Consider the following 85,006-nt stretch of genomic DNA (forward strand, 5'->3'; position numbering starts at 1 on the left):
GGCGGCGGGGCGCGGCGGGGCGGCGGCGCGGGCGCCGCGGGGTGGCCGCGCTCGATGCCTCAGTGGGTTGTGGACTGCTCGACTGTGGAGATGACGCCGTGGGCGTGGGCGGGGGTCAGGCCGAGGTTGCTGGCGATCCAGCGGACGCATTCGAGCTCGGCGGGCGACAGCGGGCCGTCGGCGAGACCGACCCGGACGGCTTCGGCCAGGTAGCGCTCGCAGGCGTCCAGGGTGAGGTTCGCGGCCAGGGTCCGCAGCAGGTCGGCTGCGGCCGGGGCGGGCAGGTTGAGATCCGCCTGGAGCCGTGTGACGTCGTAGTCGGGCGCGCCCGCTGAGCGCACCGCGTCGACGGCGGCGCGGAGGGAGGGCTCGGAGTTGCCGCCGGCGCGCACGACGGCTGCCACGGCGGCGCGCATCCCGGCCGGAAGAGCGCTGGCCAGGTGCGCGCTGGTGGGCCGCTGCAGCACCGCCGGGTCGAAGCGCACCTTGCAGGTCTGGCACTGGACGACCTCGCCGACCTTGTCCAGGGGGATCACTGGCAGGAAGAAGAGCGTGAAGAATCGGCGGGCGGTCCGGTGCTGGTACTCACGGTCGCCGCCACAGTTCGGGCAGGCGAACTGGCCGGAGCCGATGAGACCAAAGATGTAGAAGACCGAGAAGCCGAAAATAATCACCGCCGAACCGTACCAGCGGGACGTTTTGCCGGGCTGGAGCGGTCAGCGGCCGCCGGAGATGTAGTTGGTCAATGCCGTGCGCTCGGTCTCCAGCTCGTCGATGCGGTTCTTGACAACGTCGCCGATGCTGACCAGCCCGCAGAGCACACCGTCGGCGACCACCGGCACGTGCCGGATGCGGTGGTCGGTCATGAGCCGCATCATCTCCTCGACGTGGCTGTCTGGCCCGACGACGTGCACCTCGGCGGTGTGGATCACGGTGACCGGCTCGGCCAGCACCCCGGCACCCCGCTCGGACAGCGCCCGCACGATGTCGCGCTCGCTGACGATTCCGTCGACCGTGCGGCCGTCGCCCGACACCACGACAGCGCCGATCTTGTGCTCGGCCAGCACCGCCACCAGGTGCCTCACGTCCGTGTCGGGACCGACCGTGATCACTCGGTTGCCCTTGACCCGCAGCACGTCGCTGATCCGCATCTGGACCTCCCGGGGGTACCTTGATGTGGTCCAGCCTAGTCATCTGGGCGCTTTGCGGCAGCCCGTAACACTCAGCCAGCCCACGCGCCGCGGGCCGCCGCCTCGGTGGCGTAGGTGGTGAAGTCTTTCGGTGGACGCCCGGCCACCTGCTCGACGGCGTCGCTCGGCTGCTGGTCGCCGAGCAGGCGCAGCGCGGTGAACGCGGCGATCTCCGCGTCGGTCTGCTCGGCGGGCGCGCCGAGCGCCGCCTGCTGCGCCCGGTAGTCGTCGTCGGTGCCGCCGAACCGGACCGGCCGGCCGCTGGCCTCCGCCACCGCCCGAACCGCCTCCGCGAACGTCAACGCTCGCGGGCCGGTCACCTCGTAGGTGCGCCCGGCGTGCCCGTCGCCGGTGAGCACCGCGGCTGCGACCGCCGCGATGTCGTCGGCGTCAACGAACGCCTGCCGGGCGTCGCCGACCGGCAGCGCCAGCCCGCCGGCCACGATCGCCGGCTGGAAGAAGCCCTCGTCGAAGTTCTGGTTGAACCAGTCCGGCCGCAGGATGGTCCAGTCGGCGCCGCACTCGCGCACGGTGTGCTCGGCGGCCAGCAGCCGCTCGTCGCCCATGGCCTCGATGCCGCGGCTGGACAGCAGCACCAGGTGCCGCACCCCCTGCCCGACCGCGAGCTGGACGAACGCCGGGTCGATCGGCTGTTCGTGCGGCGCCATCAGGTACATGCCGGAGGCGCCGGCCACCGCCGGCTGCCAGGTCTCGGGGTCTGACCAGTCGAAACGGACCTCGCCGTGGCGGGATGCGGCCCGCACCTCGGCCCCGGCCGCGCGCAGCCGCCGGGTCAACCGCCGGCCGGTGGTGCCAGTGGCACCCAGCACAACAATCATGTCCTCAGTCGAACACCGGGGTACGACAAGTCACCGCCGGGCGCGTCGCTTCGTGGTGTCGATGTAGGCGTGGAGGGCCTGGCGGGATCGGGTGAGCGCGTCGATGCGCTCGTCGAGCCCCTTCAGTCGTGCGCGCAGGCCGTCCAGCGCCTCGGGGCAGGGTTCGATGTCCGCTTCGGTGCCGGTCACGCACGGCAACAGGTAGGCGATGTCCTGGGTCGACAGCCCAGCGCCGAGCAGCTTTCGGATCTGTGTGACGGTCACCACGGCGTCGTCGGTGTACTCGCGGTAGCCGCTGGCACCACGGTCGGGTTCGAGCAGGCCCTGGGTCTCGTAGTAGCGCAGCTGGTGCGGGTTGACCCCGGTGCGCCGACTCAACTCTCCGATCAGCATGCGCGTTTCCCCTTGACCTTCATACCGGTATCAACCCTCACGATCTTGCCAGCACCATCGACACATGTGAGGGGAAAAACTGATGGGAAACAGCGACGCTGGCCACACTCCGGTGACCGTCCTCGGCCTTGGCCTGATGGGTCAGGCGCTGGCCCGGGCGTTCCTGCGGGACGGGCACCCGACGACCGTGTGGAATCGCACATCGGAGAAGGCCGAACGCCTCGTCGCGGAGGGCGCGACGCTCGCCGGCTCGGTCGGCGACGCCGTCGCGGCGAGCCCGCTCGTGGTCGTCTGCGTCTCGGACTACGACACGGTCCGCGGCCTGCTCGAACCGCTGGGCGAGGCCCTGCGCGGCCGGGTGGTGGTGAACCTGACCTCGGGTACGTCGGCGCAGGCACGGGAAACCGCTGAGTGGCTCGGTGACGGGTACCTCGACGGCGCGATCATGGCCATCCCGCCGGCGATCGGCGCGGCGGACACGACGATCCTGTACAGCGGGCCGCGGACCGCCTTCGAGGAGCACAAGGCGACGCTGCGCAGCCTCGGCGGCGATCCGACGTACCTGGGCGGCGACCACGGCCTGTCGTCGCTGTACGACGTGGCCATGCTCGGGCTGATGTGGGGCATCGGTGACGCGTTCCTACACGGGGTGGCGCTGCTCGGTGCGGCCGGTGTGGACGCCACGACCTTCGTACCGTTCGCCCGCAAGGTGATCGGGACGGTGACCGACTGGCTGCCCGGGTATGCGCGGCAGGTCGACGAGGGCAGCTATCCGGCCGACGACGCCAGCATCGATACCCACCTGGCCGCAATGGATCACCTCATCCACGAGAGCGAGGCCGCCGGGGTCAACGCCGAACTGCCGCAGTTCTTCAAGGCTCTGACCGAACGGGCGGTCGCCGACGGGCGCGGCGGCGACAGCTACACGGCGATGATCGAGCAGTTCCGCAAGGCGTCCTAGGCTCCGGCCGGGCGGACCACGCCCGTCTCGTAGGCGAAGACGGCCGCCTGGGTGCGGTCGCGCAGGCCGAGCTTCGTCAGGATCCGGCTCACGTGGGTCTTGACGGTCTGCTCGGCCAGCACGAGGTGCTCGGCGATTTCGGCGTTGGACAGGCCCTGCGCGATGAGGGCGAGCACCTCGGTCTCGCGCTCGGTCAGCTCGCCGACCCGCTCCCGCAGCGGGGCGCGCGGGGCACTGCCCAGCCGGGAGAACTCCTCGATCAGCCGCTTGGTGACGTTCGGCGCCAGCAGGGCGTCGCCGGCGGCCACGACGCGTACCGCGTGCGCTAGCTCGGCCGCCGAGGCGTCCTTGAGCAGGAACCCGGACGCCCCGGCCCGCAGCGCCTCGTACACGTACTCGTCCAGGTCGAAGGTGGTCAGGATCAGTACCTTCACGGCGGCGCCGGCGGGCTCGGTGATCTGGCGCGTGGCGTCGATCCCGTCGACGACGGGCATCCGGATGTCCATCAGCACCACGTCGGGCACCAGCTCGGCGACCTTGGCCACGGCGTCCTGGCCGTCGACCGCCTGGCCGACCACCTCGATGCCGGGTTCGGCGTTGAGTAGCACCGTGAAGCCCTGCCGAACCAGCATCTGGTCGTCGGCGATCAGTACCCGGATCGTCATGCGCCACCGCCCGCAACCGACACCACGTGCGGCGACCGAAGCGACCGGCGGCTGCAGGGGGGCCTGGTGGCGCATGACCCGCGCGAGCGGAGGTGAGCGGCGGCTAATTGGGTCATGGCGTGGTCCTCGTCGTCATCGCGGGCAGGTTGGCGGTCACCTCGAAGCCACCGTCCACTGTGGGCCCGGTGGCCAGCTTGCCGCCGAGCATGGCGACTCGTTCGCGCATGCCCAGCAGGCCGTGCCCTTCTTCCGAGGCAGGGGCCGAAGTGGCGGGTGCCGGCCCGGTCGGGGCGGTGTTGACGATCCGGATGACCAGATCGGCGGGGTGGTACGCGATCTCGACGCGCACGCTGGCGCCGGGCGCGTGCCGGATCGCGTTGCTGAGCGCCTCCTGCACGATCCGGTACGCGGACAGCTCGACGCCCGGCGGCAGCGGGCGCGGCTCTCCGGTGGTCTGGCTGGTGACGGTGAGCCCGGCGTCGCGCACGTTGCCGATCAGCTCGTCCAAGCGTTCCAGGGTGGGCTGCGGCGTGTGCCCGGCGTTCGGCGGCGCGTTGCTCTCCACGCGCAGCACGCCCAGCACCCGCCGCAGCTCCGTGAGGGCCTCCAGGGCGTTGCCGCGGATGCCGGCGAGGTTCTGCTTCAGCTCCTCGGGCGGGTCGGCGACGAGGTGCGGCGCGACCTGTGCCTGGATGGAGATGACCGACAGGTGGTGTGCGACGACGTCGTGCAGTTCGCGGGCGATGCGGGTGCGCTCCTCCAGCAGGGTGCGCCGGGCCCGCTCTTCGGCCGAGATCTGCGCCTGCGCCGCCAGTTGGCTGCGGGCGACCCGCCGGGCGCGCCGGAACCCGCCCAGCAGCGCGGCGAGGCCGCAGATCGACGTGGCCTGACCGACGTCGGTGTAGAAGAACGCCACCATCCACGTGCCGTTGGGATTGTTCGTGTGGGCGTCGAACCCGGTGCACGCCAGGCCGACGAGCACGCTGACGGCCAGCGCCGCGAACGCGGTTCGAGGGCGGGCGCGCAGCGCGAGCAGGAACATCACACCCGCGAGGGTGGCGATCGTGCCGTGGCTCCACGGGTACGGGTCGCCGGCCACCGCGGTGCCGGGAATCATGGCGAGCGTGACCACCCACCAGGCGGGTACCGGGCGGAACAGCGCCATGACGACGGCCGCCGCCTGCACCCCGGTCAGCACGGCCGATATCTGGGTCACACCCTCGTACGCCCAGAACACCAGCACCGCGTAGAGCGCGACGAGCACGTGCGGCAGCCGGGCGAGCCAGCGCGGCCACGCCATCGGCGGCATCGGGTCGGCCGCTACCGTCCAGAGGTCGCCGCGCACCGCCCGGACGGCGGCCACCAGACGCCGCCCGGCACCCTTGTCACCGCCCGTGGTCATTGGGTCCATCCTAGGCACTCCCGGTAGTCGTGACCTTGAGCCTCGTGGGCCTGACCCGCTCATAGCCGTGGAACGCCGCGCAGCACACCAGCATGGCGAGCGCGAACACCGGCAGCCACCCGAACCGGGCCATCACCCAGGCGGGCCCGTCCGGCACCGTGTGCAGCCCGGGCAGCCGCTGGCCGGTGAGCAAACCCAGCGCGGTGACCGCGATCATCGCGGTCTGGTGCCACAGGAAGATCGTCATCGCGGCCAGGTTGACCAGCGCCACCGCCGCCCAGGCGGCCGGGCGCCGCATCAGCCGGCGCAGCGGTCCGAGCAGCAGGCCGGCAGCGCCGCACTGCGCCAGGCCGAACGTGACGGCGGCGAGGCTCGGCGGGTTCAGGTTGGAGAAGCCGTCGCCTGGTACGCCGACCATCGACGCCGGGTAACCCGCCCAGCGGACCAGCGCGGCCGTCGCCAGGGCGCCGCCGAGCAGGAGCACCCACAATGTGGTGCGGTCGCGCAGCCGCCCGCGCGCCCAGGCGGCGCCGATCGTGTACGGGACCAGCCAGCCCGCCGCCAGGTTGGCCCAGCCCAGCCAGGCCGGAGCGGAAAGGCCGAGCCGCAGCACGTCGACGAGCGCCACGACGGCCAGCGGCCATGCCGGGTGCACTTTGGACATCAGCGGCGTCGCCGCCGTCAACACCGCGAACACCAGCAGGAACCACAGCGGTGACAGCACCAGGCGTAGCGGCGTGCGCACGGTCTGCGGGTCCACACCGGACGCCAGCAGCACCCCGGCCACCAGGACCCAAACCACCAGCACGGCGGCCACCGGGCGGAACAGTCGCGCCATCCGCGTCGCGACCCACGCCCGGTAGGGCACACCGCGGGCGTACCCGCGGGTCGAGACCAGCCCGCCGACGAGGAAGAACACGGCGAGCGTCTGGAACACCCAGGACACCGGGACGAGCAGCGGCAGGTGCCGCAGCGGGCTCGATCCGCCTACCGTGCCGCTGTCTACGACCAGCGCGGTGACCAGCCAGTGTCCAAGTACGACACCGGCGACGGCGAACGCGCGCAGCGCATCGACGGACCGGTCGCGATCCGGCGGCGTGGCGGCCTCGATCCGCCGGATGAGGTCACGCACGGCTGTCTCCGGCGACGATCGCGGCGATGCTGTCCAGCGACACCGAGCCGGGCCTCAGGTAGTCGCTGTGTGCGCTGTCGCCCGCCGCGAAGAGGCGCGCGCCGAACCCGGGCGAGGTGGGATCGGTGCCGAACCCGACCGTGACGAAGGGCAGCCGCAGCCGCACGTGTGGCACCCGGCCGATCAGGTCTTCGGCGCCCCGGCCGGCCCACACCGCGGCAGTGGTGCGCAGCGCGGCGACCTCGTCGACGCCGGTGCCGGGGCTTCCATAGAGGACGATGTCGGAGGCGGGCAGCCCTTCGGCGGCACTGGCACAGACCACCGACCCGTACGAGTGGCACAGCACCGACAGCCTGGCCGCCGGCCTGGCAGCGGCCACCTCGTCGACGAAGGCGCGCAGGGTTGGGGCGGCGGCTTCGGCCCGTCGCGGTGTCAACACCGAGAAGCTGAGCATGCTCGGCGTGGGGTAGCCGAGCCAGGCGACCACCGCTGACCGGTCACCCAGCCGCTGGAGCAGCGCCTGCGCACCGTCCCGCAGCCGCCCGTACTGCTCGAAGCTGGTGTCGGAGCCCGGCACCAGCACGGCGATCCGCTCCGCCCGGCACAGGTCGCCGAACACCTCGGCGCTGCGACCGCCGTCGCGGCCGTCGAACGACAGCAGACCTCGCGCCGGGTCGGCCAGCGCGCGCAGCGCGGCGGCCCGCCGCCGGTCGCCGTGCCCGGCCGCCGTCCGCTCGGCGGCCAGGACGCCGTCGCGGTTCGCGGCGAATCGGGCGGCCACGTCGGTGGTGCAGGTCGCGGCCCGCAACGGCCCGAGCGACACCGGCGGCGGCGCCGGTACAGCCGCCGGCCGCGCCGCACCTGCCATGGGTACCACGACTGCGGTGCCGACGAGCGCGGCCAGCACAGCGCGGCGCAACCTGCCGATTGGGGTACGCGATGCCACGTTCGATCCGCCCTTCGCACCGGGATTCGTTCTTCCGGCACTGAAGCTACGGATCACCCGCCGTAACCCGCGTCCCCCCGTAGAGCCGACTCCCGGCGTAGTCCCGAGGTACTACACGGCCCGTGCCCTACCCCCGCGGTGCCCGTGCCGCGCCGGCACGCTCCGTTGATCGGCGCGAGGGCCGGGTCCAAAACAGGTTGCCGGGTCTCGGCCAGGACGGCAGACTCCTTGAGTGGATGATTCGACCGAATCCGGCATTTCGGCGTCGCCTGGTGCCGCCCGTCCCGGCCGCCGGATGTCGTTCAACTCCGCCGCGAGCACCTACCACCGCGGCCGGCCACCGTACCCGGACGCGGTATTCGACCTGCTGGCCAGCCGCTGCGGGCTACGGCCCGGCGCCCGGGTACTCGAGATCGGCGCCGGAAACGGCCTGGCGACCGGGCCGCTCCTGGCCGCCGGCGCGCACGTGGTCGCGGTCGAACCCGGCGCGGACCTCGCCGCGATCCTCACCGCCACCCATGAGTGTGACCGGCTCGACGTCACGATCGCCGACTTCGAGACCGCCGACCTTCCCGGCGGGTTCGACCTGGCGGTCGCGGCGACGTCGCTGCACTGGCTCGACCCGGTCACCGCGATCGAGAAGATCGCCGGCCTGGTCCGGCCCGGTGGCTGGCTGGCCGCCTGGTGGAACGAGTTCGGCGACACCAACCGGCCGACACCGTTTCGCGACCGGCTCGACGAGGTGTATCACGACCTGCTGCCCGCCGAACCCGGCTATCGAAGCAGCCGCTCGCACGTGCTCGACACCGATCGGTGGCGGCAGCGCTTGACCGCTGGCGGCTGGTTCGACGACATCGACGTCGACATCGTCGAATGGCAACAGGCCCTGACCGCCGACACCGCACGTGACCTGTGGTCGACGTTTCCGAACATCGCGGAGCTCGCCCCGCCCGACCGCGAGCAGTTCCTGACCCGGCTCGGCGCGATCATCGACGACGAGCACGGCGGTATCGTCGAGGACCCCCGCCTGACGGTCGTCTACACCGCCGCCCGCACGGGGCGTCGAGGCTAGAGCGCCGGCTCGGCCTGCCGGGCGCGGCGGCTTACCCAGCGTTCGAAGAGCGCCAATGCCGCGGCGGCGCCTCCATCGCGCGCCGCCGCGACACCGGGGGTCAGGCGACCGCGCAGGCGGCGTTGTTGAGGGTGAACGCGGCCGGTTTGGCGTTCGCGCCCGTCCAAGTGGCGGTGAATCCGAAGCTGGCGGTGCCGCTGGGAGCGATGGCGCCGTTCCAGGACGCGTTGGTGGCGGTCACCTGGGTACCGGACTGGGTGTGGCCGGCGTTCCAGGCCTGGGTGATCTGCTGTCCATTGGGGAACGCCCAGCGCAGCGTCCAGCCGTTGACGGCCGTCGCGCCCGTGTTGGTGATGGTGACATCGCCTTGGAAGCCGCCGGACCACTGGCTGGTGATGGCGTAGCTGATCCGGCAGGCGGCGGTCCCCGGGCTGGTTCCGGGCGTCGTCGGGGTGGCGTTGGTCGGCGACGTGCCGGGGGTGGTCGGGTTCGCGGAGGTGGGACCGGTGGTCACGGTGGTGCCGCTGGCGGTCGCGGTGCCGACCTGGGTGGCGCCGGTGAGGCTTCCGCTGGGGTACAGGCCGCCGACAGGGGTGCCGGAGACGCTGCCGCCGGTGTGGATGGTGTAGCTGCGGCCGCCGATGACCTGGTTGGAGGAGAGGGCGACCTGTTGGAACGCCTTCGGCGCGCGGTAGGCGGCGATGACCGTGGTGCCGGAGGCGACCTGGACGATGGTGCCGGCGGCCTGGCGGGCGGCGAACCGGTAGGTGATCCACCGTTGCGGCGAGGTGTTCGCGATCGTCCCGGTGACGGCTGTCAGGCCGGTGGCGAAGATGGTGCCACCGGAGAAGGTGATCGGGCCGTTGGAGTCGAGGCCGCCTTCTCCGCCGGCGCGGGTGTCCGAGCCGTGCGCGGCGACGGTGCCGCCGGTGATGGAGAGTGTCCCGTTGGTGTCGATGGCGTCAGTGCCGCCGCTGGTCGAGACGGAGCCGCCGGTGATCCGGATGAACGCGTTGGGTGCAACGGCGAACTCGTTGATGCCCTCCTCGGCGGAGTTGAGGCCGTCGTCGGTGGAGACGACGTTGACGACGCCCCCGCTGATGGTGAGCTTGAGCGCCTCCAGCCCTTCGTACGAGTTGGTCACGTTGACCGTGCCGGCGGTGACGTCCAGGGTGGTTTCGCCGTGTACGGCGTCGTCGGCGGTGGCGAGGTTCAGGGTGCCGCCGTCGATGGCGACCGCGATGTCGGAGTTGACGGCGTCGTCGGCGGCGTCCACTGTGATCTGTCCGCCGCCGGTCACGATGAGGACCCCGGCCTTGAGGCCCTTCGCGGACGCGTCCGCGGGCAGCGTGGCGGTGCGGCCGCCGCCGGCCCGCACGGTCAGCGCGCCGCCGGTGGTGATGACGTCGGTCTCGCCATGTACGCCGTCGCCGGCCGCGGTGACGTCGACGGTGCCGCCGGTGAGGAGGACGTATCCGAGGGTGGCGTCACCGTCCTCATCGGCCTTCAGACCGTCGCCGGCGCGGGTGGTGACCGTGGCGGTGCCGCCGTTGACCACCAGGTAGTCCTTGCCCCGGATGCCCTCGTCGACCGCTGTCACGGTGATCGTGCCCGCGGCGATGACCAGACCGTCCTTGCTGGCGATGCCGTCGTACGCGTTGCCGGTCACCACCAGCGAGCCGGTGCCGGCGATGGTGAGGTCGGCCGCGCTGAACAGCGCGGCGTTGGGCTCGTCGACGCTCGGGTCGGGATAGACGTAGCTGGTGGCGTCGGACAGCCGGTTGGTGGTGCCGGCGTTCAGGAACACCATCACCTCGTCGGCGTCGACGACGTTGATCGCCGAGCTGGTCGAGTTGCCGATGGTCACGCCGTTCAGGATCAGCCGGACGATCCCGGACTCGGTGGTGTTGACGACCACCTGGCCGTTGGTGAGCGAGCCGCTCAGCTGGTATGTACCGGCCCCGGTGATCGTCACGACGCCGCCGTTGACCGCGACGTCAGGGCTGGTACTCGTGGCGCTCGCACCGGTCAGCGTGATGGCGGCGACGTCGGCTGAGTTCCACGAGTGGTCCGCGGGATCGTCATGGTCGGCCGCGTTGGCCGCGATCGCGGCCGCTGCCGCGTCGCCCGCCGCGAGCAGCCCAATGTCGTCCGCCTGGGCCCCGGCGACAGCGACCACACCCAACCAGGCGGTGGCCGACAGCGCCGCGGCGGCGACGAGGATGGCGAGCTTTCGGGTACGTGGCATCGTCCGTCCTGTCCTTTCCTGGCTGACCGCTGGCCAGTCCGGTGAACATCCGCTAACCACACGGTTAGAGATTTACAAACATGGATGGACATTACCGGTGTCAGAGGCATCTGTGGTAATCGATGGAGCTCAAATTTCGCTGGGAGTTCGCCGAACGATCCGATCAACCCGCGTAGTCAGCCTCGTAGCTGCCGCGCACACCAGCAACGCCCCGCCAGCTGCCGCGCACAGCGCCGAGGAAAACTTCACCCATCGATGTCTCAGTCAGCGTCAGGCGCCCTACGGGGTGATTTCGTTCCTGGGCAGGAGTCGCCGCCGGTCCAATGCCGGCATGCTCGTCGATGTCATGGTGTCGAAGGGCGATTTGGGGGAAGCCACGATGGCGACGCGTAGAACCATGCTGAGGTCCGGTGCCGCCGCTGCGGTCGCGCTGACCGCTGGAACGGCCACCGCCGCACCGGCGGCGGCCGCACCGCCGGCCGCGAAACCACCCAACGCCGCCGCACTCCAGGCCGCGCTGGACGCGATGGCCGCGGGCGGGGCTTCGGGGGTACTGGCCGAAGTGCGCGACCGGCACTGGGTGTGGCGGGGGAGCGCCGGGGTGGCCGAGCTGGGCACCTCGCGACCGGTGCCGCCCCACGGCAGGTTCCGGGTCGGCAGCGTCACCAAGTCGTTCGTGGCGACGGTCGTGTTGCAACTGGTCGGCGAGCGGCGGCTGGCGTTGACCGATACCGTCGAGCGGTGGCTGCCCGGGGTCGTGCCCGGCGGCGACCGGATCACGCTGCACCACCTGCTTCAGCACACCAGCGGCGTGTTCAACTACACCGACCGGCTGGACGAGCTGTACCCGACGGTGGCCGACCTTGTTCGCGCGCGCTACCGCAAGTGGACGCCGCAGGAGTTGCTGGTGCTGGCGGCCGGGCAGCCGCCGCTGTTCGAGCCCGGCACCTCCTGGTCGTACTCAAACACCAACTATGTCCTGCTCGGCCTGGTGGTGCAGCGGGCGACCGGCCGGCGGTACGCGGCCGAGGTCGAGCGCCGGATCCTGCGGCCGCTGCGGATGCGCGACACCGAGCTGCCCGGCACGTCGCCGTTCCTGACCGGCCCGCACTCGCACGGATACCTGCCGCTGGAGCGCGATGGCGGGTACGTGCCGGTCGACATCACGGTCTTCAACCCGTCGATCGCTTGGGCCGCCGGTGAGATGGTGTCCACCGCGGCCGACCTCAACCGGTTCTACGGCGCGCTCAACGGCGGCCGCCTGCTCGGCCCGGCGTTGCTCTCCCAGATGCGCACCTCGTACCCCGAGGCGGACTACGGCCTTGGGCTCCAGAGCCTCGTCCTGCCCTGCGGGGGGACGCTGTGGGGGCACACGGGCGGCATCTTCGGGTACGTCACGGTGGCGATGAGCACCTCCGACGGTGGCCGGCAACTGGCCCTGTCGGTCAACCCGTGGGGCGACGGCGACCTCGATGGGCCGCTCGTCGACCTGGTGCTGGCGGCGTTCTGCGACCCGGGCGCGGCGTCGGCCCGGTCCGCGGCGCCGATGCGGATCGCCATGCCCAGCGGGTCGTGGGCGTAGGAGCGGGGGGCCACCCCTCCCGTCAGTCCGCGTGAGATGAGGTGAGCACCTTGCCGTAGACGTCCCACAGGGTGCCGAGGAAGAACCGGGCGAACCTCTCGAACGCCTCTCGGGAGCGCGGCTCGGTGCGGAAGGTGGTGAGCTGCCGCAGGAAGTCCGGGACGTGGATGGTGATGACGCCGCTGGCCACCGCCGGCGCGGCGCTGTCGTCGCCCGGCCACAGGTGGCCGCTGTAGATGGTCAGGTAGAGCGTGGAGGTGTCGCGCCACACGTCGAAGCCGGGGTCGTCCTGGACGTCCTTGCGGCCGACGAGGGTCAGCGGGTTGCCGTCGCCGTCGTTGAAGTGCAGGCGATACCACATCCGTCGCCGCGCGCTGTCGCCGTCGCGGACGAAGAGGTTGAACCAGCCGCGGATCACGGGGAGCCGGCCGCCGAGCAGGTCGCACTCGACGTACCCGGTCGTGCTGGCCTCGTGTGCGGGGTCGCCGACGAACCGGTCGACGTCGTCGACGGTGATCGTCAGGCGGAACATGAGTTTCTGGTCCTTGGATCGACCCAGCTCGCCACCGCGGATCGGATCGACGGGCTCCTTGGCGACGAAGCCTTTCATCTCCTCGGTGAAGCTCAGACTGGTCGGCACGGCGTCTCCCGTTCGGTTGGTGCCCGCGGCGGCGGCGAGCGGGGTGCTGATGATCCGGTCACACGCGCGGTCGGCGACCGCGGCGATGGTCAGCGACGGGTTCGCGCCGACCGGGCCCGGCAGCAGGGCGCCGTCGAGGACGTACAGGCCGGGGAAGCCGAAGACCTCACCGTACGCGTCGCAGGTGCCCTCCTTCGGGTGGCGGCCCATCGGCGCGCCACCGAGCGGGTGGACGGTGATGGACCGCTTGGCCCACGCGGTCGGTAGGTCGGTGAAGCGGGCGCCGAGCTCGGCGGCGATGGCGCGCATGGTCCCGCGCAGTCGATCGAAGTACTCGCGGGACGTCTCGGCGGTCAGCTGGACGTCCAGGTATTCGCCGCGTAGCCGCAGGACGCCGTCCGGGACGTCCCGGCCCATGCCGAGCAGGGGGAGCGATCCGTCACCGAGCCGGCCGGGGCCGATGAGGGCGCCGACGAGACCGGAGATGTTCGAGGCCGGCGTGCGACTGAACTGGGCCCGCAGGCGGGCCAGGGCGAACCGGGCGGCGCGCCGCAGCGTGCCGGGCATCTGGGAGGCCTCGACCAGCCATTCGGCGAAGACCGGGTATCCGCCGTCCTGGACGTAGTACCCGCGGCCGGTCGCGCCGCCGCCGTCGAGGGCGTCGTCGATCCGGATCGCGCTCGTGATCACCGGCCCTCGGCTGCCCTCGATCCGCCGCAGTCCATTGTGGGCGGTGGGGTCCTTGGCGTCGAGCAGGAAGGCCAGCACGTCACCGTTTCCGCTGAAGCGGCTGCCGAGGGCGGTGCTCAGGCCCGGCAGCGCGGCCCTGTTGCGCAGCAGCAGGTACGTGGTGCCAAACGAGCCAGCGGCCAGGATCAGGCGGTCACAGGTGATCCGATGTAGCGGCAGGTCGCCGGTGGCCGTCTTGTGCCCCTCGGCCTTGGGGTCGTGTATCACGTACGACACCTCGTATCCGCCGCCCGAAAGGGGCGCGAACGTGCGGACCTCGCAGCGGGTGCGCAGGTCGGCGCCGTGGCGCTTGGCGGCGGACAGGTAGGTGTGGTCGAGGCTGTTCTTGGCGCCGTCGTTGCAGCCGATGTCGCATTCACCGCACAGCCGGCAGGTGCGGCGGGGCAGGCCGTGCAGGTTGCCGTACGGCTGGTCGGCGACCGGCGCGCCGGCGACGGGCGCGTCCTGCGGCCGGGACGCGAACGTCACGGCGAGCGGCGGCCGTTGCCACGACAGGCCGAGTCGCTCGGCGCCGTGCCGCATCGCCTCGGTCTTGCGGGTGCTCTCGTACGGGTACGGCGTGACGCCCATCATCCGCTCGACGGCGTTGTAGTGCTTTTCGAGGTCGGCGCGGCTGACCGGCCAGTGCTCGTATCCGCCTCCCGGCAGGGGTGACTCGTCGACGAACCAGCGCTCGTCCTTGCGCAGCAGCACGTTGGCGTAGATGAGCGAGCCGCCGCCGAGGCCGCTGGAGACCACGCCGTCGAGCGTGCGGAAAGACCATATGTCGAACAGCCCGTGCAGGCCCTCGCTCGGATCCCACAGGTTGCGGCCCATCTCGGCGGGCGTGCGGGCGAAACTGCCCGGCGGGTACGCCTTGCCGCGCTCCAGCAGCACCACCGAGCGGCCGGCCTCGGCCAGCCGGTACGCCGCGACCGAGCCGCCAAAGCCGGAACCCACCACGACAGCGTGGACGTGCTCACTCATCAGTGCCCCCTCTCATCCTTGGATAGAGGCATGTGGCCGTCGACGAATACACTCAGCAACCGCCCAGGTGCATAATGACCAGCCATGGCTGTTGCGTTTGTGACCGGTGGTTCGGGGTTCGTCGGCGGTGCGCTGATCCGTCGCCTGGTCGCCGACGGCTGGCAGGTGCGGGCGCTGGCCCGCAGCGAGCGGTCGGCGCGGGCGGTGACCGTGGCCGGCGCCGAGCCGGCGGCGGGGGACCTCGACCAGGTCGACGCTCTTGCCACGGGCGCCGGCAGCGCCGACGTCGTGTTCCACTGCGCCGCGTTCGTCAAGCAGTGGGGGCGGCGCGAGGAGTACCTGCGCGGCAACGTGACCGGCACGCGCAACGTCATCGAGGCGTGCCGGCGGGCGGGCGTGCCGCGCATGGTGCACGTGGGCACCGAGGCGGCCATGCTCGCCGGTGAGCCGCTGATCGACATCAACGAAGACACGCCGCTGCGGCCCGACTCGAAGTCGCTGTACTGCTCCACCAAGGCGATGGCCGAGCTGGCGGTCCGCGAGGCCAACGGCGGCGGCTTGCGCACCGTGGTGGTGCGGCCGCGGCTGGTGTGGGGTCCGGGTGACGCGACGATCCTGCCGGCGTTGGTCGAGGCGGTCCGCGAGGGACGGTTCCGATGGATCGGCGGCGGGCGGCACCTGACGTCGACGACGTACATCGACAACGCGGTACACGGGCTGGTCCTGGCCGCCACGGCGCGCGATCCCGGGCCGTCGTACTTCGTGACCGACGGCCCGCCGGTGGTGTTTCGCGACTTCATCGGCGAGCTGGTCGGCACCCAGGGCGTGACGATCCCAGACCGCGGCCTTCCGCCGGCCGTCGCCCGCTTCGTCGCCGTGGCCGCGGAAGGCGCGTGGCGGGTGCTGCGGCTGCCGGGTGAGCCGCCGATCACGCGTACGGCGGTGTGGCTGTCGGCGCTGGAGTGCACCGTCGACATCAGCCGGGCCACAAACGAGCTCGGCTACCGCCCGCCGGTGACCCGGGAGCAGGGTATGGCGGCGCTCAGCTCGCCGCCGTGACCTGCCCCTGCCGGCTGCGGTGCTTTTCCAGGAACCGGAGGAAGTGGGGAAACACGTCCTGGGCGACGGCCGCGCCCATGAACGGGTCCTGGTGCCCGTACCCCGGCAGGATCCGCAGTTCGTGCCGGCCCGGGACGATCTTCTCCAGCTCGTGGTGACACACGATGTTGGAGTCGGTGAAGACCCTGTTCTGGTCGCCGGTGACGAACATGAAAGGCGTGTCGATCTCGGCGGCGTGCTGGAAGTAGTCGTCGGGCAGCCGGTCGTATGTCGGGTTGCCCGGCTCCATCTTCACCGCGTGGCCCGCCTTGACCATCTTGCGGACGTGCCGGTAGTAGTGCACGCTCGTCGCCCCGTACAGGTCGCCGCCCCGGCGATGCGTGATGTCGGCGAGCTTGTCGTGGCTGTACAGGGCCGGCCAGCCGGTGCCCCACATGAGGCTGAGCATGTGGCAGGCGGGCACGTCACACTCGCGGTGGAAGGCCGACACCATCTTGGAGAACAGCTTTCCGCGCGACAACCCCGGATCCTCGCTCCACAGCGGATTGAGGTACGTCAGGCCGAGCACGGTCTCGACGCCGAACGGGGCGAGCTGCAGCTTGACCTTCGACCACCCGGGCACCCGCGGTGTCAGGGCGGCGCTGTTGGCGATGACGCTGCTGATGCCGCTGACGGCCTTGCCGAACACGCTCATCGTGAACGAGATGGCGCCGAGGCAGTGGCTGATCACGTGGATCGGCTTGTCGCCGATCTGCTGGCGCATGACCTCGATGGCCGGCGGATAGTCGAACAGTGCGATGTCGTCCATGTTGTAGCGGGTCTTGAACAGGTTGTACGAGTGCCGGTTGCTCATCCGGTAGTCCAGGCACCAGACGTCGCTGAACCCGTTGTCGAGCAGGTAGGTCACCAGATTGTAGTGCTCCGGCATGATGAACATGTCGGTTGACGTGGTGAGCCCGTGGATGATCAGCACGGCCTCGCCAGCGGTGCCGCGGCTGAAGCGAAACATGCTCAGCCCGATCTTGTCCTCGGTGTGGAAGTAGTACGGCGTGACGGTCGCGTCCGGCACGCCGGCGAGGGTGTACAGCGGTATCTCACGTGACATGAATTTCTCCGTATGCCGGTTGGGGTCCACTTTGGCCTCCCGGGCCGGGTCCCTTGAGGTTCTGGTGTGCCCTCGCGGCTCATCCGCGACGCTCAGCCGCCGGTAGCCGTCCAGGATGTGTCGCATCTACAGAGGCATGAGCGGCGGCGCTAATACACCGCTGCCGGTTTCCGACCGTGTGAACCGGCACCCGGAGTGGTCGAGCGGCTCCGCCCAAACTTTCTTGGGCGGGGTCCCGATTTCGATCTCTGTCCGGAGCTCTTTCATGATGTGGACACGCTAGAGACGCGGCCAGCGGTACCCAACCCAGCTGCCGGAAAATCGACTCTCACCCGGCTGGGCGCGGTGCGCTGGCTCTCGCCCACCGAACTGGTTCGCACCGGCCTCAAGGCCGTCCTCGCCGGCGTCTTCGGCCAGTACGCCGACCGGCGCGAGATGCAGCAGGGGCCGATGTTCGAGCAATCCACCTTCCCGCATACTGGCGATGGCGAATTCTGGTTCGACTACGTCAGCGACATCGGCGACGGCTTCGACGCGACCTACTCGGTGGCCAGCCTGCTCGCCAGCGACCTCGACCTGCCGGAGGCCGGCGGCGTCCTGCCGCGCGGCAGCGTGCTGGTCATGGGCGGTGACCAGGTCTATCCGTTCGGCGACGTGGAGGCGTACGAGCAGCGCACGACCAAGGTGTACGCGGCCGCGTTCCCGGAGGCGGCCGGCGGCAACGCCACAGCCGACAGCCCGGTCCTGTACGCGGTACCGGGCAACCACGACTGGTACGACGGGCTGACCGCGTTCCTGCGCGTGTTCGGCCAGCAGGAGAACATCGGCGGCTGGTGCACCCGCCAGAAGCGCTCCTACTTCGCGCTCGACCTGCCGCACGGCTGGTGGCTGATGGCGATCGACATCCAGCTCGACACGTACATCGACAAGCCCCAGCTGGAGTACTTCAAGAAGGTCGCGGAGAAGATCGGCGACAACGATTCGGTGATCGTCTGCACCGCGGTGCCAAGCTGGTACGAACCGACCGAGTCCTCGATCGACCGGCTGGCGTACTTCCTGCGGTACAGCCTGGGGGAGCGCGCGCGGCAGGTGCGGGTCGTGCTGACCGGCGACGTGCATCACTACGCGCGCTACCAGAGCGACCAGCCCGATACGCCGATCCTGGTCACCGCCGGGACGGGCGGGGCGTACACGTCCGCGACGCACCTGCTGCCGGAAGAGCTTCCGGTCTCGGCCAAGCTGTCCGACACCCGCGCCGAAGCGGCCGCCAAGCTGACGTACAAGCGCCGTGGCGAGACGTGGCCGCCGCGGCCGGAGTCCAGTCGCGTGTCCTGGACGGTCCTGTGGCGGCTCGCCGCCCGCAACTGGACGCTGCTCCTGGTCTTCGCCGGGCTCTACGGGCTGCTCGCTGCCGGGGCGCTGTTGGGGTCGTGGCTGTGGGTCGTCGCGCTGCTGGCACTGGCGGGCGGGGGAGCGGTCGCGTTCACCAAGCCCCGGACCGGCAGCCGAGGGCGCCGGTGGCGCTACGGGGTCGGGTTGGCACTGGTCCAACTCGCACCCGCCATCGCGATGGTCTGGTGGATCCCGCGGATCGCCGGCGAGTGGGGGTGGCTGGAGCGGGCCGGTGTCGTGGCCGGCGCGGCCGTCGCCGGGGGCGTCCTGGTCGCGGAGCTGCTGGCGGCGTGGCTGCTGGTGGTGTCGCGGCGGGAGGTCAACGTCAACGAGCTGTTCGCGGCGCTGTCCATCGAGGACTACAAGGGCTTCCTGCGCTGCCGGATCGAGCGTGACGGCACCCTGAGCATCTTCCCGATCGGCCTGCGGAAGTCGGTGCGCGACTGGGAGCCCGCGACAGGCGATAAGGGCCCGCGCCTGGTCCCGAAGCCGCCCGAGAAGCTCGACGTCCGCCTCATCGAGCCCCCCGTGCGCGTGCGCTCCTAGGGCGTCGACACGAGGAAATGCTCGCCGAGATCCGCACACGCGCTGGGGATCTCGACGTCCGGCGCCCGGCCGCTGTAGCCGCCGCCGAAGCTGACCCTGTCGCCGACGCGATACTCGGAGGAGCCGATGGTGAGCCGCTCGGCACCGCCGTCCCACGTCGTCGCCGACGCGGGCAGGACGGGCACCACGACCGATCCGTCGTCCGTCTCGACGACCAGGCACTCGCCGCGCGTCGCGAGAGTGCCGTCGAGTGCGGCGCCGTCGCCTTCGCCAAGCGCGGTGGTGGCCTGATAGGTGGCGTAGCGCACTGAATCGTCACCAGCCGAATCGTCTTCGGATGTGCACGCGACAAGGAGCAGCGTCAACGCGATCCCGGCGCGCGGGAACGCACCCGCGCGCCGGGAGGCTGAGCTAACCGAATAGGAGTGTCGCACCGATGGCGGAAATGTAGTCGATGGGCATGTAGAACATCTCCGAACAGTCTCCGACGGCGGTGCCCGACGAGGCTTGGCCCTTGTAGAGACCATATGCGCTATAGGCGTTGAAAACCACGCCGCCGCTGTCGCCGGGGTAGCACAGAAGACTTTCGCCGGTCAGGCGTACCCAGGTCGCGTTGCAGGTGGTGCCAGGGCAGGCGTTGGCGTATGTGAGCCGGTAGGCGTTGCTCTGGACGGTGCCGCAGGAGTAGCCGGTGGTCTTGCCGCGGTGGCAGACGTAGTGGCCCTGCTGGCCGGTGCGCAGCACGCTGCCGGTCAGGGTGCGGTACGAGGTCTCGCTGCTCGCGGTGAAGCGCGGGTACACGCCGATGTTGGTGGTGTGCCACTGCACGTCGGCAGAGGCGGTGCGCGCCTCGGACTGGAAGTAGATCGGCCACCAGTTGGTGCAGCAGTAGTTCTTGTAGCTCTGGGTGTCACCGCAGTGGCCGGCGGTCGTGATTCCCTGCGTGCCGCCAACGGATACCGCGAACCCGGTGGTGCACGTGGTCAGATGCAGGCCGCCGCTGTGGCCGTCGGACACCCGGGTGGCTTTGCTGTTGACGGCGATCCGTGGTGCTGGGACGGCCAGGCTACGCGCGGTCGCCGTGACCGCCGTTTCGAGCATTGGCGCGGTCTGGGTCGCCCTGGCACTCGTCGGCGCGACATCCAGGGTGATCGTGTTGGTGGTCACGTCGTAGGCGAGCCCATCCACGGACCCGACGAGTTCCGCGGGAACCTTCACGGCCTCGACGAGCGCGACGCTCTGGGCGGCGTTCAGCTTCGCTGACCTGTCGACGCGAACGCTTGGGCGGGACAGCTTGGTCGACGCGACGGTACGCTCGACGGCGCCGGCGGGCGCGGCGCTCGTAAAGTACAGCCGGAGCCCGAAATCCTTGCCGTGGTCGATGGTCGAGCCGGCGAACGAGTCGGGGTGGGCCTTAGCGACCCGCTCGACCAGTTGGCCGTACTCCTTCTGCGCGACGAGGCGCGCCATCGCCTCGCTGGCGCCGACACCGTAGTCCGCGGCATAGTTGGCGGCGTCAATCCTCAGCCCGTCTTCCTCGGCGACCGGCTTCTGCGCCTGTGCGCTTTCCGTGACGGGCGAACCTTTGCCCTTTTCCCCCTCTGGCGCCGCCATCGCGGCCGGATTGCCCGCCAGCAGCGCGGCCAGTACCACGCCGCAGGCGAGAACCACCCTGTGAGCCTTCATGCGCATCCCTCCGATTGATGAGCCGCCCAGCGCAAGCATTGAAGCATCGGAGTAGATGACTGGCTGTCTGGTGGCCGACACGCGGAGTAAGTTACTTACCGAAGCCGAGCGTCAGTCCACTGAGGAGCTGGCGGCGGCCCAGCGCGTAGAGCACGAGGATGGGAAGCGTCGCCAGGACGACGGACGCGAGCACGGCGGGCACGTTGACGCCGTACTCGCCCTGAAAGGTCCACAGGGCGAGCGGTAGGGTGCGCTGCTCGGGGCTCTGGGTGAGGATCAGCGGCAGCAGGAAACCGTTCCAGATAGACAGTCCATTATAGATGGATACGGTGACCAGGGCGGGTCGGGTCAGCGGAAACGCCAGGTGCCATAGAGTGCGCCACTCGGTGGCGCCGTCCATCCGCATCGACTCGAACAGCTCCTTCGGCACGTCGCGGACGAAGTTGGCCAGTACCAGCACCGACAGCGGCACCGCGAAGGCGATGGAAGGCAGGATGATGGCGAGCAGGGTGTCGTACAGGCGTAGCCGGATGATGATGAGGTAGACCGGGATGATGGTGGCCTGCAGGGGAATGGCCAACCCCATCAGGAACAGCACGTTGGCCCAGCGCAGGAACCGGCTGCCGGCCGCGCCGCGGATGATCGCGTAGGCGGCCATGAACGAGACCAGCACCGCCGGCACGACGGCACCGGCGGTCACCACCACGCTGTTGAAGAAGTACCGGGCGAAGTCCGACTCGATGACCGACCGGTAGTTCTCCAGTGTCGGGTCCGACGGCGGCGCGAGGGGGTTCTGGGCGTAGTAGCTGGCTCGCGCCTTGAGACTGGTGATGACGATCCAGTAGAGCGGCACCACCACGATCACCAGCCACACCCAGCCGGCCAGCCCGCCCAGCCAGTTGAAGCGGCCGACAGCGGCGCGCCGGGCACGGCCCCGTGGCCCCTGCCCGGGTGGCGCCTCGGCGGCCCTGTCGGCCCCGGTCGTCAGCGTGGCCATGTCACATTCCTTCCTGCTGGCTCGCACTGGCGTCGCGGCCGCCGAGCCGGCGCAGCAGCAGCGCCAGCGCCAGGCCGACGAGGACGAGGATGACCGCGATGGCGCTGGCCGGACCCATCAGGTTGGCCTGGAAGCCCCGCTTGTACATGTCGAGGGCGAGCACGCGGGTCGCGTCGCCGGGTCCGCCCTCGGTGAGCACGAAGATCAGATCGAAGAACGTCAGCGATCCGACGACCATCAGCGTCGACGAGGTGATGATCGTGTACTTGAGCTGGGGCAGTGTGATGCTGAAGAACTGCCGGACCCGGCCGGCTCCGTCGATCTGCGCCGCCTCGTACAGGGTTACCGGGATCTGCCGCACCCCGCCCTGGTAGATCAGCGCGTGGAACGGGATGAACTGCCAGGACACCACGAAGACGACGACGCCGAGCGCGAGGGTGCCGCGGCCCAGCCAGTCCTGTACCAGAAACGAGAAGCCCAGGCCGACGCCGAGGCCGAAGTTGGGGTCCAGCAACGCTTTGTACGTGATGGCGAGCGCGGCCGAGCTCAGCAGCAGCGGCACGACGTAGATCACCGCCAGGATCTCGCGGTATCGCTGGTGCCCGGCCAGGAAGACGCCCATGAGCAGGCTCATCGGCGTCTGGAACGCCCACGACAGCGCCATCACCAGGAACGTCACCCACAACGCGTGCGGCAGGGCGGGGTCGGCCAGTACGGTCCGCCAGCTGTCGAGGCCCGCCGGATGGATCGCGCCGATACCGTCCCAGCGGGTGAAGCTGAGCACCAGCACACCGACCAGAGGCACGACCCCGAAGGCGACGAAGATCGCCAGCGCGGGCAGGGCCATCCACCCGAGGGACCCGCTGCGCCCGCCGGCTGAGCCGGCCGCTGGCCGGACCCGGACGGCGGGCGGAGCGAGGCCCGTCATTGGCCGATGACCTGGTTCATGTTGTCGGCGTACTGCTGCGGTGTGATCGAGAGTTGGAAGAGCTTGGCGATGTTGTCCAGCAGCTTCTCCGCGGCGGTCGGGCTCAGCGCCTGGTCCCAGGACTGCGCGAAGACCTTCGCCTTGCTGGCGGTCTCGTTGACGAACGTGAGGAACTCCGGCGCCTTGGAGCTGGAGATCTTGCTCTCGCTGCCCTTGACGATGGGCACGCCGCCGGTGTCGAGCCACTCGGTGATCTCGGTGTCGTCGAGCACCGCGGTGCTGAAGAACTTCTTGGCGGTCTCCTTCTGCTCGGCCGTCGCCTTCGAGGAGATGGCCAGGTATTGACCGGGGTTGCCGACCGTGTTGCTGGGGTCGCCCTTGCCGCCCTCGACCGGCGGGAAGTTCATGAAACCGAGGTTGCCGCCGGAGACGAAGTCGCCGCCTTCCTCGGCCATGGATCCGTACGTCCACGTGCCGTGCAGCATCATCGCGGCCTTGCCGGTGTAGAGCAGGGCCTGGTCGGCGTTGGCGTCGGCGACGACGGAGGAGAAGCCCTTGACGAAGCCGTTGGCCTTGATCAGATCCTGGACCTTGGTGAGCGCGTCGAGGGCCGCTGGGTTGGACCAGGCACCCTTCTCGCCGTCGAAGACCGCCTGGAACACCTCGGGGCCACCGATGCGGTCAAAGAGGAACTCCAGCCACATCATGTTGGTCCAGCGGGACTGCCCGGCGAGCGAGAACGGCGCGATGCCGGCGGCGTTGAACTTCGGCACCAGGGCCATGATCTCGCCCCACGACTGCGGCGGCACGGCCTTGATCTTGTCGAACGCGCGCTTGTCGTAGAACAGCACGATCGGCTCGACCGTCTCGCAGGGCATCGCGTAGATCTTGCCATTGACCGTCGCTGCGCCGAACGACGACGGGAACAGCCGGTCCTTGACCGCGGCGTTCTGAGCGAACCAGTCCGTCAGGTCGTCGACCTGGCCGGCGTCCACCCAACTCTTCAGGCCGCCGCCACCCCAGCCCCAGATGATGGTCGGCGCCTGGCCGGCGCCGATCGCAGTCCTGATCTTCGTCTTGTACGCGTCGTTCTCGAACGCGGTCGGCTTGATTTGGCTGTCGGAGTTCGCCTTGTTGAAGCGGTTGACGGTGTTGGTACGGATTTGCTCGCCCGGTGCACCGGTCAGGTACCAGTAGGTGGCTTCGCCGCCACCCCCGCCCTGGCCCGGTCCCGAGCTGCCACAGGCGGCGAGCGCCACCCCCGCACCGGTGCCGGCCGCGAGGTTGAGGAAGCTCCGCCTGGACATCGCACTGTGTGCCACGCTGACCTCCGGATACCGGAAAGTTTACGGAGAGATTCAGGTCAACGTATGTATGTAAGGGAGGTGTGTCAATATCCGTTCAAGCTGGCAGGACGCTAGATCGGCGCGTCGATCGCCGAAACTTTCGGGGAAAGCGCATGCCCGCGCTTGTCCCCCGTCGATCAAGGTCAACCGCGCGTGGTTCGATCTCTTTTCCACGTGCGGTTGACCTTGATCGATGCGATGTTCCTTGATGGTGTCGCGCTAGTACGCGCGCGCCTCGATCTCTTCACACAGCGAGAAGTCGCCAGGGGCGTCGACACCGGCCCGCTGCTGGGCCTCCTTCAACTCGGTGCTCTGGACGAACCGTCGCGCATCGTCGGCGTCCCGGTACTCGGTGACGACGATGACCTTGTTGGGGTCGTCCAGGCCGCGGTGGAGCCGGTGCCCGATTGCGCCATGCTCCTGCCGTGCCGTTTGCAGTTCGTCGAAGACGGACTTGAAGGTGTCGTAGTCCCGGACATGGAGATTGGCGATGAGCTTCGCGGTCATAGTGGCCCTCCATGGGGATTTGCCGTACTTAGCCGCTTTCACGCTACGCCTGGGCAGCCCACCAGCGCTGGAGGATCGTGATGAGAGCGGCCATCCGAGCGACACACGTCTGCGGCGCCGCGGTGGCTCCCGTCAGGATCGGAACTGCTTGCCGACGATGGTGAGCAGGATGTCGTGCGTGGGTTGGTCTGCTGACACGAGCAGCCCGCCGGCGCCGGCGTCGAGGGGCCGCCCTCGCAGGTCGGTGACGACGCATCCGGCGGCCTGACACACGGCGATGGCGCTGGCGAAGTGCACGTTGTCGCGCATGGTGCCGTCGGTTACGTACGCCGCCCGTCGACCGGCGGCGACCCAGGCCAGGGCCAGGGTCGTTGAGGTGACCCGGCCGCCGAAGCGTTGCGTGAACGCCACGTCGTTGAGGAGCCGGACGGCTCGGAAGCCGGGTCCGTTGTGGAACGGCGGGTCGATGTTGACGTCGACGAGGCGTGCGTCGGGTGTCGGTGTGAGTGGCTGGTCAGTTCCGGCGTGGCGTACGTGCGCCCCTTTGCCGTCGGTCCAGAACACCTCTTCGGTGAAGGGGTCGGCGACCGCCGCGACGGTGATCCCGTCGCCGGTGCGGAGGGCGACGTTGACGGCGACCAGCGGGGTCTGAGCGGCGAAGTTCAGCGTGCCGCACAGCGGGTCGACCAGCCACAGGCGGTCGGCTTCGGTGTCGCCGGTGCGGCCGGTTTCCTCGCCGAGCGCGGGGTCGTCAGGCCGGGCCGTTCGCAGTGTGTCGAGAATGGCGCTCTCGGCCTCGATGTCCGCGGCCGTGGCGAAGTCGCCGCCAGTCTTGGCGTACCGTTTCACCGGCTGGCCGTACCGGGAACGCACCACGGCAGCGCCCGCCTGCGCCGCGGTGACGGCGACCTCCGCGTCAGACATCCCTAGATCATATGGCGGGGCGTACTACAGCGATGGAGTGGGCTCTTCGGTCCGCCTAGCCGGCAGACCCGCCGTGTACGCGGCGGCGGGGACTGGCTCGGCCCGCACGCCCAGCGCGTGCGGTAGGCGGCGGCGTAGCCAGCCCGGTAGCCACCAGTTGGCGGGGCCGAGCAGCGTCATGGCGGCGGGCAGGAGGAACAACCGGACGACGGTGGCGTCGAGCAGGACCGCGGTGGCCAGACCGAGACCGATCATCCGGGCGAACGGCGACGGGTTGGCGACGAAGGACAGGAACACCGCGGTCATGATGAGGGCGGCGGAGGTGATGACGCGGCCGGTGCTGGACAGGCCCCGGGCGATCGATTCGGTGGTGTCGCCGCTGGCGTTGTATTCCTCGCGGATGCGCGAGAGCAGAAACACCTCGTAGTCCATGGACAGCCCGAAGAGGACGGCGAAGAAGATGGCCAGGCCGGCCTGGCCGCGGCGATCGCCGTGCTCACCATCGACAACCTCATCGCCTCTGCCCCGTGGTCGCCCACCAGGTGAGCATGATGACGGTACAGGCCGGAGCGGCACAGGCCGTCGTGGCAGCGGATCCGGAGGGCGCCCGCCAGGCGATGGCCGCGGTCGAGCTGGCCGGCCGCCAAGCGCTCGACGAGCTGCGGCACCTGCTGGGCGTGCTGCGCCCCGAGAACGAACGCGACGGCCTCGGCCCCCAGCCCGGGCTCGCCGAGCTTCCCCGGCTCATCGCGCGGGTGCGCACGGCGGGGCTGGACGTCCAGATCACCGACGACCTGCGGACGCCGTTGCCTACCCGGGTGCAGCTGTCGGCGTTCCGGATCATCCAGGAAGCGCTCACCAACGTCCTCAAGCACGGCGGACCGGGCACCCGCGCCGAAGTACACCTACGCGAGGACGGAACGGCCATCACCATCGAGATCCTCGACCACGCCCAAACCGGAATCGCCCGCCCGCAGCGGGCCGGCCACGGCATCGTCGGCATGCGGGAGCGGGCGACACTGCTCGGCGGCAGCCTCGATGCCGGCCCGCGCCCCGAAGGCGGCTTCCGGGTCCTCGCCCGCCTCCCACTGACAGGGGAGGCAGGCGTATGAGCATCAGCGTCGTTGTCGTCGACGACCAGGCGCTGGTCCGCGGCGGCTTCACCATGATCCTGCGGACCCATCCCGACATCGAGGTGGTGGCCGAGGCCGGCACCGGACTCGAAGCGATCGAGGCCGCCCACCGGCACCGTCCTGACGTGATCCTCATGGACATTCGCATGCCTGAACTCGACGGCCTCGAAGCGACGTCGCGGATCCTGGGGGACGCCGACTGGCCCGTCCGGATCCTGATCCTCACCACGTTCGACCCCGACGAGTACGTCTACCGAGCGCTCCGCGCCGGTGCCAGCGGCTTTGTCCTCAAGGACATCCCACCCAGCGAACTGGCTACGGCTGTGCGCACGATCGCCGACGGCGGCGCGCTCATCGCGCCCTCGATCACCCGCCGCCTCATCAGCCGCTTCGCCGAGGGGCCGGCGGTCAACTCCGCTGTCGCCGAACGCCTGCACCGCCTCACCGACCGGGAACGCGACATCGTCGTCGCCGTCGCGCGCGGCGACACCAACACCGAGATCGCCCAGCAGCTCTACATCGGACCCGCCACCGTCAAGTCACACGTCTCCAGGATCCTGACCAAACTCGGCCTGCGTGACCGCACCCAGATAGTCGTCTTCGCGTACGAGAGCAGCCTGGTCAAACCCGGTACCCAGGACATCGGCACGTAGCGCGCCCCGCGGGTCTACGACCGGGTGCCGATCAGCAACCCGAGGCACATCTCGTCGCTGGTGCCGTCGCCCCAGACGGCGTAGCGCGGTGGAAGCTTCTGGAGCTGGGGAAGCATCTTGCGCAGGCCGGCGTCGTGGGTGCAGGTCACCCGGATGACGTCACCCTTCTTGATCTTCACGGGCCTGTCCAGCGGCCGGATGGCTTGATCGTCAAAGTTGTACCGCGGCACATCCAGGAGCGTGCTGGCGCCGGCCGTATCCGGATTGAGCTCGATCTTGATCGCTCGGCCCAGCAGGTGCATGTGCCCTGCTGTGGCGTAGATCGTGGCCGCGTCCCGCGCCGGCAGGTCACAATGCTGGGTGGTCCCCGGCACCGGTTTTCCGTTGCCGCACATCCGCACCAGCTCCGCGGCCGCGGAGCCGACGTCCTCGCCGAAGCGGTGGCTCACGTCCTTGATCGCGGCATCCCGGTCGCAGAGTGGGCCGCTCTCCTGGGCGGTGCAGGGCAGCTCGACCGGCGCGGGCGCCAGGAGCGTGTGCAACGGGGTCATGGCGCTGCTGTCGTCGGCGAGGCGCAACCTGATGCTCGACTGGTCGGCGCTGCCCGCCTTTCCGGCCGTCGCCAGCAGGTTGTAGTGCACCTGCATGACCAACTGCGAGCCGGGCGGCATCTCGTATCCGAGGCCCTCGCCCAAAAGCACCTCGTTGGCGCCCGGTGCCCAGTGGGCCACCCACGCGCCGTCACCGTCGACGCCCGAGTCGCCGAAGCACTGCCAGCCTTCGCCGGAGGTGCGCTCGTCAAGCTGCCGGGCCTGCCGCACGCCCGCCGGTGAGATCCGGAAGAAGATCGCGTGATGCACGATGTCCGCGTTCTGCGGCAGGAACTGGCTGCCCGTCAGGAACGCCTTCGCGGACAGACCCGGATCGACCAGGAAGCAGCGGTACTCGTCGGTGCCCCCGTTCGGCGCGACCGGCGTGTACGGCTGCGGCATCTCCAGCGTGACGAACCGTTCACCGGCTCGCAGCGGCTGCTCCGACGGCGGCGAGAAGGAACCATGGCCGCCGTGCGGCGAGCCGCTCGACTCGGCTGGCCCGGCGGGATCGGCCTCGTCGCCACCGCACGCCGCGCTCGCCCCGACCATGGCCAGGATCGCCACTCCCACCACGAGCCGCTTGCCAACCCCCGTTGTGCGTCGCACGGTTGCCTCCCCTGTCCTCGGCCGCTTCACCTTCGATGATTGACCCGTCGATGGGTACCTGGATATCCGGGTTCGCCCCGGATCAACCCCGAAAGTACGATCAGGGGGCCTCAGGCGCCACTCGCAGCCCGCACCGCGCCCGGGCTCAGTGCGCCGATGGCGGCGATCACGGTCGTCGCGCGGGCGCGGGCGTCATCGTCCAGCGGGTACTGCTGGTGCGGTACCGCGATCACCCGCATGCCCGCGGCGGCCGCCGACCGTATCCCGTTGGAGGAATCCTCCACCGCGACGCTGGCGCTCGGGTCGACGCCCAGCCGTTCGGCCACGGCGAGGTACACGTCTGGTGCGGGCTTGCCGTGCGGCACGTTCTCGGTGGACAGCGTCACGGCGAACGTGTCGGTGAGCCCCGCGGCGTCCAACGCGGCCTGGATCAGTCGCGGAGGCGACGAGCTGGCCAGGCCGAGCGGCCAGTGCTCGGCCAGCTCACGCACCACGGCGTCCGCGCCAGGCACCAGTGGCACCTGGCTCGCGTACCGGTCGACCATCTGCTCGACGACGTCCGCGGCGACCTGCTCGGCAGTCCGACGCACGCCGAGTTCGCCGCTGAGGTAGCGAGCCCACTCGCCGGTACTCATGCCCATGAGGCGGCGCTGAGTGTCCGGCTGCCACCGCCCGCCGTTGTCGGCGACGTACCGTCGCCGGACCTGCTCCCACACAGGCTCGGAATCGACGAGCACACCGTCAAGGTCGAAGACCACCGCATCCACCACAAGACCATCATGCCCGTCCCGCTCGCGGGACCGGGCAGGGGTGGCTGGTTGTGGCGCGCCTTAGCGACGGCCCCCGCCCGGGAGCCGTGCGAGGTCCGATGTGGACAGCCTGCGGTGTGGCCAGTCGGCGAGCGGGAGCGTATTTTCCCGTACCGGAGGGCATCTGTCCCGGCTTCTCATGTTCTGATATTGCCCCGGCGCGGCGTACTCAGACTGGGGAACGTGTCTGGACAACACCGGTCCTATGGCCGGTCAGGGCGCCGCTATCAGGCCTTGCTGGGCGCACTGCGTGCGACTCTCCTCGTCGTGCTGGTGTCTGTGGGGCCCGCCATGGGACGGACGATGGAGGAGGGGGCGCGGCAACCGCGATTCGCCTCTGGCGGCGCTCCGCTGTACGACGACGGGTACGACGGGCTGTCGCCGGGGGCGCCCCTCTACGTGCCACCCGAGATCGCCCACGGGGGAGGGCCGGCGCAGGGCTGGACCCAGCCGCTGTACGCGCCCGTCGTGTCCGGATTCCGCACCAGCGAACGCCCCAGCCACGATGGCGTCGACCTCGCCGCGTCCCGGTACGCGCCCATCGTCGCCGCCGCCTCCGGCACCGTCATCAGCGCGTACTGCGACGCGATCGACGTCCGCGACGGCAGCCATCGGGGTTGCGACCGTGACGGCGACCCCAACCTCACGAGCGGCTGCGGCTGGCACGTCGACATCATCCATAGTGGACAAGAGATCACCCGGTACTGCCACATGGTCAGCCAACCACTCGTGGCGGTCGGCGACTTCGTGCCAGCCGGGCAGGAGTTGGGCCAGGTCGGTTCCTCGGGCAACTCCAGCGGCCCTCACCTCCACTTCGAGGTGCACGTCAACGGAGACCCCGGGCCGAGCGGGGCAGTCGACCCCGTACCCTGGATGAGCGACCGAGGAGCGCCGCTCGGTCGAACGAGCTTGTAGGTTCCCGGAATCACCTGACCCCGCGATGAGCTGCGGCGATCGCCAAGGCCACGACGGGTCGGTACGCCGAGTTCGGTTCGCGGGCCTGCGCGTTGGGCCCGAACGCGGCATCACGGGTGGCGATCCGATAGATGAGGGCACGCACCAACATCTGGCCCCACTCCGGCAGATGCGACCAGCGATCTAACACCTGCGGTCCGGCGCCATACCAGCACAACGCGTCTGCTACCGCGACCGCCAGCGCCCACGAGACGGGCCGCCAATACGGCGACCAGTCGATGATCGCCGGCGCGACCCCATCGGCGAACAACACGTTGCCCGGCAGATCTCCATGCACGATCTGGTCCGGCAGATGCACCGGCCGGCGCGCCTGAGCGAGCGGCTCCAGCAACTCCAGGCCGGCTGAACTCCCGGAGATCGGGGCCTCCTCCCATGCCACACGATCGCCATACGACCACGGGTCTTCGCGCGCATCAAGAAAAGCCGGACGCGGCAGATGAGCGACGGCGGCGTGAAACGCTGATCCCGCCCGGATCACCTCGTCGATCCGCGTCGTGTCGGGCCGGCCAGCGACGGCTCGCCATGCCTCCCAGCCATCGATCAACCAGCTCCCATCAGCGGCCGGCACCGGGCGCGGCACCCGGAACTCCGGCGACACCTGCACCACTGCAAGTGTTTCCGCCCGCCACCGCGACTCCTCGGCACCCTCGGATGGCTTGAGCACCACATCGCCAACCCGCCATGTTCCGCCCTTGCCGCCGGGTAGCACCTGCGGCACGCCCGAAAGGCCGAACGCGCGCAGGACTTCCAGCGGCGGGCCACTCGTCACGGACGTCACGATCAAGATCTTAGGTTCGCCCGTCCTCGACGCCACCTGGATTTCCAACCGGCCAACCGAGCAGGCTGCCGACAAGCTCGCCGAGGACCTACAGAGCTAATCGGCACCAGGCAAGGGGCGTCGAAGGTGGCCCGCTCGGCCGCGGTCAGGATGCCCATCTCCAAACGCTGCTGCCGATCCGCTACCAAACCGTCGGCGGATGATTAGGTATTGGCTCTAGTCAATGCGCAAGATCGATGCTATGAATTGGTGGGTCGCTCGCGACCCGCCAGGGCAATGCCGCCCGCGCCCCTGTTTTTGCATCGACGTCGGTTGGAGCGAACGATACATGAGCGAACATCAGGACGGCCGGCTGCGGGCTCGGTGGCGGCGTTCGGCGAGGACCATCGTCGCCGCCGCGGTGACATCCACCGGAATCGCCGTGCTCGCCATTGGAGTCACGGTGGGTGCGGCCGCCGCGGGCGCAAGTCCCGCTGAGCGGGGCTCGCGGAACGCCTCGTTCGCCGTCCCGGCGATTTCGAGCGCCGCCGCGGGTTACGGCCACACCTGTGCGATCGGCGTCGACGGCACGCTCTGGTGCTGGGGCAACAACTACAGCGGCGAGGTTGGTGATGGCACGACCACGCGCCGGAGCGCCCCGGTGCGTGTCGGCGACGCCACCACCTGGGCACGTATCGAAGCTGGCACCAGCTACAACTGTGCGATACAGGCCGACGGGACACTGTGGTGCTGGGGCAACAACCGCAGGGGCCAGCTTGGTGATGGTACCACCACCAACCGGAGCGCCCCGGTGCGTGTCGGCGACGCCGCCACCTGGGCGAGTGTCAGTGCCGGCGACGGTCACACCTGCGCCATCCGGACCGACGGCACCCTGTGGTGCTGGGGCACCAACCGTAATGCGCAGCTAGGTGTCGGCTCGCCCGACCAGGACGCGGCCACGCCGGTACAGGTTGGCACGGCGACCAACTGGGCGAGCGTCACGACCGGCTTCGCGCACACCTGTGCAGTTCGCACCGACGGCAGCCTGTGGTGCTGGGGTGACAGTTCGATGGGGCAGCTGGGCGTCGGCATCCTGAGCTACAAGGCAACTCCGACGCAGGTCGGCACCGCGACCACGTGGACCGGTGTAACAGCCGGGTACGCCTTCACCTGCGCGGTCCGCACCGACGGGACCCTGTGGTGCTGGGGCGAAAACGGGTACGGACAGCTCGGTGTCAGCGGCACCTCCCAGACCACACCGATCCGGGTTGGCGACGCCACCACCTGGACCAGCATCAACGCGGGCACCGACTCCTCGTGCGCGCTCCGCACCGACGGCAGCCTGTGGTGTTGGGGTAACAACATGGCAGGACAGCTGGGCGACGGCACGACAACCCACCGGTACGCCCCCACCAGGGTTGGCGACGCCACTAACTGGACCAACGGCTTCGCTCTCAGCTATCACAGCTGCGCGGTCCGCACCGACGGCAGCCTGTGGTGTTGGGGTAACAACCTGGCAGGACAGCTGGGTGATGGCACCACCACCGACCGAGCGACCCCGGCGCAGGTCGCCCTTCCGAGCTGACCATCAACATTCTCAACATTCGGGGTAGGACCAGGGCGTTCCCCGATAGGTCTCGTCGTCCTTGCTCCGTCAGGCTCGATCTTGACGAACTGCTGACGGGGGTCGGGATGAAGCGAGTGTGTCGAGTGCTGGTGACCGCGATGACAGCGTTGGCGGTGATCGCGGCGCCGGCCACGGCTACCGCGGCGCCGATGGGGGTCGATCGCGCCGGGCTGCAGAGAGGGCTGGACGGCCTCGTGGCCGCGGGCGCGGTGGGCGTGCTGGCGGAGGTGCGTGACCAGGACGGCGTGTGGCGGGGCGCCAGCGGCGTCGCCGAACTGCGTACGACGCGGCCGGTCCCGGTCCACGGCCGGTTCCGGGCGGGCAGCATCACGAAGACGTTCGTCGCTACCGTCGTCCTGCAGCTGGTCAGCGAGGGTCGGCTGCGGCTGGACGACACGGTCGAGGCCTGGCTGCCCGGAGTCGTTCCGGACGGTCACCGGATCACCGTGCGGCACCTGCTCAACCACACCAGTGGGTTGTACGACGTCGTGCGCACCCTGCCGATGCCGCCGAAGCAGGAGTTCCTGGACAACCGGTGGCGGACCTGGACCGCTGCCGAGTTGGTAGCGCGGGCGGTGGCCAACCCCGCGACGTTCGAACCGCCGGGTTCGGCCTACGCGTACTCGAACACCGGCTACCTGCTGCTCGGCCAGATCGTCGAGGAGGCGACCGGCCGGTCGTACAAGGAGGAGATCAACAGCCGGCTCATTCGACCGTTGTGGTTGTCCGGCACCTCGCTGCCGGGGACGTCAACGCGGATTCGTGGGCCACATCCGCACGGCTACGTGCCGATATCGCAGGACGGCGAGCTGCTCGACTACACGCGGATGAATCCGTCGGTGTTCGGCGCGGGTGGCGAGATGATCTCTACGGCGAGGGATCTCAACCGGTTCTTCGCCGCACTGCTCGGTGGGCGCCTGCTGCCGGGGCAGCTGCTCGACGAAATGATGACACCGGGCATTGATGGCGGGCTGATGTATGGGCTCGGGCTGGCCTGGTGGGACACGTCGTGCGGGATCCGCGTGTACGGCAACGACGGCGATGCCGTGGCGTACCAGTCCTGGTCGTTCTCCACACAGGACCGGCGCCACCAGGTCACGGTCGCGCTCACGCCGAACTTCCGCGCGGACCTCGACGACGCCGTCGACGCGTTCCTCGACGAGGCCGTCTGCACCTGACCAGTCGCCGACACCACCGCGATCCGCGTCTCGGTTTGTGCCTGCTCGTCGATTCGGCGAACATCAACTCGCGGCAGTCTGTCGTTGGTACCTGTGTGCGCTGGTCAGGAACGGGAACGAGGGTGGGACATGGATTCGGCGAGCTTCGCTGATTTGGGGCTGCGTACCGAGCTGCTTCAGGCGCTGTCGAGCCTGGGGTACGAGGAGCCGACGCCGATCCAGGGGGAGGCGATCCCGCCGCTTCTACAGGGGCGTGACCTGCTCGGACAGGCGGCGACTGGCACGGGAAAGACGGCCGCGTTCGCGTTGCCGGTGCTTCAGCGGTTGGCCGTCGGCGAGCGGGGGAGCGGTCCGGTGGGGCTGGTCCTGGTGCCCACTCGTGAACTGGCCGTGCAGGTGTCGCAGGCGTTCCACCGGTACGGCCGAGACCTGGGCGTGAGGGTGCTGCCGATCTACGGCGGGCAGCCGATCGGTCGGCAGTTGCAGGCGCTCGAGCGCGGTGTCGACGTGGTGGTGGCCACACCGGGTCGGGCGCTGGACCACATCGGGCGTGGCACGCTCAGCCTGCGCGCGGTGGCGACGGTGGTGCTCGACGAGGCGGACGAGATGCTCGACATGGGATTCGCCGAGGACATCGAGACGATCCTGGACGAGACGTCGCAGAGCCGGCAGACCGTGCTGTTCTCGGCGACGATGCCGGCGCGGATCGACGCGATCGCCCGGCGGCACCTGCGCGACCCGGTCCGGATCGAGATGGGCCGCGAGCCGGTGGCCCAGGGTGAGGCGCCGCTGGTGCGGCAGAGCGCCTACGTGGTCGCCCGCGCCCACAAGCCGGCCGCCCTGGGGCGGATCCTGGACGTCGAGGCGCCGTCGGCGGCGATCGTGTTCTGCCGCACCAGGGAAGAGGTCGACCAGCTCACCGAGACGATGAACGGGCGCGGCTACCGCGCCGAGGCGTTGCACGGCGGGATGGGTCAGGAGCAGCGCGACCGCGTGATGGGGCGGGTGCGCGCAGGCACCGCCGACCTGCTCATCGCCACCGACGTGGCCGCCCGCGGGCTGGACGTCGAGCACCTCACCCACGTCGTCAACTACAACGTCCCGTCGGCGCCGGAAGCGTACGTGCACCGCATCGGACGGGTCGGCCGCGCGGGGCGCGAGGGCGTGGCGATCACCATGTCCGAGCCGCGGGAGCACCGGATGCTGAAGGCGATCGAGCGGGCGACCGGCCAGCGGATCGTCGTCGACAAGATTCCCACGGTCGCTGACCTGCGGGCGCGGCGCCTGGAGCTGACCCGGGCCGCCCTGCGGGAGACCCTGCTCGGCGAGGACCTGGAGCGCTTCCGGGTTGTGATCGACACACTCACGGACGAGTTCGACATCGTCGACGTGGCCCTTGCCGCGGTGAAGCTGGCCCATGAGGCGGAGGGTGGCACCGACGTCGACGAGGTGGAGATCCCCCACGTTTCCCAGCGCGCCTTCGAGGGACGGCCGGAGCGCAAGGACGGTGATCGCCGCGCCGGCCGTGGCCGCACCGCGGATCGCCCGATGGCGCGGGTGTTCTTCGGCCTGGGGCGCAGTGCCGGCGTACGCCCCCAGGACCTGGTGGGCGCCATCACCGGCGAATCGAGCCTGAGCGGTCGCGACATCGGCGCGATCGAGATCGCCGACCGTTTCTCCCTGGTGGAGGTGCCGGACTCCGCCGTGCGGGAGGTGGTCGCGGCGCTGCGGCACAGCTCCATCAGGGGCAGGAAGGCGACGGTACGACCCGAACGCGAACCGGCGAAGAGGCGCACCCGCTGACCGAGCCCGGCTATGCGCTCCGGTACGGACTATTCGTGCTTGCGTTCGATCGTTTGATGGCCGGTCAGCGCGATCTCGCCGTCGCTCCACTCGCCGCAGGCGCCGCCGCCAGGACTGATCTCAAGCCGTAGCGGTGTGCCGTCCATGCGCAGGGCGGGGTGGTAGTAGGTGGCGACCTGTTCGGCGTCGCCCTCGATGTAGTGGCCGATCAGGGCGCGCCGGAACCGGTCGGTGGTGGTGTTCGGTGCGCTGCCGTGCACCAGCGAGCCGTTGAAGAACAGCACGTCACCCGGGTCCATCACCACGGGTTCGATGCGCTGACCTGGTGGCAGCGGCACGGTCACGTCGGTGAAGCTGACCGTGGTGTCGGCCTTCTCGATGCACAGGATCGGCCAGCGGTGGCTGCCCGGCGCGACGAGTATGCAGCCGTTGGCCTCGTCGGCGCGGTCGAGCGCCATCCAGGCGGCGACGCAGGTGCCGGGCTCCGCGCGTAGGTAGTAGTTGTCCTGGTGCAGCGCCTGGCCGCGGGAGCCGGCCGGTTTGAAGTACAGCATGGTCTGGACCGCGTACGGGTCCGAGCCCACCAGAGCGACCAGCAGGTCACGCAGCCGGGCATCGAGCAGCCAGCGCAGCGAGGTCTCGTCCCAGCGGTGCATCTGCGTCATCCGTGGATAGCGCCGCAGCGGGTCCCGGCTGCTCGGTTCGACACCGACGAGGTCCCTGCCGTACGAGCCGCGCTTACGCAGCGTCATGTAGTGGTCCCGTAGCCGGTCCACCTCCGCCGTGTCGAACAGGCCACGGGCCACCACGTACCCGTCCCGGTCAAAGGAGCCCTTGAAAGAATCGCTCATGAACGACAGCATCGGAGCTGTACGGCCTTTCTGGCTGGTGCATTGGCACGCAAGGAGTTGCACTTTTGACGCAGCTGCGCTTCAACTCGTCACCCACGTACTGGCGTTGCGAGCCCGGCTGGTTCTGGCACTCCCGTCCGCTGGGCGACCATCTACTGTGGTGCGTGCTGGATGGCGTCGGTGAGCTGACCCTCGAGGGCCAGACCGAGCCGCTCGGGCCTGGCAGCTGCGCGGTGTTTCGCCCCGGGGACGCCCCGATGGCCAGGCACGATCCGCACCGGCGCCTGCTCGTGTTCGGAATGCACTTCGACATCGACGCACCCGACGAGGCGCCGCACCGAGGCCTGGTACAGGTGCAGGACCGGACGCTGCTCGGCGCGCTCGCCCGCCGGTGCGACCGCAGCTTCCGGCGCGGCGGGCCGCTGGGCGCCCGGCACAGCCTGCTCTGCCTGGAACAGTTGCTGTGCCTGCTGGGCGAGGAGGCCACGTACGACGCGCTCGGCCCGGTCGACGCCGAGCTGGACAGGATCACCGAGGCGATGCGGCAGGATCCGAGCAGGCGCTGGACCGTCACGGAGCTGGCCCGGCAGGCGGCACTGTCTCGGGCACAGTTCACCCGCCGGTTCATCGCGTACACCGGGCTGACGCCGGCCAGGTATCTGATCAATGTCCGGCTCGTACGGGCTCACGAACTGCTGACCCAGACCAACATGACGGTCACGCAGATCGCCGCGGCACTCGGTTACATCGACGTCGCCTACTTCAGTCGCCAGTACAAGCGGCACACCGGGCGGTCGCCCAGCGTCGCGCGATAAATGCGGTGGTGCCCGAGAAGATCGTCCGTTACCGTTCACGTGAACGGTAACGGAGGCTCATATGGAGGCCATGCCGCACCAGCTCCGCCGCAGTGCCACCGGCACCGCCGGCGGCCTGCGGGACATCCGCGAGACCCACCGCTTGGCCGTCCTACGCGAGATCTACGCGGCCAGGACGGTCACCCGGCGAGACCTCGCCGCCCGCGCCGGCGTCAGCGTCGCCACCGCGTCCAACATCGTCGCGGAGCTGCTGCGTGCGGGAGTTGCGCGGGAGACCTCGTACGAGGACTCCGAGGGCGGCCGCCCGCGCGGCCGCATCACCGTGAACGCACGGCGCGGCGCGCTCGTCGGGGTGGAGGTCCGCGCGGCGAGTATCCACATCGACGTGTACGACCTGGCGCTGGAACCGCGTACCCATTGGATCGTTCCTGCGACGGCCCGGCGTGACGTCGAGCGGGCGGTGTCCGCAGCGGTGGCCCACGCCGGATTCGATGCCGACCGCGTCATCGGGGTTGGCGTCGCCGCCCCGGCCACGCACCGCGGCGTACGGCTGGACCCGGCGGTCCTGCGGGCGCCGGTATACGTGGCCGAGCCGGCGACAGCGGCGGCCGTGGCCGAGCTGTGGCTCGGACCCAGCCGCCACGCGGGCAACCTGGTCAGCGTCACACTGGCCGACAGCGCCGGCGCCGCCATCGTGGTCGGTGGTGCGCCGCTGGCCGCGGCAGGTGGCTGGGGGCACACGACCGTGGTGCTCGACGGCCGGCTCTGCTGGTGTGGCCGGAGTGGCTGTGCGGAGGCGTACCTCGGTGCGCCGGGGATCCTGCGGACCGTCCACGAGCTGGCCCCCGACAGCCGGCTCGTGCGCGACACTCCAGATGCGACGGTCCGGGTCCTCGGCCGCGCCATGCGCGACCGCGATCCAGCGGCCGCCGCGGTGATCGGCGCGACCGCGCGCCATCTGGGCGTCGGCGTCGCGAGGCTGGTGAATCTCATCGACCCGGATGTCGTCACGCTCAACGGCTGGGTGGTTGGGGTACTGGGCCGCTGGCTGCTGCCAGCCGCCCGAGAGGTGGTGACGGGCCGCCGCTGGCCTTCGACCGTACGCATCGAGGCGAGCCCGGTGCCCCGAAACGCGGTCACCGCCGGCGTCGCGGCCGCCGCCCTACAGGCGTCATCCTACCTGGCGACGGCGTGGGCGGGCGGTGTGGTGAGGTGACGACCGGCCGCCGCCGGATGTGGCACCATCTCGCAGGTGAGCAGCAGACCAGCCGCCGTACGCGATCCCGCGGGCAACCTGATCCGTATCCAAGAGCAGCGCTGACCTGTACGGATAGATGGAGAGACGATGCCGCACCTTGCCGACAGCCACGACCTGATCCGCGTGCAGGGCGCACGGGTCAACAACCTCAAGGACGTCAGCGTCGAGATCCCGAAGCGCCGGCTGACGGTGTTCACGGGCGTGTCCGGCTCGGGCAAGAGCTCGCTGGTGTTCGGCACGATCGCCGCCGAGTCGCAGCGGATGATCAACGAGACCTACAGCGCCTTCGTGCAGGGCTTCATGCCGACGCTCGCGCGGCCCGAGGTCGACGTGCTCGAAGGGCTGACCACCGCGATCATCGTCGACCAGGAGCGGCTGGGTGCCAACGCGCGCTCCACCGTCGGCACCGTCACCGACGCCAACGCGATGTTGCGCATCCTCTTCAGCCGGCTGGGAAAGCCGCACATCGGCTCGCCCAACGCGTACTCGTTCAACGTCCCCTCGGTGAAGGCAAGCGGTGCGATCACCGTCGAGCGCGGCGGAAAGACGAAGGCCGAGAAGGCGACCTTCAGCCGCCTTGGCGGCATGTGCCCGCGCTGCGAGGGCATGGGCTCAGTCACCGACTTCGACCTGTCCGCGCTGTACGACGACAGCAAGTCGCTCAACGAAGGCGCGCTCACGATCCCGGGCTACAGCATGGAGGGCTGGTACGGCCGCATCTACCGCGGCTGCGGCTTCTTCGACCCGGACAAGCCGATCCGCAAGTACAACAAGAGGGAGCTGCACGACCTGCTCTACAAGGAGCCGACCAAGATCAAGGTCGAGGGCATCAACCTGACGTACTCCGGCCTGATCCCGCAGATCCAGAAGTCGTACCTGTCCAAGGACGTCGACGCGCTCCAGCCACACATCCGCGCGTTCGTGGAGCGGGCGGTGACGTTCACGTCCTGCCCCGAGTGCGAGGGCACCCGGCTCAGCGCTGAGGCCCGGTCGTCGAAGATCAAGGGAAAGAACATCGCCGACGTCTGCGTGATGCAGATCAGCGATCTGGCCGAGTGGGTCCGCGACCTCGATGAGCCGTCCGTGGCGCCGCTGCTCGCCAAGCTGCTGCACACGCTGGAGTCCTTCGCCGAAATCGGGCTGGGCTACCTCAGCCTCGACCGGCCGTCGGGCACGCTGTCGGGCGGCGAGGCGCAGCGCACCAAGATGATCCGCCACCTCGGTTCGTCGCTCACCGACGTCACCTACGTCTTCGACGAGCCCACCATCGGGCTGCACCCCCACGACATCCAGCGGATGAACGAACTGCTGCTCCAACTGCGTGACAAGGGCAACACGGTGCTCGTCGTGGAGCACAAGCCGGAGGCGATCGCGATCGCCGACCACGTCGTCGACCTCGGCCCCGGCGCCGGCACGGCGGGCGGCACCGTCTGCTACGAGGGCACCGTGAAGGGGCTGCGGCGCAGCGACACCACCACCGGCCGCCACCTCGACGATCGGGCGAGCCTCAAGAAGTCGGTGCGTTCGTCCTCCGGCGCGCTGGAGGTCCGCGGCGCCTCGACGCACAACCTCCAGAACGTCGACGTCGACATCCCTCTCGGCGTGCTCTGCGTGGTCACGGGCGTAGCCGGCTCTGGCAAGAGCTCGCTGATCCACGGCTTGGTCGCCGGCCGCGAGGGTGTGGTCGTTATCGACCAGGCTGCGATCCGCGGCTCGCGGCGCAGCAACCCGGCGACGTACACGAGCCTGCTCGACCCGATCCGCAAGGCGTTCGCGAAGGCAAACGGCGTGAAGCCGGCGCTGTTCAGCGCCAACTCCGAGGGCGCCTGCCCCACCTGCAACGGCGCTGGCGTCATCTACACCGACCTGGGCGTCATGGCCACCGTCGAGACCATCTGTGAAGACTGCGAGGGGAAGCGGTTCCAGGCGGCGGTGCTGGAGTACACGCTGGGCGGGCGGAACATCGCCGAGGTGCTCGCGATGCCGGTGACCGAGGCCGAGGAGTTCTTCGGCGACGGCGAGGCGCGCACGCCGGCCGCGCACGCCATCCTCGACCGGCTCGCCGACGTCGGGCTCGGCTATCTGAGCCTCGGCCAGCCGCTCACCACGCTGTCCGGCGGCGAGCGCCAGCGGCTCAAGCTGGCCACGCACATGGCCGAGAAGGGCGGCGTCTACGTCCTCGACGAGCCAACCACCGGCCTGCACCTCGCCGACGTCGAGCAGCTGCTCGGGCTGCTCGACCGGCTCGTGGACTCCGGCAAGTCGGTCATCGTCATCGAGCACCACCAGGCGGTCATGGCGCACGCCGACTGGATCATCGACCTCGGCCCGGGCGCCGGCCACGACGGCGGCCGGATCGTCTTCGAGGGCACCCCGGCAGACCTCGTCGCCGACCGCTCGACCCTCACCGGCAAGCACCTCGCGGCGTACGTCGGCGCCTGACCGCTACCGTAGGGCTATGGCGGTTGTGAAGATCAACGCGATCGAGGTACCCGAGGGCGCCGGCCCGGAGCTGGAGCGGCGGTTCGCCGCGCGGTTGCACGCGGTGGAGCACCAGCCCGGGTTCGTCAGCTTCGAGCTGCTGCGCCCGGTCGCGGGGGAGAGCCGCTACTTCGTCTACACGAAGTGGGAGAGCGAGGAGGCGTTCCAGGCGTGGGCCAACGGCCCGGCCAAGGAGGCGCACGCGGGCGCCCGCGCGAAGCCGGTCGCGTCCGGCTCGTCCCTGCTGGAGTTCGAGGTCGTCCAGAACGCCTAGCGTTCGCGCTGGCGGCCTCGCCCTGCGGTAGCTCGAAGTCTATGAATCTTGATGAGATCTGGTTGTGGTCTATGTGGACGGACCGACCACAACTCAGCTGGCGCATACCGGTAGGTGCGCGTAGCCGCGCAGCACGAGGCGGTCGCGGCGCACCGGGAGGCCGTCAGGGCGGAGCCGAGGAAACCGGTTCAGCAGCAGCGGAAACGCGATCCGCGCTTCGAGCCGGGCCAGGGCGGCGCCGAGGCAGAAGTGCGCGCCCGCGCCGAACGACAGCGGCGCGTTGTCGGGGCGCGCCGGGTCGAACGTGTCGGCCGCCGCGAACCTGTCGGGGTCGTGGTTGGCCGCGCCGAGCAGCACGGTGACCTCGACGCGTCCATCGACCTCGGTGTCGCCCACGGTCATGGGCTCCGCCGGCAGCCGGCTGGTCACCTGCACCGGGGCGTCGAAGCGCAGGAACTCTTCCACATAGGCCGGTGCCAGGTCGGGCGCCGCGCGCAGCCGGGCCATCGCGGCGGGATGATCGAAGAGTACGGCCATGCCGTTGCCGATGAGGTTGGTCGTGGTCTCGTGCCCGGCGAGCAGCAGCAGCGCCAGGTTGCCCAGCAGCTCGGCGCCGGACAGGGCCGAGCCGGCCGCCGCTGCGGCGAGCTGGCTGGTCAGGTCGTCGGTGGGTGCGCGCCGGCGGTCCGCGACCAGCCCGATCAGATAGTCGCGCAGCTCGGAGGCGGCCCGGTCGGCGCGCGTGGCGGTCTCGGCCGTGGCGGCGTACTCGACGGCCCCGGCGAAGTCGACGGCCACCGGCCGGAACCAGCCGCGGTCCGACTCCGGCACGCCGAGCAGCTCGCAGATGACGGCGAGGGGCAGCGGTACGGCGAACTCCTCCATCAGGTCGACCGGTCCACCGCTGTCGAGCCTGTCTGCCAGGCGCGCTGCCTGCGCCTCGATCGCGGCGCGCAGCCCGGCCACCCGCCGGGGCGTGAACGCGCCGCTGACCAGCTGCCGCATGCGCCGGTGGTCGGGCGGGTTGGTGTTGAGCACCGAGTCGGTGAGCAGGGCCTGCGACGGCCGGGCCGTGTATGCCGGGCCGAGCTGGCGCCGCAGCATGTCGCGGTCGGCGACCAGCATCCGCGGGTCTCGCAGCACCGCGCTGGCCTGCTCGTAGGAGGTGACGATCAGCTGGCTGCCCAAGCGCAGGACGGGGCCGTGCGCGCGCAGCGCCGCGTAGAGGGGATACGGGTCCTGGCGGCCCTGCGCGGTCATGAGGTGGCTCGCGGCAGACACGGGATCCATGCCCCGATCCTGCCAGCGCCCGGCAACCGTCAGCGCGGGCGCAGGATCGCCCGCACCGGCTCGGCGGGGCGCAGGGTGATCATCGGAGCGAGGGGCAGTCGACCGTCGAGCGCCTCGACGCGGTAGCGCGCCAGCAGCGTGCGTAGCAGCACGGTCGCCTCCAGCAGAGCGAAGTGCTCACCGATGCAGCTGCGCGGTCCGCCGCCGAACGGGAAGTACGCGTAGCGCGGCCGGTCGTGCTGGCCGGTGAACCGGTTGGGGTCGAAGCGGTCCGGGTCGGGCCAGAACTCCGGGTGCCGGTGGGTGACGTACGAGGAGAGCATCACCCTGGTGCCGGCCGGCACGTGGTGGCCGGAGATGGTGGTGTCGACGTCGGCGAGCCGTTCGGTGCTGTATGCCGGCGGGTAGAGGCGCATGCCCTCCATCAGCGCCGCGCGCACCAGATCCGCGTCGCCGCTGGGGCCGCTCGCCGCGACGCGCTCCTGCGCCGCCGGATACCTGCCCAGCAGGTACAGGGTGAAGGTGAGCGCCCCCGCGGTGGTCTCGTGCCCGGCGAGCAGGAACACCAGCACCTGGTCGCGGATCTCCTCCGCGGACAGGGGTTGTCCGGTTTCGGGGTCGCGGGCGGCGTGGAGCCGGCTGAGCATGTCGTCGCGGTCTTCGCCGGTGCCGCGGCTGGCGTGCTTGGCGATGATCCGGTCGACGATCGCGTACTGCGCCGCGCGCTCCCGTGTGATCCGGCGGGCCCGGGGCGTCGGCCAGCGCAGCGGTGTCCGGACCATCTGGAGGGCGCGCGCGAGCGCGAGGTCGCCGAGCACCGGCATGAGGCGTTGCAGCTCCGGTACCGCCTCGTCGACGTCGTCGCCGAACAGTGCCCGGCCGACCACCCGCAGCGCGTAACGCTGCATGAGATGGTGCAGGTCCACGGTCGAGCCGGCGGCGGCCGCGGGCTCGGCCGCGATGCGTGCGGCCTCGGCGGTCATCAGCTCCGTATAACCGGCCACCCGGCGCGGCGTGAACAGTGGCTGCAGGGTCCGCCGCTGGCGCAGCCACACGTCGCCGTCACTGGTCAGCAGGCCGGTGCCGATGAACTCGGTGAGCACCTGGAAGCCGGTCGTGCGGCGGCTGAAGACACGCCCGGTGGTGAGCACCTCGTGAACGGCCTCGGGGTGGTGTGCCATGACGACATGTTGGCTCAGCGGGTGCGGCCCCCAACGCGGCCCGAAGCGGTACGAGACGGTGTCGCCGTAGTCGCGGAAGCCGGCGAGCAGGGTGCCGAGCATGTCGCGACGGAATGCGGGCGCCATGCCTAACATCGGATGGCCGGCCGGACCGGGAGCGGAAGCCTTCACTGTCGTGTGCGCCGTCACATCGACAAGCTTCCCATGTTCCTCCGACACCTTGGGGTTATTCTGGAGTGAATCCAGAAGATTTTCTTGACTGATTCCAGAAAAGTGATCCATACTCGCCTGGTGCGATCTACGCTCGATGCTGAGCCCATGCTGCGTGATGCTGCTCTGCGCGTGACCCGACCCCGGGTCGCGGTGCTGGCGGCGGTGCACGAGCGCCCCCACGCGGACACGGACTCCATCGTCGGCATGGTTCGTGAGGATCTTGGTGAGGTGTCCACGCAGGCGATCTATGACGTCCTGCGGGCGTTGACCGCCGCGGGTCTGGTGCGGCGCATCCAGCCGGCCGGCTCCGTGGCCCGCTACGAGTTGCGGGTCGGTGACAACCATCACCACGTCGTGTGCCGGTCCTGCGGTGCGATCGGCGACGTCGACTGCGCCGTCGGCGAGCCGCCCTGCCTGACCCCGTCCGACGATCACGGATACGTGATCGACGAGGCCGAGGTCGTGTACTGGGGCCTGTGCCCGGCCTGTTCCAGCTCAGCAAACATCTGATAACCGCCCAAGGAGAGCAACGTGGCAAGTGAGAACAATGGCCTCATTTCGGGCGAGGCCCCCGTGCGCCCGCCGAAGGCGAGGTCCAACCGTGACTGGTGGCCGAACCAACTAGACGTGAGCGTCCTGCACCAGAACCCGCCCGCGGGCGACCCGATGGGCGGGGATTTCGACTACGCCGCCGAGTTCAAGACCCTTGACCTCGACGCGCTGAAGGCGGACATCCACGAGGTGATGACCACCTCGCAGGACTGGTGGCCGGCTGACTACGGCCACTACGGCCCGCTGTTCATCCGGATGGCCTGGCACAGCGCGGGCACCTACCGCACCAGCGACGGCCGTGGCGGTGGTGGCTCGGGCGACCAGCGCTTCGCGCCGCTGAACAGCTGGCCGGACAACGCGAGCCTGGACAAGGCCCGGCGGCTGCTGTGGCCGGTCAAGAAGAAGTACGGCAAGAAGATCTCGTGGGCCGACCTGATGATCCTCGCCGGCAACGTCGCCCTGGAGTCGATGGGCTTCAAGACCTTCGGCTACGCCGGCGGCCGCGCGGACGTCTGGGAGCCCGAGGAGGTCAACTGGGGCACCGAGGACACCTGGCTCGGCGACCAGCGCTACAGCGGCGAACGCCAGCTCGCCAAGCCGTACGGCGCGGTGCAGATGGGCCTGATCTACGTCAACCCGGAGGGCCCGAACGGCAACCCGGACGCCCTCGCCGCCGCCCGTGACATCCGGGAGACGTTCGGCCGGATGGCGATGAACGACGAGGAGACGGTCGCGCTCATCGCTGGCGGGCACACGTTCGGCAAGGCGCACGGCGCCGCCAACCCCGACCGGAACGTCGGTCCGGAGCCGGAGGCCGCTCCCATCCAGGAGATGGGCCTCGGCTGGAGGAACGCCCACGGCTCCGGCAAGGGCGGCGACACCATCACCAGCGGCCTCGAAGGCGCGTGGACGCCCACCCCGACCGCGTGGGACAACAGCTTCTTCGAGACCCTGTTCAGCTTCGAGTGGCAGCAGACCACCAGCCCGGCCGGCGCGAAGCAGTGGGAGCCGACCGACCCGGCCGCGGCTGGCCTGGTGCCGGACGCCCACGATCCGTCGAAGCGCCACGCGCCGATGATGCTCACGACCGACCTCGCACTGCGCGTGGACCCGATCTACGAGCCGATCGCGCGCCGCTTCTACGAGAACCCGCAGGAGTTCGCGGACGCCTTCGCCAAGGCGTGGTTCAAGCTCACCCACCGCGACATGGGACCGATCGCCCGGTACCTGGGCCCGCTGGTGCCTGCCGAGCCGCAGATCTGGCAGGACCCGGTGCCGCCGGTCACGCACGAGCTGATCGGCGCGGACGACATCGCCGCGCTCAAGGACACCATCCTCGGCGCGGGCCTGTCCGTCTCCGAGCTGGTCGCGACCGCGTGGGCCTCGGCGTCGACGTTCCGCGGCACCGACAAGCGCGGTGGGGCCAACGGCGCCCGCATCCGCCTTGCCCCGCAGAACGAGTGGGAGGTCAACGACCCCGCCCAGCTGGCGAAGGTCCTGCGGACCCTGGAGGGCATCCAGCAGCAGTTCAACGCGGCGCAGGCCGGCGGCAAGCAGGTCTCGCTCGCCGACCTGATCGTGCTCGGCGGCGCCGCCGCCGTGGAGCGGGCCGCGAAGAACGCCGGTTTCGACGTCGAGGTTCCCTTCACGCCGGGGCGCACCGACGCCTCGCAGGAGCAGACCGACGTGGAGTCGTTCGCGGTGCTGGAGCCGACCGCCGATGGATTCCGCAACTACCGCGCCAAGGGGCAGGTACGCCCGACCGAGCAGCTGCTCGTCGACCGGGCCCAGCTGCTGACGCTGAGCGCCCCCGAGATGACCGTGCTGGTCGGCGGCCTGCGGGTGCTGAACGCGAACACCCAGCAGTCCTCCCAGGGCGTGTTCACGGAGCGGCTGGAGACGTTGAGCAACGACTTCTTCGTGAACCTGCTCGACTTCGGCACCGCGTGGGAGCCGACCTCGGACGAGGAGGAGACGTTCGAGGGCCGCGACATCGCCACGGGTGAGGTGAAGTGGACCGCCAGCCGCGTCGACCTGGTCTTCGGCTCGAACTCGATCCTCCGGGCGCTCGCTGAGGTCTACGCGAGCGACGACGCGAAGGAGAAGTTCGTGCGCGACTTCGTCGCCGCCTGGGTCAAGGTTTCGAACCTCGACCGGTTCGAGCTCGCCTGACCCGCCTTACCGACCGACCGCGAAGGCACCGTGCGATCCCGCACGGTGCCTTCGTTCGATCAACTGCTGTGCCATCCGCGCGACGGCGGGCGACTTGTCGGCGGAGCGCGTCGTCACGTGGATGTTCCTTGCCAGCCGCGGCGGCTGGGCGATCGCCAGCATGGTGACCCCGGCGCGGGGCGCCACGGCCAGCTCGGGCACGAGGGCGACGCCGAGGCCGGCCGCGACCAGGTCCAGGATGACGCTGTAGTCGTCGGCCCGGCAGGTCACCTTCGGCTCGAACCCGGCCGCCCGGCCCACCATCTCGGCGATCGCCTGGAAGCCCTCGGTGGGGGAGGTCGCGATCCACTCGGCGTCGGCGAACGCGCGCAGCGACACCGGCGCGGCGTCCGCGGGGCGCAGCCGGGCGGGCACCGCGAGTAGCAGCGGGTCGGTAAGCAAATGGACCTGCGCCAGGCCGCGCAGGTCGGGCTCCGGAAACCTCGCGTACTGGTGGGTGATCGCGAGGTCGATCTCGCCGGCTCGCACAGCGGGGATGGACTGCTCGGGCTCCACCTCGTGAAAAGTAAGCGCGACCTTCGGGTAGCGGCGGGCGAACGCGGCCAGCGCCGGCATGCACAGCCGGGCCGCCGCCGTGCCGAACGAGGCCACCCGGAGCCGACCACCCAGCAGCGTGCCGGTGGCCACCACGGCCTGTTCGGCGGCCTCCAGGTCGGCCAGGATCCGCGTCGCGTGCTCGACGAGCAGCTCGCCAGCGGCGGTCAGCCGCACGCTGCGGGCCGAGCGCTCGAGCAACTGGGCACCGGTCTGGCGCTCCAGAGCCGACAGCTGCTGCGAGGCCGCCGCGGCGCTGCAACCGGCGGAGGCGGCGGCGCCGGCGATCGACCCGCTGGCGGCGACCGCGACAAGGATTCGCAGCTTGCGTGGATCGAGCATAAGGCAAGCTTACGCTCAGGGCAGCAAGCGACAGCTTCTTCGAGGCTCTCCGCACTGCCAGGCTCTGGGAATGACCACGACCATCCGTGCCGTACGCACGCCCACCCTCGACGACGTCGACCGCGCCGCCCGCGTCGTCGCCCGGTACCTGGATCCGACACCGGTCGCCTCTGGCTCGCCGGGGCCGGCTCTGAAGCTCGAAGGCGTGCAACCGACCGGCTCGTTCAAGGTGCGCGGTGCCCTCGCCGCACTGGCCACTGTGGACGCCGATGTGCCGGTGGTGACGTCCTCCGCCGGCAACCACGCGCTGGGCATCGCCTTCGCCGCCCACACGCTCGGCCGCCGCGCCACCGTCGTGACCCCGGCGACCGCCTCGCCGGTCAAGGTCGCCGCCCTCCGGCGCTTCGACGTCGACCTCGTCCAGGTCGGCACCTGCTACGACGACGCCGAACGCCACGCCCTGGAGCTGGCCGCCCAAGGCGCCCACTACGTCTCCCCGTACAACGACCCGCATGTGATCGCCGGGCAGGCGACGATCGGCGTCGAACTCGCCGACCAGCTGCCGGGCCCGCTGACCGTGGTCTGTGGAGTCGGTGGCGGCGGGCTGTCCGCCGGGCTCGGCCTGTGGGCCTCGACCCGGCCGGACGTCCGGGTGGTAGGCGTCGAGCCGGCGGCCTCGGCGGCAATGGGCGCGGCGGTCGCGGCGGGACAGCAGGTGCCGATCGACGTCGGCGCCACCCTCGCGGACGGTACGGCCGGCAACATCGAACCCGGCTCGGTCACCATCGACCTCGTCTCCCGGTACGTCGACGAGCTGCTCACCGTGACCGAGGACCAGATCCGCGACGCGGTGCGCTTCCTCGCGCTGCGGCGCGGCGTCATCGCCGAAGGCGCCGCCGCGGCACCTGTCGCCGCCGTCCTCGCCGGGCAGCTGGCAGGGTGGGCCTCGGGGCGCGGACGCACCGTCGCCGTCGTGTCCGGCCGCAACATCGCGCCCGCGGTCCTCGCCGACATCCTGGCGGGTTAGCCACCGTCTGCTGTGGGCGCCCACTCGCACGCGTCCACCGCGGCCCACAGGATGGCTGTTTCGGTTGCCGTGAGGGAATACGGGTCCACCCTGCCGGGAGACGGGCTCAAATGTGAACGGACGCGCGCGGCGTCAGTGGCCAGTCCCAGCGACCGCCCGGGAGTCACAGCGGCGGGTACGCGTTCTGCATGAGCTGCTGGAACTGGGCCGGGAACCACGCTCCGGCCGCCGGCGCGCCGGCCAGGGCGCCGGTGTAGATACCGCTGCCGCGCGGCGGCCCGGTGTATGTGGGATCGCACATGCGGTCGAAGGGCGTGTCGAGGATGTTGGTGCTGGCGCCGTCGGACTCGCCCGGCGGCTTGATCCACGCGTAGGCGTGGATGCCGTCGGCCGGTGCGGTCACTGGGCGCTCGCCGAGGCCGGCGCCGGCCTGGTTGCAGTAGTTGGACTTGATGAAGCGCCGGTCGATCCGGGACTGGTCGACGAAGATGTTGACGTCCAGCGACGTGCCGGGCCCGGTCGGACGGGCGGGCCCGCCCCACCCGTTGCGGGAGGTGTCGACCAGGAAGCCGATGTCTTGCGCGAAGCCGGCCGTGACGAGCTCGCCCCGCAGCGCCTGGGCGAAGGTCAGCTCGTCGTTGAAGTGGTTCCAGTCCACCCAGCGCGAGGTCCGGGTCCGGTCGTTCACGGTGACGAACGGCTCGCGCAGCGCCGAGTAGTTCGCCGTGTTGGTGACGAAGCCGCGCACGGTGGCGGGCGTGCTGCCGGACGCGCTCGCGGCCTGTGCCAGCAGGGCGACGGTGGGTGCCCGGTTGTCGATCCAGCCGATCACGCCGTGGTGCGTCACATCGACATAGTTGTACACATTGGACAGCGCGCCGAGCTTGGCGAGCGCGTATCCGATGCCCTGCACGTAGCCGCCGTTGGCCGCCATGGTGTTACACAGCACGGTCGCGCCCCACCGCGTGCCGGCGTTGGCGACCAGGTTCGGCAGCGAGTCGGGCTCGATGACGGTGACGATCCGCAGGTGGGCGTAGGCGGGCCGGGCGACGATATCGGCGATCTGGTCGACGAACTCCGCCTTGTAGCGGGGCAGGTCGCCCGGAGCGAGCTCGCCGCCGGACGCCATCCGGGCGCAGTTTCGCCCGGGCAGGTTGTACAGCACGAGCTGGACGACCATCGGGTCCCCGGCTGCCTGGACGACCGCCCGGTCGAGGTGTGCGGCCAGGCCCTGGATCGCGGCGATGCTGTCCAGCCACACCGCCGTCGGCTGGTGGGAGACCCGGTCGCCACCGGGCTCGGCGAGCGCCTTGGCGCTCCACTCTGGATTGACGTACACCCGGGCGCCTACATACGGGTTGGCGACGGCCGGCCGCGCCGCCAGTGGCTTGTCGCGCCCGCTGGCGGCGTGCACGCCACCGGTGGCCAACAGGACGAAACCGGTCACCAGAGCCGCGATCATGGCAACGGTGAAGCGCCTCATGACTCGCCAGTGTCGCATAGACATCTGTCGATTACAACCGGTTCGTATAGCGTGTACGGATGGTTACGAGTCCGCTGGTCGGCGACGTGTTCGGCGCCGTGGTGCGCGATGCCCTCGCGGTGTCGAGGGGCGTGGGCGCTCGCCCGCTGGCCGGTGGCAGGCTGCCGCGACCGGTCATCGAGATCGTCGAGCGCGACGACGGGTTGATCAGCGCGGTGATGGCGGACGGCTACCTGGCCGAGCCGGACCAGTGGCCGGCACACGACCGGCGGGCGCTGGACCTGGTACGCGGACGGGTTTTGGACATCGGCGTGGGTGCCGGGCGGGCGGCGCTGGCGTTGCAGGAGCGCGGCCTGCGCGTGACGGGCCTGGACATCTCAGCCGGCGCGATCGCCGTGAGCCGTGCCCGCGGGGTGCGCGACCTGGCGCACGCCAGCGTCGAGCAGCACGCCGCGGCCGGTCGCCGGTACGACACGTTTCTGCTGCTGGGCAACAACCTCGGTCTGCTGCAAGGGCGCGAGCGGGCACCGGAGTTCCTGGCCGCGCTCGCCCGGATGGCCAGCCCGGGGGCGCGGGTGGTCGCGCAGGGCACCGACCCGTACGGCACCACCGATCCGGTGCAGGTCCGGTATCACGCGCGCAACCGCGAGCATGGGCGGCTCGGCGGGCAGTTGCGGCTGCGACTGCGCTACCGCGAATTGGCCACCGACTGGTTCGACTACCTGGTCTGCTCGGTCGACGAGCTGTCCGAGCTGCTCTCCGGCACCGGCTGGGATCTGGCCGACGTCGACGACGCCGACGCCCCGTACTACCTGGCCACCCTCGTACGCGCGGGGGGCCGCCGGGTCTGACGACCCGGCGGCCCCACTGGTGGTCGCGGTTCAGGCGGCCGTGGCGAGCCGTCGCTTGCGGTTGATCAGCGGTACGACGTTGAGCAGCAGGCCAGCCAGCGCGACGCCCGTGACCAGGTTGATCCCCGGGTGGTACTGGCTGAAGTCGGCCGTCGCCTCGGCCGGCCCGGTCACCGTGACCAGCGCGGTGACCACGGCGAGCACCAGCGCGGCGCCGACCTGGCCGGAGGTCTGCACGAGGCCGGCGGCCAGGCCCTGCTCCGAGTCGTCGATGCCCTCGGTGGCCTGCGACATGATCGAGCTGAAGCCGAACGCGAACCCGCCGCCGAGCAACAGCATGGTCGGCAGGACGGTGACGAGGTAGTTCGGCACCGTACCCGAGGTCAGCAGGAACCACGCGTAGCCGAGGGTCAGCGACGCCATCGCGCTGTTGATCAGCCGCTGCGTCCCGTACCGGTTGATGAGCCCGCCGACGAACGGCGAGGTGAACGCGACCAGGAGCCCGGCGGGCAGCAGGGCCAGCGCCACCTTCAGCGGCGACCATCCCTGGGTGTCCTGCAGGTAGAGGGTCATCATGAACTGGAAGCTCAGGTACGAGCCGAACAGCGCGATCACGCTCAGGTTGGCCCGGACGATCGAGCCCACCCGCAGGATGCCCAGGCGGATCAGCGGGTGCGCGATCCGGTTCTCGGTGACCACGAAGGCGACCAGCAGTGCCGCCGCGACCAGCGCCGATCCGAGCGTGACCGGGTCGAGCCAGCCGCGGTCGGGCGCGGAGACCACCGTGTACACGGCCAGCAGCATGCCGCCTGTCAGGGTCGCCGCGCCGAGCAGGTCATGGCCGCCGTCGGCGGCCGGCCGGTCACGCGGGATCAGCGCGAGGCCGGCGACCAGGGCCATCAGCGCCAGCGGTACGGGGATGAGGAAGGTCCACCGCCATCCCAGGCTGGTGAGCAGGCCACCGAGGATGAGACCGGAGGAGTAGCCGCTGGCGCCGAAGACCGTGAAGATCGACAGCGCGCGGTTCCGGGCCGGGCCCTCCGGGAACGTCGTGGTCAGGATCGACATGGCCGTCGGCGCCGTGAACGCCGCGGCGAGACCCTTGATGAAGCGCGTGATGATGAGCAGCGTGCCGTCGTCGACCAGCCCGCCGACGAGCGATGCGACGGCGAAGACGGCAAGGGCGATCAGGAATATCCGCCGCCGGCCGAGCAGGTCCGCGGTGCGGCCCCCGAGTAGCAGCAGGCCCCCGTAGCCCAGCACGTAGCCGTTGACGATCCACTGCAGCGAGGTGGTCGACATGCCCAGGTCGGCGCCGATGGACGGCAGCGCCACCCCGACCATGGAGACGTCGAGACCATCGAGGAACAGCACGGTGCACAGCACCGCGAGCACACCCCAGAGTCGAGGCGTCCAGCGCTGTTCGGCTGGTTCGGGCGCGGTCGACGGGATGGTCGCGGTCGCGGTGTGCGCCGGACCGGTGGAGGCTTCGGTGATAGACACGTCGGGAACATTAAATGCACGTGCATCAGATGTCCATGCACAAGATGTCCGGGCAAGTAATGCGAGTGCATCTACGCGGCCGGCCGGGTACGATGCCCGACAAGATCCGCCGCACCGTTCTTGACGTGCGGAAATCCGCCCACGATCAGCCTACTGCGATCGCCGCCCGTGGCCCGAAAGCCCGCGAACCGCCCACTGTGACAAGCGCCGCACCCCTACATCCAGCCCGCGCCGCCGCCCCGCGCGCTCTCCGCCGCGCGCTTCCCCGCCGCGCTTCCCCGCCGCGCGCTCTCCCCGCCGATCAAGGGCAAACGCACGTGGTTCGATCTCTTTTCCACGTGCGTTTGCCCTTGATCGATGCGACCTTCCTTGATCGAGGGAAGAGGGCCTCTCTAGCGGGCCGTGCAGGTGGGGGTCATGCCCGTACCGGTGCCGGCGCCCTGGAAGCCGAACTCGGTCGACTGGCCGGCGGCGATGCTGCCGTTGTAGCCGACGTTGGTGAACTGGACCGCACCGGTGTTGCCGCTGCGGTTGACGTTCCAGGCGTTGGTGACGCTGGCGCCCGACGGCAGGGTCAGTGCCACCGTCCAGCCGTCGACCGGCGCGGAGCCGGCGGTGACCCGCACCGTCGCGACGAAGCCACCGGTCCACTGGTTGAGCGACACCGACGCCGTGCAGTCGCTACCGGTCGGCGGGCTCGTCGGCGGCGTGGTTGGCGGCGTGGTTGGCGGCGTGGTCGGCGGCGTGGTCGGCGGCGTGGTCGGGGGAGTGGCGGGTGGCGTGCTCGGCGGCGTTGTCGGCGGTGTGGTGAGCGGTGGCGTCGTCGGGCCGTCGGTCAGCATCGGCGTCTGCCAGTCTCGCCACTCGGCCAGGTTGCCGGGCTTCCGGCTGGAGATCCGGATCGTGCCGGGGGCATTGCCCGTCTTCAGCAGGAACTTCTGGATGGTCTGCTGTAGCGGCGTACGCCATTCCGTCCGGTTGGCGCAGTGGGTACCGTCCGTGACGTCAGACCAGTAGGTGATGTTGTCACCCGCGCCGAGTGCCTTGTAGACCTCGGCGCCGCCGAGCGCCGCGACGCTGCCGGACCTGGCGGCCAGCCAGTCGATGTGCGGGTTCTCCATGATGAACAGCCCGCGCGGCGCCACCATGGCCACCGCCGAGTGCGTGTCGACCGGCAGCGTGTTCGGGTTGCCGGTGAAGGCGCTGAACGCGTCGCCGAGCCACGGCTGCTCGCCGTAGGCGCTGCTCAGCGGCTGGGCGCCCGACTCACCGGGAATGCCGCGGAAGATGGGTGCGCCGCCGCTGCCCGACTCGATGGGCATGGTCAGCGCGATGCGCTGGTCGAACACGCCGGCTACGAAGGCACCCTTGCCGTACCGGGAGCACCCGGTGACGCCGGTCGCGTCGGCGCGCAGGATGTTGCCGCCGGACTGCTCGATGACGTCGATGATCCGGCTCACGCCCCATGCCCAGGCCATCAGCAGGCCGGTGCCGCTGGTGTTGCCGTAGATGCTGTAGAACGCGCCCTGTTTGTTGTTGCGCGCCGTGCCCTCTCGCCCGACCGTGAAGGGGTCGTAGCTGATCACCGCGGCGCCGGAGGCGCGAATGGTGGCGGTGTCGGCGCCGAAACCGCCGTAGACCACGACGGCTGGGAAGGGGCCGGTGCCACTCGGCAGCTGCACGCCGGCCGAGAAGCTGGAGCTCCGCCCGTTGTGCGACACGTTCACCGTGACGGTCGAGCTCGACACCGTTCCGGTGACGGTAGCGGGCTTGGCGGGCTTGTCGCCGTAGACGTACCTCTCCGACAGCTCCCTGATCTCCGCCCGCCGGCACCGCCAGTCGGACTTGGAGGAGATGCGCGTGCCGTCCACCTTCCGGAACGGATCGGGAAGCCTGGAGTTCGAGGTCAACGAGACGTTGCCGGGCACTGGACAGTCGGCGCCCTCGTCTTCGACGAGCGCGGCGGCCATGGCGTTCGTGGCTTTAAATACCACGGTTACCGCGCCGGCGGCCGCGAGTGCCGTCACGGCCAGCGCGATGATTGTCTTACGGATCCTAGGGCGGCCCGAGCCGATGATCACTAGGGCTCTCCTTCCCGGGTGGAAGCCGCAACGTGATCGATGATCACGAATGTCGAGTACGTCAAGTGTCGACCACCGTCTTCCGGGGTGTCAACGACATCTCCCGGAAGTTTTCCGAGAACGAGATCGACTTCAGACGGTGAAGCGCAGCGTCGAAGGCTCACCGCGTGCCAGCCGTTCGGTGTGCGCGGCCAGGTCGACGCAGTCGCTGAGCGCGGCGCCCTGTGCCAATCGGTCGGCGACCCGGGCCTCGGTCGCCATGAGCTCGACGGCGGCGGTGAGTGACCCGATGGCGGTTGCCGGGTCGAGCACCACGATGCCGTCGTGGTCAGCGACGACGATGTCACCGGCACCGACCCGGACACCGCCGCAGCTGACGGTCTCACCGACGGTGGCAAGGCGAGTGGTCGACCCGGCCATCGGCGTGACGTGGCGGCTGTAGACCGGAAGGTCGCACGAGGCGACGAACCGCAGGTCGCGGTAGCCGCCGTCGACGATGATGCCGGCCAGGCCCTTGGCGAGCGCGGCGCGGGCGAACAGCTCGCCGGCCAGGGCGGTCTCAAGGCCGCCGCCGTCGACCACCACGACGTCGCCGGGCCCGGCGTGCTCGATGGCCTGGAGGACGCCGAGAAAGTCGTGGCGGCAGCGCACCGTCACTGCCGGTCCACACAGGACCCGGTTGCTCGACCGGCACCGCAGGGCCGGCGACATCACCCGGGTGTCCTTGGCGACGTCACACAGGGCGGTGGTGTCGACCCTCGCGGCGAGCGCGCGGATGGTCGCCAGGTCGTCGGGTGTTGGCTGCGGCACGACGCGACGTTACCTGTCGTGAGGCTCAGCAGGGCCTCTGAGGGGCATCTTGATCATGTGGAGACTGACTAACGTGGCGTGAAGTCGATCTGAAACCGGCCTCTGTTTCGATCGGCGCGCGGGCGCGTGTGGATGTCACGAAGGGCGGTGTCGGATGAAGAGCGCGGATGTCACGGCCTTACGACGTGATCTGGCTGGCCAGGTGCTGCTACCGGACGATGCCGGCTACGACGGGCTCCGGACGGTGTGGAACGCGATGGTCGACCGGCGACCGGCGGTCATCGTCCGGTGCGCGAGCGCCTCCGCCGTCGCCACGGCCATCCGGTTCGCGCGTGCGCACGGTCTGGAGATCGGCGTACGCTGCGGCGGCCACAGCGTGGCCGGGATGTCGGTGCCCGACGGCGGGTTGATGCTCGACCTGACCCCAATGGCCGCGGTCCGGGTGGATCCGGAGCGGCGCCGGGCGTGGGCGCAAGGCGGCGCGCTGCTAGGCGCGGTGGATCGGGCCACCCAGCCGTTCGGTCTGGCCACGACGGCGGGAAACGTCTCGCATACCGGAGTCGGTGGGCTGACCCTCGGCGGCGGCATGGGCTGGCTCGCCCGCCGGCACGGTCTCACCTGCGACAACGTCGTGAGCTTCGAGTTGGTGACCGCCGACGGCGAGCGGGTGCGGGCCACCGACTCGGACAACTCCGACCTGTTCTGGGGCTTGCGAGGTGGGGGTGGCAACTTCGGGGTGGTCACCGACTTCGAGTTCCGCCTGCACCATGTCGGCACGGCGGCGCTGGTCGCCGACCTGTACTACCCGGCGCAGGATGCGGCGACGGCGATGCGAGCCTGGCGCGACCTGATCCCGTACGCGCCGCGCCGCGCGACGCTTACGGCCTGGGCAGGCACGGCCGGCCCGTGGCCCTTCCTTCCGTCCGAGCTCCACCATCGTTCCGTGGTCAGCGTGGGACTGGTCTGGGTGGGCGACCCCGACGAAGGGCGCGAACAGGTCACCGCGCTACGGGCGGCCACGCCCGCGGCGGCCGAGTGGATCCGGGAGCTGAGCTACCTGGAGCTGCAGACCATGGACGACGACCGGGAGGGGCACCACCAGCGGCGGTACTGGAAGGGGCACTACCTGCGCGCGCTGGACGACGCCGCGATCGACGCCTTCGTCGCCCGCGGCGCGCCCGCCGGCACCGACGAACCCGCACTGCTGCCGGCGGCCAGCCTCCAGGCGTACGGCGGCGCGATCGCCGACGTCGCCGACGACGACACGGCCTTCGCCCATCGCGGCGCGCTCGTGGAGTTCGTGGCCAGCGCCGCCTGGACCGATCCCGCTGAAGACGAGATCCGGATGGCCAACGCCCGGTCGTTCGGCGCCGCCATCGAGCCGTTCGCGAGTGGCGCCTACGTCAACGCGCTGGCCGACGAAGGGGAGCAAGGTGTTCGCCGTGCCTACGGCGCCGCCAAGCTCGCCCGGCTGGGTGTGATCAAGCACCGGTACGACCCGAACAATGTGTTCCATCTCAACCACAACATCCCACCGATCACCGGGGGATGAGCGCGAGCAGCTGGATCGCGGCGAGGCCGTACTGGGCGGCGTCGTTGGTGCTCACGAACGCCGCCTCGTCGACGGGCACGAGCACGCGCGCGCCGCCGACCCGGGTGAGTGTCCACTGTGGTTCGCGCTGCAACGGGTTGCGGTTGAGCTGGTCACCCTCGTCGAGGCGGAACTTGCGCCACGCGAGTTCGGCCAGCTCCGCGTCGCCGCTGCGGGCGGCGGCGTACGCGGCGAGACGGCTGTGGGCCTGTACGAGCGAGATGCCCCGCAGCGGCTGGCCGACCTCGGACTCCTGCTGCTGTGGCGAGGCGAGGTAGAGCCGGCAGTACTCCAGCCAGGCCTGTTCGAAATCGGGCAGGCCGAGGTCGAGATCGAGGAGCTCGGCGACGACCTCCGGCAGGCCGAAGACGGCGGACAGGTGGGAGACGCTGATGTCGTCGAGTGAGGTGTCGAAGCGGCCGGTACTCAGGTCGAGCCGGGCCTGGCCGGTGAGGAAGCCGTGCGGCAGCGCTCCGATGTCCGCCATCGTGCCGAGCAGGCGGTCGCGGGCGCGCTCGTCACCGTGTCGTTCCCAGCGGGTCAGCCAGGCGGCGGCCAGCGAACCCCAGTCGGTGCCGAGGCTTACCCAGAGGGCGTGCGGGTCGGGCACGTACGGGTCTGTGCGGATCTTGCGGTGCGGGTCGATGACGGTGAGGGTCTTCTCGGGTTCGTCGAGCTCGTCGAGCAGGTCACCGGTGCGCTCGTCGGCCGTCAGGTAGTAGTGGATCCGCCGGTACGCCGCGTTGGAGATGCGCAGCTGCTTGCAGCTGCATCCCCAGTGCTGCACGTTGTGGCGGGTGCCGAGGCCCTTCCACCGGCCGAGGTGGTAGACGTCGACCTCGCCGGTGTGCCGGGTCATCGCCTCGGCGAGCCGGAAGACCTCGGCCCGGCCGGTGCGCAGGTACTGGTACCAGAGCCACAGGTCGGGCGAGAGCTCCGAGTTGTCCCAGGCGTACCCGCCGACGTCGTAGCGCCAGGTGTGGCGGTCCGGGTCGTACGTGTGCATGACGTCGCCGTAGTCCCAGAAGCCGTACCAGCGGCGCTGTTCCCGTTGGCGCAGATAGTGGTCGACGAGGAAGTCGAGGCGGTCTTCGATGTCCTGGTGCCGCGGGTCGGGCAGGCTCCAGGTGCCGAACACCTTCGCCGCCAGCAGCGTTTCCGGTGAGGCGGCGAGCAGCCCGGGGGAGTCCAGCAGCCGCGCGTGCTCGGCGAGCGCGTCGTGCGACGGCGTGGCGTCGTGTACGCGCAGGGTGAGCTCGTGGGTGCGGGCGATCCCGTGCGGCGTGCCGAAGCCGGGTTCGTAGTCCTCGTAGGTGATTTCGAGGCCTTCGAGCTGCTCGGCGAACGTGTCCTGGCCCATGCCGTCGTGCCAGAACCGCAGGTCCATCGCCGGGGCGCTCGGCGACCACATCCACACCGTCGCCGTCGCCACGTCGGTTGCCGCGCTGCGGATGTCGAGCCGCGTCGGATGCAGCTTCCAGAAGTCGCGCAGGCCGAACCCGAGGCCGCCGCCGGTCGCGCCGCCGACATACCCGTATCCCGGCGACCGCGTGCCGGAGGGGATGGTGACCCAGGCGTGGCCGGGCGCTGTGCGCTTGCGCAGTAGGAACCCGTCGGCGCTGTTCTGGTCCAGTGTGTAGTCGTTCCACTGTGGAATCAGGTGGAGCCGGTCGGACACTTCGGGATTCGGGATGTCGCCGATGGGGCGGCCGGCGACCTGGTCGGCGCGGGCCCGCTCGCCCGGGTCGCGGCGCAGGCCGGTCAGGCCGCGTACCGCTTCGGTGAGGAAGCCTTCCGGGCCGGCGAGCCGCACGTGCCGGTCGTGCGGTGCGTCGCGCATGACGACGTCGGCGCGCAGGCCCAGGCCGGCCAGGAAGTCCCGGTCGGGATCGCCGTCCCAGACGAACGTGTGGGTGACGCGCACGTCCGTGGCGCCGGCGTAGAAGTACAGCCGGACGCTGAACGGCAGCCAGTCGCCGTGCCGGCCGTCGAGGCGTACGACGGCGCGCACCGGCCCGTCCTGCTCGACGGTGATCAGCTCGACCTCGGCGGTGGTGTGCCGCCGGTCGCGTGAACCGTCTTCGTCAGGACCGTCCTGGCGAAGGCTCACCAGTCGCACGTCGCGCACGATCTGCCGGCCGGCGTACTCGATCGACGAAACGAGGTGCGGACGCCGCAGCGTCCACGTCACCGGCCCGGTGCGGACCTGGAAGCCGTCGCCGGATGGCGTGACCGTGACCGGCGTGGCGGGCGTGGCGGGCGCGCGCCCGGTGACCACCTGGTACGCGCCGGACGGGTCCTGCTGCGGGCCGATCGCGTGCGCCGACCACTTGACCGAGCCGTCCGGCCAGGTGGCGGTGACCCAGCTCTGCAAGGGCGTGCCGTCGGCCAGCGCGAATGACGTATCCGCGCCGACCGCGCCGCGGGGCCACGGCTGACCCCAGGTGGTGCCTTGCCGTCGCGGCCCTTCCAGCCAGCGAACCGTCACTCCTTGACCGACCCGATCAGGACACCCTTCGCGAAGTGCTTCTGCAGGAACGGGTACACCAGCAGGATCGGAAGCGTCGCGAGCACGATGACCGCGAACTTCAGGCCCTGTAGCGGGAAGGCCGCGCTCTCCAACTGGTTCAACACGTTCTCGGTGTCCGAGTTCGGCGCGGTGAGCTGGCGGACAAACACCTGCAGTGTCCACTTGCTCTCGTCGTTGATGTAGAGCAGGGGTGACATGTAGTCATTCCAGATGGCGACCGCGTAGAACAGAGAGAACGTCGCGATGACGGGTTTGGACAGCGGCAGGACGATCCGCCAGAAGACGCCGAGCTCGTTGCAGCCATCGATCCGTGCCGCCTCTTCGAGGGCCTCCGGGAGCTCCTGGAAGAACGCCTTGACGATGAGCAGGTAGAAGGGGTTGATAGCCAGCGGCAGGATCAGCGCCCAGTAGCTGTCGAGCAGCCCCAGCTCGCGTACCACCAGGTAGGTCGGGATCATGCCGCCGCTGAAGACCAGCGTGAAGAGGACCAGGTTGATGAACAGGGTGCGGCCCGGCAGGTGCCGCTTCGACAGCGGGTACGCCATCGTGAGCGTGAGCCCCACCTGGATCAGCGTGCCGACGAGGGTTACCCCGATGGTGATCAGCAGCGCCCGGATGAACACGTCGGTGCCGAACATGTAGTCGTATGCGTCCGTGACGAACTTCTCCGGCCACAGGAAGAACGGCCGCGAGTCGATCTCGTTCTCGGTGGCGAACGAGCCCGCGAGGACGTAGAGCAGCGGTAGCACGGTGGTCGCCCCGAGCAACAGCAGGACGAGGGCGTTCACGACGTCGAAGACCCGGCTGCCGACCGAATCGTAGTGCTGGACCGAGCGGCCGCGGCGCCCTGGGGTGGCCTTCATGAGTGCCATTTCCGGCGCCTCCTCAGTACAGTCCACGCTGGCCGAGGCGCTTGGCCAGCCAGTTGGAGCCGACGATCAGGAATACACCGACCAGGCCCTTGAAGAGGCCGACCGCGGTGGAGTAGCTGAAGGCACCCTGGGTGATGCCGACGTAGTACACGTACGTGTCGAAGACGTCGGCCGTTGTACGGTTCAGCGACGTCGTCATCAGCCAGATCTGCTCGAAGCCGGAGTCCATCAGGTTGCCGGACGTCAGGATGGCCATCACCACGATCGCCGGCCGGAGTGCCGGCAGCGTGATGTGCCAAAGCTGGCGCCATCGCCCGGCACCGTCGACCCGCGCCGCCTCGTACAGCTGGGTGTCCACACTGGCCAGCGCGGCGAGATAGATGATGGTCCCCCAGCCGGTCTGCTTCCACAGCAGCTGCAGGATGATGATCGGCCGGAACCACTCCGACTGGGCCACATAGTCCTCGCGCTCCCCGCCGACGACGTCGTGGATGAGGCCGGCAAGCACGCCGAAGTCCGCCGAGAACAGCAGGTACGTCAGCGATGCCACGATGGTCCAGGACAGGAAGTGCGGGATGTAGATCAGCGACTGGACCGAGCGCTTCACGATCCGGACGCGCATCTCGTTCAGCAGCAGCGCCACCACGATCGGCGCTGGGAAGACGAACACCACGATGAGCAGCGCCAGGATCAGCGTATTGCTCATCAGGCGGCCGAAGTCGGGGCCGGTGAACAGCGCCTCGAAGTGCCGGAGGCCCACCCACGGGCTGCCCGAGTACCCGAGGAAGGGTACGTAGTCCTTGAAGGCGATGTGCAGGCCGTACATCGGCCAGTACTTGAAGACCAGGAAGTAGATCAGGCCTGGCAGCAGCATCAGGTACAGCCAGCGGTTTCGCAGCGCCATCGCGAGGCGGCGTCCGGGCGTCCTACGGATTCGGGCGCGCTGGGCCGGTGGCCGGGTCGCCTTCGGCGTTTCCGGCGCCACGCCGGGGACCAGGTCGGTGGCCACAGCGGCCTCCCATCAGGGCGGGAGGGGGCCCGGCCGCCAGGCCGGGCCCCCTCGAGATCGTTACTTGGGCAGCTTGGAAACCAGGTCGTTGATCTCTTGTGCGACCTGGGTGCCGCCGCTGTCGTACCAGCGCTTGACCTCAGCGCGTAGCTGCTCCTCGGTGATCGTGCCGGACAGGTACTTGATCCGCGCGTCCGGGATGATCAGGTCGAGCGTCTGCCCCTTCTCGACCTGGGTTGGCGCGAGGACCGGGAGCGCCTCGTTGTGCACCGCCGTCTTGAGATCCTCCTGCATCAGCGTGTCCCGCAGGTCGTACAGCTTCTGCTCGATCTCGTTGGGGTACTTAATGGGGTACTGTCCGAGGCCCACGCTGGCCCGGGTGCCGAGCTGGACGAACGCCTTGTCCACGTCGTTCTGGATGACCTTGACCGCCGGATCGTCCTGGTTGATCAGAGCGGCCTTACCGTCTTCCAGTTTGTAGTTACGGCCCTCGATGCCGTTGGTCAGCAGGGCCGAACCCTCGTTGGACTGAAGCTTGTCCAGCGTCGTGAGAACCTCGTCGAGCTGCTCCTCGGTGCGGATCCGCTGCTTGGAGATGGCGAGGACGTCGAGGTATCCGGTGAACGCGATGGAGAACTTCTGACCGTCGGACCGCTTCATGTTGCCGACCATCGCGACCTTGTCGAAGTCGTTCGGGTTCGCCTGCCGGAACCGGCCGGCCAGGTCGGTACCGCGGACGTTGACGTCGATGATGATGCCGCCCTTGCCCTGCACGAACGGGTCGTTCCAGCTCCCGGCGTCCAGCGTGGCGAAGTCCTTGTTGATCAGGCCCTCATCGACCCACTTCTTCATGAACCGGTTGGCCTGGTAGAACTCCTCGGTCGCGAACCCGGGCACGATCTTGCCATCGCGCTCGCCCCAGCCGTTGGGCGCGCCGAACCAGGTCTCCATCGTGTCGTACGGGCTGTTGCTGGCGTAGTTGCCAGGCCACTTCGGGATGATCAGGCCGTAGGTGTCCTTCTTGCCATTGCCGTCCGGGTCCCGCTCGGTGAACGCCTTGGCCATCTGGTACAACTCGTCCACCGTCTGCGGCTCCTGGAGGCCGAGTTTCGCTGCCCAGTCCTTGCGGTACACGATGGCCGACCGCAGCAGCGGCCGCACCCGGTAGATGCCGTAGATCTTGCCGTTGACCGATGAGTTGAGCGCCCTCCGCTCGTCGGCCGGTTTCAGGTTGGGATATTTGTCGAGCTTGTCGGTTAGATCCCAGAAGGCACCGGCCTCGGCGGCACGGACGAACGTCGGGCTCTTCTCGTTCGTAACGATCACGTCGGGGATGTTGTTCGACGCCAGCGTGACGTTGAGCTTGTCGGTGTAGTCCGCGTTGGGCACCCAGGTGATGTCGAGCTTCTTGCCGATCACCTTCTGGATGGCCTGTTGCAGTTCGCCGTTCGGATCTGGCGCGGTGCCGAACAGCTTGGTCATCACCGTGATCGAGTCGAAGGAGGCCGCTTTCTCCTCCTCACCGCAGGCCGCGACGGTCAGGGCGGTGCTCACGGCGAGCGCGGCGGCCGCGAAGCGTCGCAACTTCGGTATTTTCATGAGGTTCCTTTCGCGTGAAGTTTCGCCTCGTTTTCAGCAAAAAAGCGCAGGCAAAGCCAGGTGTCCAGCTGGATCCACCCGCCGATGGCGAGTACTAGGACCAGGAACGGGAACGTGGTGGCCACGTACACGACCGCTGTGAAGACGAACAGCAGCAGGACGGACGCGGCCGGGCGGGTGAGGGCGAACAGGGAGGCCTTGGGGAGCAGGTGCGGTGTGCGCAGGTCGTAGTGGACGGACATGGGCAGCGCGTACGCCGCGATCACGACCAGGATGCCCAGCGCCACGACGGTGGCCACCTGGGAGATCGAGCCGGCCGAGCCGAGGGACGCGAAGTAGAAGTAGTTGGTGACCAGCAGCGCCGCCGCCGCGACCAGCGGCAGGACCAGGACGCTGCCGCGCGTGAACTCGCGGCGGTAGACGGACACGAACGCGGGCCAAGAACGAAACGATTCACCCATGGCCCGGCGGCGGGCCAGCGTGTACGCCGCGACCGTGGCGGGGCCGACGCCGAGGAGCACGCCGCCCATTAGCGTAAACAGGATCCAGAGCAGGTTGAGCTTGGCCGCCCAGGCCACCTCGTCGGCCGCCTCGTACAGCTTGATCGCCCAGTTGGGCGAGGTCTTCGCGCCGGGTGGGGCGAAGATGGTGGGTGGAACTCGTCGCTGCACCGGAGGCCTGCCTTGAGACGAGCGGGTTATGGGACGAACGTGTGGCGTGCGAGTTACGGCTTCAAAATGTGTGAGCGAACGTAGCTCTGAATCGTCTCAATGTCAACGGGTCCTGCGAGGACTTCAGCGTTCTGTGACCCGGAGGTTGGCGTACTCGCCGATCATCGGTGCCATCTGCCGGAAGCCGACCTTGCCGCCGGGTAGTGGGGAGTCGTCGCGCCAGCGGAACGAGACCAGGTCGGCGATCTCGAACGTGACCTCACCACTGTGGACAGTAAGGCGCACGGCGTACGGGCCTTGCGCGTCGAGCACCGCGGGCAACGGATCCGGCCCCTGCGCGACCAGGTGGAAGCCGTAGCTCTTGCGCAGGTTGCAGGTGTGCAACTTTCGCTCCGAGGGCCACATCCGACGGAAATACGACACGTGGTAGGCGTCCAGGTCACCGTGGTGGTACTGCTCGTAGCGTCCCGTGCGCGGCGCCAGGTCGAACAGGTCCTCCCCCTGACGGCCCCGCGCGTGAAAGAAGAAGATGCACAGGCCGGGCTCGTGTATCGGCCAGAAGTCCCACTCCACCGTGACGTTCGGGCCGAAGTCCCGCGGGCACCACAGTACGACGTTGGCGTCCTGGCCGTCCTCGGGCGGGCGCAGGCTCTCCAGCCGCAACCGCCCTCTCGGGAACGACACCGCGCCGTCTCCCTCCAGCCGGAAGCCCTCCAGGTCCTCCGGTGAGCGGAGCGGGTTGTGGTACGTCATGGTCCGGACTCCTCATCGCTGCCGGGTGGTGGCCCGCGCCACCAACTCCGGCGTGAACAACACCTGCTGATGCCGGTGATAGGGATTTGTCGCCTCGTCGATCAGCAGCTCAGCGGCCGTGCGCCCGAGCTGCCGCCGCGGTTGTCGCACCGACGTGAGGGGTACCGCGGCGGCAGCGGCGAAGTCGATGTCGTCGTAGCCGACGATGGCCAGGTCGTCTGGCACGCTGATCCCCAGGCTGACGCACTCCTGAAGCAGGCCGAGCGCCAGCAGGTCGTTGGCGCACACCGCCGCGGTCGGTCGTGTCCTGCGGGCCATACCGGCGATCCGCGCGCCCGCGCCGCGGCCCTCCGCGACGGTCAGCGCCTCGGTCTCCACCACCACCAGGTCCTCGCGGGACCGCCCGGCGGCCACCAGGGCGTGCCCGGCCCCCTCGCGCCGGTCGCGTACCTGCCCGATCCTCTCCGGACCGCCCACGAATGCGATCCGCTCGTGACCGAGGTCGAGCAGGTGGTCGGCCGCCAGGCGGCCGCCGAGCACGTCGTCGACCGCCACTGAGCAGCACCGGCCGCCCGCGACGGTGCGGTCGACGATGACGACCGGGGTGCCGTGCAGAGCGAGGTCGTCCAGCGCGGGATCCTGCGGGTCCACCGGCGTTATCAGTACGCCCTGCACCCGCTGCTCCTTGAGCCGGGTGAGGTACGACCGCTCGCGCTCGGCCCGCTGGTCGCTGTTGCAGATGAACACCGCGAGGTCGACCGCCTCGGCGACGTCTTCGATGCCCTGCGCCACGTCGGTGAAGAATGGATTGGTCGCGTCGAGCATCACGTAGGCGAGCACCCGGCTCTGGCCGGCGCGCAGCTGGCGGGCGGACTCGTTTCGCACGAACCCGAGCTCGCGCATGGCCTGCTGGACCTTCGCCCTGGTGCGCCCGCTGACCCGTTCGGGACGGTTCAGGACGTTGGACACCGTACCCACCGACACGCCCGCCGCGGCGGCGACGTCCTTCACGCTCGCAGGCCGCGTGGCACCTCCAGCGGCCATCAACACCATGCCGTCGCTCCTCGGTCCGCTCGGGAAAAGGCTGGCTAATTGAAACATTTCACAAGCGCGCCGTCACGTGGCTATCCCTCAGATCCCGCCGCGGGCCCGTCAGCGCCTGCCAGCAGCCGGCCACGAACGTCCGCTGACAGGTTTCCGCCGGCCGCGCCCGCGGGTACCGCGCAGTGGTGAGAGCCCACTTCGAGCCATACGTCCAGCTGGTCGACGTCACAGACGATGCGGCGCTGATCGCCTGGGGCGGCTTCTGGCTGGGGGAGCAGGCGGGTAGATGGCGGGCGCAGCGCGGTGGGGAGACGTTCGGCGCTCGGTCCGAGCCGCGCGGCCGGGCGTCGGTCGAGGTGCTTGACGGCGATGGGGTGATCGTCGGCAGGGCCGTCACGGACGAGGCCAACCACGCCTGGGTCGAGGGGTTGCGGCCCGCGACGACGTATTGGTATCGGGTGCTGGTCGACGGTGAGCCGTGGGGCGCGGGCGAGCGTTTCGATTGGGTGTCGGGGACCTTGGGCGCCGCCTGGCGCCCGCTCGACCAGCGGCTGCGGACCCACGCCAGCGGCTCGGAGCCGGACCCGGTGACGTTCCTGGCCATCGGCGACTTCGGCGTCGGGATCGCCTCCGGTGTCGACGGGGCTCGGCAGCTCGCGGTCGCCCGCACGATGCAGCGGTTGGCGGACGCGGTCGATATCCGGTTCGTCGTCGGTCTTGGCGACTCGATCTACCACGGGCCTGGCGGTCCCCAGGACGCCACCGGCGCCTTCGACGAGGACTGGTGGCTCACGTTCTTCCAGCCGTACCGGTACCTGTTCGACCACCTCCCCTTCTACCCGACAGCCGGCAACCACGACAGCTCGGACACCGAGGCCAGCGACGACCGGGAACAGCTGGAGGACAACCTCTACCTGCGCACTCGGTTCGAGCCACGGCATGAAGCCGGACGGGCGTCGATCGATCCCGGCCTGTTCTACCAGTTGCGGGTCGGCGCGCTGCTGGAGCTGGTCTGCGTCGACACCACCTGGGGAGCCGAGCGGGGGCTGCACTGGTTCGACGAGCCCGGGCAGCGTCAGTGGCTGGAGCAGACCCTCGCCAGCAGCGACGTGGTATGGCAGGTGCCGTTCTCGCACCACCCCGCCTATTGCGCCGGACCCGCTCACGAGTCCATGCCGCAGCAGATGGAACGGCTGGCGCCGCTCTACCGGCGCAGCGGCGTGCGGCTGCTGCTGCACGGCCACGAGCACAACTTCCAGCACGGGCAGGTGGACGACCTGCAGTACGTGGTCTCCGGCGCCGCCGCCAAGCTGGACCAGCGAACCCCGACCCGTTTCGCCGAGGCCGGCACGCTGTCCTGGGCCGCCGTGCCACACTGCCTGCTCGTGCAGGTGATGCCGGACCGGCTGGTCGTCATCCCGTACGGGCCGACACAGCCGGGAGCCCAGCCGGTGCCCATCGCCCGCCAGCGACCCGACGGCAGGGTGACCCAGGAGCCGGTCACCATCCCGCTACGCTGATCAGCTTCCCCGGCCAGTGAATCCAGAGCTTGCCCGCGGGCCAGCCGGCGCGCCCGCCCCGCGATGTGGCTTCGGCCGCCCGGTGTCCGGTGCCGCCGGTCGCCGTCAGGCCTGGCTGGTCAACTCGCCGGTTGCTTCCCGCTGGATAGCGGCCGATCGGCGGAGGAAGTCGAGGATCACCGCGAGTTGCTCGTCGGTGTAACTGGCGTACAGCGCTTCCAGCCCGGCCACGAAGGTGGCGAACAGGGTGCCGAAGCTCGCCACATGTTCCCTGTTCATTTCGATGATGACCCGGCGGCCGTCGTCGTGGTCGCGTACCCGGCGGACGAATTCCTTGCGCTCCAGCCGGTCGATCAGGCCGCTCACCGACGCGGGCGCCAGCCCGGTCTGCGCGGCGATCTCGCCCGCCGTCAATGGGCCATCCCGCTCAAGCAGGTCCAGCGTCTTCTCCTCGGTCATACCCAGGCCCATCCGGGCGCCAACGGCGGCGTGAAACATCACCGCGGCGTTGCTGTGTTCGCGGCCTGCCTGGTGCAGCGCGGCGAGCAACTCGCTGCGCCGATCCGCATCGCTTGACACTCGCGCCACCGTCCCCATATATTTCGTTCGGACGAACTAAATAACTGAGCGTCATGAGAGTAGCGCCAAGAGGCGGAGGCCGCAATGACCAAGGCGTTGATCATCGGTGGTGGAATCGGCGGGCTGACCCTCGCCATGGCCCTGCGGCGCGCCGGCATCGAGCCCGTGGTCCACGAGGCATATCCGCAGCCGGACGACTACGCAGGGTTGTTCCTGAATACCGCCTCCAACGGCCTGGACGCGCTGCGCGCCATTGACGTCGACCTCGCCCGAGGGGACGCGTTCCCCATCCCACGCATGATCATGTGGAGCGGCACCGGAAAACGGCTTGGCGAGGTCGCCAACGGAACCCCGCTGCCGGATGGCACGGTGAGCGTCTGCATCCGCCGCGGCGAATTGCAGAAAGTGCTCCGCGCCGAAGCCCACGCCCGTGGCATCGCCGTCGAATACGGCAAGCGCCTCGACACCTACCACGACACGCCCACCGGCGTGGCGGCACGGTTCACCGACGGCACCGAAGCCACCGGCGACCTCCTCATCGGAGCAGACGGCATCCACTCACGCACGCGCAGACTGCTCGATCCGCAGGCGCCGCTTCCGCGCTTCACCGGACTGCTCAGCGTCGGCGGCTACAGCCGTGACGCCGCGCTGACCCCAACCACCGACACCCAGCACTTCGTCTTCGGCAAGCGGGCCTTCTTCGGATACCTGGTCCGGGAAGCCGGCGAAATCTACTGGTTCGCCAACCTGCATCGCCCGCACGAACCGAGCCAGCAGGAATTGGCCGCGGTGACACCCGAGCAGTGGCGGCAGCATCTGATCGACCTCTTCGCCGACGACACGCCGGTCATCAGGCACATCCTCGGCAACCTCACCGGCGAAGTCGGCGCGTACCCGGTACACGACATCCCGACCAGTCCGGTCTGGCACCGCGGGCCGGTCGCGTTGATCGGCGACGCCGTACACGCCACCTCTCCCTCTGCCGGCCAGGGCGCCTCGATGGCGATAGAGGACGCCATCGTGCTCGCCAAATGCCTACGCGACGCACCCGATGTCACCACCGCATACACCACATACGAGCAGCTGCGCCGCCCTCGCGTCGAGAAGGTGGTGGCTTACTCCAAAACCCTCTCCAACAGCAAGACCGCCGGCCCTGTCGCCCGCGTCTTCCGCGACCTCATGATGCCCGTCGCGCTGAAACTCTTCGCAAACCCAAAGTCGCACGCCTGGATGTACGACCACCACATCGAGTGGAATCACCACCAGGAAGCCGCCTGACCCGCAGTCGGGTAAGAGACGAAGGTCTGGGGATCCAGGGATTACGGCCACCTTACGGACCGGTCCGAGCGCTCGCGATTTCGCATCGACAGCGGTAACGATGCTCCCAATGACTATCCGAAGGGGAGTCTCATGGGGGTTTCGGTGAGAGGCCGGCTGTCGGTGGTGGCGCTCGGCGCGTTGGTGGTCACGCTGGTGGGCGCGGTGCCGGCTAAAGGGGCAACGGCCTGGCGGGTGGCGGCGTTGCCGCCGTTGGACCTGTCGAGCCGGCTGGTGGATGTCACCGCTACCGGGCCGGACAGCGCCTGGGCGGTCGGCGCTCAGGGTTACGGGTACGGCGCGCCGACGCCGCCGCGGCCGTATGCGCTGATGAAGTGGGACGGACGCACCTGGTCCGAGAGGCCGCTGTCGGACGACGTCGGCGGTCTGACAGGGGTGAGCGCGGCGACCGAGTCCGATGTGTGGACGGTTGGCCAGGACCGGCAGCTCGCTCCCTACGCGGCGCACTGGGACGGCACGGACTGGCGGGAGTACCGGCCACTCGGGCAGACCCAGACTCCGATCCTGTTCGACGTGGCCGCCGGACAAGGGCGGGCAGTGTTCGTTGGCGGGGACGCCCACGCGCTGGTCGTGGAGTGGGACGGCCAGCGGTTCGCCGAGGCGGCGGTGGCAGGGGCCGACGCGTGGGGCGGCACGCTGTACGGCGTGGCGGCCGCGCCGGATGGTGCGGCGTTCGCGGTCGGGGCGTGGTACGTCGGTAACAAGGGGTACCCGGAGCCAATGATCGTGCAGCGCGTGGGCTCCGCGTGGCGGGTGGCGACGCTGCCGAAGGTGCCCACAGCACGGCTGCTTGGCGTGTGGGCGCGTTCGGCCACCGACGCGTGGGCGGTCGGCACCGTCGACTACGACAGTGCGCCCAAGCCATTGATCATGCACTGGGATGGCGCGGTGTGGCGGCGGGTACCGGCGCCGGTGACGGCGGGGAGCCTGGGCGCTGTGGCCGGGGACCCGGCCGGCAATCTGTGGGTGAGCGGGGCCAATCCGGTGCCGCCGTACATCCGGTATCCCGGCTCGTTGTTCCTGCGGTACACCGGCGGACAGTGGAGCGTCGCCTACGGCCCGAAGGTCAACAACGCCGACCCGTACCTGTCGGCCCTGACCAACATCCCGGGCACATCGGCGTTCTGGGGCGTTGGCGCTGTCTGGGACCCGGCCGCGGAGACCACGGCACTCATCGAGCGGAAAGACTGACGACCGTCCCGGAAGGCTCATCGGACGTTCTTGGCCCTGCCTCCTGCGGCCGGTGAGGGCTCCCTTGTGGAGGGTGGTGGGGAGTATTCCACCACCCTCCACGGTGTTTCAGCGACCGAGCAAGGGTGCCTGCCTTCGGTGGTCCTGTCCGGCGTACGCGGTGCTGCCGCCGGTGCTGCCGGGCGGGCCGGCGGCGAGCACGGCTCCGAGGCACATCGCTACGGTGGCGATGAGCCATCGCTTGGACTTCGAGAGGCGTTGCATTCGGCTGGTGTCCCTCCCTTCGGCCGGTCGGGTCGGGTCAGTTCGGTCGTGCGGGAGTTTTTGGTGGTGCCGGGCAGTCGCCGGTACAGGTGAAGCCGACGGCGGGAATGGTGGGTGCTGATGGCTCGGGCCGCTGGGGCAGTGCGCTGCCCGGTGGCAGCAGCGCCGCGCATGCTTCGGCGGCGGCCTGGTACGCCGACGACAGCGGGTCGACGCCGCCGCCGTTGAGTCGCACCTGACCGTCCGCCCCGATGGTGATGCCGGGGAAGTCCGGAATACCGTGCTCGCGCATGCACGAGGTGAACGCGGCGGCGCGCTCCTGCGCGTCGACGCCCGCCGGGGCGCTGCTGGGCGCGGTGCTGCGGGGGGCCGCCTGCTGCTGCGCCGGGGCGGCGCAGGCTGCGGTGGTGAGCAGGACTACCAGCGCGCCGATCGGCGCTGCCCAGGGCTTACGAGTCAGACCTGACATGTTCTCTCCCTTCGACGGCACCTCGCGCCGTCCGGGCGTAGTGCATCGAAACGGCGGTTACCGGGGCGGAACAGCGGCCGTTATGCCGCTGTAACCGCCGGCCGTGGATCATGGGCGCGGGAAGCGTCCAGGCGCGGGAGGATGGGTGGGGCATGCGGGTCTTGGTGGTGGAGGATCATCGAGAGTTGGCGGAGACGCTCGCGGCGGGCTTGCGGCGCGAGGGCATGGCCATCGATGTTGCCTGGGACGGCCTGGCTGGGCTGGAAAGGGCCTCGGTCAACAGGTACGACGTGGTCGTGCTCGACCGCGACCTGCCAGGAATGCACGGTGACGACGTGTGCCGGTCACTGGTCGCCAACGGATACCCCGCCCGCGTGCTGATGCTGACCGCCGCCGTCACGATCGAGGACCGCGTCGACGGGCTCACCTGTGGCGCGGACGACTACCTGCCTAAACCGTTCGCGTTCGCCGAGTTGGTGGCCCGGATCCGGGCACTGGCACGGCGCAGCCAGCCGCCCCTGCCGCCAGTGCTGACCCACGGTGACATCAGGCTGGATCCCGGTAAGCGGATCGCATCCCGCGGCGGGCAGCGGCTGGAGCTCAGCCCCAAGGAATTCGCGGTACTGGAACTGCTACTGGCGGCGCAGGGTCGGGTGGTCTCCGCGGAGGAACTGCTGGAGCGCGCCTGGGACGAAGCCACGGACCCGTTCACCAACACGGTCAAAGTGACCGTGAGCCGGCTGCGGCGAAAGCTCGGCGAACCACCGCTGATCGAGACGGTCGCCCAGACCGGCTACCGGATCTAGAGATGCGTGCCCATCAGGGTATGCCGGCCGATACTCCCCACCCCGGTCACCGCCGGCTACGGTGGACCATCCGCCTGCGGCTCACGCTTCTCTACGGGGTCCTGTTCCTGGCCAGCGGAGCTCTGCTGCTCGCCGTCACCTACATGCTGACGACGCACACACCACCCTGGGCCGAGGTGCGGCCGCCCACACCACCGCAACCAACGGTGGCCGGTGCGGCGCTTCCTGGCCCGCAGCCCCCAGCCAGCCCCGCCGACATCCAAAGCCAACTGGCCCAGCAGCGAGACCGTGACCGCCGCCAACTCCTCGTGGCGTCCGGGATCGCCCTCGTCGGTATGACCGTTGTCTCCGTCGGCCTCGGGTGGCTGACGGCCGGCCGGGCGCTGCGGCCACTGCGGACCCTGGCCGACAACGCCAGGTCGATTTCGGCGCGGGACCTGCACCGCCGGTTGGCCGCGCCAGGCCCCGCCGACGAGATCAAGTGTCTCGCCGACACTTTCGACGAGCTTCTGGACCATCTGGAGAGTGCATTCGAGGCGCAGCGGCGGTTCGTGGCCAACGCCTCACACGAACTACGCACCCCGCTCACGTTTGAACGCAGCGTGCTGGAGGTCGCACTCGCCAACCCAGACGCGAGCGCCGCCGACCTACGCCATACCTGCCAACAAGTGCTGGCCAGCAACCAGCAGCAGGGCACGCTGATCGAAGCCCTGCTCACCCTGGCCCGCAGCCAACGCGGGCTCGACCGCCGTACCGAACTGGACCTGGCAGTCCTCGCCGCAGCGGCATTGGACACTCTCGACCCCGACACCACCGCCGTGCGGATCGAAACCGATCTCGGCGCCGCTCCCATCCTGGGAGACCCGACCCTCATCGAACGGCTTGTGGCGAACCTGGTCGACAACGCGGTGCGCCACAACATCACCGACGGACGGGTCAGCGTACGCACCGGCGTGGAGGGCAGACATCCCACTCTGCGCATATGCAATAGCGGATCGGTGATCTCCCCGACACAGGTGGACGGGCTCTTCGAACCGTTCCAGCGACTCCAGACCACCCGCACCAGCGGGCGCGCGGGGCACGGCGTCGGACTATCGGTCGTCGCCGCCATCGCCGCCGCCCACGACGCCAAGCTTTCCGCTCTGGCCCTGCCCGATGGTGGCCTCGACATCCGAATCGCCTTTCCAGCCCACAAGTGATCGTTGAGCCGACCGCCTCGGCTACGCACAGCACCTGAAGGGGACGAGGAAGAGCCTGTGCGCGCACCATGAGTAGTGGCGCGTACACGCTACGGTGAGGTTGTGACACTCTTGATTTCACTGGCCGTTTTTGTCGCCGCGATTGGCACGGTTGTGGTCTACGTCGCCTGGCGCGACCGGCACCGTCGAGGGATGCACATTGACCCGTCCGTCAGCCACGGTGCGATCGCACAGGCGCAGTGGCAGGCCGCTCAGGGCTATGCCGTGGACACCTGCCTGACCAGCAGGCCCCTCCCGCGCAACCAGGCGAGAGCTCACGAACGCCACCACAGCTCATAGCTGGATGTTCAAGGCGTCGAGGCTGGGGGAGGGACGTCCGCCAGCCTCGGCCGCAGGACGTGCTCGTGGTCGAACATCTGACCCGTGATTGAAATCCGACCGTCCCGATTCGCCATCGTCCATCGAAGTCATGGACTCATCACAAGGCAGATTTCCGTGCGCACGGCCGGGGCGCCGTCGGTCGGGGCCGGGTCTTCGGCCGTCGGGGCCACGCCGCCCGCGGCGATCCGATCGAGGGTACGCAGACCGAGTGGCCGCACACTGCCGAAGATCGTGTAGTTCGGCCGCAGGGCCGAATCGGCGAAGACCAGGAAGAACTGGCTGCCGTTGGTGTCCGGTCCGGCGTTGGCCATGGCGAGCACGCCGCGGGCGTAGACCTTCCGCACGCCGGTCGGGTCGGTGGGCGCGGGCGGCAGGTCGGTGGGCAGCTCGTCCTTGTATCGGTATCCCGGGCCGCCCTCACCGGTGCCCGACGGGTCGCCGCATTGCAGCACCTTCAGCGTCGGGTAGGTGGTGAGTCGGTGGCAGATGGTGCGGTTGTAGAACTTGTGCCTCACCAGGTGCAGGAAGCTCTGCACGGTGCATGGCGCCTGCGCGCGGTCGAGGGTGAGCGGGATCAGGCCGACGTTGGTGATCAGGGTGGTCGTGATCGTGCCGCGGTCCGGAGTGTGTCGGGGGTCGCGCGGCAATGGGACCGGTCGCGCCGCTGGTTCGTCCGGCGTTTCGGTGTATTGGCAGGGCCCCTTCGTCACGTCCGGCGGCGCGGCGGCGTGTGCCGGAGCGGCACCGGCGCCGAGCAGGAGGCCTGCGGTGAGCACCGTGACGGTGATGCGGCGTGGGACCACAATGTCCTCCATTGCCCGGTAGGAGTTCCCCCACACGGTCTAACGGACATCGATGTATTCGTCAAGCGGTCGCCGGTGGGCGCCGCGTCGCGATCGCGCCGCCGGCCGCGATGAGCAGGTGTCCGAGATATGTGAGCAGGATTCCCTCGCCGGGATAGGAGGCGCGCAGGCCATGCTCCTGCGCGTAGGAATCGCCTATGAGGGTGAGCCACAACAGCGTGAGCAGCCCGCCGCAGCCGGCCGCGGTCAGGATCAGCCAACGCCGGCACCGCCGGCGCGCAGTCCGTTGGCTGTAGCCGGTCAGGGTCAGGGACGCGGTGGCCAGCAGACCCGACACCAACGCCGTCGGGACGAGCACGATGAACCCCTCGCTGGCATCGGTCACGATCTCCATGTCCGGGTACTGATTCCGCCACAGGGGTAGGTAGCAGCCGGTGAGCAGCGCGGCCAGTCCGGCGACCACCGCGGCGATGCCGGCGAACCAGCCACCGCCCGGCGGTTCTGGCTCGCCCGGCGCGCCCGGCGGCGCTGTCCAGACAGCCGTCAGCAACGCCAGGACGGCACCCGCGGCGAGCAGGAACGCCGGACCGGGCCGGACGTCCGCGATGCGGCTGTCACCAGCGAACCGGTCGAGGGTGGCCGCCATGACCACCAGCCCGATTCCCAGTGCGCCCGCGAACGCGGTGACGAGCGGCCGGAGCCGGCCACGGGCGGGTTCGCCCGCGAACAGCACCGCCGCTACCAGGAGCACCAGGGCGAGCATGCCCACCAGGTACAGACCCACGCCCGGGCCGGCGCCATCGATATTGCGGCTGGCGGATCCGAGGGGGCCCGGACGGTACTCGACGATCCGCCACCGCCACAGGAGCGAGCCGAACCACAACCCCGTGCCGACAACGGTCGCGCCGATGGCAAGGCTCAAACGGGTCATGAGCCAAGGTGCAGAAGCGAGATCCATTCGCGGGCCGTCGCGGACGGGGCCGGTGCCTCGACGACCAACGGTCGCGTTTCGAAGCCCCGCGCCGCGAGACCCTCCAGCATCGCCGGCGGGCCGGCGACCGCATCTGCCGCGTCCACCAGCGCAGTCTGCAACCGCACGCCGCCGCCGTGGGGGTCGCCTCGTGTCCTGTTTCAACAGTGCATGGCATCTTTCAACAGTGCATGGCATCGTAGTCACGCCGTTACTCCCACTCGAGGAGCGCCTGGCGCGCCCGAAAGATGGAATGGAGCGGTGCCGGGCTGACTATGCTCGCGGTGTGGCGTTCCGTGGCTGGCCGGGCGAGGCTATCGAGTTCTACGAAGGACTCGAGGCCGACAACTCGAAGACATACTGGACCGCGCACAAGGACGTCTACGATCGGGCGGTGCGCGCGCCGATGGTCGAGCTCCTGGCCGAGCTGGAGCCGGAGTTCGGCGCCGGGAAGATCTTCCGGCCGAACAGGGACGTCCGGTTCAGCGCCGACAAGTCGCCGTACAAGACGTCGATCGCCGCGACCCTGGAACGCGGCGGGTACGTGCAGATGACCGCGCACGGGCTGGGCGTCGGCGCGGGCATGTACATGATGACGTCGGACCAACTGGCCCGGTACCGGCAGGCGGTGGCAGACGACGCGAGCGGCAAGGCACTGGAGCGGCTGGTCGAGGATGCCGTCCGGCAGCGGATCGAGATCACGGGACACGAGCGGCTGAAGACCGCCCCTCGGGGCTACCCGGCCGACCACCCGCGTGTCGAGCTGCTTCGTCAGAAGGGCCTGGTCGCGTGGCGGGAGTGGCCCGCCGCCCGGTGGCTGGGCACCTCGGCCGCGAGGACCCGGGTGGTGGAGGTCTTGCGAGCGACCCGCCCGCTCTGCCAGTGGCTCGACCGACACGTCGGCCCATCCGTCACTGACTGACCGCCGGGGTTGGAAAGTGGCGCGGGCCTAGACTTGGGCTTTGTGCTGCGTACTGTGTCGGCGACGCGTTATGTGACGCCATTTCGTGAGGGTGGTTCGTTACCGGGGTTGATGGAGGCGGACGACCTGGGCAGTTACGTGGTGAAGTTCCACGGTGCCGGTCAGGGCCGCAAGACTCTCGTCGCGGAGATCATCAGTGGGTGCCTTGCCCGGGCGATCGGTCTGCCCGTGCCGGAGCTGGTGGCCATTGAGGTCGACCCGGTGCTCGGCCGGGCCGAGCCGGACCAGGAGGTGCAGGATCTGCTGCGGGCAAGTGGCGGCCTTAACCTGGGCATGGACTACCTGCCTGGCGCGCTCGACTTCGACCCCGTCGCGTTTCCGCTCGGCGCCTCGCTCGGTGGGCGGGTGCTGTGGTTCGACGCGCTGGTGGGCAACGTGGACCGGTCGTGGCGCAACCCGAACATGTTGCAGTGGCACGGGCAGGCTTACCTGATCGACCATGGCGCCAGCCTGACCTTCCATCACAACTGGCCGGGCGCGCCCGGTGCCGTCGCGCGCGAGTACGACGCGAAGGACCACGTGCTGGTCGAGTTCGCCCCGTACGTCGAGAAGGCGGACGCGGAGCTCGCCCCGCTGGTCACTCCGGAGCTGCTGCGGGAGTCGACCGAGCGGGTGCCGGACGAGTGGCTCGCCGACGAGCCGGGGTTCGACGGTCTGGAGCAGGTCCGCCGGGCGTACGCGGAACAGCTGGACGCGCGGCTGCGTGCCCGCCCGCGGTGGCTGCCGGCGCTGGCGGCGGCCCGCGGCGCGGACCGCCAGCAGACCCGGCCGGGGCGCAACCGTCCCGACTGGCTGGCCGGAGGGGCGGCCCGGTGACCGCCCGGCGCCATCCGTTCGAGTACGCGGTGCTGCGGGTCGTTCCCCGCCCCGAGCGCGGCGAGGCGTTCAACGCCGGGGTTCTGGTGTACTGCCACGCGCTGGACTACCTGGGCGCCCGCGTCCACCTGGACGCTGAGCGGCTGCGGGTGCTGGATCCGTCGGCCGACCCGGCCGCGATCGCGCGCGCGCTGAAGTCGGTCGCCAGCATCTGCGCGGCGGCACCGGAGGCCGGGCCGCCCGCGCGGGAGGATCCGGGGAAGCGGTTCCGCTGGCTGGTCGCCCCGCGCAGCACGGTGGTGCAGCCGGGTCCGGTGCACACCGGCCTGACCAGCGACCCCGACGCGGACGCCGACCGCCTCCTGCGGCTGTTGGTCCTGCCGCTCCAAGATTGACCCACACATTACAGAATCCTGCTGGAGGTTCGTTGAAGAGGCGGATGGTACAGGCTGGGGTTCGAGCGTGGTGATCGAATGCGACCTGGCGCTGGTCGGCGCACGGGTCGTCGATCCCGCGTCCGGTCTCGACGCGGTACGCGCGGTCGGCGTGCGCGACGGCGTCATCCAGAGCGTCAGCCAGGAGCCGCCGCGGGCGGCGACCGTCGTCGACGCCACAGGGCTCGTGCTCGCGCCCGGCTTCGTCGACCTGCACAGTCACGCCCAGGACTTGGTCGGCATGCGGTTGCAGGCGCTCGACGGGGTCACCACGGCGCTGGAGCTGGAGGCCGGCGCGCTGCCGGTCGCTGAGCGCTACGGCAACGCCGCCGCCGAGGGTCGGCCGCTCAACTTCGGGTACTCGGCCGGCTGGGCGCTCGCCCGCCTCCAACTGCTCGACGGCGTGCCGCCCGGCGGCGACGCGCTCGACGTCGGGCACGCGGCCGACAACGCGCACCTGACCAACTGGCTGCGCCCGGCCAGCGAACGCGAGCTGGCCACGCTGCTCGACATGCTGGAGAGGGATGTCGCCGACGGCGCGCTCGGGATCGGGATGCTGCTGGGGTACGCGCCGGACACCGACCCGTCCGAGTACCGGGCGATAGCCGCGCGCGCCGCGACCCTGGGCGCGCCGGTCTGGACGCATATCCGGCACTCCGGACTGGGTGGCGTCGCCGAGATCCTGGAGGCCGCCGAGCAGACCGGGGCGCACCTGCACATCTGTCACCTGAACAGCACCACCGGCCGGGAGCAGGTGGCGGCGTGCGAGGCCATCACCGCCGCGCGTGCCGCGGGCGTCCGGGTCAGCACGGAGGCGTACCCGTACGGCGCGGCCTCGACGAGCATCGGCGCGCCGTTCCTGTCGCCGGAGGCGCTGGCCGAGCAGGGCCGCTCGAGCACCGCGATCACCTATTTGGCGACCGGCGAGCGGGTCGCCAGCGTGGAGCGGCTGCGCGAGTTGCGCGCGACCGACCCGGGCGGGCTGATCATCGTGGACTTCCTCGACGAGCACGACCCGGTCGACCGGGATCTGTTGCTGCGCACCCTGACGCTGGCCGACACGGTGGTCGCCACGGACACGATGCCCATCATGGACGGTGGCGTGCGGCTGCCCGGCGAGACGTGGCCGGTGCCGCCGACGGCTCGGGTGCACCCGCGCAGCGTCGGCGGGTACGCGCGCGTCTTCCGCTGGCTGGTCCGCGAGTTGGGCGTACTGTCCATGATGGAGGCTGTTCGGCGCTGCTCGCTGCTGCCCGCGCAGCTGGTGGCCGGCGTGGCGCCGGCGATGGCGGCCAAGGGCCGCATCCAGCCCGGCGCAGACGCCGACATCGTGCTCTTCGACCCGGACACCATCGCCGACCGGGCCACGTTCACCGAGATCCGGCCGTCCGCCGGGATCGCGCACGTGCTCGTCAATGGCGAGTTCGTGGTGCGCGACCACGAGCTCGTGCCCGACGCCCTGCCCGGCCGGCCGATCCGCGGCCGGCACGCCTGAAGGAGGCGCGCTAGCCGCCGCTGTACGAACGCGACCTCGCCGCCGTGGCGATCGAGGTGCTCGACGCGGCCCTGAGCGACGTCGAGGCCGGCAGGGTCCCCGAGTCCGCGTTCGAGCCCTACAAGGGCTGGTGACGCTAGAGCTTGCGTCCCTCGTGGGAGGCGCGGGCGCGCTCCGGCTCGGTCAGGGTGCCGCCGAACGGGGTCAGGCCGGGCAGGCCGTCGATGCTGTGGCCGTTGTTGACGTCGCAGTAGTCGCGGATGGCGTTCGGGCCGCGCTGGTCGAGCCACGCCTCGGCGGTGCGGTAGAGCTGGCTGCGGTCGTCCTGATACGCCATCTGCGGCACGCCGAAGCCGCACGAGTCGGAGATGCGGGTGGCCTCGACGCGGATGACGCTGCGCACCGTCGGGCGTGCCTCGTCGGGCAGGTCGAAGCGGGCCAGCAGGTCGTCGAAGCCGGGATCGGCCATCTCGACCGGCTCACCGCGCCCGTGCACCCGGATGATCTGAGGTGGGCCCTCGAAGGAGCAGAACATCACGACGACGCGGCCGTTCTGCTTCAGGTGCGAGACGGTCTCGATGCCGCTGCCGAACAGGTCCACATAGGCCACTTCGCGTGGGCCGAGCACGGCGAAGGTGCCACGGCCGCCCTTGGGGGACAGGTTCACGTGGCCGTCGTCTCCGCTGGGGGCGGTGGCCACGAAGAACATCGGCTGGCGCAGCAGCCAGTCACGCAGCCGATCGTCGATCTCGGGTAGGACGGATCCCATGGTGGCTATCCCTTCGGGGGTGCCGCGTGCTGGCGGCGCATCGCCTCGGCGAGCGCCGGGTTGGCGTGCGTCGGGTTGGCGTGCGTCGGGTTGGCGTGCGTCGGGTCGGGGTCGAGGGCGACGATGACGCTGGCTACGTCGGCAGCGGGTTTGTCCTGACTGAGTTTAACCTTGCCGACCACGCGCTCCGGTCGCCGCTTCCGCGGCCGCTGCCCCGCTACCGCGACGACCTCGACGACACCCCAACGCAAGCGCTGCGCCACCGAAGATCCGCAGCTGTCGGGCGGCGTAGCCTGCCACTTCTCCGGCCATTAGGCTTGCGGGGCTATGTCTTTATACAGCGCTCGGCACCTGCACCAACTTCGCATGATCGTGACGGGAGGTGGCACGGGTGGGCACACATACCCGGCGCTGACCACGATCACCACGCTGCGGGCCCGGCTCGCCGAGACCGGCACCGAGCCGGAGTTGCTCTGGGTCGGCGTGCGCGACGGGTTGGAAGCCAAGATCGCCGCCCGGGCCGGCGTGCCGTTCAAGGCGATCGTCACCGGCAAGCTGCGCCGCTCGACGAACCCCCGCGATCTGCTCCGCAACGTCGTCGACGCGTTCCGGATCCCGTTCGGAGTGCTCCAGGCCGTCGCGATCGTCGGTCGCACCAGGCCAGCTGTCGTGCTGTCGACCGGCGGGTACGTGTCGGTGCCGATCGGTCTGGCCGCTCGACTGTTCGGCGTGCCGTACCTGCTGCACGAGCAGACGCTGAATCTTGGTCTCGCCAACCGGATCCTGGCCCGCGTCGCCACCCGCGTCCTGCTCAGCCACTCCTCGTCGCTCGCCCACGTGCCCGGGCGCTCGCGCGAGTGCAGCGTGGTCACCGGAAACCCGATCCGGGCCGAGATCCTGGCGGGCGACCGCGTCAAGGGGTTGGCCGCTTTCGCTCTGGACCCGGCGGTGCCGTTCGTCCTGGTCACCGGCGGTGCGGCCGGCGCACGCCAGATCAACCAGATGCTGACCGCGGTGCTGCCCGACGTGCTGCCGCACTGCCAGATCGTGCACCAGTGCGGCAGCCTCGACCTCGCCGAGATGCGGCAGGTCGCGGCGGGCCTGCCGCCCGGGCTCGCCCACCGGTACCGGGTGGTGGACTTCATCCACGACGAGCTGCCGGACCTTCTGGCCGCCGCCGACATCGTGATCGCCCGTAGCGGCGCCGGCACCGTCGCCGAGCTCACCGCGCTCGGCAAGACCTGCGTCCTCGTGCCGTACCCGTACTCGGCCGGGGGCGAACAGCGCGTCGCCGCCCGGACCCTGGCCGCACAGGGCGCCGCCGTCATGCTGGACGGCGACGAGGCCACGCCGGAGCATCTGCGGCACACCCTCAGGGCGCTGCTGGCCGACCCGGCGCGGCGGGCCGCGATGGCACGCGCCGCGGCCGGGTACGGACGTCCGGACGCCGCCGATCGGGTGGTGGCCGAGATCCTGGCGGTAGCCGCCCGAGGCTAGCGACTCGCGAGGGCGGTGTCGATGAGCACGTCGAGCAGTGCCGGGTACGCAAGGCCCGCCGCGCTCCACATCCGCGGGTACTGGGACATTGCCGTGAACCCGGGCATCGTGTTCACCTCGTTCACCACCGGCACCAGGTCCTCGACCCCCTCGACCGTGGGCAGGAAGAAGTCGACCCGGAGCAGACCCGAACATTCCAGGACGCGAAACGCCTCGACCGCCTGCGCCTGAAGGGCGGCCGTGACCGCGGCGGGCAGGTCGGCGGGGATGTCGAAGACGGTCTCACCCTGGTACTTGGCGTCGAAGTCGAAGAAGGAATGCCTGTCGGGCACCCGGATCTCGAGTGGAGGCCCGGCCACCACCCTGCCGTCCGGGTACTCCAGGACGCCGACGTCCACTTCCCGCCCGCGTACCGCCGCCTCGACGAGCACCTTTGGCATGCCGGTCTTGCGCGCCGTGGTGATGGCCTCGTCGAGCATCGTCCAGTCGTCCACTCTGGATACGCCGACGCTCGAACCCTCCCGTGCCGGCTTGACGAAGACGGGCAGTCCGAGCCGCTTGCGCTCGTCCGCGCTGACGTCGTCGTAGTCTGCTCCGTGCAACACCACGCTGTCGGCGACGAGCAGGCCGGCATCGGCGAGGAGTTTCTTGGTCAGCTCCTTGTCCATTCCTATGCCGCACGCGAGCACGCCGCTGCCGACGTACGGTATCCCGAAGAGGTCCAGTGTGGACTGAATCGTGCCGTCTTCCCCGTGCCCGCCGTGCAGGGCGGGAAAGGTGACGTCGACCTCGTCGCGGAGCCGGCTCAACGCGCTCCATGCGCTCTCCAGCGCGGTGGGCCGGGGCCCGGCCGGATCGCGTGTCATGTCCAGAAGCGTCGCGGCGTCGATGCCAGCGGGCTCCTGGTGGTCCCGACCGACCGTCCACACGCCGTCCGTGTCGATCCGCACGGGTGTCACCTCGTACCGCTCGCGGCTGAGGTGCCGCACGATGCTCGCGGCGGAGGCGCACGACACGCCGTGCTCGGCGCTGCGGCCGCCGAAGAGGACCGCCACCCTGGTTCGCGGTTTACCCGTCATGGCCTCGCCCCTTCGCGCTCGGCGGCGTACTCGGCGACCAGCTGAGCGATCACAGCCGGCTCGGCGTTTCCACCCGTGAGCACGACACCGATGTCGGCGAACGACCCGCTCGCGGCCAAGCGCAGCGCACCGGCCAGCCCGGCCGCGCCGGACGGCTCGAGCAGCAGCTTGGTGTGGAAGAGCCCGAGCAACATCGCCCGGCCGATGTCGCCGTCGTCCACCCGTACGACGCCCGCGATCCGGTCCCGGACGATCTCGAACGGAAGACTCCCGACCAGCGACGGCCTGAGTCCGTCGGCGAGCGTGGGCGCCGGCGGCACGCTGATGCGACGACCGGCGGCAAGACTCTGCCCCAACGAGTCGCATCCAACGGGCTCCACGCCGTACACGGCGGTGGCGCGACCCTCAACCGTGAGGCACGCACCAGCCACCCCGCCACCGCCGCCGACGGGGACGACGATGGCGTCCAGCCGGGTGCCGCGCCGGCCAGCCTCTTCGACCAGCTCCCACGTCGCGCTGCCCTGCCCGGCGATCACATCCGGATGGTCGTACGCGTCCAGGAGGGCGTCACCACTCGTCGCCCGCAACCGGTCGACGACCTCCAGCCGTTCCTCCACCGTCGTGCCGGCCAGCTCCACCCGGCCGCCGCACGCCTCGATGCTGGCAACCTTGCTCGCCGGCGCGTCGAATGGAAGCACCGTCGTGGCGGTCAGGCCGTACCGCTCGGCGGCCATCGCGACGGCGAGCGCATGGTTGCCCGTGCTCTGCGCGACCACGCCTCGATGCGCACCCTGCTTGGCGATCTGGTCAACCGCTCGCAGCGCTCCCCGAAACTTGTACGACCCGCCGGTCTGGAGGTTTTCCGCCTTCAACCACAGGCGCACGCCCGCGATCTGGTCCAATGCGGTCGAGCGGACCAGCGGCGTGTCCACCACCCGGTCGCGTAGCCACCAGGCCGCCGCCTCCACGTCGTCGCGGCGCACACCCCCGTGCGACAGCAACCTGTTCGCCAACGTTCCTCCCCCGATCGCAGCGGTTCCCCCATACAGACCGACGGGCAGCCCCGTGCGTTGGCTGCGTTGGCGAAGGTTCCTATGACATGGTTCACATGAGGCAACCAAGCGTGTTCGCGACCGGAACCGACGTCCCGGAGCCGGTTTACGTATCGTCGTCCTGGACGGTCAGCGTTCCGTAGGCGTCGCCGACCGGCACGGGCTTCGCCGTACGCCAGACAAGCTCGAAACCTGATCCGCTGCTGCGTAGCTGCCAGCCATCCGGCAACGGCGTGACGGTCGACGCGCCGCCACCCGGCCTGACCGGATCCGCCCATGCGGCTCCACTGCCGCCCAACATCAGCGATCGCCGCGCCGAATGGTGAGAACCGCCGTCCTACGCCGCCGCGGCCGTGGCTGTCTGGCGCCCGCGCGGGGCCGCCACGTGGTGGCCGAGGGTGCGACGGTATGTGTCGAGGGTGCGTTGTGCGGCCTGGTGCCAGGAGTACTCGAGGCGAGCCCGTTCGATGCCGGCGAGGCCGTAGGCGCCGCGCAGTTCCGGATCCGTCAGCAGCGCGTGGATCGTCGCGACGAGCTGCGCGGGCGAACCGGGTGGGATCAGTCTGCCGACGGTTCCGTCGGTTACCGCCTCGGAGAGGCCGCCGGTGGCGGCGGCCATGACCGGCACGCCACAGGCCATGGCTTCGAGGGCCGCGCGGTTGAGGGAGGCGTGTGACGGTGTACAGACCAGCAGGTCGGCCGAGCGGTACCAGCCTGGCATGTCGCGGTACGGGACAGCGCCGGTCAGCCGGAGCCGGTCGTGCGTGCCGGTGTTGACGGCGCTGGCTCTTAGCGCCGCCGCGTGGGGGCCGAGTCCGCGCGAGGGCGGAGGGGGCCGGCCGATGATCACCAGCTCGGTGTCGGGAAGGCCTGGCAGCGCGGCGACGGTGTCGGCGAAGCCGTTCGACGGGATCAGCTGTCCGACGGCGAGGATCCGGTGCGGCCGGCGCCGGTTCCAGGCGGGCCCGCTGGGCTGGAACTGCGCGGTGTCCACGCCCGGCGGTATGACGGACACTTTCGTTCGGGGAATGCCGAGGCGCCGCATGTGGTGCGCGTCGCTGTGGGACAGCGCCAGGACGGCGTCGGCCTCACCGGCCGCGGCCTGTTCGACGCGGCGCCGGAACGCCGCGACCCGGTCGCCTTGGCCGTGATCGCCCAGCGGCTCGGCCACACCGTGGAACGTCACGACCGTGGGACGGCTGGTCATCTTCTTGGCGACCAACGCGGCCACCGCGGACGGCCACGTGTGGGCATGGACGACGTCGGGCGCCCAGTCGTCTCGCCATGACCGGTCCAGCCACTGCCCGAAGGGGTTGAGGTGGCACAGCTGTTCGCCGGGGTGCGCCGTACGGGCAGGACCGATCGGCGCGTTGACCAGGGTTATCCCGTCGGCGTCCGTGGCCTGCTCCGGCTGCGAAGGGCTGGACCGCCGGGTATAGACGCGGACGTCGTGGCCGAGGCGAGCCAGCGCGGCGGACAGTTCCGTCATGTGCACGGCCGATCCGGTTATCCAGTCGCGGCTTCCGGCGCGCAGCGGTCGTTGGTCCACTGACACCACGGCGATGCGCATCGACGTTCTCCCGGACTCGTGACCTAATCGAGATCTGGCCGTGATGTTCCCGGTATCGTCGTCGCGGAAACCCGGATCAGAGGCTCTCCGTGCCATAACGCGGCGGGACCACGCAGACGGCCAAGGCCATCTCGGCGACGAACCGTGGTGCGGCTGCCGCTTCCAGCTGCCCGGTCGCGACATCGGTCGCGGCGCCGTGCAGGATGTGGTGCAGGGCGCTGGCCAGCAGGTCGGCCGCGATGTCGGCGCGGAACACGCCTTCGACCTGGCCCCGGCGGATCAAGTCATGAACCCGCTGCTCCGGCTTGGCATGCAGCTCGTGCACGCGGCCCGGGGGCAGGGTGGCCTGCGCCGCCTGCAGGACCGAGGCGGCCTGGGCGATCAACAGCCAACCGGATTCCATGAGCGCGCGAAGTCCGTCGCGGGGGTCACGGGTGAGGTCGACGGCCGCCAACACCTCGTCGCCCTGGGTCAGCAGTCGGATCAACGCGGCTTCGACCAGGGCCTCTCGGGACGGGAAGTGCCCGTACAGGGT

Annotated in this window: 79 protein-coding genes and 1 pseudogene; 31 read left to right on the forward strand and 49 right to left on the reverse strand. The window is 70.0% G+C overall.

Features of this window, described 5'->3' with window-relative positions; genetic code table 11:
- Positions 1–59: 59 nt before the first annotated feature.
- From V6V89_RS21035 to V6V89_RS21050, 4 genes are all read right to left on the reverse strand, one after another.
- Positions 60–674, reverse strand: coding sequence for a zinc-ribbon domain-containing protein (locus V6V89_RS21035; RefSeq protein ID WP_334620894.1), 615 nt, complete (start codon positions 672–674; stop codon positions 60–62).
- 42 nt (positions 675–716) lie between these two features.
- Positions 717–1,151: a CBS domain-containing protein gene (locus tag V6V89_RS21040; RefSeq protein WP_334620895.1), complete on the reverse strand. Its 435-nt coding sequence runs from the start codon at positions 1,149–1,151 to the stop codon at positions 717–719.
- Between the two features lie 71 nt (positions 1,152–1,222).
- Positions 1,223–2,029, reverse strand: a complete 807-nt coding sequence (locus V6V89_RS21045; RefSeq protein ID WP_334620896.1) for an NAD(P)H-binding protein — start codon at positions 2,027–2,029, stop codon at positions 1,223–1,225.
- A gap of 30 nt (positions 2,030–2,059) precedes the next feature.
- Positions 2,060–2,422, reverse strand: coding sequence for a MerR family transcriptional regulator (locus tag V6V89_RS21050; protein ID WP_334620897.1), 363 nt, complete (start codon positions 2,420–2,422; stop codon positions 2,060–2,062).
- Positions 2,423–2,504: 82 nt separating this feature from the next.
- Here V6V89_RS21050 and V6V89_RS21055 point away from each other — a divergent pair, with 82 nt between their 5' ends.
- Positions 2,505–3,383, forward strand: a complete 879-nt coding sequence (locus V6V89_RS21055; protein WP_334620898.1) for an NAD(P)-dependent oxidoreductase — start codon at positions 2,505–2,507, stop codon at positions 3,381–3,383.
- Here V6V89_RS21055 and V6V89_RS21060 read toward each other — a convergent pair.
- The 4 genes from V6V89_RS21060 to V6V89_RS21075 all read right to left on the reverse strand — a co-directional run bounded on the left by V6V89_RS21060 (position 3,380) and on the right by V6V89_RS21075 (position 7,528).
- Positions 3,380–4,048 (reverse strand): response regulator transcription factor, encoded by a 669-nt coding sequence (locus V6V89_RS21060; protein WP_334620899.1) that lies wholly within the window; start codon positions 4,046–4,048, stop codon positions 3,380–3,382. The genes V6V89_RS21055 and V6V89_RS21060 overlap by 4 nt on opposite strands.
- A 112-nt stretch (positions 4,049–4,160) precedes the next feature.
- Positions 4,161–5,450, reverse strand: coding sequence for a sensor histidine kinase (locus tag V6V89_RS21065; protein WP_334620900.1), 1,290 nt, complete (start codon positions 5,448–5,450; stop codon positions 4,161–4,163).
- Positions 5,451–5,460: 10 nt separating this feature from the next.
- A complete protein-coding gene (locus tag V6V89_RS21070) occupies positions 5,461–6,582 on the reverse strand; it encodes an acyltransferase family protein (protein ID WP_334620901.1) in 1,122 nt (373 codons plus the stop codon).
- Positions 6,575–7,528: an alpha/beta hydrolase gene (locus V6V89_RS21075; protein WP_334620902.1), complete on the reverse strand. Its 954-nt coding sequence runs from the start codon at positions 7,526–7,528 to the stop codon at positions 6,575–6,577. Before V6V89_RS21075 ends, V6V89_RS21070 begins: the two co-directional genes overlap by 8 nt.
- A 232-nt stretch (positions 7,529–7,760) precedes the next feature.
- Between V6V89_RS21075 and V6V89_RS21080 the strand changes: the two genes are divergently transcribed.
- Positions 7,761–8,600, forward strand: a complete 840-nt coding sequence (locus tag V6V89_RS21080; protein WP_334620903.1) for a class I SAM-dependent methyltransferase — start codon at positions 7,761–7,763, stop codon at positions 8,598–8,600.
- A gap of 100 nt (positions 8,601–8,700) precedes the next feature.
- Here V6V89_RS21080 and V6V89_RS21085 read toward each other — a convergent pair whose 3' ends face one another.
- Positions 8,701–10,848 (reverse strand): carbohydrate-binding domain-containing protein, encoded by a 2,148-nt coding sequence (locus V6V89_RS21085; protein ID WP_334620904.1) that lies wholly within the window; start codon positions 10,846–10,848, stop codon positions 8,701–8,703.
- 331 nt (positions 10,849–11,179) lie between these two features.
- On the opposite strand from V6V89_RS21085, the gene V6V89_RS21090 reads away from it, so the two are divergent.
- The gene (locus V6V89_RS21090) at positions 11,180–12,430 is read left to right on the forward strand and encodes a serine hydrolase domain-containing protein (protein ID WP_334620905.1); all 1,251 of its coding nucleotides are present in this window, start codon (positions 11,180–11,182) and stop codon (positions 12,428–12,430) included.
- A 22-nt stretch (positions 12,431–12,452) separates the two neighbouring features.
- On the opposite strand, the gene V6V89_RS21095 is transcribed toward V6V89_RS21090, so the two are convergent.
- A complete protein-coding gene (locus V6V89_RS21095) occupies positions 12,453–14,786 on the reverse strand; it encodes a GMC family oxidoreductase (protein ID WP_334620906.1) in 2,334 nt (777 codons plus the stop codon).
- Between the two features lie 84 nt (positions 14,787–14,870).
- On the opposite strand from V6V89_RS21095, the gene V6V89_RS21100 reads away from it, so the two are divergent.
- The gene (locus V6V89_RS21100; RefSeq protein ID WP_334620907.1) at positions 14,871–15,845 is read left to right on the forward strand and encodes an NAD-dependent epimerase/dehydratase family protein; all 975 of its coding nucleotides are present in this window, start codon (positions 14,871–14,873) and stop codon (positions 15,843–15,845) included.
- On the opposite strand, the gene V6V89_RS21105 is transcribed toward V6V89_RS21100, so the two are convergent.
- Entirely contained in the window at positions 15,829–16,950 is a 1,122-nt protein-coding gene (locus V6V89_RS21105) for an alpha/beta fold hydrolase (RefSeq protein WP_334620908.1), read from the reverse strand. The genes V6V89_RS21100 and V6V89_RS21105 overlap by 17 nt on opposite strands.
- 270 nt (positions 16,951–17,220) lie before the next feature.
- On the opposite strand from V6V89_RS21105, the gene V6V89_RS21110 reads away from it, so the two are divergent.
- Positions 17,221–18,888: a metallophosphoesterase family protein gene (locus tag V6V89_RS21110; RefSeq protein WP_334620909.1), complete on the forward strand. Its 1,668-nt coding sequence runs from the start codon at positions 17,221–17,223 to the stop codon at positions 18,886–18,888.
- Here V6V89_RS21110 and V6V89_RS21115 read toward each other — a convergent pair.
- From V6V89_RS21115 to V6V89_RS21150, 8 genes are all read right to left on the reverse strand, one after another.
- Entirely contained in the window at positions 18,885–19,196 is a 312-nt protein-coding gene (locus V6V89_RS21115; RefSeq protein WP_334620910.1) for a hypothetical protein, read from the reverse strand. The genes V6V89_RS21110 and V6V89_RS21115 overlap by 4 nt on opposite strands.
- A gap of 103 nt (positions 19,197–19,299) precedes the next feature.
- A complete protein-coding gene (locus tag V6V89_RS21120) occupies positions 19,300–20,574 on the reverse strand; it encodes a hypothetical protein (RefSeq protein ID WP_334620911.1) in 1,275 nt (424 codons plus the stop codon).
- A gap of 91 nt (positions 20,575–20,665) precedes the next feature.
- Entirely contained in the window at positions 20,666–21,571 is a 906-nt protein-coding gene (locus tag V6V89_RS21125) for a carbohydrate ABC transporter permease (RefSeq protein WP_334620912.1), read from the reverse strand.
- A gap of 1 nt (position 21,572) precedes the next feature.
- Positions 21,573–22,499 (reverse strand): carbohydrate ABC transporter permease, encoded by a 927-nt coding sequence (locus V6V89_RS21130; protein WP_334620913.1) that lies wholly within the window; start codon positions 22,497–22,499, stop codon positions 21,573–21,575.
- Positions 22,496–23,806: a substrate-binding domain-containing protein gene (locus V6V89_RS21135; RefSeq protein WP_334620914.1), complete on the reverse strand. Its 1,311-nt coding sequence runs from the start codon at positions 23,804–23,806 to the stop codon at positions 22,496–22,498. The genes V6V89_RS21130 and V6V89_RS21135 overlap by 4 nt, the downstream gene beginning before the upstream one ends.
- Positions 23,807–24,064: 258 nt before the next feature.
- Positions 24,065–24,352, reverse strand: a complete 288-nt coding sequence (locus V6V89_RS21140) for an antibiotic biosynthesis monooxygenase family protein (protein ID WP_334620915.1) — start codon at positions 24,350–24,352, stop codon at positions 24,065–24,067.
- 132 nt (positions 24,353–24,484) lie between these two features.
- A complete protein-coding gene (locus tag V6V89_RS21145; protein ID WP_334620916.1) occupies positions 24,485–25,276 on the reverse strand; it encodes an inositol monophosphatase family protein in 792 nt (263 codons plus the stop codon).
- A 24-nt stretch (positions 25,277–25,300) separates the two neighbouring features.
- Positions 25,301–25,852: an MMPL family transporter gene (locus V6V89_RS21150; RefSeq protein ID WP_334620917.1), complete on the reverse strand. Its 552-nt coding sequence runs from the start codon at positions 25,850–25,852 to the stop codon at positions 25,301–25,303.
- On the opposite strand from V6V89_RS21150, the gene V6V89_RS21155 reads away from it, so the two are divergent.
- Complete coding sequence (locus V6V89_RS21155; RefSeq protein WP_334620918.1) at positions 25,804–26,388, forward strand: sensor histidine kinase; 585 nt, start codon at positions 25,804–25,806, stop codon at positions 26,386–26,388. The genes V6V89_RS21150 and V6V89_RS21155 overlap by 49 nt on opposite strands.
- On the forward strand, positions 26,385–27,062 hold the full coding sequence (locus tag V6V89_RS21160; protein WP_334620919.1) for a response regulator transcription factor: 678 nt from the start codon (positions 26,385–26,387) through the stop codon (positions 27,060–27,062). Before V6V89_RS21155 ends, V6V89_RS21160 begins: the two co-directional genes overlap by 4 nt.
- Positions 27,063–27,076: 14 nt before the next feature.
- On the opposite strand, the gene V6V89_RS21165 is transcribed toward V6V89_RS21160, so the two are convergent.
- The gene (locus tag V6V89_RS21165; protein ID WP_334620920.1) at positions 27,077–28,261 is read right to left on the reverse strand and encodes a monooxygenase; all 1,185 of its coding nucleotides are present in this window, start codon (positions 28,259–28,261) and stop codon (positions 27,077–27,079) included.
- Positions 28,262–28,371: 110 nt separating this feature from the next.
- Complete coding sequence (locus V6V89_RS21170) at positions 28,372–29,031, reverse strand: HAD family hydrolase (RefSeq protein WP_334620922.1); 660 nt, start codon at positions 29,029–29,031, stop codon at positions 28,372–28,374.
- Between the two features lie 306 nt (positions 29,032–29,337).
- Between V6V89_RS21170 and V6V89_RS21175 the strand changes: the two genes are divergently transcribed.
- Complete coding sequence (locus V6V89_RS21175) at positions 29,338–29,985, forward strand: M23 family metallopeptidase (RefSeq protein WP_334620923.1); 648 nt, start codon at positions 29,338–29,340, stop codon at positions 29,983–29,985.
- A 10-nt stretch (positions 29,986–29,995) separates the two neighbouring features.
- On the opposite strand, the gene V6V89_RS21180 is transcribed toward V6V89_RS21175, so the two are convergent.
- Positions 29,996–30,823, reverse strand: a complete 828-nt coding sequence (locus V6V89_RS21180; protein ID WP_334620924.1) for a TIGR02569 family protein — start codon at positions 30,821–30,823, stop codon at positions 29,996–29,998.
- A 328-nt stretch (positions 30,824–31,151) separates the two neighbouring features.
- Between V6V89_RS21180 and V6V89_RS21185 the strand changes: the two genes are divergently transcribed.
- From V6V89_RS21185 to V6V89_RS21195, 3 genes are all read left to right on the forward strand, one after another.
- Complete coding sequence (locus V6V89_RS21185) at positions 31,152–32,387, forward strand: RCC1 domain-containing protein (protein ID WP_334620925.1); 1,236 nt, start codon at positions 31,152–31,154, stop codon at positions 32,385–32,387.
- A 140-nt stretch (positions 32,388–32,527) separates the two neighbouring features.
- Positions 32,528–33,607 carry a serine hydrolase domain-containing protein gene (locus V6V89_RS21190; RefSeq protein ID WP_334620926.1) on the forward strand — a complete coding sequence of 360 codons (1,080 nt, stop codon included), beginning with the start codon at positions 32,528–32,530 and terminating at the stop codon, positions 33,605–33,607.
- Between the two features lie 78 nt (positions 33,608–33,685).
- Positions 33,686–35,410 carry a DEAD/DEAH box helicase gene (locus V6V89_RS21195; RefSeq protein WP_442935191.1) on the forward strand — a complete coding sequence of 575 codons (1,725 nt, stop codon included), beginning with the start codon at positions 33,686–33,688 and terminating at the stop codon, positions 35,408–35,410.
- Between the two features lie 29 nt (positions 35,411–35,439).
- Here the strand turns inward: V6V89_RS21195 and V6V89_RS21200 are convergent, their stop codons facing one another.
- Positions 35,440–36,261, reverse strand: a complete 822-nt coding sequence (locus tag V6V89_RS21200; RefSeq protein WP_334620928.1) for a phytanoyl-CoA dioxygenase family protein — start codon at positions 36,259–36,261, stop codon at positions 35,440–35,442.
- 65 nt (positions 36,262–36,326) lie between these two features.
- Between V6V89_RS21200 and V6V89_RS21205 the strand changes: the two genes are divergently transcribed.
- The 4 genes from V6V89_RS21205 to V6V89_RS21220 all read left to right on the forward strand — a co-directional run bounded on the left by V6V89_RS21205 (position 36,327) and on the right by V6V89_RS21220 (position 41,089).
- Complete coding sequence (locus V6V89_RS21205) at positions 36,327–37,076, forward strand: AraC family transcriptional regulator (protein WP_334620929.1); 750 nt, start codon at positions 36,327–36,329, stop codon at positions 37,074–37,076.
- A 61-nt stretch (positions 37,077–37,137) separates the two neighbouring features.
- A complete protein-coding gene (locus tag V6V89_RS21210; protein ID WP_334620931.1) occupies positions 37,138–38,292 on the forward strand; it encodes an ROK family transcriptional regulator in 1,155 nt (384 codons plus the stop codon).
- A gap of 129 nt (positions 38,293–38,421) precedes the next feature.
- Positions 38,422–40,776 carry an excinuclease ABC subunit UvrA gene (locus tag V6V89_RS21215; protein ID WP_334620932.1) on the forward strand — a complete coding sequence of 785 codons (2,355 nt, stop codon included), beginning with the start codon at positions 38,422–38,424 and terminating at the stop codon, positions 40,774–40,776.
- A gap of 16 nt (positions 40,777–40,792) precedes the next feature.
- Complete coding sequence (locus tag V6V89_RS21220) at positions 40,793–41,089, forward strand: antibiotic biosynthesis monooxygenase family protein (protein ID WP_334620933.1); 297 nt, start codon at positions 40,793–40,795, stop codon at positions 41,087–41,089.
- 93 nt (positions 41,090–41,182) lie between these two features.
- Here the strand turns inward: V6V89_RS21220 and V6V89_RS21225 are convergent, their stop codons facing one another.
- Together V6V89_RS21225 and V6V89_RS21230 are read right to left on the reverse strand one after the other, a co-directional pair.
- On the reverse strand, positions 41,183–42,379 hold the full coding sequence (locus tag V6V89_RS21225) for a cytochrome P450 (RefSeq protein WP_334620934.1): 1,197 nt from the start codon (positions 42,377–42,379) through the stop codon (positions 41,183–41,185).
- 29 nt (positions 42,380–42,408) lie between these two features.
- Positions 42,409–43,842 (reverse strand): cytochrome P450, encoded by a 1,434-nt coding sequence (locus tag V6V89_RS21230; protein ID WP_334620936.1) that lies wholly within the window; start codon positions 43,840–43,842, stop codon positions 42,409–42,411.
- Positions 43,843–43,878: 36 nt separating this feature from the next.
- On the opposite strand from V6V89_RS21230, the gene V6V89_RS21235 reads away from it, so the two are divergent.
- Positions 43,879–44,283: a Fur family transcriptional regulator gene (locus V6V89_RS21235; protein ID WP_334620937.1), complete on the forward strand. Its 405-nt coding sequence runs from the start codon at positions 43,879–43,881 to the stop codon at positions 44,281–44,283.
- A 21-nt stretch (positions 44,284–44,304) separates the two neighbouring features.
- Positions 44,305–46,497, forward strand: coding sequence for a catalase/peroxidase HPI (gene katG / locus V6V89_RS21240; RefSeq protein WP_334620938.1), 2,193 nt, complete (start codon positions 44,305–44,307; stop codon positions 46,495–46,497).
- Between the two features lie 6 nt (positions 46,498–46,503).
- Here the strand turns inward: katG and V6V89_RS21245 are convergent, their stop codons facing one another.
- Positions 46,504–47,433: a LysR family transcriptional regulator gene (locus tag V6V89_RS21245; RefSeq protein WP_334620939.1), complete on the reverse strand. Its 930-nt coding sequence runs from the start codon at positions 47,431–47,433 to the stop codon at positions 46,504–46,506.
- 70 nt (positions 47,434–47,503) lie between these two features.
- Between V6V89_RS21245 and V6V89_RS21250 the strand changes: the two genes are divergently transcribed.
- Positions 47,504–48,460, forward strand: a complete 957-nt coding sequence (locus V6V89_RS21250) for a threonine ammonia-lyase (RefSeq protein WP_334620940.1) — start codon at positions 47,504–47,506, stop codon at positions 48,458–48,460.
- Between the two features lie 163 nt (positions 48,461–48,623).
- Here the strand turns inward: V6V89_RS21250 and V6V89_RS21255 are convergent.
- Positions 48,624–49,826, reverse strand: a pseudogene (locus tag V6V89_RS21255) (glycoside hydrolase family 6 protein); the annotation flags it as partial.
- Between the two features lie 176 nt (positions 49,827–50,002).
- Here V6V89_RS21255 and V6V89_RS21260 point away from each other — a divergent pair.
- A complete protein-coding gene (locus V6V89_RS21260; RefSeq protein ID WP_334620941.1) occupies positions 50,003–50,794 on the forward strand; it encodes a class I SAM-dependent methyltransferase in 792 nt (263 codons plus the stop codon).
- 30 nt (positions 50,795–50,824) lie between these two features.
- Here V6V89_RS21260 and V6V89_RS21265 read toward each other — a convergent pair whose 3' ends face one another.
- The 3 genes from V6V89_RS21265 to V6V89_RS21275 all read right to left on the reverse strand — a co-directional run bounded on the left by V6V89_RS21265 (position 50,825) and on the right by V6V89_RS21275 (position 55,188).
- Positions 50,825–52,297, reverse strand: a complete 1,473-nt coding sequence (locus V6V89_RS21265; RefSeq protein WP_334620942.1) for an MFS transporter — start codon at positions 52,295–52,297, stop codon at positions 50,825–50,827.
- Positions 52,298–52,689: 392 nt separating this feature from the next.
- Positions 52,690–54,378: a glucuronyl esterase domain-containing protein gene (locus V6V89_RS21270; RefSeq protein ID WP_334620943.1), complete on the reverse strand. Its 1,689-nt coding sequence runs from the start codon at positions 54,376–54,378 to the stop codon at positions 52,690–52,692.
- 132 nt (positions 54,379–54,510) lie between these two features.
- Complete coding sequence (locus tag V6V89_RS21275; protein ID WP_334620944.1) at positions 54,511–55,188, reverse strand: RraA family protein; 678 nt, start codon at positions 55,186–55,188, stop codon at positions 54,511–54,513.
- Positions 55,189–55,342: 154 nt separating this feature from the next.
- Between V6V89_RS21275 and V6V89_RS21280 the strand changes: the two genes are divergently transcribed.
- Positions 55,343–56,740 carry an FAD-binding oxidoreductase gene (locus V6V89_RS21280; protein ID WP_334620945.1) on the forward strand — a complete coding sequence of 466 codons (1,398 nt, stop codon included), beginning with the start codon at positions 55,343–55,345 and terminating at the stop codon, positions 56,738–56,740.
- Here V6V89_RS21280 and V6V89_RS21285 read toward each other — a convergent pair.
- The 7 genes from V6V89_RS21285 to V6V89_RS21315 form a co-directional block, all read right to left on the reverse strand.
- Complete coding sequence (locus V6V89_RS21285; protein ID WP_334620946.1) at positions 56,727–59,267, reverse strand: exo-rhamnogalacturonan lyase family protein; 2,541 nt, start codon at positions 59,265–59,267, stop codon at positions 56,727–56,729. The two genes, V6V89_RS21280 and V6V89_RS21285, sit on opposite strands and share 14 nt — an antisense overlap.
- Complete coding sequence (locus tag V6V89_RS21290; RefSeq protein ID WP_334620947.1) at positions 59,264–60,181, reverse strand: carbohydrate ABC transporter permease; 918 nt, start codon at positions 60,179–60,181, stop codon at positions 59,264–59,266. Before V6V89_RS21290 ends, V6V89_RS21285 begins: the two co-directional genes overlap by 4 nt.
- Positions 60,182–60,194: 13 nt before the next feature.
- Positions 60,195–61,190 carry an ABC transporter permease gene (locus tag V6V89_RS21295; RefSeq protein WP_334620948.1) on the reverse strand — a complete coding sequence of 332 codons (996 nt, stop codon included), beginning with the start codon at positions 61,188–61,190 and terminating at the stop codon, positions 60,195–60,197.
- 60 nt (positions 61,191–61,250) lie between these two features.
- Positions 61,251–62,789, reverse strand: a complete 1,539-nt coding sequence (locus V6V89_RS21300; RefSeq protein ID WP_334620949.1) for an extracellular solute-binding protein — start codon at positions 62,787–62,789, stop codon at positions 61,251–61,253.
- On the reverse strand, positions 62,786–63,460 hold the full coding sequence (locus V6V89_RS21305) for a YesL family protein (protein ID WP_334620950.1): 675 nt from the start codon (positions 63,458–63,460) through the stop codon (positions 62,786–62,788). The genes V6V89_RS21300 and V6V89_RS21305 overlap by 4 nt, the downstream gene beginning before the upstream one ends.
- A gap of 123 nt (positions 63,461–63,583) precedes the next feature.
- Positions 63,584–64,213, reverse strand: coding sequence for a DUF1961 family protein (locus V6V89_RS21310; protein ID WP_334620951.1), 630 nt, complete (start codon positions 64,211–64,213; stop codon positions 63,584–63,586).
- A 12-nt stretch (positions 64,214–64,225) separates the two neighbouring features.
- The gene (locus V6V89_RS21315; RefSeq protein WP_334620952.1) at positions 64,226–65,224 is read right to left on the reverse strand and encodes a LacI family DNA-binding transcriptional regulator; all 999 of its coding nucleotides are present in this window, start codon (positions 65,222–65,224) and stop codon (positions 64,226–64,228) included.
- 218 nt (positions 65,225–65,442) lie between these two features.
- On the opposite strand from V6V89_RS21315, the gene V6V89_RS21320 reads away from it, so the two are divergent.
- On the forward strand, positions 65,443–66,777 hold the full coding sequence (locus tag V6V89_RS21320; protein WP_334620953.1) for a metallophosphoesterase: 1,335 nt from the start codon (positions 65,443–65,445) through the stop codon (positions 66,775–66,777).
- 105 nt (positions 66,778–66,882) lie between these two features.
- On the opposite strand, the gene V6V89_RS21325 is transcribed toward V6V89_RS21320, so the two are convergent.
- Positions 66,883–67,326, reverse strand: a complete 444-nt coding sequence (locus tag V6V89_RS21325; RefSeq protein ID WP_334620954.1) for a MarR family winged helix-turn-helix transcriptional regulator — start codon at positions 67,324–67,326, stop codon at positions 66,883–66,885.
- 114 nt (positions 67,327–67,440) lie between these two features.
- Here V6V89_RS21325 and V6V89_RS21330 point away from each other — a divergent pair, with 114 nt between their 5' ends.
- Both V6V89_RS21330 and V6V89_RS21335 read left to right on the forward strand, forming a co-directional pair.
- Entirely contained in the window at positions 67,441–68,634 is a 1,194-nt protein-coding gene (locus V6V89_RS21330) for an FAD-dependent monooxygenase (protein ID WP_334620955.1), read from the forward strand.
- A 132-nt stretch (positions 68,635–68,766) separates the two neighbouring features.
- Positions 68,767–69,885 carry a hypothetical protein gene (locus V6V89_RS21335; protein WP_334620956.1) on the forward strand — a complete coding sequence of 373 codons (1,119 nt, stop codon included), beginning with the start codon at positions 68,767–68,769 and terminating at the stop codon, positions 69,883–69,885.
- Positions 69,886–69,993: 108 nt separating this feature from the next.
- On the opposite strand, the gene V6V89_RS21340 is transcribed toward V6V89_RS21335, so the two are convergent.
- Together V6V89_RS21340 and V6V89_RS21345 are read right to left on the reverse strand one after the other, a co-directional pair.
- Entirely contained in the window at positions 69,994–70,149 is a 156-nt protein-coding gene (locus V6V89_RS21340) for a hypothetical protein (RefSeq protein WP_334620957.1), read from the reverse strand.
- 37 nt (positions 70,150–70,186) lie between these two features.
- The gene (locus V6V89_RS21345) at positions 70,187–70,618 is read right to left on the reverse strand and encodes a hypothetical protein (RefSeq protein ID WP_334620958.1); all 432 of its coding nucleotides are present in this window, start codon (positions 70,616–70,618) and stop codon (positions 70,187–70,189) included.
- A gap of 152 nt (positions 70,619–70,770) precedes the next feature.
- Here V6V89_RS21345 and V6V89_RS21350 point away from each other — a divergent pair, with 152 nt between their 5' ends.
- From V6V89_RS21350 to V6V89_RS21360, 3 genes are all read left to right on the forward strand, one after another.
- Positions 70,771–71,424, forward strand: coding sequence for a response regulator transcription factor (locus tag V6V89_RS21350; protein WP_334620959.1), 654 nt, complete (start codon positions 70,771–70,773; stop codon positions 71,422–71,424).
- A gap of 2 nt (positions 71,425–71,426) precedes the next feature.
- Entirely contained in the window at positions 71,427–72,623 is a 1,197-nt protein-coding gene (locus V6V89_RS21355; RefSeq protein WP_334620960.1) for a sensor histidine kinase, read from the forward strand.
- 102 nt (positions 72,624–72,725) lie between these two features.
- Positions 72,726–72,962, forward strand: a complete 237-nt coding sequence (locus V6V89_RS21360; RefSeq protein ID WP_334620961.1) for a hypothetical protein — start codon at positions 72,726–72,728, stop codon at positions 72,960–72,962.
- A 128-nt stretch (positions 72,963–73,090) separates the two neighbouring features.
- Here V6V89_RS21360 and V6V89_RS21365 read toward each other — a convergent pair whose 3' ends face one another.
- The 3 genes from V6V89_RS21365 to V6V89_RS21375 form a co-directional block, all read right to left on the reverse strand.
- On the reverse strand, positions 73,091–73,807 hold the full coding sequence (locus V6V89_RS21365) for a peptidylprolyl isomerase (RefSeq protein ID WP_442935190.1): 717 nt from the start codon (positions 73,805–73,807) through the stop codon (positions 73,091–73,093).
- Positions 73,808–73,868: 61 nt separating this feature from the next.
- Positions 73,869–74,738 carry a hypothetical protein gene (locus V6V89_RS21370; RefSeq protein WP_334620963.1) on the reverse strand — a complete coding sequence of 290 codons (870 nt, stop codon included), beginning with the start codon at positions 74,736–74,738 and terminating at the stop codon, positions 73,869–73,871.
- Entirely contained in the window at positions 74,735–74,905 is a 171-nt protein-coding gene (locus V6V89_RS21375; RefSeq protein ID WP_334620964.1) for a hypothetical protein, read from the reverse strand. Before V6V89_RS21375 ends, V6V89_RS21370 begins: the two co-directional genes overlap by 4 nt.
- 158 nt (positions 74,906–75,063) lie before the next feature.
- Here V6V89_RS21375 and V6V89_RS21380 point away from each other — a divergent pair, with 158 nt between their 5' ends.
- From V6V89_RS21380 to V6V89_RS21395, 4 genes are all read left to right on the forward strand, one after another.
- Positions 75,064–75,699, forward strand: a complete 636-nt coding sequence (locus V6V89_RS21380) for a DUF2461 domain-containing protein (RefSeq protein WP_334620965.1) — start codon at positions 75,064–75,066, stop codon at positions 75,697–75,699.
- A 72-nt stretch (positions 75,700–75,771) separates the two neighbouring features.
- Positions 75,772–76,575: a HipA family kinase gene (locus tag V6V89_RS21385; RefSeq protein WP_334620975.1), complete on the forward strand. Its 804-nt coding sequence runs from the start codon at positions 75,772–75,774 to the stop codon at positions 76,573–76,575.
- On the forward strand, positions 76,572–76,970 hold the full coding sequence (locus V6V89_RS21390; RefSeq protein ID WP_334620966.1) for a DUF3037 domain-containing protein: 399 nt from the start codon (positions 76,572–76,574) through the stop codon (positions 76,968–76,970). The genes V6V89_RS21385 and V6V89_RS21390 overlap by 4 nt, the downstream gene beginning before the upstream one ends.
- Before the next feature lie 67 nt (positions 76,971–77,037).
- Entirely contained in the window at positions 77,038–78,504 is a 1,467-nt protein-coding gene (locus V6V89_RS21395) for an amidohydrolase family protein (RefSeq protein WP_334620967.1), read from the forward strand.
- 136 nt (positions 78,505–78,640) lie between these two features.
- On the opposite strand, the gene V6V89_RS21400 is transcribed toward V6V89_RS21395, so the two are convergent.
- Positions 78,641–79,273 carry a pyridoxamine 5'-phosphate oxidase family protein gene (locus V6V89_RS21400; RefSeq protein WP_334620968.1) on the reverse strand — a complete coding sequence of 211 codons (633 nt, stop codon included), beginning with the start codon at positions 79,271–79,273 and terminating at the stop codon, positions 78,641–78,643.
- A gap of 5 nt (positions 79,274–79,278) precedes the next feature.
- On the reverse strand, positions 79,279–79,536 hold the full coding sequence (locus V6V89_RS21405) for a hypothetical protein (protein WP_334620969.1): 258 nt from the start codon (positions 79,534–79,536) through the stop codon (positions 79,279–79,281).
- 64 nt (positions 79,537–79,600) lie between these two features.
- On the opposite strand from V6V89_RS21405, the gene V6V89_RS21410 reads away from it, so the two are divergent.
- Positions 79,601–80,770 (forward strand): UDP-N-acetylglucosamine--N-acetylmuramyl-(pentapeptide) pyrophosphoryl-undecaprenol N-acetylglucosamine transferase, encoded by a 1,170-nt coding sequence (locus tag V6V89_RS21410; RefSeq protein ID WP_334620970.1) that lies wholly within the window; start codon positions 79,601–79,603, stop codon positions 80,768–80,770.
- Here the strand turns inward: V6V89_RS21410 and V6V89_RS21415 are convergent.
- The 4 genes from V6V89_RS21415 to V6V89_RS21430 form a co-directional block, all read right to left on the reverse strand.
- Entirely contained in the window at positions 80,767–81,849 is a 1,083-nt protein-coding gene (locus V6V89_RS21415; RefSeq protein ID WP_334620971.1) for a D-alanine--D-alanine ligase family protein, read from the reverse strand. The two genes, V6V89_RS21410 and V6V89_RS21415, sit on opposite strands and share 4 nt — an antisense overlap.
- Positions 81,846–82,862 carry a threonine ammonia-lyase gene (locus tag V6V89_RS21420; protein ID WP_334620972.1) on the reverse strand — a complete coding sequence of 339 codons (1,017 nt, stop codon included), beginning with the start codon at positions 82,860–82,862 and terminating at the stop codon, positions 81,846–81,848. The genes V6V89_RS21415 and V6V89_RS21420 overlap by 4 nt, the downstream gene beginning before the upstream one ends.
- A 376-nt stretch (positions 82,863–83,238) precedes the next feature.
- Positions 83,239–84,471 carry a glycosyltransferase gene (locus V6V89_RS21425; RefSeq protein WP_334620973.1) on the reverse strand — a complete coding sequence of 411 codons (1,233 nt, stop codon included), beginning with the start codon at positions 84,469–84,471 and terminating at the stop codon, positions 83,239–83,241.
- 76 nt (positions 84,472–84,547) lie between these two features.
- A partial coding sequence (locus V6V89_RS21430; protein ID WP_334620974.1) for a TetR/AcrR family transcriptional regulator occupies positions 84,548–85,006 on the reverse strand: 459 nt, incomplete at its 5' end.

The sequence above is a fragment of the Micromonospora sp. CPCC 206061 genome (assembly GCF_036906915.1).
Taxonomy (GTDB): domain Bacteria; phylum Actinomycetota; class Actinomycetes; order Mycobacteriales; family Micromonosporaceae; genus Phytohabitans.

Bases quoted from the DNA above. Each gene is read 5' to 3' on its own strand.
- V6V89_RS21235 (WP_334620937.1), top strand. From the start codon at position 43,879: ATGCTGCGTGATGCTGCTCTGCGCGTGACCCGACCCCGGGTCGCGGTG.
- V6V89_RS21350 (WP_334620959.1), top strand. From the start codon at position 70,771: ATGCGGGTCTTGGTGGTGGAGGATCATCGAGAGTTGGCGGAGACGCTC.
- V6V89_RS21095 (WP_334620906.1), bottom strand. From the start codon at position 14,786: ATGAGTGAGCACGTCCACGCTGTCGTGGTGGGTTCCGGCTTTGGCGGC.
- V6V89_RS21065 (WP_334620900.1), bottom strand. From the start codon at position 5,450: ATGACCACGGGCGGTGACAAGGGTGCCGGGCGGCGTCTGGTGGCCGCC.
- V6V89_RS21370 (WP_334620963.1), bottom strand. From the start codon at position 74,738: ATGACCCGTTTGAGCCTTGCCATCGGCGCGACCGTTGTCGGCACGGGG.
- V6V89_RS21190 (WP_334620926.1), top strand. From the start codon at position 32,528: ATGACAGCGTTGGCGGTGATCGCGGCGCCGGCCACGGCTACCGCGGCG.
- V6V89_RS21145 (WP_334620916.1), bottom strand. From the start codon at position 25,276: ATGTCTGACGCGGAGGTCGCCGTCACCGCGGCGCAGGCGGGCGCTGCC.
- V6V89_RS21290 (WP_334620947.1), bottom strand. From the start codon at position 60,181: ATGGCACTCATGAAGGCCACCCCAGGGCGCCGCGGCCGCTCGGTCCAG.
- V6V89_RS21245 (WP_334620939.1), bottom strand. From the start codon at position 47,433: ATGCTCGATCCACGCAAGCTGCGAATCCTTGTCGCGGTCGCCGCCAGC.
- V6V89_RS21055 (WP_334620898.1), top strand. From the start codon at position 2,505: ATGGGAAACAGCGACGCTGGCCACACTCCGGTGACCGTCCTCGGCCTT.
- V6V89_RS21330 (WP_334620955.1), top strand. From the start codon at position 67,441: ATGACCAAGGCGTTGATCATCGGTGGTGGAATCGGCGGGCTGACCCTC.
- V6V89_RS21105 (WP_334620908.1), bottom strand. From the start codon at position 16,950: ATGTCACGTGAGATACCGCTGTACACCCTCGCCGGCGTGCCGGACGCG.
- V6V89_RS21130 (WP_334620913.1), bottom strand. From the start codon at position 22,499: ATGACGGGCCTCGCTCCGCCCGCCGTCCGGGTCCGGCCAGCGGCCGGC.
- V6V89_RS21300 (WP_334620949.1), bottom strand. From the start codon at position 62,789: ATGAAAATACCGAAGTTGCGACGCTTCGCGGCCGCCGCGCTCGCCGTG.
- V6V89_RS21090 (WP_334620905.1), top strand. From the start codon at position 11,180: ATGCTCGTCGATGTCATGGTGTCGAAGGGCGATTTGGGGGAAGCCACG.
- V6V89_RS21060 (WP_334620899.1), bottom strand. From the start codon at position 4,048: ATGACGATCCGGGTACTGATCGCCGACGACCAGATGCTGGTTCGGCAG.
- V6V89_RS21160 (WP_334620919.1), top strand. From the start codon at position 26,385: ATGAGCATCAGCGTCGTTGTCGTCGACGACCAGGCGCTGGTCCGCGGC.
- V6V89_RS21050 (WP_334620897.1), bottom strand. From the start codon at position 2,422: ATGCTGATCGGAGAGTTGAGTCGGCGCACCGGGGTCAACCCGCACCAG.
- V6V89_RS21040 (WP_334620895.1), bottom strand. From the start codon at position 1,151: ATGCGGATCAGCGACGTGCTGCGGGTCAAGGGCAACCGAGTGATCACG.
- V6V89_RS21045 (WP_334620896.1), bottom strand. From the start codon at position 2,029: ATGATTGTTGTGCTGGGTGCCACTGGCACCACCGGCCGGCGGTTGACC.
- V6V89_RS21250 (WP_334620940.1), top strand. From the start codon at position 47,504: ATGACCACGACCATCCGTGCCGTACGCACGCCCACCCTCGACGACGTC.
- V6V89_RS21230 (WP_334620936.1), bottom strand. From the start codon at position 43,842: ATGGATCACTTTTCTGGAATCAGTCAAGAAAATCTTCTGGATTCACTC.
- V6V89_RS21345 (WP_334620958.1), bottom strand. From the start codon at position 70,618: ATGTCAGGTCTGACTCGTAAGCCCTGGGCAGCGCCGATCGGCGCGCTG.
- V6V89_RS21410 (WP_334620970.1), top strand. From the start codon at position 79,601: ATGTCTTTATACAGCGCTCGGCACCTGCACCAACTTCGCATGATCGTG.
- V6V89_RS21220 (WP_334620933.1), top strand. From the start codon at position 40,793: ATGGCGGTTGTGAAGATCAACGCGATCGAGGTACCCGAGGGCGCCGGC.
- V6V89_RS21425 (WP_334620973.1), bottom strand. From the start codon at position 84,471: ATGCGCATCGCCGTGGTGTCAGTGGACCAACGACCGCTGCGCGCCGGA.
- V6V89_RS21335 (WP_334620956.1), top strand. From the start codon at position 68,767: ATGGGGGTTTCGGTGAGAGGCCGGCTGTCGGTGGTGGCGCTCGGCGCG.
- V6V89_RS21310 (WP_334620951.1), bottom strand. From the start codon at position 64,213: ATGACGTACCACAACCCGCTCCGCTCACCGGAGGACCTGGAGGGCTTC.
- V6V89_RS21200 (WP_334620928.1), bottom strand. From the start codon at position 36,261: ATGAGCGATTCTTTCAAGGGCTCCTTTGACCGGGACGGGTACGTGGTG.
- V6V89_RS21100 (WP_334620907.1), top strand. From the start codon at position 14,871: ATGGCTGTTGCGTTTGTGACCGGTGGTTCGGGGTTCGTCGGCGGTGCG.
- V6V89_RS21125 (WP_334620912.1), bottom strand. From the start codon at position 21,571: ATGGCCACGCTGACGACCGGGGCCGACAGGGCCGCCGAGGCGCCACCC.
- V6V89_RS21135 (WP_334620914.1), bottom strand. From the start codon at position 23,806: ATGTCCAGGCGGAGCTTCCTCAACCTCGCGGCCGGCACCGGTGCGGGG.
- V6V89_RS21120 (WP_334620911.1), bottom strand. From the start codon at position 20,574: ATGAAGGCTCACAGGGTGGTTCTCGCCTGCGGCGTGGTACTGGCCGCG.
- V6V89_RS21415 (WP_334620971.1), bottom strand. From the start codon at position 81,849: ATGACGGGTAAACCGCGAACCAGGGTGGCGGTCCTCTTCGGCGGCCGC.
- V6V89_RS21185 (WP_334620925.1), top strand. From the start codon at position 31,152: ATGAGCGAACATCAGGACGGCCGGCTGCGGGCTCGGTGGCGGCGTTCG.
- V6V89_RS21260 (WP_334620941.1), top strand. From the start codon at position 50,003: ATGGTTACGAGTCCGCTGGTCGGCGACGTGTTCGGCGCCGTGGTGCGC.
- V6V89_RS21140 (WP_334620915.1), bottom strand. From the start codon at position 24,352: ATGACCGCGAAGCTCATCGCCAATCTCCATGTCCGGGACTACGACACC.
- V6V89_RS21400 (WP_334620968.1), bottom strand. From the start codon at position 79,273: ATGGGATCCGTCCTACCCGAGATCGACGATCGGCTGCGTGACTGGCTG.
- V6V89_RS21355 (WP_334620960.1), top strand. From the start codon at position 71,427: ATGCGTGCCCATCAGGGTATGCCGGCCGATACTCCCCACCCCGGTCAC.
- V6V89_RS21210 (WP_334620931.1), top strand. From the start codon at position 37,138: ATGGAGGCCATGCCGCACCAGCTCCGCCGCAGTGCCACCGGCACCGCC.
- V6V89_RS21215 (WP_334620932.1), top strand. From the start codon at position 38,422: ATGCCGCACCTTGCCGACAGCCACGACCTGATCCGCGTGCAGGGCGCA.
- V6V89_RS21280 (WP_334620945.1), top strand. From the start codon at position 55,343: ATGAAGAGCGCGGATGTCACGGCCTTACGACGTGATCTGGCTGGCCAG.
- V6V89_RS21225 (WP_334620934.1), bottom strand. From the start codon at position 42,379: ATGGATCCCGTGTCTGCCGCGAGCCACCTCATGACCGCGCAGGGCCGC.
- V6V89_RS21085 (WP_334620904.1), bottom strand. From the start codon at position 10,848: ATGCCACGTACCCGAAAGCTCGCCATCCTCGTCGCCGCCGCGGCGCTG.
- V6V89_RS21340 (WP_334620957.1), bottom strand. From the start codon at position 70,149: ATGCAACGCCTCTCGAAGTCCAAGCGATGGCTCATCGCCACCGTAGCG.